Below are 81,314 nucleotides of genomic sequence, written 5' to 3'. Positions count from 1 at the left end.
CGCCGCCCTGGCCCCCGCGACCGCCGCCCTGGCCGCCGCGGCCACCGCCCTGACCGCCGCCGCCCTGCCGCTGCTGAGGCGGTCGCCCGCCCCGCCGGCCGCGCTCGCGCTCGCCGGAGCCGCCGCCCTGGCCGCCCTGCGGGGCCGCCTCGTCGTCCAGACGCAGCGTCAGCGAGATCCGCTTGCGCGGGATGTCGACGTCGAGGACCTTCACCTTGACGATGTCGCCGGGCTTGACGACGTCCCGCGGGTCCTTGACGAACGTCTTCGACATCGCGGACACGTGGACCAGGCCGTCCTGGTGGACACCGACGTCGACGAACGCCCCGAACGCGGCGACGTTGGTGACGACGCCCTCCAGGACCATCCCGGACGCCAGGTCGGAGATCTTCTCGACGCCCTCCTTGAACACGGCCGTCTTGAACGCCGGACGCGGGTCGCGGCCCGGCTTCTCCAGCTCCTTGAGGATGTCGGTCACCGTCGGCAGACCGAACGACTCGTCGACGAAGTCCTGCGGCCGGAGCGAGCGCAGCACCGCCGTGTTGCCGATGAGCCCGGCGACCTCCTGCCCGGCCGTCTTCACCATCCGCCGGACCACCGGATAGGCCTCCGGGTGCACGCTGGAGGCGTCCAGCGGGTCGGTGCCGCCGCGGATCCGAAGGAAGCCCGCGCACTGCTCGTAGGCCTTCGGGCCGAGCCGCGCCACCTTCTTCAGCTCACCGCGGGACGTGAACGGCCCGTTCTGGTCGCGGTGCGCCACGATGTTCTCGGCGAGCCCGGAGGTGATGCCGGAGACCCGGGCGAGCAGCGGCGCCGAGGCCGTGTTGACGTCCACGCCCACGCCGTTCACACAGTCCTCCACGACCGCGTCCAGGGAGCGCGACAGCTTCACCTCGGACAGGTCGTGCTGGTACTGGCCGACGCCGATCGACTTCGGGTCGATCTTCACCAGCTCGGCGAGCGGGTCCTGCAGCCGGCGGGCGATGGACACGGCGCCGCGCAGCGACACGTCCATGTCCGGGAGCTCCTGCGAGGCGAACGCCGACGCCGAGTACACCGAGGCGCCGGCCTCGGAGACCATCACCTTCGTGAGGTTCAGCTCCGGGTGCCTGGCGATCAGTTCACCGGCCAGCTTGTCGGTCTCGCGCGAGGCGGTGCCGTTGCCGATGGCGATCAGCTCGACCGCGTGCTCCTTCGCCAGCCGGGCCAGCCTGGCGATGGCCTCGTCCCACCGGTTGGCCGGGACGTGCGGGTGGATGACGTCCGTGGCGACGACCTTGCCGGTCGCGTCCACCACGGCGACCTTCACGCCCGTACGGAAACCGGGGTCCAGGCCGAGCGTCGCGCGCGTGCCCGCCGGTGCGGCGAGCAGCAGGTCGCGCAGGTTCGCCGCGAAGACCCGCACCGCCTCGTCCTCGGCGGCCGTGCGCAGCCGCAGCCGGAGGTCGATGCCCAGGTGGACGAGGATGCGGGTGCGCCACGCCCAGCGGACCGTGTCGGTCAGCCACTTGTCGGCGGGGCGGCCCCGGTCGGCGATCCCGAACCGGTGCGCGACGATGCCCTCGTACGACGAGGGGCCGTCGGCCGGCTCCTCGGGCTCCAGGACGAGGTCGAGGACCTCCTCCTTCTCGCCGCGGAGCATCGCCAGGATCCGGTGCGAGGGCAGCTCCGTGAACGGCTCGGCGAAGTCGAAGTAGTCGGCGAACTTCGCGCCCGCCTCCTCCTTGCCCTCCCGCACCTTGGCGGCGAGCCGGCCGCGCACCCACATGCGCTCGCGCAGCTCGCCGATGAGGTCGGCGTCCTCGGCGAAGCGCTCGGTGAGGATGGCCCGGGCGCCGTCGAGAGCGGCCTGCGGGTCGGCCACGCCCTTGTCCGCGTCGACGAACGCGGCGGCCGCGGCCAGGGGCTCGACGGTCGGGTCGCCGAGCAGCCCGTCCGCCAGCGGCTCCAGACCCGCCTCGCGCGCGATCTGCGCCTTGGTGCGCCGCTTGGGCTTGTACGGCAGGTAGATGTCCTCCAGGCGCGCCTTGGTCTCGGCGCCCAGGATCCGCGCCCGGAGTTCATCGGTGAGCTTGCCCTGCTCGCGCACCGAGTCGAGGATCGCGGCCCGCCGCTCCTCCAGCTCCCGCAGGTAGCGCAGCCGCTCCTCGATCGTGCGCAGCTGCGCGTCGTCGAGCATCTCGGTCGCTTCCTTGCGGTAGCGCGCGATGAAGGGCACCGTGGAACCGCCGTCGAGCAGTTCCACGGCGGCCCTGACCTGCCGCTCCCGTACGCCGAGCTCCTCGGCGATCCTGCCTTCGATGGACACTGCGCTGGTGGACCCGCTGGACCCGGGTGTCGTCACGATCCCGTACCGCCTTCTCCGCTGACGTTGCGCGGCAATTGTGGCAGGTGACACCGACACCCGGGGATCAGGGCGGCACGCGGCGGGCCGGAACCGGCGGTCAGGCCCTGCGGCTGCGGGTGGAGGACGAGGCCCCGCCGAAGAGCCGGGCCAGGGCCCGGAAGGGCAGCGTCACGACGGTGGCGATCGCCCCGCCGATCTGGCGCAGCACGTCTGCGATAGCACGGAACACGAAATTCCCCTTTCTCCGCTCACCGGCCGCGCCGGCCGGCAGGTATCGGGTACCGCGCAGACGCCTCACCATGCGTCACGACCGGACACGCGTGCCCGGCACGGTCCGGACACGCGTGCCCGGCACGGCCCGAACGCGCGTGCTCGCACCGTCCGGACGCGAGTGAAGCGGGCCTTTCGCCGACCCTCAGGCCTTGCCGATCAGGTCCGCCGGGAACGCCCCCGCCATGACCGCGGCCCGTGCGAACCCTCCGCCCAGCTCGGTCAGCCGGGCCACGCCCTCCGGGCCCAGGTGCTCGTAGGGGGCCCGGTCGAGGCGGTCCGTCTCCTGCTCGATCTCGGCGCGCAGGGCACTGCCCCGCTCGGTGAGCTCCCCGTCCCCGTCCAGCAGCCCCCGCTCGCGCAGCCGGTCCGACGCCGCGTCCCACTCCTGCCGGCTCCAGCCCCGGGTGCCGAACACCCACTTCGGCGTCATGCCCTTGCCCGTCGCCGTATGGGTCACCAGGGCCTCGAGTCCGTCCAGGCCCGCGGACATCAGAGCGGCCAGGTGCCCGTCGCCCCGGTGTTCGCGCAGCAGGGTCGCCGCGTGCCAGTACCGCAGATGCGGCTCCTCGGGGACGGGCAGGTCGGCGTGGGCGGCGTACAGCGGCCGCGCCTCGCGCGTACAGGCCTCGGCGGCCCGCAGGGCGAGCCGGGCGGCCTCCGCCATCTCCGCCGACGCCAGTGCCTCCTCGCCGAGCAGCCGGCGCAGGGTCGCGTCCACGGCACGCGCGCGTGCGGCCAGCACCTGCCCGGGCGTGACGGTCTCCCACACCGCGGGCACGTGCCGGGCGACGAGCTCGTACTTGTAGTTGTAGAAGGCCGCGGCCACCGGCCCGGCGCCGACCGGTCCGAAGGCGGCCGACCGCACGGCGAAGTTCACGGCCCGCCGGTCCGTGACCCCGACGGCGCCCAGCTCCCGGCCGAGGTCCGGCGAGAAGTAGTGCGTGGCGTGCAGGGAGTTGAGCACGGTGTGGCAGCGTCGGCCGGCGCGCGGCTCCAGGGCAGCAGTCGTCATGCCGCGCAGGTTACCAACCGCTTGGTATGACCTCCCTGGCCGTGCGCCGCATGGCAGGAAAGGTGGGGGACTCGTCATTGCGGCCACGCCCCGCGCCCGCGCACCATCGACGCCATGGCCCAGCGCACGGTTCTCGCCGTCCTCTTCGACGGCGTGCAGAGTCTCGACGTCACCGGACCGGTGGAGGTCTTCGCTGGCGCGGAACTGCTCGCCCCGGGCACGTACCGGATCCGCACGGCTTCCCTGGACGGCGCGCCCGTGCGCACCACCAGCGGCCTGACCCTCGTCCCGGACGCGCCCCTGGCCGCCGCGCCGGACCCGGACGTCCTGCTGGTCCCCGGCGGGGCGGGCGGCCTGCGGCCCGACCCGCGGCTGGTCGACTGGGTGCGCGAGCACGGGCCGCGCGCCGGGCGGCTGGTCTCCGTGTGCACCGGCGCGACCGTGCTCGCCGCGGCCGGGCTGCTGGACGGCCGGCGCGCCACGACCCACTGGGCGTACTGCGACCGGCTGGCCCGCGACCACCCGGCCGTGGAGGTCGACCCCGACCCGGTCTACGTCCGCGACGGGCACGTCGCCACGTCGGCCGGGGTCACCGCCGGCATCGACCTCGCGCTCGCCCTGGTCGAGGAGGACCTCGGCCGGGACGCGGCCCTCACCATCGCCCGGCACCTCGTGGTCTTCCTGCGCCGGCCGGGCAACCAGGCCCAGTTCAGCGCCCCGCTCGCGGCCCAGACCGCCCGGCGCGAGCCCCTGCGCGAGGTGCAGCGCCACATCGTCGAGCGCCCGGACGCCGACCTCTCCGTCGAGTCCCTCGCCGCCCGGGCCCGGCTCTCGCCCCGACACTTCGCCCGCGCCTTCCGCGCCGAGACCGGCATGACACCCGGCCGCTACGTGGACCGCGTCCGCCTCGAACACGCCCGCCGCCTCCTGGAGGACACCACGGACGGCATCGAGGAGATCTCCCGCACCAGCGGCTACGGCACGCCGGAGGCCATGCGCCGCGCCTTCCTCAAGGCCCTGGGCGCACCCCCGGCGGAGTACCGCCGCCGCTTCCGCCCGGCGCCCACGCCCTGAGCCCGCGGCGAGCCCGCACACCGACCCGAAGGGGCCCCATGCAGATCGCCATCGTCCTCTACGACCGCTTCACCGCCCTCGACGCCGTCGGCCCGTACGAGACCCTCGGACGGCTTCCGGGCGCGCGGACCGTCTTCGTCGCCGAGGAGGCCGGTCCCGTGCGCAGCGACACGGGCAGCCTCGCGCTCACCGCCGACCGGGCCCTGGCCGACGTGCCGAGCCCCGACATCGTCGTCGTGCCCGGCGGCCCCGGCCCGCTCCCGCTCGCGCCGGACGGCCCCCTTCTCTCCTGGCTGCGCACCGCCGACGCCACCAGCACCTGGACCACGTCCGTGTGCACCGGCTCCCTGCTGCTCGGCGCCGCCGGACTCCTGCGGGGCCGCCGCGCGACCTCCCACTGGCTGGCCCTGGAGGAGCTGGCCCGCCACGGTGCCGAGCCGACGGGGGAGCGGGTCGTCACCGACGGCAAGTACGTCACCGCCGCCGGAGTCTCCGCCGGCATCGACATGGGGCTGACCCTGCTCGGCCGGATCGCCGGCGACGACCATGCGCGGATCGTCCAGCTCGCCACCGAGTACGACCCGCAGCCGCCCTACGACGCCGGTTCCCCCGAGAAGGCCCCCGCGCACCTCGTCGACCTGCTGCGCACCCACGCCGGGCTCATCCTGACGTAGGCACGCTCCAGCCGAACCGCGGCTGCCTGCGCTCCAGGAACGCGGCGACCCCCTCCGCGGTGTCGCCGCTCGCGCGGGCCTGCGCGGCCCAGTGCGCGTCCCGGTCCGTGCGGCCGTCCGCGAACTCCTTGGCCGCCGCCTGCGTCAGCTGCGAACGGGACACCAGGACCCGGGCGAACTCCGCCACCCGCTTGCCGAGCCCGCCCGCGGGCAGCACCTCGTCCACGAGACCGGTGCGCAACGCCCGCTCGGCGTCGATCAGTTCCCCGGAGAACAACAGGTACTTGGCGGTGGCGGGCCCCACCAGGGACACCAGCCGCCGGGTCGAGGACGAGGGGTACACGATGCCGAGCTTCGCGGGCGTCACCCCGAAGAGCGCGCCCTCCTCGGCGAAGCGCAGATCACAGGCCGCCGCCAGTTGCGCGCCGCCGCCCACACAGTGGCCGCGGATCGCCGCGAGCGTCGGCTTGGGGAACGCCGCGAGCGCCTCCTCGGCGCGCACGGCCAGCCCCTGCGCCTCCTGAGGCGACCCGCGCAGCGTGGAGATGTCGGCCCCGGCGCAGAACGTCCCGCCCTCCCCGGTCAGCACCAGCACCCGCACCGCCGGGTCGTCCGCGAGCTCCCCGAGCAGCGGGGGCAGCGCGCGCCACATCGCGGCCGTCATGGCGTTGCGCTTCTCCGGGTGGCTGATGACGACGGTCGCGACCGACTCGGCCACGCTGTGCTGCAACTGCGGATCCATGCGCCGGATGCTATCCGGAGGCCAAACCCGTACAACCCGAATAGTTCGCCAAGACGGCACAAACAAGGACAGGACCAGTCCCACAACTGACCGTGTCATACGCCAACGGTCAGAAGTGCTCGATACGTGCTGACTTCTGGTCAGCCCCGCGGTGCGGAGCGCATCGTTACCAACACTCGGGGTGTGGCGACAATCGAGCGCGAGGGTGGCGACCGGACGATGGACGACGACGGGCGCGGGTCCGGCCCACGCCCACAGGGCGGCGCGGCGCCCCTCGGTCCCGGGCCGGTGGATCCGCTGCCGTACGAAGGAGTCTGGCGGTTCACCGCACCGGCCGTCGACGCCTCGGTCCCGCAGGCGCGGCACGCCGTACGGGACCTGCTGCGCCGTCAGGGGGTGCCCGTCCCGGACGACCTGGCCCAGGGGCTGCTGCTGATCGTCTCGGAACTGGTGACGAACGCCGTGAAGCACGCGGCCGTGCTGTCGCCGACGATCGCGGTCGAACTGGCCGTCGGCGCCGAGTGGCTGCGCGTGTCCGTGGAGGACAACCACCCCTACCGGCCGACGGCGCTGGAGACCGACCACGGCCGGACCGGGGGCCGTGGTCTGCTGCTCGTCCGCGAGATCACCCGCGAGGCGGGCGGTGTGTGCGAGGTCGAGTACACCGCGAGCGGCGGCAAGGTGATCTGGGCCGCCCTGCCGCTCCGGCCCGGCCCCTTCTCCTAGCCGGGGCCGGCGGGCCCTCGCCTCACCAGCCGGCCGAGGTGCCCGTCAGCTCCCTGATCGCCGGCCGGGCGGCGTCCAGGACGGTCATGAACCAGGCCGAGAACGTGTCCTTGGCGTGCCGCTCCGCCAGCTCCGGCGGCGTCACGAACGCCGTCGACGCCACCTCCTCCGGGTCCGGCCGCAGCACGGCCTGCACCATGCCGACGAAGAGGTGGTTGTACTCCTGCTCCACCAGCCCCGACTCCGGATCCGGGTGGTTGTAGCGCACGGTGCCCGCCTCGGCCAGCAGGGACGGGGAGGCGCCGAGCTCCTCGAACGTGCGCCGCGCCGCCGCGGCGAAGGGCGCCTCGCCCGGGTAGGGGTGGCCGCAGCAGGTGTTGGACCACACCCCGGGGGAGTGGTACTTGCCCAGCGCGCGCTGCTGGAGCAGCAGCCGGCCGTACTCGTCGAAGAGGAACACCGAGAACGCGCGGTGCAGTTGCCCGGGCGGCTGGTGGGCGGCGAGCTTCTCAGCGGTGCCGATCGTCACGCCGTCCTCGTCGACCAGTTCCAGCAAAATCGCGTCCGCGGTGCCGTTCGACGGGCTGTGCGTCGCGGTGGCAGGTGTGATCGGCATACCCATCCTTCACATCGGTCTTCGCGCCCCAAGTCTGCCGTACGAATCCGGCACTCCCGGCACTTCGCTGCGCCCGCATGTCCCGCGCGGCGGCGCGGGGACGCGGGTGGCGCCGCTGGGACGCCGGGACAGGGACCCAGGTAAGGGATCGTGCCCGGCCCGATGGGCCGAAAATCGTTCCCGCGGACGTGGTGAAAGCCTGGGCGCGGGCGCACGCCGTAGGGCTGCGTACCCCGGCGCACACCAGTCGGCACACGCCCCACCGGTCCCGTCAGTGGCAGAGGTGCGCCTCGTGCTGCGCGTGCCCGCCCGGCTCCAGCTGGAAGGTGCAGTGCTCCACGTCGAAGTGGTCGCCGAGGCAGTTCTGCAACTCGTGCAGCATCTTCTCGTGGCCTATGGCGCTCAGCGCCTCCGAGCTGACGACGACGTGGGCCGACAGCACCGGCATGCCCGAGGTGATCGTCCACGCGTGCAGGTCGTGGACGTCCTCCACCCCGTCCGTGGCGAGGATGTGCGCCCGCACCTCGGCCATGTCGACGCCCTTCGGGGCCGCCTCCAGCAGCACGTCGAGGGTCTCGCGCAGCAGCTTCAGGGTCCGCGGCACGATCATCAGCGCGATCACGAGCGAGGCGATCGGGTCGGCCGCCTGCCAGCCCGTGAGCATGATCACCACGGCGGAGACGATCACCGTCACCGACCCCAGGGCGTCCGCCGCCACCTCCAGGAACGCGCCGCGCACGTTCAGGCTCTCCTTCTGGCCCCGCATCAGCAGGGCCAGCGACACCAGGTTCGCGACCAGGCCGATCACACCGAACAGCAGCGCCAGCCGGCCCTCGGTCTGCGCGGGGGTGAGGAAACGCTGCACCGACTCGTACACCACGTATCCACCGGCCCCGAGCAGCAGCACACAGTTGGCCAGGGCGGCCAGGATCTCGGCGCGCGCGTAGCCGAAAGTGGCCCGTTCGCTCGGCGGGCGGTTCGCGAAGTGGATCGCGAGCAGCGCCATGGCCAGGCCCAGCGCGTCCGTCGCCATGTGTGCCGAGTCCGCGACGAGCGCCAGCGAGTCGGCGAGGACGCCCCCGACGATCTGGACCGCCACGATGCCGAGCGTGATCGCCAGCGCGACCCGCAGCCGGCCCCGGTACGCCGAGGTCGCCGTGGCGCCCGGCCCGCCGTGCGCGTGCCCGTGATCGTGCCCAGCCCCCATGAAAAGCCACCCTCCCGCGTCCGCCACATCCTGCCCGGGCACCCCAGTGAACTACGGGGAGGGGGTATGTGCAACGCGGCACTGAACACCGTTGTCATGTGATCTGACCTGCGCAAACGACACGCAGGTCAGGGCGGCGCCGATCGTCAGGAACCGTGGTGCAGCAGCCAGCCGCGCCAGGCCGACTCGGCCATCTCGCGCACCCCGCGCCGGGCGGTCCAGCCGAGCTCCGCGGCCGCCCGCGCGGCGGACGCGACCGCCCGCGGCGCGTCCCCGGGCCGCCGGGGCTCCACGACCGGGGACCGCCGGTCGCCGGTGACCTCGCCGATGACCGTGATCAGCTCCCGCACGGAGACGCCCTCGCCGCGGCCGATGTTGACCGTCAGATCGCCCGCGACCCCGTCCCCAGCGAGCCGCCGCGCCGCGGCGAGGTGCGCCTCGGCCAGGTCGGCGACATGGATGTAGTCACGGACACAGGTGCCGTCCGGGGTCGGGTAGTCGTCGCCGAAGATCCGCGGCGCCTCGTCGCGGGTCAGCCGGTCGAAGACCATCGGGACGATGTTGAACACCCCCGTGTCCGCCAGCTCGGGCGCGGCCGCCCCCGCCACGTTGAAATACCGCAGGCACACGGTGGAGATGCCGTGCGCGCGGCCCGCCGCCCGCACCAGCCACTCCCCGGCGAGCTTGGTCTCGCCGTACGGGTTCACCGGCGCGCAGGGCGTGTCCTCCGTGATGAGGTCCACACCCGGGTCGCCGTACACCGCCGCCGAGGACGAGAAGACGAACCGTCCGATCCCCGCCTCGGCCACCGCGTCCAGCAGCGTCGCCAGGCCGCCCACGTTCTCCCGGTAGTACCGCGTGGGCTGCGCGACGGACTCGGCGACCTGCTTGCGCGCCGCGAGATGCACCACACCCGTCACGCCGTGCTCCGCGCACACCCGCTTCAGCAGCTCCCCGTCCAGCGAGGAGCCCCGCACGAGCGGCACGCCGGACGGCAGTCGCGCGGGCACCCCGGCCGACAGGTCGTCCAGCGCCACCACGCGCTCCCCGGCCTCCGTCATGGCCCTGGCCACGTGGGCCCCGATGTAGCCGGCCCCGCCGGTGATCAGCCAAGTCATGGTCGCCCACCCTATGCCGCCCCCGGCGCGGGCTGCGCAATGTCCCCGATGTCCGGTACGGCAGGGCCGGTTTGTGGGGCGGCCCCCGGATCCACAATGATGATCGCGGCAAGGGCTGGGGCGAACTGCGTCGATCCATCCGCCGAACGGGTGGTGAACACGCCCTTCCCGGCATCCGATAGCCTCTGCCGACAGCCGCCCGGGAGCCACCGGCGCGGGCGCCCCCATCGTGCACATCACCGGCGCGGACGCGCCGGTACCAGGGAGTGAATTCGGTTGCCGACCGCCATCCTCACCGGTCAGCCGGTCCCCGGATCGTCGATCGAGACCGACCTGCGGTCCCTCGGGTTCGACGTCCGGGTCGCGGCCGACGCCGCCGAGGCCGAGACCGTCCTCGCCGAGGTGCCGGGCGACGAGCGCGTCGCCCTGGTCGACGCCCGGTTCGTCGGGCACGTGCACGCGCTGCGCCTCGGCCTCACCGACCCGCGCTTCCCGCTCGCCGCGATCCCCGGCGCGGTCACCGCCCGCCCGGCCGGCCGCCAGGCCCTCACCCGGGCCATGGCCCGCGAGAACTCCGCGGGTGGCGGCACCACCCTGGTCGACAGCCTCGCCGACCGCATCCTCACCGCCCTGGACGCCGACGGCACCGACGTGCACCGCCCCGAGCTGGGCACCCTGGTCGCCGCCGTCCCCACCGACCCGCAGGCCCGCAACGAGGCACGCCAGGCGGTCGCGGACGTCGACGACGAGGCCGTACGCCTGAAGTCGGCCGTGAAGGCCCGCGACGGCTTCTTCACCACCTACTGCATCAGCCCGTACTCCCGGTACATCGCCCGCTGGTGCGCCCGCCGGGGCCTCACCCCGAACCAGGTCACCACCGCCTCGCTGCTCACCGCCCTCATAGCGGCGGCCTGCGCGGCCACGGGCACCCGCGGCGGTTTCGTCGCGGCCGGTGTCCTGCTGATCGCGTCCTTCGTGCTGGACTGCACCGACGGTCAGCTCGCCCGCTACTCGCTGCAGTACTCCACGCTCGGCGCCTGGCTCGACGCCACCTTCGACCGGGCAAAGGAGTACGCCTACTACGCCGGGCTCGCCCTCGGCGCCGCCCGCGGCGGCGACGACGTCTGGGCGCTCGCCCTCGGGGCGATGGTCCTGCAGACCTGCCGGCACGTCGTGGACTTCTCCTTCAACGAGGCCAACCACGACGCCACCGCCAACACCAGCCCCACCGCGGCCCTGTCCGACAAGCTCGACAGCGTCGGCTGGACGGTGTGGGTGCGCCGCATGATCGTCCTGCCCATCGGCGAGCGCTGGGCGATGATCGCGGTCCTCACGGCCGTCACCACGCCCCGCATCACCTTCTACGCGCTGCTCGTCGGCTGCGCCTTCGCGGCGACGTACACCACGGCGGGCCGCGTGCTGCGCTCCCTGACCCGCAAGGCCCGCCGAACCGACCGCGCGGCCACCGCGCTGGCCGACCTGGCGGACAGCGGGCCGCTCGCCCAGGGCTGCGCCGAGGCGCTCAAGAAGCCCGCCCGCGGCCTGCCGGGCTTCACGGCGCCCGCCGTCGCCCTCCTCGGCGGTCTCGCCGTCGTCCTCACGTCCGCGCTGACCGGCTTCGGCGGCCCCTGGCCGGTCGTCGCCGCGCTCGCCTACGCCCTGACCTCGGGCCTCGCCGTCGCCCGCCCGCTCAAGGGCGCCCTCGACTGGCTCGTCCCGCCCTTCCTGCGCGCCGCCGAGTACGGCACCGTCCTCGTCCTGGCGGCGAAAGCGGACGTGAACGGAGCCCTTCCTGCGGCTTTCGGGCTGGTGGCCGCGGTCGCCTACCATCACTACGACACGGTGTACCGCATCCGCGGCAACGCCGGAGCGCCCCCCGCCTGGCTGGTGCGTTCCATCGGGGGGCACGAGGGACGGACGCTGCTCGTCACCGTCCTCGCCGCGCTGCTCACCGCCTCGCAGTTCACGGTCGCGCTCACGGTCCTCGCCGTGGCCGTGGCCCTGGTGGTGCTCGTCGAGAGCATCCGCTTCTGGGTCGCCGCCCACCAGGGTGGCGCACCCGCCGTACACGATGAAGGAGAACCCGCATGATCGGCCTCGTGCTGGCGGCCGGCGCCGGACGGCGTCTGCGCCCCTACACCGACAGCCTTCCCAAGGCGCTGGTGCCGGTGGGTCCTGCGGGCATAGAGGGCGAACCCACGGTTCTCGACCTGACTCTCGCCAACTTCGCCGAGGTCGGCCTCACCGAAGCCGCGGTCATCGTCGGCTACCGCAAGGAGGCCGTCTACGCGCGCAAGGAGGCGCTGGAGGCGAAGTACGGCCTCAAGCTCACCCTCATCGACAACGACAAGGCCGAGGAGTGGAACAACGCCTACTCCCTGTGGTGCGGGCGTGACGCCCTCAAGGACGGCGTGATCCTCGCCAACGGCGACACCGTCCACCCGGTCTCCGTCGAGAAGACGCTGCTCGCCGCCCGCGGCGACGGCAAGAAGATCATCCTGGCCCTCGACACGGTCAAGCAGCTCGCCGACGAGGAGATGAAGGTCGTCGTCGACCCCGCCCGGGGCATGACGAAGATCACCAAGCTGATGGACCCCGCCGAGGCCACCGGCGAGTACATCGGCGTCACCCTCATCGAGGGCGACGCGGCACCCGAGCTGGCCGACGCGCTCAAGGCCGTCTGGGAGACCGACCCGCAGCAGTTCTACGAGCACGGCTACCAGGAGCTGGTCAACCGCGGCTTCCGCATCGACGTGGCGCCCATCGGCGACGTCGACTGGGTGGAGATCGACAACCACGATGATCTCGCCCGGGGACGGGAGATCGCATGCCAGTACTGACCCGGCTGATCCCCTCGCCGCTCGTCGTGGACATCCGCCCGGGTGCCCTCGACGACCTGGCGTGCGTCCTCGCCGACGAACGCATCTCGCACTCCGGCCGCCTCGCCGTGGCCGTCAGCGGCGGCTCGGGCGCGAAGCTGCGCGAGCGCATCTCGCCGAGCATGCCCGGCGCCACCTGGTACGAGGTCGGCGGCGGCACCCTCGACGACGCGGTCCGGCTGGCGAGCGACATAAAGGCCGGCCACTACGACGCGGTCGTCGGCCTCGGCGGCGGCAAGATCATCGACTGCGCCAAGTTCGCCGCGGCACGCGTCGGCCTGCCCCTGGTCGCCGTGCCGACGAACCTCGCGCACGACGGCCTGTGCTCGCCGGTCGCCACCCTCGACAACGACGCGGGCCGCGGCTCCTACGGCGTGCCGAACCCGATCGCGGTCGTCATCGACCTGGACGTCATCCGTGAGGCCCCGGTCCGCTTCGTCCGCGCCGGCATCGGCGACGCCGTCTCCAACATCTCGGCGATCGCCGACTGGGAGCTGGCCAACCGGGTCAAGGGCGAGCGGATCGACGGCCTCGCCGCGGCCATGGCCCGCCAGGCCGGGGAAGCCGTGCTGCGGCACCCGGGCGGCATCGGGGACAACGACTTCCTCCAGGTGCTCGCCGAGGCGCTCGTCCTCAGCGGCATCGCCATGTCGGTCTCGGGCGACTCGCGGCCGTCCTCCGGGGCGTGCCACGAGATCAACCACGCCTTCGACCTGCTCTACCCGAAGCGGGCCGCCGCCCACGGCGAGCAGTGCGGTCTCGGCGCGGCCTTCGCGATGTGGCTGCGCGGGGCGCACGAGGAGTCGGCGTACATGGCGGAGGTACTGCGCCGCCACGGGCTGCCCGTGCTGCCGGACGAGATCGGCTTCACGACGGACGAGTTCGTCAAGGCCGTCGAGTTCGCCCCCGAGACCCGGCCCGGCCGCTACACCATCCTCGAACACCTCGACCTGAACCCCGAACAGATCAAGGACACCTACACCGACTATGTCAAGGCCATCGGTAGCTGAACTACGCCCCGTCGTTCACCCCGCCGGGGTGAAGGACCGGCGCAGCGGTGAGCACTGGATGGGACGCCTCTACATGCGTGAGGTGTCCCTGCGGGTCGACCGCTACCTGGTCAACACCAGGGTCACGCCCAACCAGCTCACGTACCTGATGACCGTCTTCGGTGTGCTCGCGGCCCCGGCACTGCTCGTGCCGGGGATCCCGGGCGCCGTCCTCGGTGTGGTGTGCGTCCAGATGTACCTGCTGCTGGACTGCGTCGACGGCGAGATCGCGCGCTGGAAGAAGCAGTACTCGCTGGGCGGCGTCTACCTTGACCGCGTCGGCGCCTACCTCACCGACGCCGCGGTGCTCACCGGCTTCGGCCTGCGCGCCGCCGACCTGTGGGGCAGCGGCCGCATCGACTGGCTGTGGGCCTTCCTCGGCACCCTGGCCGCCCTCGGCGCCATCCTCATCAAGGCCGAGACCGACCTCGTCGGCGTCGCCCGCCACCAGGCCGGCAAGCCGCCGGTGCAGGAGGCCGCCGCCGAGATGCGCTCCTCCGGCATGGCGCTGGCCCGCAAGGCCGCCGCCTTCCTCAAGTTCCACCGCCTCATCCTCGGCATCGAGGCCTCCCTGCTGATCCTGGTCCTGGCGATCGTCGACCAGGCCCGCGGCGACCTGTTCTTCTCCCGGCTCGGCGTGGCCGTGCTGGCCGGCATCGCCCTGGTGCAGACGCTGCTGCACCTCGTCTCCATCCTCGCTTCGAGCAGGCTGAAGTGAGCGGCATGAAGGTCGGCGCCGTCATCATCACCATGGGCAACCGCCCCGACGAGCTGCGCGCCCTCCTCGACTCGGTCGCCAAGCAGGACGGCGACCCGGTCGAGGTGGTCGTCGTCGGCAACGGCTCGCCCGTCCCGGACGTCCCCGAGGGCGTGCGCACCATCGAGCTGCCCGAGAACCTCGGCATCCCCGGCGGCCGCAACGTCGGCATCGAGGCCTTCGGCCCGTCCGGCCGGGACGTCGACGTCCTGCTCTTCCTCGACGACGACGGGCTCCTCGCGAGCCACGACACCGCCGAGCTGTGCCGCAAGGCGTTCGAGGCCGACCCCAGGCTCGGCATCATCAGCTTCCGCATAGCCGACCCGGACACCGGCGTCACCCAGCGCCGCCACGTCCCCCGGCTGCGCGCCGCCGACCCGATGCGCTCCTCCCGGGTCACCACGTTCCTGGGCGGCGCCAACGCCGTCCGCACCCGCGTCTTCGCCGACGTCGGCGCACTGCCCGACGCGTTCTTCTACGCCCACGAGGAGACCGACCTCGCCTGGCGCGCCCTGGACGCCGGCTGGATGATCGACTACCGGTCCGACATGGTGCTGTACCACCCGACGACCGCCCCCTCGCGGCACGCGGTCTACCACCGCATGGTCGCCCGCAACCGCGTCTGGCTGGCCCGCCGCAACCTCCCCGCGCCCCTCGTCCCCGTCTACCTCGGGGTGTGGCTGCTGCTCACTCTTCTGCGCCGCCCCTCCCGCCGCGCGCTGCGGGCCTGGTTCGGCGGATTCCGCGAGGGCTGGGCCACCCCCTGCGGCCCCCGCAGGCCCATGAAGTGGCGTACGGTGTGGCGGCTGACCCGACTGGGCCGGCCCCCCGTCATCTGACAAGCTCGTACCGCGAGAATCCGGGAGTACCGGAGGGGCCGTACCCTGGCCCCCGGCTCATGCCAGGCCCGCACAGGCCGCGCATCTCGAAGACGAAAGTTTCCACTAGTGAGTGAGACAACGCACGACGCCCCGGTCGCGGTGAGCGCGCCCGCGGCGCCCGACGAGGGCCTCACGGCGAGGGAGCTCGCCGAAAAGCACGGGCTGAGCGTGAGCGGCGCCCGGCCGTCACTCATCGAGTACGTCCGTCAGCTCTGGGGACGGCGGCACTTCATCCTCGCCTTCTCCCAGGCGAAGCTGACCGCGCAGTACAGCCAGGCCAAGCTCGGCCAGCTGTGGCAGGTGGCCACGCCGCTGCTCAACGCGGCGGTGTACTTCTTCATCTTCGGCCTGCTCCTGGAAGCCGACCGGGGCATGTCCCGTGACGTCTACATCCCGTTCCTGGTCACGGGCGTGTTCGTGTTCACCTTCACGCAGAGCTCGGTGATGGCGGGCGTGCGCGCGATCTCCGGCAACCTCGGCCTGGTCCGCGCCCTGCACTTCCCGCGCGCCGCGCTGCCCGTCTCCTTCGCGCTGCAGCAGCTCCAGCAGCTGCTGTTCTCGATGATCGTGCTGTTCGCCGTCGCGATCGGCTTCGGCCACTACCCGGACCTGTCCTGGGTGCTGATCGTGCCGGTGCTCGTCCTGCAGTTCTGCTTCAACACCGGCCTCGCGCTGATCATGGCCCGGGCGGGTGCCAAGACCCCCGACCTCGCGCAGCTGATGCCGTTCGTGATGCGGACGTGGATGTACGCGTCCGGCGTGATGTTCTCCATCCCGATCTTCCTGGCGGACAAGCCGGCCTGGATCGCCAACGTCCTGCAGTGGAACCCGGCCGCGATCTACATGGACCTGATGCGCTTCGCCCTCATCGACGACTACGGCTCGCAGTACCTGCCCGACCATGTCTGGGCGGTCGCGGGCGGCTGGGCCGTGCTGTTCGCGGTCGGCGGCTTCGTGTACTTCTGGAAGGCGGAGGAGAGGTACGGCCGTGGCTGAGCACCAGGACGCGCGGATCCCCACCGTCATCGCGGACGACCTGCACATCGTCTACCGCGTCAACGGCGCCAAGACCGGCAAGGGCAGCGCCACCGCCGCCCTCAGCCGCATCCTCAAGCGGGGCTCCGACGACGCGGCCCGCGGAGTGCGCAAGGTGCATGCCGTGCGCGGTGTCTCCTTCGTCGCCTACCGGGGCGAGGCCATCGGCCTGATCGGCTCCAACGGCTCCGGCAAGTCGACCCTGCTGCGTGCCATCGCGGGCCTGCTGCCCGCCGAGCAGGGCAAGGTCTACACCGACGGCCAGCCCTCGCTGCTCGGCGTCAACGCGGCCCTGATGAACGACCTCACCGGCGAGCGCAACGTCATATTGGGCGGCCTCGCCATGGGCATGTCCCGCGAGGAGATCAAGGAGCGCTACCAGGACATCGTCGACTTCTCCGGGATCAACGAGAAGGGCGACTTCATCACCCTGCCCATGCGCACCTACTCCTCCGGCATGGCGGCCCGGCTGCGGTTCTCCATCGCCGCGGCCAAGGACCACGACGTCCTGATGATCGACGAGGCGCTGGCCACCGGTGACCGCAAGTTCCAGAAGCGGTCCGAGGACCGCATCCGGGAGCTGCGCAAGGAGGCCGGCACGGTGTTCCTGGTCAGCCACAACAACAAGTCCATCCGCGACACCTGCAACCGCGTGCTGTGGCTGGAGCGCGGCGAACTGCGCATGGACGGCCCGACCGACGAGGTGCTCAAGGAGTACGAGAAGTTCACCGGCAAGTAGCCCGGCTCGGCCAGGGCCCCGGCGGAACTGTTCCGGCGGGGCCCCGCGTCTGCAAAGGAAACGTCAACTCCGGCCCTTTCCAGGAAGCTTGGGGCCAATCGGTGTGTTCTCGTGATGTGCAGGACACCCTGGCGAACCCCGATGCGTTGTACAACGTAAGCTGGACCGGTCCCGAAACACGGCAATCAGGGCGATAATGCGCGACACCGCTCGTCGGGCAGCCGTGCGAACGGCCGGGCGGCGTGTCCGAAATAGTGTGTATTGGGTCGGCAGTGTAGAACGGGAGATGTGACGGCGATGGCTACGGAAACTCCCCAGCTCCTCGCAGCACGTGCCGTCCCCGCACGGGGCAGCCGGCGGTGACGGGAACCGGCACGGCGCGCGCCCTCGACCCGGAGCGCGGCACCCTCGACAAGGCCGCGGGTGAGAACTTCCCCGTGGCCCCCTTCTTCCTGCCCCGGGCCTGGCGCACCGACCTCATGGCCGTCTACGGCTTCGCCCGCCTCGTCGACGACATCGGCGACGGCGACCTCGCCCCCGGCGGTGCCGACGCCCGCCTGCTCGGCGTCTCCCCGCGGGAGGCCGAGGACCGCCTGGTCCTGCTGGACGCCTTCGAGGCCGACCTGCGCAGGGTCTTCGACGCCACGCCCCGCCACCCGCTGCTGCGCCGCCTCCAGCCGGCCGTGCGCCGGTGCTCCCTGACCCCCGAGCCGTTCCTCGGGCTGATCGCCGCCAACCGCCAGGACCAGCTGGTCGGCCGCTACGAGACCTACGACGACCTGCTCGCCTACTGCGAGCTGTCCGCCAACCCGGTCGGCCGCCTCGTGCTCGCCGTCACCGGCACCTCGACACCCGAGCGGATCCGCCGCTCCGACCTGATCTGCACCGCCCTGCAGATCGTCGAGCACCTCCAGGACGTGGCCGAGGACCTCGGCCGTGACCGCGTGTACCTGCCCGCCGCCGACATGAAGCGCTTTCACGTCGAGGAGGCGGATCTCGCCGCGAAAACCGCCGGAGCGCCGGTCCGTGCGCTGATCGCCCACGAAGCGCAAAGAGCCCGGAATCTCCTGAATGAAGGCGCCCCCCTGGTGGGTAGCGTCCACGGCAGGCTGAGGCTGCTGCTCGCGGGGTTCGTGGCGGGAGGAAGGGCGGCTCTGCACGCGATCGCCGCCGCCGACTACGACGTACTTCCCGGCCCGCCCAAGCCCGGCAAGGTCCGGCTGCTGCGTGAGGTGGGCGTGACCCTGCGAGGAGAGGGGTGATCCGGACCGTGGAGACGGAACCACACGCATCCCCACCGGTACTCGCCGCCTACAGCTACTGCGAGGCCGTCACCGGGCGGCAGGCCCGCAACTTCGCCTACGGCATCCGGCTGCTGCCCACGGCCCAGCGCCGGGCGATGTCGGCGCTGTACGCGTTCTCCCGGCGGGTCGACGACATCGGTGACGGCGCGCTCGCCGACGACGTCAAGGTCGCCCGGCTGGAGGAGACCCGGGCGCTGCTCACCCGGATCCGCGAGGGCGGCGTCGACGAGGACGACACGGACCCGGTCGCGGTCGCCCTGACCCACGCGGCCGGGCAGTTCCCGATCCCGCTGGGCGGCCTGGACGAGCTCATCGACGGCGTGCTGATGGACGTCCGCGGCGAGACGTACGAGACCTGGGACGACCTGAAGGTCTACTGCCGCTGCGTGGCGGGCGCCATCGGGCGGCTCTCGCTCGGGGTCTTCGGCACCGAACCGGGGGCGCGCGGCGTGGACCGCGCGCCTGAGTATGCCGACACGCTCGGTCTCGCGCTCCAGCTCACCAACATCCTCCGGGACGTCCGCGAGGACGCCGTGGGCGGGCGCACCTACCTGCCCGCCGACGACCTCGCCAAATTCGGCTGCTCGGCCGGCTTCAGCGGGCCGAGGCCACCCGAGGGCTCCGACTTCGCGGGCCTCGTGCACTTCGAAGTGCGACGGGCCCGCGCTCTTTTCGCCGAGGGCTACCGGCTGCTGCCCATGCTCGACCGGCGCAGCGGCGCCTGCGTCGCCGCCATGGCCGGCATCTACCGCCGTCTCCTCGACCGCATCGAGCGCGACCCCGAGGCCGTGCTGCGCGGCCGGGTCTCGCTGCCCGGCCGGGAGAAGGCGTACGTCGCCGTGCGCGGGCTGTCCGGCCTGGACGCCCGGCACGTGACCCGACGGGCCGTCAGGAGGCGCGCGTGACGGACGAAGGAGCCGCCATCGGCGGAAAGCGGTGGGCAACCCTCCGGCCGGGGCCCGCGTCCCTGACGGAGACGGCCGTCCGAGCTCGTTCCGGGCAGCGCGGCCGCCGCGCAGGGGAGGGTGCGTGATGACCCACGGCACACGGTCCCACGGACCGGTCGCGGACGGGCGGCACACCGTCGTGGTGGGCGGCGGGCTCGCCGGCGTGACCACCGCGCTCGCGCTCGCCGACGCCGGCGTGCGCGTCACACTCCTGGAGGGGCGGCCCCGGCTCGGCGGCCTGGCCTTCTCCTTCCAGCGCGGCGACCTCACCGTCGACAACGGCCAGCATGTGTACCTGCGCTGCTGCACCGCCTACCGCTGGTTCCTCGACCGCATCGAGGGCGCGTCGCTGGCCCCGCTGCAGGACCGGCTCGACGTACCCGTCGTGGACCTCGCGCGGCCCGCGGGACGGCGGCTCGGCCGGCTGCGGCGCGACGCGCTGCCCGTGCCCCTGCACCTCGGCCGCAGCCTCGCCACCTATCCGCACCTCTCGCTCGCCGAACGGGCCCGCGTGGGCCGGGCCGCACTCGCGCTCCAGGGGCTCGACCTCGCCGACCCGGCGCTGGACACCCGGGACTTCGGCAGCTGGCTGGCCGCGCACGGGCAGTCCGCGCGCGCGGTCGAGGCCCTGTGGGACCTGGTCGGGGTCGCCACCCTCAACGCCGTCGCGTCCGAGGCCTCCCTGCAGCTCGCCGCGATGGTGTTCAAGACCGGGCTGCTGTCCGACCCGGGCGCGGCCGACATCGGCTGGGCGCGCGTCCCGCTGGGCGATCTGCACGACCGGCTGGCCCGCAAGGCGCTCGACTCCGCGGGCGTGCGCACCGAGGTCCGCACCCGCGTCGGCTCCGTCTCGCGCAACGAAAACGGCGGCTGGAGCGTCGAGGTTCCCGGCGAGAGGCTCGACGCCGACGCCGTCGTGCTCGCCGTACCGCAGCGCGAGGCCCACGACCTGCTGCCGCAGGGCGCCCTCGACGCGCCCGGGCGAATCCTGGAGATCGGCACCGCGCCGATCCTCAACGTCCACGTGGTGTACGACCGCCGGGTCCTCACCCATCCCTTCCTGACCGCCCTCGGCACCCCGGTCCAGTGGGTGTTCGACCGCACCGAGGCGTCCGGACTGCGCTCGGGGCAGTACCTGGCCCTGTCCCAGTCCGCGGCGCAGGACGAGATCGACGCGCCCGTCGCCGTCCTGCGCGAGCGCTACCTGCCCGAGCTGGAGCGGCTGCTGCCGCTGACCCGGGGCGCCGAGGTGAAGGACTTCTTCGTCACCCGGGAGCGCACCGCGACGTTCGCTCCCGCCCCCGGCGTCGGGCGCCTCAGGCCCGGCGCCCGCACCAAGGCAACCGGCCTCTACCTGGCCGGAGCGTGGACCGCCACCGGGTGGCCCGCGACCATGGAGAGTGCGGTCCGCAGTGGTGTGAGCGCGGCGGACGCCGTGCTGGGCGCCCTGGGCCGGCCCCGCCCCCGTCACCTCTTCGAGCTCGAGGAGGCGGCGTGATGCCGGCCCAGGCCGGCGCGGCGGGCGGCCCCCGCACCCCCGGTACCGCAACAAGAGGAGAGACTGTGCCCACTGTGCCCCCGGCCTCGAGGACTGCCGAGGCGGTGGACGTGACCGCGCTGCTGGAGCGCGGCCGGACCCTGGCCACTCCGGTACTGCGGGCGGCCGTCGACCGCCTGGCCCCTCCCATGGACACGGTTGCCGCCTACCACTTCGGCTGGATCGACGCCCAGGGCAGGCCCGCCGAGGGCGACGGCGGCAAGGCCGTGCGCCCCGCCCTCGCCGTCATGTCCGCCGAGGTGATGTCCGCCGCCCCCGAGACCGGCGTCCCCGGCGCCGTCGCCGTGGAGCTCGTCCACAACTTCTCCCTCCTCCACGACGACCTCATGGACGGCGACGAGCAGCGCCGCCACCGCGACACGGTCTGGAAGGTGCACGGCCCCGCCCAGGCCATCCTGGTCGGCGACGCCCTGTTCGCCCTCGCCAACGAGGTGCTCCTGGAACTCGGCACCGTCGAGGCCGGCCGCGCCACCCGCCGTCTGACCACCGCCACCCGCGCCCTGATCGACGGCCAGGCCCAGGACATCTCCTACGAGCACCGCGACCGCGTCAGTGTCGAGGAGTGCCTGGAGATGGAGGGCAACAAGACCGGCGCCCTGCTCGCCTGCGCCAGCTCCATCGGCGCCGTCCTCGGCGGCGCCGACGACCGCACCGCCGACACGCTGGAGAAGTACGGCTACCACCTGGGCCTCGCCTTCCAGGCCGTCGACGACCTGCTCGGCATCTGGGGCGACCCGGTCTCCACCGGCAAGCAGACCTGGAGCGACCTGCGCCAGCGCAAGAAGTCCCTGCCGGTCGTCGCCGCGCTCGCGGCCGGCGGCTCCGCCTCCGAGCGGCTCGGCGAGATCCTCGCCGCGGACGCCAAGGCCAGCGACTTCGAGAACTTCTCCGAGGAGGAGTTCGCCGCCCGCGCCGCGCTCATCGAGGAGGCCGGCGGCCGCGAGTGGACCGCCGACGAGGCACGCCGTCAGCACACCATCGCCATCGAGGCCCTCGACGCCGTGGACATGCCCGACCGGGTGCGGGAACAGTTCACGGCGCTCGCGGACTTCGTCGTCGTACGGAAGAGATGATCACTATCGGCCGAATAACCCTCGCGTAGTCGCCGGCCGGTGCCGCGAGCCAGCACGGAGCACCGGCCGACGGCGGACCCACAGCAGCTGCACACCTTGCACCACTGCACGAAGGGGAAGCCATGACAGCGACGACCGACGGAAGCACCGGGGCCCTGCCACCCCGCGCCGCCGCGGCCAGCGACACCCAGACCCCCGGGGCGGCCGGGGTATCCGAAACCGCCGCCCGCGCCGCCCGGCGCGCCACCGACTTCCTGCTCTCCCTCCAGGACACCCAGGGCTGGTGGAAGGGCGACCTCGAGACCAACGTCACGATGGACGCCGAGGACCTGCTGCTCCGCCAGTTCCTCGGCATCCGCGACGAGAAGACCACACAGGCCGCCGCGCTGTTCATCCGCGGCGAGCAGCGCGAGGACGGCACCTGGGCCACCTTCCACGGCGGCCCCGGCGAACTCTCCACCACCATCGAGGCCTACGTCGCCCTGCGCCTGGCCGGGGACGCGCCCGAAGCCGCGCACATGGCCAGGGCCTCGGCCTGGATCCGCGCGCAGGGCGGCATCGCCGCCGCCCGGGTCTTCACCCGCATCTGGCTGGCCCTGTTCGGCTGGTGGAAGTGGGAGGACCTGCCCGAACTCCCGCCGGAGCTCATCTTCTTCCCGAAGTGGGTGCCGCTCAACATCTACGACTTCGGCTGCTGGGCCCGGCAGACCATCGTCCCGCTGACGGTCGTCTCCGCGAAGCGCCCGGTCCGCCCCGCGCCCTTCCCGCTCGACGAGCTGCACACCGACCCGGCGCACCCGAACCCCGCCAAGCCCCTGGCCCCGCCGCTCAGTTGGGACGGCGCCTTCCAGCGCATGGACAAGGCCCTGCACGCCCTGCGGAAGGTCGCCCCGCGCGGACTGCGCAGGGCCGCCATGAACAGCGCCGCCCGCTGGATCGTCGAGCGGCAGGAGAACGACGGCTGCTGGGGCGGCATCCAGCCCCCGGCCGTGTACTCGATCATCGCCCTGCACCTGCTCGGCTACGACCTCCAGCACCCCGTGATGCGGGAAGGGCTGGCCTCCCTCGACCGGTTCGCCGTGTGGCGCGAGGACGGGGCCCGGATGATCGAGGCCTGCCAGTCGCCGGTGTGGGACACCTGCCTGGCCGCGATCGCGCTCGTCGACGCCGGACTGCCCGCCGACCACCCCCAGTTGGTGAAGGCGGCCGACTGGATGCTGGGCGAGGAGATCGTCCGGCCCGGCGACTGGTCGGTACGACGGCCCGGACTGCCGCCCGGCGGCTGGGCGTTCGAGTTCCACAACGACAACTACCCCGACATCGACGACACCGCCGAGGTGGTCCTCGCGCTGCGCCGCATCGCCCACCACGACCCGGAGCGGATCGACCGGGCCATCGGGCGCGGGGTGCGCTGGACCCTCGGGATGCAGTCGAGGAACGGCGCGTGGGCCGCCTTCGACGTCGACAACACCAGCCCCTTCCCCAACCGGCTGCCGTTCTGCGACTTCGGCGAGGTCATCGACCCGCCCTCCGCGGACGTCACCGCGCACGTCGTCGAGATGCTCGCCGTCGAGGGCCTCGCCCACGACCCGCGCACCCGCCGCGGCATCGAGTGGCTGCTGGCCGAACAGGAGCCGGACGGCTCGTGGTTCGGGCGCTGGGGCGTCAACTACGTCTACGGCACCGGGTCGGTCGTCCCCGCCCTGGTCGCCGCCGGCATCCCCGCCGCGCACCCGGCGATCCGGCGGGCGGTCACCTGGCTGGAGTCGGTCCAGAACGACGACGGCGGCTGGGGCGAGGACCTGCGCTCCTACCGTGACCCCGCACGGTGGAGCGGCAGGGGCGCCTCCACCGCCTCCCAGACCGCGTGGGCGCTGATGGCGCTGCTCGCGGCGGGCGAGCGGCAGTCCAGGACCGTCGAGCGCGGCGTCGAGTGGCTCGCCGCGACACAGCGGGCGGACGGCTCCTGGGACGAGCCCCACTTCACGGGCACCGGCTTCCCCTGGGACTTCTCGATCAACTACCACCTCTACCGGCAGGTGTTCCCGCTGACGGCGCTCGGCCGGTACGTCCACGGCGAGCCCTTCGCCGACCGGCTCAAGGGGACCTGATGAGCACGCAGCCCGCCCCGGCCCCGCTGCTGATCGCCTGCGCGCTCGGCATCGAGCAGTTCGCCCTGCGCGCCGGCGGGCGGGGCGGCGCCGGCGGTCCCGTCACCGTGCTGCGCACGGGCATGGGCCCGGCGGCGGCCGAGCGGGCCGTCACCCGGATGCTGGCCGACCCGGCCCTGCGGGACGCCGCCGTGCTGGCCACCGGCTTCTGCGCGGGCCTCGCCCCCGGTATGCACCCCGGGGACCTGGTCGTCGCCGAGGAGACCCGCGACCCGCGCTCCACGACCCCCTGCGCCGGGACCGAGCTGCTGGTCAAGGAGCTGGGGCGGGCGGTGCCCGGGCGGACCGTGCACACCGGGCCGCTGACCGGCTCCGACCACGTCGTGCGCGGGCCCGAGCGGGCCGATCTGCTCGCGACCGGCGCGATCGCCGTCGACATGGAGTCCGCGGCCACACTCCTGAGCGCCGTGCGCGCGGGCGAGCGCCCGGTTGCGGCCGTCCGGGTGGTCGTGGACGCTCCAGAACATGAACTCGTCCGGATCGGCACGGTGCGCGGTGGAATATCAGCTTTCCGTGTTCTTCGTTCGGTCCTTCCCGCTTTCTTCGAATGGCACCGTTCCTTGCTGCTCCCCAGGAGGTGAGCCAGATGGCCATGCCGCTCCGACAGTCCATCAAGGTCGCTACGTACTTGGCTGAACAGAAGCTTCGCCGGCGGGACAAGTTCCCCCTGATCGTCGAGCTGGAGCCGCTGTTCGCCTGCAACCTCAAGTGCGAGGGGTGCGGCAAGATCCAGCATCCGGCCGGGGTGCTCAAGCAGCGGATGCCGGTCGCCCAGGCCGTGGGGGCGGTCATGGAGTCCGGTGCCCCGATGGTGTCCATCGCCGGCGGCGAGCCGCTGATGCACCCGCAGATCGACGAGATCGTGCGCCAGCTCGTGGCCAAGCGGAAATACGTCTTCCTCTGCACCAACGCCATGCTGCTGCGCAATAAGATGGACAAGTTCACGCCGTCGCCCTACTTCGCGTTCGCGGTGCACATCGACGGGCTGCGCGAGCGGCACGACGAGTCCGTGGCCAAGGAGGGTGTGTTCGACGAGGCGGTGGAGGCGATCAAGGAGGCCAAGCGGCGCGGCTTCCGGGTGACCACCAACTCGACCTTCTTCAACACCGACACCCCGCAGACCATCATCGAGGTGCTGAACTTCCTCAACGACGACCTCCGGGTCGACGAGATGATGATCTCGCCCGCCTACGCCTACGAGAAGGCCCCGGACCAGGAGCACTTCCTCGGTGTGGAGCAGACCCGCGAGCTGTTCAAGAAGGCCTTCGCGGGCGGCAACCGGCGGCGCTGGCGGCTCAACCACTCCCCGCTCTTCCTGGACTTCCTGGAGGGCAAGGTCGACTTCCCGTGCACGGCGTGGGCGATCCCGAACTACTCGCTCTTCGGCTGGCAGCGCCCCTGCTACCTGATGAGCGACGGGTACGTGCCGACGTACCGGGAGCTCGTCGAGGAGACCGACTGGGACAAGTACGGCCGCGGCAAGGACCCGCGCTGCGCCAACTGCATGGCGCACTGCGGCTACGAGCCGACCGCCGTGCTGGCCACCATGGGATCGCTGAAGGAGTCCCTGCGCGCCATGCGCGAGACGGTCTCCGGGAACCGGGAGTGACGTCATGACCGCCATCGAGCTGGGCGTCCCCGAGGTGCCCGTCCGGCCGGTCGCCGAGCGGCGTGCCTCGCGCCGGATCCAGGTCGGTCCGGTGCCGGTCGGGGGCGGGGCCCCGGTGTCGGTGCAGTCCATGACGACGACCCGCACCTCGGACGTCGGGGCCACGCTGCAGCAGATCGCCGAGCTCACCGCGTCCGGCTGCCAGATCGTCCGGGTCGCCTGCCCCACGCAGGACGACGCGGACGCGCTGGCGACCATCGCCCGCAAGTCGCAGATCCCGGTGATCGCGGACATCCACTTCCAGCCCAAGTACGTGTTCGCGGCCATCGAGGCGGGCTGCGCGGCCGTCCGCGTCAACCCCGGCAACATCAAGCAGTTCGACGACCGGGTCAAGGAGATCGCCCGGGCAGCCAGGGACCACGGCACGCCGATCCGGATCGGTGTCAACGCCGGATCGCTGGACCGCAGGCTGCTGCAGAAGTACGGCAGGGCCACCCCGGAGGCGCTCGTGGAGAGCGCGCTGTGGGAGGCGTCCCTGTTCGAGGAGCACGACTTCCGGGACATCAAGATCTCCGTCAAGCACAACGACCCGGTCGTCATGATCGAGGCCTACCGGCAGCTCGCCGAGCAGTGCGACTACCCGCTGCACCTCGGCGTGACCGAGGCCGGCCCGGCGTTCCAGGGCACGATCAAGTCGGCGGTGGCGTTCGGGGCGCTGCTGTCGAGGGGCATCGGCGACACGATCCGGGTGTCGCTGTCGGCGCCGCCGGCCGAGGAGGTCAAGGTCGGCATCCAGATCCTGCAGTCGCTGGGACTGCGGGAGCGCCGGCTGGAGATCGTCTCCTGTCCCTCCTGCGGCCGTGCCCAGGTCGACGTGTACAAGCTGGCCGAGGAGGTCACGGCCGGTCTGGAGGGCATGGAGGTGCCGTTGCGCGTCGCCGTGATGGGGTGTGTGGTCAACGGCCCCGGCGAGGCGCGGGAGGCCGACCTCGGGGTGGCCTCCGGCAACGGCAAGGGGCAGATCTTCGTGAAGGGCGAGGTCGTCAAGACCGTCCCCGAGTCGAGGATCGTCGAGACGCTGATCGACGAGGCGATGAAACTCGCCGAGCGGATGGAGCAGGACGGCGTGGGGCCCGGGGAGCCGGCCGTCACCGTGAGCTGAACACCGCACGGAACCGAAGGGGGCCCGAGCGTGACGATTCTGGAGAGCATCCGGGGACCACGCGACCTGAAGGCGCTGTCCGAGGCCGAACTGGGGGAACTGTCCGAGGAGATCAGGGAGTTCCTCGTCCACGCGGTCGCCAGAACCGGCGGCCACCTGGGACCCAACCTGGGCGTGGTCGAACTGACCGTCGCCCTGCACCGGGTCTTCGAGTCGCCGGCCGACCGCATCCTGTGGGACACCGGCCACCAGTCCTACGTCCACAAGCTGCTCACCGGACGCCAGGACTTCTCCAAGCTGCGCGGCAAGGGCGGCCTGTCCGGCTACCCCTCACGCGAGGAGTCCGAGCACGACGTCATCGAGAACAGCCACGCCTCCACGGCGCTCGGCTGGGCGGACGGGCTCGCCAAGGCCCGCCAGGTCCAGGGGGAGAAGGGCCACGTCGTCGCCGTCATCGGGGACGGCGCCCTCACCGGCGGCATGGCCTGGGAGGCCCTGAACAACATCGCGGCCGCCAAGAACCGCCCGCTGATCATCGTCGTCAACGACAACGAACGCTCCTACGCCCCCACCATCGGCGGCCTCGCCAACCACCTCGCCACGCTGCGCACCACCGACGGCTACGAGCGGGTGCTGGCCTGGGGCAAGGACGTGCTCCAGGGCACGCCCCTGATCGGCGGCACCCTCTACGAGGCCCTGCACGGCGCCAAGAAGGGCTTCAAGGACGCGTTCGCCCCGCAGGGCCTCTTCGAGGACCTGGGCCTGAAGTACGTCGGCCCGATCGACGGGCACGACATCGGGGCCGTGGAGTCCGCGCTGCGGCGTGCCAAGCGCTTCCACGGGCCGGTCCTCGTGCACTGCCTCACGGAGAAGGGCCGCGGCTACGAACCCGCCCTCGCGCACGAGGAGGACCACTTCCACACCGTCGGCGTGATGGACCCGCTGACCTGCGCGCCCCTCTCGCCCGCGGGCGGCCCGTCCTGGACCTCCGTGTTCGGCGAGGAGATCGTCCGGATCGGCGAGGAGCGCGAGGACGTGGTGGCGATAACCGCCGCCATGCTGCACCCGGTGGGGCTCGGCGCCTTCGCCGCGCGGTTCCCGGACCGGGTGTGGGACGTCGGGATCGCCGAGCAGCACGCGGCCGTCTCCGCTGCGGGGCTGGCGACGGGCGGCCTGCACCCGGTCGTCGCCGTCTACGCCACCTTCCTCAACCGCGCCTTCGACCAGCTCCTGATGGACGTCGCCCTGCACCGCTGCGGGGTGACCTTCGTCCTGGACCGGGCGGGCGTCACGGGCGTGGACGGGGCCTCCCACAACGGCATGTGGGACCTGTCCGTGCTACAGGTCGTCCCGGGGCTGCGCATCGCCGCGCCACGTGACGCGGACCAGCTGCGCGCCCAGCTGCGCGAGGCGGTCGCCGTCGACGACGCGCCGACCCTGGTGCGTTTCCCGAAGGAGTCGGTGGGGCCACGGATCCCCGCCGTCGACCGCGTGGGCGGACTGGACGTGCTGCACCGCGGCCCCGAGCCGCGGGTGCTGCTGGTGGCCGTCGGCGTGATGGCGCCCGTCTGCCTCCAGGCCGCCGACCTGCTCGAAGCCCGGGGCATCGGCTGCACCGTCGTCGACCCGCGCTGGGTCAAGCCCGTCGACCCGGCCCTGCCGGGCCTCGCCGCCGCGCACCACATGGTCGCGGTCGTCGAGGACAACAGCCGCGCCGCCGGGGTCGGCTCGGCCGTGGCACTGGCCCTCGGCGACGCCGACGTCGACGTACCCGTACGGCGGTTCGGCATCCCGGAGCAGTTCCTCGCCCACGCCAAGCGCGGGGAGGTGCTCGCCGACATCGGCCTGACACCCGTCGAGATCGCCGGACGGATCAGCGCGAGCCTGACCGTCAAGGATGAGCTGTCCAAGGAGTCACAGGAATGACAACCGCCGAGTCCGCGTCGGAGTCGTCGCAGGCCGGGGAGTTCGACCTCGGCAGACTGCTGGCCGAACGCGGAGCCGAGCGCTACGAGCTGCACGCCCGGTACCTCAACCACCAGCTCCCGCGCATGCTGCACACCATCGGCTTCGACAAGGTCTACGAGCGCGCCGAGGGCGCCTACTTCTACGACGCGGACGGCAACGACCACCTGGACATGCTCGCCGGGTTCGGGGTGATGGGGCTCGGCCGCCACCACCCCGTGATCCGCAAGGCGCTGCACGACGTCCTGGACGCGCAGCTGGCCGACCTCACCCGGTTCGACTGCCAGCCGCTGCCCGGCCTGCTGGCCGAGAAGCTGCTGGCGCACAGCCCGCACCTGGACCGGGTGTTCTTCGGCAACAGCGGCACCGAGGCCGTCGAGGGCGCCCTGAAATTCGCCCGGTTCGTGACCGGGCGGCCCCGGGTGCTGTACTGCGCGCACGCCTTCCACGGCCTGACCACCGGCTCCCTGTCCGTCAACGGCGAGTCCGCCTTCCGTGACGGCTTCGCCCCGCTGCTGCCCGACACGGCCGTGCCGCTCGGCGACCTCGACGCGCTGGAGAGGGAGCTGCGCAAGGGCGACGTGGCCGCCCTGATCGTCGAGCCGATCCAGGGCAAGGGCGTGCTGGAGGCCCCGCCCGGCTACCTCCTCGCCGCCCAGGAGCTGCTGCACCGGCACAAGGCGCTGCTCATCGCCGACGAGGTGCAGACCGGCCTCGGCCGCACCGGGGACTTCTACGGCTACCAGTACGAGGACGGGGTGGAACCCGACCTGGTGTGCGTGGCCAAGGCGCTGTCCGGCGGCTACGTCCCGGTGGGCGCCACGCTCGGCAAGGACTGGATCTTCAAGAAGGTCTACTCGTCCATGGACCGGGTGCTGGTCCACTCCGCGAGCTTCGGGTCGAACGCGCAGGCGATGGCGGCGGGGCTCGCGGTGCTGTCGGTGATGGAGAACGAGCAGATCGTCGCCAACGTCCGGGCGACGGGGGAGATGCTGCGGTCCCGGCTCGCGGCGTTGACGGACCGGTACGAGATGCTCGCCGACGTCCGCGGGCGGGGCCTGATGATCGGCATCGAGTTCGGCCGGCCGAAGTCGCTGAAGCTGCGCAGCCGGTGGACGATGCTCCAGGCCGCGCGCAAGGGACTGTTCGCGCAGATGGTGGTGGTGCCGCTGCTGCAGCGGCACCGGATCCTCACCCAGGTCTCCGGCGACCACATGGAGGTGATCAAGCTGATCCCGCCGCTGATCATCGGGGAGCGGGAGGTGGACCGGTTCGTCGACGCGTTCACGGCCGTGATGGACGACGCGCACAACGGCGGACTGGTATGGGACTTCGGCAAGACGCTCGTCAAGCAGGCCGTCGCCAACCGGTGAGGCCGCGGTCCGCTCGCCTTTGCCTATGAGGCAAAAAATTTGCCGCTGAGGCAAGGCTCCGGCTGAATGGAGGCATGAGCTCCTCCGAGACCGAGCGGCCCGCCGGGGCCGGCTCGCCGGCCGACCCGGCCGGAGCGCTGCCCGCGGTCGCCCCGCAGCTGCGGGCCCTGCGGCGCCAGGCCTCCCTGACCCTGGAGGCCGCGGCCCGCGCCGCCGGACTGTCGCCCGCCCACCTCTCCCGGCTGGAGACCGGGCAGCGCCAGCCCTCGCTGCCGATGCTGCTCACCCTCGCCCGTGTCTACGGTACGACGGTCTCCGAGCTGCTCGGCGAGACGGTCGCCGGCCGGGACGCCGTGGTGCGCGCGGCCGACATGGAACCCACCGCGGCGGGCGGCTGGACCTACTGGCAGGCCGGCGCCTCCGGGCGCGGGATGCAGGCCCTGCGGGTCCACGTCCCGTACGGCTCCCAGGGCGACATCGTGCGCGTCCACCCCGGCGAGGAGTGGCTCCACGTGCTGCGCGGCCGGCTGCGGCTGCGCCTCGGGGACACCACCCACCGGCTGGCGGCCGGCGACAGCGCCCACTTCGACTCGCTCACCCCGCACCGCATCGCCGCCGACGACCACGACGGCGTCGACCTGCTGTTCGTCCACACCCTGCTGCAGAGCCCCACGGCCGCCCTGTGCCTGGGCCCGATCCCCGGAGACGCGTCATGACCGACATGGAGGAGAAGTTTCCCCGCGCCCTGTGGGTGCGGCTGTTCATCTACCTCGTCCTGGGGCACGTCTTCGCCGCGTTCGTCTACCTGCTGTTCGAGGTGGGCGCCAAGTAGCCGCCGGGCGGCGGCTCAGTCCAGGAGCCGCTCGCGCAGCCGCTCCCGCGTCTGCGGGCTGAGCTTCAGCCCCTGCTCCAGATAGGGGTCGACACCGCCCCAGGTCTCCTCGATGGTGTCGAAGGCGGCCGTCAGATACTCGGCGCGCGCGTCGAACAGCGGGCTGAGCAGCTCCATGACCTCGGGGGAGTAGGCCGAGGCGTGCGAGCTGCTGCGGTGCACCTTGTAGCGGCGGTGCTTGGCGTTCGACTTCAGGTAGTCCTCGACGATCGCGTCCCGCTCGACGCCCAGGGCGAGCAGCGTCACCGCGATGGACAGGCCCGCGCGGTCCTTGCCCGCCGCACAGTGCATCAGCGCGGGGACGCTGTCCTCGGCGAGCGCGTGCAGCACCCGGGAGTGCTCGGCCGTGCGGTCCTTGATGATCATGCGGTACGAGGCGATCATCCGCTCCGCGCCCTTGCCGTCCGCGAGGATCGCGCGCAGCTGGTCCAGGTCGCCGTCGCGGACCATCCTCCAGAACTCCGCGCCGTCGGCCGGGTCGCTCAGCGGCAGGTTCACATTGCGCACGCCCGGCAGCTCGACGTCCGGGCCCTCTAGCTTCTGGTCGGCGGCGTTGCGGAAGTCGAAGACCGTGTGCAGGCCCAGCGTGGCCAGGAAGGCGGCGTCCTCACCGGTCGCGTGCGCGAGGTGGCCGCTGCGGAACAGCACGCCCTGCCGCACCCGCCGCCCGTCCACGGTCGGCAGTCCGCCCACGTCACGGAAGTTGCGCACTCCGGCCAGCTCGGGCTCGGTCGACGGGACCTGCTGTGTCACGTGGGCTCCTCCCCATCGGCGCCGGCGACGCGGGCTCGCCGGCGGGCACGAGTCGACCATACGACATGGCTGCCAGGGGCAACGGTCCCCGTGCGACGGCCGTGAGGCGTCCGGTCGAGGCCGGCTCCCGGAACGGCGCGCAGATCACCGGTGGTGCCGGCCACGACGACCCGGGCCGGGGCAGCGACCTGTACCGCGCCCACCCTGAGGGGCGCTGTATCGAACCGGACGAAAGCGGATGGAGTTCCGCAATCGGCTCGGGCCGAGGCGAGGGGCACCGCAGTCCGGGTTAAGTGGAAGTAGTCATTCTTGTCCGAATGAGGCGCTTAAGGTGTTTCGCCATAACCTGCCCCGGTCGTTGGGGAGATGGGGTCGGAGTGCGTGACCATCGTCATATCCGTGACGATGCGTTGTTGCCATGTGCACGTAATTGCCGCGCCAATCAGGGAAATTACGGAAAGCGAGAGATCCGCAATCCACGCTCGGTGACCGCAAATCTGCCGACGCGTCAAGAAAAACGCCCCGGCGGGCAACCGCAAGCTTGTCCCGTTGCGTCTTGGTCGCTTACGTTCCACACCAATCCGGACGGACGCCTAATCCTGCCGCCGCCCGGAGCCCGCACACACACTGACCCGACGTACGGCAGGAGCGGGGGACCCACAGGTAAGACGCCTGTTCCGGTTCCCGGAACGGCTTGGGGTTAAGCCGCGCCCCGGCGCGGCCGGGCATCTCCAGCCCGCACCCGACAGCTCACCTCGCAGGCGACGGAGAGGAATTCGCCATGCCCGCGAAGGGTAAGCACCGCCGTCCCAAGACCCAGCGTTTCACCCGCTCCATCGCCGTCGCCGGAACCGGTGGAGCCGCTCTCGCCCTTCCCCTCATGGGAGCCGCCGGCGCCCACGCCGCCACTGCGCAGTCGGCTCCGGAAAAGGCCGTCCAGTCCGCCCCGGCCGCCGAGAAGAAGGCCGCGGAAAAGGCCACCGGCGCCCGCACCTACACCGTGCGGGCCGGCGACTATCTCGCGAAGATCGCCGACGACCAGAACGTCAGCGGCGGCTGGAAGAAGCTCTACTCCGACAACCGTGACGCCGTCGGTGACGACCCGTCGCTGATCCACCCGGGCCTGAAGCTCACCCTCGGCAAGAAGGCCGCGGCGAGCGCGTCCGAGGCGCCGTCCGCGCCGAAGGCCTCGGCCGAGAAGCCCGCGAAGAAGTCCTCCGGGTCCACGGACTCCGCCAAGTCCTCCTCCGGCTCGTCCGCGAAGGCGCAGGCCCCCGCGAAGCCGGCCGCCGCCGAGCCGGCCGCCCAGAGCAACGCCAGTGGCTACAGCTCCCCGGTGGACGGTGCCACCGTCGGCACCCCGTACCGCATGTCCGGCAGCATGTGGTCCAGCGGCTACCACACCGGCGTCGACTTCGTCGTCCCGACCGGCACCTCCCTCAAGGCCGTCGGCGCGGGCACGGTCGTCTCCGCCGGCTGGGGCGGCGCCTACGGCAACCAGGTCGTCGTCAAGCTGAACGACGGCCACTACGCCCAGTACGCCCACCTGTCCCAGCTGTCCGTCACGGCCGGCCAGACCGTGTCCGCCGGGCAGCAGGTCGGCCTGTCCGGCGCCACCGGCAACGTCACCGGACCGCACCTGCACTTCGAGATCCGCACCGCGCCGGGCTACGGCTCGGACGTGGACCCGGTCGCCTTCCTGCGCTCGCACGGCGTCTCCGTCGGCTGACCGACCGCACGACCACCTGCCTGACACGCGGCCGAAGGCCGGACCCCGATCCCCGGGTCCGGCCTTCGGTGGTTCCAAGTGCAGCGGCACGAGGCGCCGACGGTTCACCCCGGAACGCCCCTGACGGGTCGGCTATTCCGGAGTTGGCGAACACTTTAGGAGTGGCTTATCTCACCGCCCGTCAACCTTTTCCTACGGTCGCGTAGGTCACATTCGAGGGTGAATCATGAGCGGCTGTGGCAGACGATTCGAAGAGTGACAGCAGAGCAGTGATCGGGTCGTACGTGGCGGTGGGGGACAGCTTCACCGAGGGCGTCGGTGATCCCGGCCCCGACGGGGCGTTCGTCGGCTGGGCCGACCGGTTCGCCGTGCTGCTCGCCGACCTGCGGCCCGAAGGCGACTTCCAGTACACGAACCTCGCCGTGCGCGGGAAACTCCTCGACCAGATCGTGGCGGACCAGGTTCCGCGGGCCGTCGAGATGGCCCCGGACCTCGTCTCGTTCTGCGCCGGGGGCAACGACATCATCCGGCCCGGCACCGACCCGGACGAGGTGGCCGAGCGCTTCGAGCGGGCGCTCGCGCGGCTCACCGCGGTGGCCGGCACGGTGATGGTGACCACCGGGTTCGACACGCGGGGCGTGCCCGTGCTCAAGCATCTGCGCGGCAAGATCGCCACCTACAACGGGCATGTCCGGGCCATCGCCGACCGGTACGGCTGCCCGGTGCTCGACCTGTGGTCGCTGCGCAGTGTGCAGGACCGCAGGGCGTGGGACGCCGACCGGCTGCACCTGTCGCCCGAGGGGCACACGCGCGTGGCGCTGCGCGCGGGGCAGGTGCTCGGTCTCGACGTGCCGGCCGACCCGGAGCAGCCGTGGCCGCCGCTGCCGCCGCGCGGGACGCTGGAGGTGCGGCGGGACGACGTGCACTGGGCGCGGGAGTTCCTGGTGCCGTGGATCGGGCGGCGGCTGCGCGGGGAGTCCTCCGGGGACCATGTGACGGCCAAGGGAGCGCTGTCACCGGACGACATCCGGATGCGGATCGCGGCCGTGGCGTGAGGCTGCGCCGGGCGCGCGGCCCGGGCGGCTACGCCGGGTTGCCCAGCGGTGGGGTCAAGGAGGGGGAATCCAGGCCCAGTTCGCGAGCCAGGGCCTCCTCCGCCCACTGCTGCGCCCACGCCCTCGGCATCGCGCCGGGGTAGGACGTCAGCTGGACGGCCAGACCGTCGAGGAACGCGGTGAGGCGCAGGGCCGTGGCCCGGGGGTCCGGGCAGGGGAACTCGCCCGCCGCCACACCCTGCGCGATGACCTCCGCCAGCGCCGCCTTCCACTGGCGGTCGAGGTCCTGCGTGACCTCCCGCAGCGCCGGCTCGCGCAGGGCCGCGGCCCAGCCCTCGATCCACAGCCGCCAGCCCTTGGCCTGCCCGGTCGGGGCGTACCAGCGCACGGCCGACCGCAGCCGCCGCAGCGCCGACGTGCGGCGGCCCAGCAGCTTGCGCAGGTGCGCCAGATCCGCCTCGGCCGCATGCCGGAACGCCGCCGCCACCAACTGCTCCTTCGACGCGAAGTGGTAGAGCACCAGCGCGTTGCTCACCCCGAGCGCCGAGGCCACGTCGGCGATCCTGACCGCGGCCACGCCCCGGGCCTCGATCTGCTCCACGGCGGCGCGCAGCAGCTCCTCACGCCGTTCCGCCACGCTCAACCGGACTCTCGTCACGCCGTCACCCTACCCAGGCGTTCGGTCCCCCCGACGTGCGGATCCGGCCTGCCTCAGCGGTAGCAGCCGTACCGCTCGGCGATCACCGGCAGCCGGTCGGCGGCGATCGCGTGAGCCGCGGCGCGCGGTGTCGTCCCGTCGGCCTGCGCACGGGTGAGCATCCGCTCGACCAGGGCCCGCATCGAGCGCCGCGTGTGGGCGAACGCCTCCTCGGCGTCGGCCCCGATGTCGCCGAACAGCGTCCACCACCACCAGGCGTTCGTCCCGGAGTTGACCACCACGTCCGGCAGTACGGTCACCCCGCGGTCGGCCAGCAGCAGCTCCGCCTCCGGCCGGACGGGCATGTTGGCCGCCTCGACGATCCAGCGGGCCGTGACCTGCTGCTGGTTTCCGGCGTCGACGGCGTACGACACGGCCGCCGGCACCAGCACCTCCGCGTCGGCCGACAGCCAGGCGTCGCCCGGCAGTTCCAGGTCGCCGGGCCGCAGCGCGGAGCGGTCCACCGTGCCGTGGGCGTCCCGCGCCGCCAGCAGCGCCTCGACGTCGAGTCCGCCCGGGTGGGCCATCGTGCCCTTGAGGTCGGCGACCGCCACGATCCTCAGTCCCGCGCGCGCGAGGAAGCGCGCCGTGGCACCGCCCATGGTGCCCAGCCCCTGAAGGGATACGCGGGTGCCCGCGCGCGGTACCCCGGCCCGGTCCAGCGCCGTGAGGGTCGCCTCGGCGACACCGCAGCCGCCGGCCAGTTCGTCCAGCCCGATGCCGTCCACCTCGACCGCGAACGCCCGCGCCAGCCGGCGGCGGGCCTCCGCCTCGTCGTCCAGCAGCGGGTACACGGCCTGGATCGAGGAGACCAGCCCCGCCTCGGCCGCGGCCCGGTCCACCAGGTCCTGGGAAAGCCCGAGGTCCTCACCCGTCGTCCAGACGCTCTCGACGTACGGCCGCATCGCGCGCAGATAGCGCACCAGCAGCGGGTACGCCTGAGGGTCCCGCGGGTCGCAGTCGATACCGCCCTTGGCGCCGCCGAGGGGGACGTAGCGGCTCGCCGGGTCGTAGTGCAGGGCCTCCTTCAGGGTCATGCCGCGCGCCAGGCCCGTGACCTCCTCCAGGGTGCAGCCGGGGCGCATCCGCAGTCCGCCGCTGGCGACACCGCGCACCAGCCGGTCGACGACCAGGAAGCCCTGCCGGCCGGTGACGTGGTCGGTCCAGGTGAGGGACAGCAGGGGGCCGGCCATGGGGGGTTCTCCTTCGCAGGGCTACTGAATCAGCGGTCAGTATGACGTGCGGACCGGCGTCCGGAGAGGCCCCTGTGCCCCGGTGATGCCGGAGGGGCCGACCATAATGGAAAGCCTGACCGACTCCACCTGGAGGTACCGTGGCCGGTTTCCGTTCCCTCAGCTCCGGGCTCCGCGCACTGCGGCCCGAGGCGTTCGGCGCGGATCCGCGCGGTGAGCGCATGGCGCGCATCCGCAGATCGCCCCACTTCAAGGACGGGGTCTTCCAGAACCCCGGCGGTCCCGCGCGGACCCGGCCCTCGGGCTCGACCCTGGACTTCGCGAAGGTCTTCTTCGACAAGGACACACGGCCCCGCCGCGCCCCGAAGGGCCCGGTGCCGCTGCACACCACCACCCTCGCCGACATCTCCCGGCCCCCGGCCACCGGCCTGCGGCTGACGTGGATGGGCCATTCCAGCGTGCTCGCGGAGATCGACGGCCGGCGCGTGCTGTTCGACCCGGTGTGGGGCGAGCGCTGCTCCCCGTTCCCCTTCGCCGGCCCCAAGCGGCTGCACCCGGTGCCCGTGCCGCTGGCCGCGCTCGGCCCGGTGGACGTCGTCGTCATCTCCCACGACCACTACGACCACCTCGACCTGCCCAGCATCAAGACCCTGGCCGGCACGGACACGCTGTTCGCCGTGCCGCTGGGCGTCGGGGCGCACCTGGAGCGCTGGGGCGTCTCCGCCGACCGCCTGCGCGAGCTGGACTGGCACGAGTCGACGAAGGTCGCCGGCCTCACCCTCACCGCGACCCCGGCCCGGCACTTCTGCGGGCGGGGCCTGCGCAACACCCAGCACACCCTGTGGGCCTCCTGGGTCGTCGCCGGCGACGAGCACCGGATCTACCACAGCGGGGACACCGGCTACTTCGAGGGCTTCAAGGAGATCGGCGCCGAGCACGGGCCGTTCGACGCCACGATGATCCAGATCGGCGCGTACTCCGACTTCTGGCCCGACATCCACATGACCCCCGAGGAGGGCATGCGCGCCCACCTCGACCTCCAGGGCGGCCCGGAGCACGGGCCGATGCTGCCGATCCACTGGGCCACCTTCAACCTGGCGACGCACCCCTGGGCCGAGCCGGGTGAGGGGACGCGGGCGGCCGCCGGGGCGGTGGGCGCGCGGATCGCCCTGCCGCGTCCGGGCGAGCCCTTCGAGCCGACGGCCGGAACCATCCCCTCCGAGCCGTGGTGGCGCGGGGTGGCGCTCGCACCGGCGGGCGGTTCTGCGGCGGGTGGTGCTGTGGCAGGTGGTTCTGCGGCGGGTGGTGCTGTGGCGGGTGGTTCCGCGGAGGGAGGTTCCGCGGAGGGAGGTTCCCCGGAGGGTGGTTCCGTGAAGGGTGGTTCCGTGAAGGGTGGTTCCCCCGCCGGCGGTGCCGCGGTCGCGTCCGCCGGCGACGCGGCAGCCATGGCCCAGGCCGATACGGTGAGTGACGGCCGGGGGAGTGGGGGCAAGGGCACCGAGGACCCCGAGACGCTCCCCGCGGGCTGACCCGGGGGCGCGGGCGAAGCGACGGCGAGGGCCGGGGAGCGACAGGCTCCCCGGCCCTCGCCGTCTGTGCATGACCGATCCTGACCAGGCCCGATCGGTCCTCCTCTGTTCTCGTTCGGTTCGCTGGCGGTGTTATCGGTCTGTCGTACGAGGCCTCATACCAGAGCGGGACGCTCACCGTATGAGTTTGTCAACTGCCCACCGCACATGATGCGCTGACGACTACTGTCAGTCGCCGTCGGACAGCAGGACGGATCAGGGAACGGATCAGGGAGCGGGGGCCGGAAGGTGCAGGCGCAAGGCGGACGAGGGAGTCGACGCGAGGGCGATCCCCGCTGCCCACGCACCACCCAGGCCGGCCCGGGCGCCACCCCGGCCCCCGGCCCCGAGCGGCCCGCCGACCCGGGCCGCGCAGGTGTCGGACGGCCCACCGACCAGGGGCGTGCCGGTACCGGGCGCTCCGCCGACCAGGGGCGCGCAGGTGTCGGACGGCCCGCCGACCAGGGGCGTGCGGGTACCGGGCGCTCCGCCGACCAGGGCCGTGCAGGTACCGGGCGCCCGGTCGATCCGGGTCGTCTTGGCGGCGGGCGATCCTCCGCTCCCGGCCGTTCTGGTGCCGGGCGATCCTCCGCTCCCGGGCGGTCCGCCGCTCCGGGCCGGGCGGGTGCCGGGCGGCAGGGCGGGGAGTCCGGACGGACGGCCCCGGGCGCGCGGAAGCGGCCGCGCGAGCCCGGCCGCACCCCCGCAAGCCCCCCTGGCACCCAGGCCCGACGCACCCGTACGAGGACACCGATGTCTCACCTCCGCGCCCCGGCCGCCCGAGCGGACCGCCGCGAGGGCGCGCGGCACGGGCGGCCCCCCGCCCGCACCGCCCCCGCGCTGCCCGAGACCCACATACGGCCCCAGCTGCTGCGACTCGCCGTCCTGCCGCCCGTCGCCGTCGCCCTCAGCGGCTGCGCCGCCGTCCTCTTCACGGTCCGCTCCACCGGAGCCCGGCCTGGACCGACCCTGTGGGCCGTGCTCGGTGGAGCCGTCTTCGTGACCCTCGTGGGCATCACCGTCGCCGCCGTGGCCGCGGGCCGCGCCGCCCGCTCCGTGCACGACCGCATCGGCGTACTGCGCCGCGCCACCGCACGCCGTGAGGCCGACCTGCGCGCCCTCGTCGAGACGCTGCGCCGGGGCGAGGGCCCCCCGCAGCACAGCCCGCACAGCCGCCGCGGCGGCACCGACGACGACGCCGACGACTTCGACCTCCTCGCGGGCGACCTGGCCCGGGCCCACGACGGTGCCGTCACCGCCGTCGTCCAGGCCTCGCAGCTCTCCAGCCAGGCGGGCAGCGAACAGAAGCTCGAAGTGTTCGTCAACCTCGCCCGGCGCCTGCAGTCACTGGTGCACCGCGAGATCTCCATCATCGACGAGCTGGAGAACGAGATGGAGGACCCCGATCTGCTCAAGGGGCTCTTCCACGTCGACCACCTCGCCACGCGCATCCGCCGCCACGCCGAGAACCTCGCCGTGCTCGGCGGAGCCGTCTCCCGCCGCCAGTGGAGCAACCCGGTCTCCATGACCGAGGTGCTGCGCTCGGCCATCGCCGAGGTCGAGCAGTACTCCCGGGTCAAACTCGTCCCGCCGATCGACGGAACCCTGCGCGGTCACGCCGTCGCCGACGTCATCCATCTGCTGGCCGAACTCGTCGAGAACGCCACGGTGTTCTCCGCCCCGCACACCCAGGTGCTCCTCCGCGCCAACCTCGTCACCTCCGGGCTCGCCGTCGAGGTCGAGGACCGCGGCCTCGGCATGCCGCTGGAGGAGCAGACGCGGATGAACGCGCTGCTCGCCGACCCGGACCAGGTGAACGTCGCGCGGCTCCTCGCGGACGGCCGCATCGGCCTCTTCGTGGTCTCGCAGCTGGCCCGGCGGCACGGCATCACGGTCCGTCTGCAGAGCAACATCTACGGCGGAGTGCAGGCGGTGCTCGTCGTACCGCAGGCGCTGCTGGGGGCGGAGGCCGGGGCGGCACCGGCCGGGGGCACGGGCGCGTTCGCGGGGCAGGCTCCGGCCGAGGGCACGGTGCCCGGGTTCCCGTCCGCTCCCTCGCAGGCCCCCGGGTTCGCTCCGGAGCCCGGCTCCGAGTCCGGGTCCCGGTCCGGCCCACAGTCCGGCTCCGGCGGTACGGCCGGCGCGCTGTCGCCCGGTCGCCCCGGTGCCGACGTGCCGCCCCCGGCCCCGAGCAGGGCCCACGCGGCCCCCCGCGGCAGGCATCACGCGCCCGGAACGGCCCCGGACACAGGCCGGGACACAGGCCGGGACACCGGCCGGCCCGCGCCGCTGCCCGTGCGCGGCGCCCACCGGGAACGGCCCACCCCGGCCGAGGCCCGGCCCGGCATCAGCGACGACGACCGGCGCGTCCTCGCGGAGAACGTCACCGCGGTGCCCACCCCTCGCAACGGCGCCGTGCGCGGCACCATGGGCAAGCCCCAACTGCCCCGCCGCCGCGCCCAGGAGCACATCGTGCCTCAGCTGCGCGACGGCCCGCTGCCGCGCCAGGACTCCGAGGTGCTCGTCGGTCACGACCCCGGTCTGATGGCGGCCTTCCAGCGCGGCATCAGCCTCGCGGAGGCCCAACAGCACCTGGAGGCCGCGACCACGGAGTGGGCGGACACGGAGCCCCCGGCGCCCATGGAGGCCCCATCCATGGAGGCCGCAGCCAGGGAGGCCCCATCCATGGAGGTCCCTGCCATGGAGGCGGGACACATGGAGGCGGCGCCCATGGATTCCGCGCGCACGGCATCGTCCGCGCCCATGGATGCCACCGCCCCCATGGATTCCGCCCGCATGGACTCCGCGCACATGGCGTCCCCGCACACCGTGTCTCCGCACACGGCGTCCACCCACACCCCCTCGACCACCCCGGCCCACCGGGACATGTCCCGTCCCGACCGCACCACCACCCGGCACGACGGGAGCGCACCCGCCGGATGACCACCCCCGTCCCCACCCCCACCCCCAGCGCTCCCGCAGACCTTCGTACCCCAAGGAGTCGATCCACCATGGCGAGCGACGCGCCGACCGCCCACGTATCCGATCTCGACTGGCTGATGAGCGGCCTCGTGCAGCGCGTACCGCACACGAGTGCCGCCGTGCTGCTGTCCTGCGACGGGCTCGTGAAGTCCGTGCACGGCCTCGACCCGGACAGCGCCGACCACATGGCCGCCCTGGCCTCCGGCCTGTACTCCCTCGGCCGCAGCGCCGGGGTCCGCTTCGGCGACGGCGGGGACGTACGGCAGGTGGTCGTCGAGCTCGACTCGACCCTGCTGTTCGTCACCACCGCCGGCTCCGGCACCTGCCTGGCCGTGCTCGCCGGCCGCGAGGCCGACGCGGCCGTGCTCGGCTACGAGATGGCCATGCTGGTCAAGAGCGTCCGGCCCTACCTGGTGACCGCTCCCCGCCAGCAGTCCGTCGAATCCCCGGCGATGAGGGCTTGAGCGTGACGGCGGCCGGCGACGGGCCCTGGCTCGACGACGCGGCCGGGCGGCTGGTGCGGCCGTTCACCGTCAGCAACGGCCGCACCCGTCCCACCGTCGCGCTCGACCTCATGTCGCAGGTGATGGCCACCGGGGCGACCCCCCTCGGCTATCTCGGCCCCGAACACGCGCAGGCGCTCGAACGGTGCCGCGTGCCCGTCGCGGTCGCCGAGGTCGCCGCCCATCTCACACTGCCGGTGGCCGTCACCAAGGTGCTGCTGGCGGACCTCGTCGACTGCGGGGCGTTGACGACCAAGCCCCCCGCGTTCCACCACAACCCGACGGACCGGGCTCTTCTGGAGGCAGTGCTCGATGGACTACGACGACAGCTCTGACTACGCCCAAGGCGGCGCCGACCCGTTCCCGACCGCGCTGAAAATCCTGGTGGCGGGCGGATTCGGGGTGGGCAAGACGACCTTCGTGGGCGCGGTCAGCGAGATCGCGCCGCTCAGCACGGAGGAGTTGCTCACCACGGTCAGCGCCGCGACCGACAACCTCGACGGCATCGAGAACAAGGTCGAGACGACCGTGGCCATGGACTTCGGCCGCATCACGCTCGACGCGCAACACGTGCTGTACCTGTTCGGCACCCCCGGCCAGGAGCGGTTCTGGTTCATGTGGGACGAGCTGTGCGAGGGCGCGCTCGGGGCGGTCATCCTGGCCGACACACGCCGTCTGCAGGAGTGTTTCGCGGCCGTGGACTTCTTCGAACAGCGCGGCCTCGACTTCGTCGTCGCCGTCAACGAGTTCGACGGCGCCTACCGCTACGACCCCGAGGAGGTGCGCGGTGCCCTCGACCTGTCCGACGACGTCCCCGTGGTGTGCTGCGACGCCCGGATCTCCAGCTCCGGGGTCCAGACCCTGCTGACCCTGGTGCGCCACCTGATCGCCCATACGCCGGCCACCCCGACGGGGTACGGCGCCCACATGTGACACCCCAACACCCGCCAGGGAGACCCTGTATGACACCAGCCCACACACCGGGAGCACGCCCATGAGCTACGACCCGCCGCGCCCGGCCGGTCGTCTACTGCTCACACCCGAGGACAAGGAGGCCCCCGCCCGCGCTCGCCGACTGCGCGGGATGGGCCTGGGAGAGCGCCCCGAACCCGCCCTCGACGCCTTCGCCCAGCGCCTCGCCCAGCTCACCGGGGCGCCGTACGCCATGGTCAACTTCCCAGGCGAACAGGGGCAGTTCTACGCGGGGCTGTGCGTGCCGGCCGTGTCGCCGGTCGTGCGCAGCGACGGCACCAGCCCGCGCCTGGGCCGCGCCCTGCCCCGGGACCACGGCTTCTGCCCCCATGTGGTGGCGCGCCGCAAGGCCCTGGTCCTGGAGGACGTGGGCGACTATCCCCGGTTCGCGGGCAACCCGGTGGTCGACGAGTTCGGCATCCGCTCCTACCTCGGGGCACCGCTCATCGACGGCACGGGCCTGGTCCTCGGCACGGTGAGCGTCGCCGACGTCGGGCCGCGGCCGTGGGGGAGGACGGGCCTGACGGCCATCAAGGAGCACGCCGCCGAGCTCGTCGCGGAGCTGGAGGGCTCGGGCGGACTGCTGCCCTGGTAGCGGGCCGGGGACCAGGCGGAACCCGGGACACCACGGGTGCCGCCGTGCCCGCCGGGGCGTGAAGGAAAGCTGAGGCGGCGCTTAAGAAATCCTCGATGGACCGGTGCGCCGCCGTACGGCAGATTGCTGTGCGATCCCACTCCTCTCCCGGCCCAGGGGCTCCTTCGGCGTGCCCGGAGCCGGGACTCACCCCCAGGAGCCGTAGCGGTGAAGGCGCTGGTCAAGCAGAAGGCGGAGCCCGGCCTGTGGCTCGCGGACGTCCCGGAGCCCGCCATCGGCCCCGGGGACGTCCTGATCAAGGTGCTGCGCACCGGCATCTGCGGCACGGACCTGCACATCAGGGCCTGGGACGGCTGGGCGCAGCAGGCGATCAGCACCCCGCTCGTGGTGGGGCACGAGTTCGTCGGCGAGGTCGTCGAGACCGGCCGCGACGTCACCGACGTCTCCGTCGGCGACCGCGTCAGCGGCGAGGGCCATCTGGTGTGCGGCAAGTGCCGCAACTGCCAGGCGGGCCGCCGGCATCTGTGCCGGGCCACCGTGGGGCTGGGCGTGGGCCGCGACGGCGCGTTCGCGGAGTACGTGGCGCTGCCCGCCGGCAACGTCTGGGTGCACCGGGTGCCCGTCGACCTCGACGTCGCCGCGATCTTCGACCCGTTCGGCAACGCCGTGCACACCGCGCTGTCCTTCCCGCTCGTCGGCGAGGACGTCCTGATCACCGGCGCCGGCCCCATCGGCCTGATGGCCGCCGCGGTGGCCCGGCACGCGGGCGCCCGCAACGTGGTGATCACCGACGTCAGCGAGGAGCGGCTGGAACTGGCCCGCAAGATCGGCGTGAGCCTCGCGCTCGACGTCTCGGGGGCCTCCATCGCCGACGGACAGCGCACGCTCGGCCTGCGCGAGGGCTTCGACATCGGCCTGGAGATGTCCGGCCGCCCCGAGGCGATGCGGGACATGATCGCCAACATGACGCACGGCGGCCGCATCGCCATGCTCGGCCTGCCCGCACAGGAGTTCCCGGTCGACTGGGCGCGGATCGTCACCTCGATGATCACCATCAAGGGCATCTACGGCCGCGAGATGTTCGAGACCTGGTACGCCATGTCGGTCCTGCTGGAAGGCGGCCTGGACCTCGCCCCGGTGATCACCGGCCGGTACGGCCACCGCGACTTCGAGGCGGCGTTCGAGGACGCGGCGAGCGGCCGCGGCGGCAAGGTCATCCTCGACTGGACCGCGTGACCCGCCCCGCCGAGCGCACACCCCTCTTCCCGCGAGCACCTCTAGGAGAGCTTCCCCATGTTCGACTCCGTGCGTGACGACCTGCGCGCCACCCTCGACGAGATCCGCGCCGCCGGGCTGCACAAGCCCGAGCGCGTCATCGGCACCCCGCAGTCCGCCACCGTGAACGTCACCGCGGGCGGCCGCCCCGGCGAGGTCCTGAACTTCTGCGCCAACAACTACCTCGGCCTCGCCGACCACCCCGAGGTGATCGCCGCCGCCCACGAGGCCCTGGACCGCTGGGGCTACGGCATGGCCTCGGTGCGCTTCATCTGCGGCACCCAGGAGGTGCACAAGGAACTGGAGGCGCGGCTGTCGGCGTTCCTCGGCCAGGAGGACACGATCCTGTACTCCTCCTGCTTCGACGCCAACGGCGGCGTCTTCGAGACGCTGCTCGGCCCGGAGGACGCCGTGATCTCCGACGCGCTCAACCACGCGTCGATCATCGACGGCATCCGCCTGAGCAAGGCCCGGCGCCTCCGCTACGCCAACCGCGACATGGCCGACCTTGAGGCGCAGCTCAAGGCCGCCGGCGACGCCCGGCGCAGGCTGATCGTCACCGACGGCGTCTTCTCCATGGACGGCTACGTCGCCCCGCTGCGCGAGATCTGCGACCTGGCCGACCGCTACGACGCGATGGTCATGGTCGACGACTCGCACGCCGTCGGCTTCGTCGGCCCCGGCGGCCGGGGCACCCCCGAGCTGCACGGCGTCATGGACCGCGTCGACATCATCACCGGCACCCTCGGCAAGGCCCTCGGCGGCGCCTCCGGCGGCTACGTCGCCGCGCGCGCCGAGATCGTCGCCCTGCTGCGCCAGCGCTCCCGCCCGTACCTGTTCTCGAACACGCTGGCCCCGGTGATCGCGGCCGCCTCCCTCAAGGTCCTCGACCTGCTGGAGTCGGCGGACGACCTGCGCGTCCGGCTCGCCGAGAACACGGCCCTGTTCCGCGGCCGCATGACCGAGGAGGGCTTCGACGTCCTGCCCGGCGACCACGCCATCGCGCCGGTGATGATCGGCGACGCGGCGCAGGCCGGCCGCATGGCCGAACTCCTGCTGGAGCGCGGCGTGTACGTGATCGGCTTCTCCTACCCGGTCGTGCCCCAGGGGCAGGCCCGCATCCGGGTCCAGCTGTCGGCCGCGCACTCCACGGACGACGTGCACCGCGCCGTGGACGCCTTCGTCGCCGCCCGTGCGGAGCTGGAGGGCTGAGAACCGCCGGTGACCTGAGAGAATCGGTCACATGATCGAGGCGCGGCGGCTCCACATCCTCCGTGCGGTGGCCGACCACCGTACGGTGACGGCGGCTGCCGCCGCGCTGTACCTCACCCCGTCGGCCGTCTCCCAGCAGCTCGCCGCGCTGGAGCAGGAGACCGGCCACCGGCTCGTCGACCGCGGCGCCAAGGGCGTGCGCCTGACCCCGGCGGGCGAGATCCTGCTGAACCACACCAACGCGGTCCTCGCCCAGCTGGAGCGGGCCGAGGCGGAGCTCGCCGCGTACAGCTCGGGCGCGGCCGGCACGGTGACGGTGGCCTCCTTCGCCACCGGGATCGCCCTGGTCGTGGCGCCCGCGGTGGCCCGCCTCGCCGAGTCGGCGCCCGGCATCCGCATCCGCGTCCAGGACGCCGAGGGCGACGCCAGCCTGCCGATGGTCCTGGACCGTCAGGTCGACGTGGCCGTCGCCGTCGAGTACCGGGGCGCCCCGCCCGCCGACGACCCGCGGCTGACCCACGTACCGCTGTACGCCGAGCCGTTCGACGCGGTCGTGCCCGTCCGTCACCGCCTGGCGGACACGGCCGAGGTGCCCCTCGCCGAACTGGCCAAGGACCCCTGGATCGGGCCGTACCCGGGCAACCCCTGCCATGACGTGGTGGTCCTGGCCTGCGAGAACGCCGGTTTCCAGCCGCGTATGGAGCACTCCTCGGACGACTTCCGCGCGGTCGTGGCGCTCGCCTCGGCCGACGCGGGGGTGGCGCTGGTGCCGCGCTCGGCGCTGCGCGGCATGGACCTGGCCGGCGTGGTCGTCCGCCCGGTCGACGGCACGGCCCCCACCCGCCGGGTCTTCGCCGCCGTGCGCCGGGGAGCCGAGGAACACCCGCTGATCCGCCCGGTGCTGGACGCGCTCGGCACCGCCGCCCGGGTGTGAGGACTCCGTAACCCCGCTGTCTCACATCAGGGATACCGTCCCGGATATGAGACGTGAGGACGACACGGACCCCGTCGACACCCGGCTGGGCCTCCGCCTGGCCGAGCTGCGGGCCGAACACGGCTGGTCCCTGGGCGAGTTGGCCGAGCGCAGCGGGGTGAGCAGGTCCACCCTGTCCCGCGCCGAGCGGGCGGAGACCAGCCCCACGGCCGCCCTGCTGAACCGCCTGTGCGCCGTCTACGGCCGCACCATGTCCCAGCTGCTCAGCGAGGTCGAGGCCGCCCCGGCCGCTGTCGTGCGCGCCGCGGACCAGCCCGTGTGGCAGGACCGGGCCTCCGGCTTCGACCGCCGGTCGGTCTCCCCGCCGCACCCCGCCCTGCGCGGCGAACTCGTCGAGGGATGCCTGACCGCAGGCGCCGACCTCGCCTACGACCGTCCGCCCGTGCCCGGCCTGGAACAGCACATCTGGGTGCTGGAGGGCTCCCTGGAGGTGACCGCGCAGGACACCGCGCACCGCCTCGGCGCCGGCGACTGCCTGCGCATGCGGGTGTGGGGGCCGACCCGGTTCCGGTGTGCCGCCCCCGAGGGCGTCCGGTACCTGCTGGCGGTGGTGCGGCCGTGATCCGCCTGGACGCGCATCAACTGCTCGGCCGCGCCGGGGCGTTGGCCGACCTGCTGACCCGCACCGTGCACGGGGGCGCCTCGGTCGGCTTCCTCGCCCCGCTCGACCGCGCCGAGGCGCTGGCCTGGTGGCGGGAGCGGGCCCCCGAGGTGGCCGCGGGCCGGCTCGCCGTGTGGGCCGCGCCCGACGGCGACCGTGTGCTGGGCACCGTGGGCCTCGCCTTCCCCGGCAAGGCCAACAGCCGCCACCGCGCCGAACTCGTCAAGCTCATGGTGCATCCCGAGGCCCGCGGGCGCGGTCTCGGCCGCCGGCTGCTGGCCACCGCGGAGGACGCCGCCGCGGCGGCCGGCCTCACCCTGCTGCACCTGGACACCGAGACGGGCAGCCCCGCCGAGCGGTTGTACCGGTCCGCCGGCTGGACGCCCGTCGGCGCCATCCCCGACTACGCGGCCCGCCCCGACGGGGCGCTGCGTCCGACGACCCTCTACTACAAGCGCCTGCCGGAGACCGCTCCCACCAGGTGAATGTCAGTGCCTGCCGCTACGGTTCCTGCCATGCCGGACGCCGAAGACGTACGCCGTATCGCCCTGTCCCTGCCGGACACGACGGAGAAGATCGCCTGGAGCATGCCCACGTTCCGGGTGGCGGGGAAGATGTTCGCCACGCTGCCCGAGGACGAGACGTCCCTCGCCGTGCGCTGCCCCAAGGAGGAGCGCGACGAACTGGTGCTCGCCGAGCCGGGCAAGTTCTGGATCGCCGACCACGAGGCGCAGTTCGCCTGGGTCCGCGCCCGGCTCGACGCGCTGGAGGACGAGGCCGAGCTGCGGGACATCCTGGCCGACTCGTGGCGCCAGGCGGCCCCCTCCCGGCTGCTGGAGGCCCACCCCCGGCTCGGGCTCCCGGCGGACTGACACCCCCGGCTCGGGCTCCCGGCGGACTCCCCCCGGGGGGCTTCACGCGGCTGTCGCCGCCCCGAGGAAGCTGCCGATCCGCTCCCGCAGCGACCGGGCGTCGAGGCCGTGGGCGGCGGCATGCTCCTCGATCTGCCCGTAGCGGCGCAGTTCCCGGCGCCCCACGCCCAGCCCCAGGACCCGGTGCGGCACATCGGCCAGGGCGTCGTTCGCCGCGGCCGTCGACGTGCCCGCGAGATAGGGCTCGACCAGGACGACGTCCGTCCCGGCCGTCTCGGTGGCCCGGCGCAGGGCGGCCCCGTCGAAGGGGCGGACGGTGGTCGCGTAGAGGACGGTGACGTCCAGGCCCTCGGTGGCGGCGAGCACGGCGTCGAGCAGCGGCCCGACGGCGACCACGACGCCCGAGCGTCCCTCGCGGACGGTGCGGAACCGCTCCCCGTCCACGGGCAGTCCCTGCTGGTTGGACTGCACGGAGAGCCGGACGTACACCTTGTCGTCGCCCGCCGCGATCGCGTGCCGCAGCAGCGTCTCGGCCTCGTCCGGGTGCCCCGGGACGTGCACGGTCCAGCCGTCCAGGGTGTCCAGCAGCGCCACGTCGCCGGGCGCCATGTGGGTGTAGCCGCCCGCCGGCCAGTCGAAGGAGGCGGCCGCGCTCACCAGCACCGCGCCCGCGTCCTGGTGCCCGAGGTCCAGCTTGACCTGCTCGAAGGGCCGCTCGACGAGGAAGCTGGCGAAGGTGTGCACGACGGGCCGCAGCCCGGTCAGCGCCAGTCCCGCCGCCGCTCCGACCATGAGCTGCTCGCGGATGCCGACGTTGACGACCCGGTCCGGGTGCCGGCGCGCTGCCTCGGCGAAGCCGTCCGCGCCGATCTCGGCGAGGACCACCGCCACTCGGGGATCCTCGTCCAGCAGCCGGGTCACGACAGGGGCGAAGCGGTCACGCATGGTGTCCATGGGGTACGGATTCCTTTCCGGTGGTACGGAGTTCAGGCGGACTTGGGCTCGACCCGGGCCACCACCACGTGCGGGCGGCCCGGATGCGGTGCCGTGAAGGCGGCGTGCAGCGCCTCGTGGTCACGGCCGTCGACGGTCAGCGCGGACCAGCCGGCCGCCTCGAAGCGGGCGGCGATCCCGCCCGGCCGCGCGTAGCTGGCGGAGGAGTTGTCGACGACGACGGTGTGCAGCCGCTCCAGGCCGGCGGGCCCGGCGAAGGCGATCGCCTCGTGGTTGCTGCCCTCGTCCAGCTCGGCGTCCCCGATCAGCGTCCACACCCGTGGCTCGTGGAGCCCCTGGGCGCGCAGCCCGAGCGCCGTGCCGACGGCGATCGGCAGCCCGTGCCCCAGGGAGCCGCTGCCGATCTCCGCCCCCGGGACGAGGGTGCGGTCGGGGTGGTGGCCGAGCGGGGAGTCGTAGGAGCCGAAGCCGGGCAGCCACTCCACCGGCAGGAAGCCCTTGGCGGCCAGGACGGCGTAGTACGCCATCGGCCCGTGCCCCTTCGACAGCAGGAACCGGTCCCGCTCCGGGTCGGTCAGCCGCTCCGGGCCCACCCGGAGCACCCGGTCGTAGAGCACCCAGAGCACGTCCAGCGTGGACGTGGCGGCCGGTCCGTGCTTCTCGTCGCCGGTCATGAGGCCCATGAGTTCCGGCAGGTCGGCGTAGGTGTACGTGCGTGTCGTGGTGGTCATGGACACGAGCGTGCAACCTCAACCAATCTTGAGGTCAAGTCGTGGGCCCGGGAAACGGATGCGCGATCACCGGCGCGAGTGCGGTATTGTTTCCCTGCGCGTTCGGCCGGGGGAAACCCCCAGGTCAGACGGGCAACGGGACGTGGCGCAGCTTGGTAGCGCACTTGACTGGGGGTCAAGGGGTCGCAGGTTCAAATCCTGTCGTCCCGACGGTCGAAAGCAGTCCGTCAGAGGCCGTATCGGAGATCACCGATACGGCCTTTCTGTCATTCCGGCTCGCTCCGCCCGGCCGGGAGCACCGGCCGGCGTTCGCTGCCGGCGATCCTGGTGGCCATCCCGGCCAGCGTGCGGCATCCCGGTGAAGGTGCCGAGGAAGGTCAGGGCGAGGGCGTCCTGCAGCCGGCTCAGCGTGGTATGGAACCCCGCACGGCGCAGCAGGGCGTACGAGCAGACCGGTGCGAGCGTGTTGCCCGCCGTGATCGTGAGCACGGCCAGGAAGGACGGCCCGAGCGTCACATTGGTCAGGAACGCGCCGCCGGGCGATCCCCGGCCAGACCCGCAGCCCGCGCAGCAGGAGACTGGCCAGCATGATGCCGCTCGGCGGCCACAGCGGCTGACCTGGCCCGCGCACCAGCTGCTGCAGAAGGCCGAGGCGTAGTACAGCGCGGCGACCACGCAGATCTCCACGACGGCCACGCCGCCGCGCCGGTACCTGACCTGCCCCGCGACTGCCGTCGGGGACCTCCGGATCGGCATGTCCCCGACCATCATCCGACGGCAGAGCCGGTTCCTCCACGGCACCGGGAGCGGACCGCGCGGCCTCCGCCGAGCGGTCAGGCGGTCGGGGTGCGCAGCGCGAGGAGGGCCATGTCGTCGTGACCGTCGCTCGGATGGTGCTCGGCCAGGGCGTGCACGAAGTCCTCCAGCGGCAGGTGCGCATGCTCCGAGGCGAGTTCCGCGAGCTCCGACAGGCTCGTGTCGATGTCGTGGGCGGGGTGCTCGATCAGCCCGTCCGTGAAGAAGAGCAGGGTGGCCTCCGGGGGAAGGAGGCGCGCGTGGTCGGGGCGGGGCTCCTCGGGGGCCACCCCCAGCGGCAGCCCGGGCTCGGCGGTCAGGATCTCGACCCGGTGGTCCGGTGTGACGAGCAGGGGCGGGACGTGCCCCGCGGTGCTCCAGCGCAGGCGCCACCCGGCACCCTCCGGTTCGATCCGGGCCAGCGCGGTGGTGGTGACGGGGTTCGGGGTGACCGCCTGGAGCGTGCGGTCGAGCCGGGTCAGGACCGCGCCGGGCGGACTGCCCCGGTCGAACAGCAGCGCCCGCAGCATGTTGCGGGTGGAGGCCATGGCCGCCGCGGCGTGCAGGTCGTGGCCGACCACGTCACCGATCACCACCGCCACGACGCCGCCGGGGAGCGGGATCGCGTCGTACCAGTCCCCGCCGAGCCCGCTGGGTTCGGCGGCCGGCCGGTAGACGGCCGCCGCCGAGAACGGGGCCAGGTCGGGCAGCGTGGGCAGCAGCAGCCGCTGGAACTGCTCGGCTCCGACCCGCACCCGCTCGAACAGCCGGACGTTCTCGATCGCGATGCCCGCGGCGCTGGCCAGGGCCATCACGACGTTCTCGTCATGGACGTCGAAGGGCTGCCCGTCGCGCCGCTCGGAGAGGTACAGGTCGCCGTAGATCTCGCCGCGGACGCTGATGGCGACGCCGAGCAGGGTCCGCATGCACGGATGGCCGGGCGGGAATCCGGCCGAGGACGGATGGGCCCGGATGTCGCCGATCCGCAACGGCTCGGGGTGGGTGATGAGATGACCGAGGACGCCCTTGCCGCTGGGCAGGTCGGTTCCGGCCAGGTCCTCGCGCTCCTGCGGGTCCAGGCCGGCGGTGATGAACTCCTCCAGGCGCTCGCCGGACTCGTTGAGCACGCCCAGGGCGCCGTAGCGCGCCCCGACCAGATCCATGGCGGTGGTCACGATGCGCTGCAGCACCGCGGGCAGCTCCACCTCGCGGCTGATCGCCACCACCGCGTCCAGCAGGCCCTGCATGCGGTCCATGGCGTCCAGCAGGGCGCGCAGCTGCTCGTCGATGTGGTTCAGCTCCGTACGCAGACGCACGCGCAGATCGGGCAGCTGCGCCTGCTCCGGATACTCGTGCTCTTCCGCTGCCATCACGCCGCCCCGTGGCCGGAGGTCGGTCCCGTGATAGAGCTTAGGCCTCAGCTCACACAGCCCGCATGCGCCAGCGCCTGCTTCAGCAGCACTCCGTGCCCGCCCGGCATCTCGCTCTGCACCGCCGGAGACAGGGCCTCCTGCGGGCTGAACCACACCAGGTCGAGTGCGTCCTGCCGGGGCCGGCAGTCGCCCGTGACCGGCACGATGTAGGCGAGGGACACCGCGTGCTGGCGCGGGTCGTGGTACGGGGTGATGCCCTGCGTCGGGAAGTACTCCGCGACCGTGAACGGCTGCAGCGACGCCGGGACCCGGGGCAGTGCGACCGGGCCGAGGTCCTTCTCCAGATGGCGCAGCAGGGCGTCCCGGACGCGTTCGTGGTGCAGCACGCGGCCGGAGACCAGCGTCCGGCTGACCGTACCGTCGGGCCCGATGCGCAGCAGCAGGCCGACACTGGTGACTTCGCCGCTGTCGTCGACGCGGACCGGGACGGCCTCGACGTACAGGATCGGCATGCGGGCGCGTGTCATCTCCAGTTCGTCGGAGGACAGCCAGCCGGGCGTGGTTTCGGTCATGTCAGACATCGCTTGATCATACTTTCAGCCGTACGGACTTCCTGGGTAGCCGCTCCAGAGGAACTGTGACCGGCCACACGCCTGTTCAACCGTCCTCCGCCAGCCCATAGACCCGCAGCGCGTTCTCCCGCCCGGTCCACCGCGCGATGCGCAGCGCGTCCGGCAGGGACAGCTCGTCGGCGTCCACCCGCCGCTGGAGCAGATCGGCCAGGCCCCGGCGGAAGGCGAGCGCCCCGAGGTGGTAGAACTCCGGCACACCGTACGCGTCGGAGCTGTACAGGAGCTTGCGGAACGGTGTGATCTCCAGCGCCTCCGCCAGGATCGCGCCGGACCGGGCCGGGCCCACATGGTGCAGGGTGAGCCCGACGTCGAGGTACACCCGCTCGAAGACCGCCGCGAGGAAGGCGGCCTGCCGCTGGTGGGGCCAGCAGTGCAGCAGCAGGACGGGGATCGTCCCGGCCGTCAGGTGCAGCCAGTCCGTGAGCAGCGCGGGGTCCACCCGGTGCAGCCGGATCGCGGCGTCACCGAAACCGGTGTGCAGCTGCAGCGGCAGCCCGAGGTCGACCGCGGTCCACAGCAGATGGCGCACCAGAACCGGGTCGTCCAGGTGGCCGCCGCGCGCGAGCATGCCCCGGGCCGCCTCGGTCACCTCCGCCTCCGAGGGGCGGGCCGGGTCCAGGCCGAAACCGGTGCGGTAGGCCGCCACCGACTTCACGGCCACCACGCCCGGCCGGCGCACGGCGTCCAGCGCGGCCGTACGGAAGGCGTCCGCGTAGGCGTCCGGCTCGGTCCCCGCCGCGAGCACCGCCTCGGCGACGCCCTCCAGGCGGACCACCTCGTACGAGGTGCCGCCCGCGGCCTCGGCGATCTCGCCGGGGGTGGTGAGCGGGACCGGGGTGTATCCCGTGTCCACGCAGAAGACGTCCGTGCCCGACGCGCGCAGGAAGCGCTGCCGCACCTCGGGCTCGCCCAGCGCGGAGCGCCGGGCCAGGTACTCCTCCGCGGGGGCGTGCCGGGGCAGGTCCAGCAGGGGCGCGCAGTGCCGGCGGACCGCGACGCCGGCGGGGCTGTCGAAGGACGAGATCCCCGGCCACGCCTCGCCCTCGGTGAGCAGCGACTCGAAGGCGGCCCGGTCGCAGGGACCGGTCACGGTGCCGTGGCAGTGATGGTCGACGAGCCGCAGGGCGTCGAGTGCCTCGTGGACCGTGCCCACGTCAGTACCGCCACCGGTAGGCCGCCGCCACCTGCTCGTCGTCCAGCCCGGCGACGCGGGCGAGTTCGCCGAGCCGTACGGCGATCACCGCGTCGGCGAGGACCGGGCCGAGGGCCGCCCGCAGCGTCTCGTCCGCGCGGAACTCCGCCACGGCCTGCTCCAGCGACACCGGCAGCCGCCGCACACCCCGGGCGGCGCGCTCCGCCTCGGACAGGCGGGCCGGGTCGCCGGTGGTCTCCTCGGGCAGGACGGCGGACGACCGCAGACCGTCCAGCCCGGCCGCGATCAGGGCGGCGATCGCCAGATACGGGTTGGCGGCCAGGTCGACGGGCTTGACCTCCAGGTTGGCCGCCCGGTCGCGCACCCCGGCGGTGCCCGTGACCACGCGCAGCGCGGTCTCGCGGGTCTCATGGCCCCAGGCGGCGAAGACCCCGGCCCACTGGGAGGGCCTGAGCCGCAGCGCGCTGGCCGGGCTCGGCGCGGTCACGGCCGTGAGAGCGGGCAGATGGGCGAGGATCCCGGCCGTGAACGACTCCGCCGCGGCCGTCATGCCGTAGCGGCCCTCGCCCCCGGCGTGCAGGTTGACCCCGTCGCGCCACGCGGAGAGATGGACGTGCCCGCCGTTGCCGACGCCCTGCCCGACGACGGCCGGGGCGAAGGAGACCCGCAAGCCGTGCCGCCGCGCGACCGCCCGGATCGTCTGCCGGACGAGGACGCTGCGGTCGGCCGCCGCCACCGGATCGACCGCACCCACCGAGATCTCGAACTGCCCGGCCGCGTACTCGGGATGGACCTGCTCCACGTCGAGGCCCTGTGCGGCGCACGCGGCCAGCAGATCGGCCGTGCAGTCCCCGAGTTCCACCTGCCGGGTCGCCCCGTAGGCGGGGCCGGTGGTCGCCGGCACGAACGCGTCCCCCGGCGCGTCGCGGGCCGTCGTCCACTCGACTTCGATCGCCGCCCTGAAGGTCAGGCCCTGCTCCGCCGCGTCGGCGACGATCCGGCGCAGCAGCGTGCGGGTGCAGCCCGGATGCCGCTCGCCGTCCTGGGTGACCCGGTCGACGGGCGCCCACGCCCAGCCGGGCTGCCCGGCCAGCACCACGAGCCGGTCGAGGTCCGGGTAGAGCCGCAGGTCGCCGTCGGGGGAGCCGAGGACGCCGGTGGTGACGGCGGAGTCGTCGGCGAGGAAGGTGTCGAACACCGGTGACATGCCCACACCCCAGGCGGCGGCGGAGGCGAGCCGGGCCGTCGGGACGGTCTTGACCCGGCCGATGCCGGCGGTGTCGACATAGGCCAGCACCACGCCGTGCACGCCCCGCCCGGCGAGTTCCCCCTGCAGCGCCGTGGCGCGTTCGACGTCGCCGGGGCGGCCCCCGGGCACCGGGTCGGCGAGCGTGGTCATGCGTCCTCCTCGGTCCTTGTGCCCCCGGGGGCGACGCGCGTCAGGGCTTCACGGCCACCGCGCCGTACTGGGGCACCAGGACCGACGCGCCGGGCTCGGCGCGCCACAGGCCGCACGAGACCATGCCCGGTTCGAGCAGTTCGAGGCCCTCGAAGAACGTCGCGATGTCCGCGCCGCTGCGGGCGGTGATCGGGGGAGTGGCGTTCTCGTTCCAGAACTTCATCGCGGGGATCTGGCCCGCGCCGCCCAGCTCCTCGTCGAAGGTCGGGTGGGTGAGGACCAGGAAGCTGCCGGAGGGGACCGCGGCCATCACGCGGTGCGCGATGTGCCGGGCCTTGTCGGTGTCCAGCACGAAGTTGAGGATGCCCAGCATCATCACGGCGACGGGCTCGGTGAAGTCCAGGGTGCCCGCGGCCCGCTCCAGGATGGCGTCCGGGTCGTGCACGTCGGCGTCGATGTAGGCGGTGACGCCGTCCTGGGTGCCGGTCAGCAGGGTGCGGGCGTGCACCAGGACGATCGGGTCGTTGTCGACGTAGACGATGCGGGAGTCGGGCGCGATCCGCTGGGCGATCTCGTGGGTGTTGTCCGCCGTCGGCAGGCCCGTGCCGATGTCGAGGAACTGCCGCACTCCGCGCTCGCCGGCCAGGAACGACACGGCACGGCCCAGGAAGTCCCGGTCCGCCCGGGCGATGTCCCGGATGATCGGGAACATGCCGGCGACGTGCTCGCCGACCTGCTGGTCGACCTCGTAGTTGTCCTTGCCGCCGATCCAGTAGTTCCACACGCGCGCGTTGTGCGCCACACCGGTGTTCAGCCTCGCCGAGCCGCTCGGCGGGGTGTGGCTCTCACTCACGTCTCTTCCTCTCCTAGCCCGGACGGCCGCGACCGGCCGCCGCCGCCATTGTGCCGCTGCCTTGATCACGCTGTCCCGGGAATCGGCAGCAAGGGCGGGGCCGTTGGCGCGGCACGCCCCGCCGGACGAGGCCGGCCGGCGAGTCCCGCGTGCGGCGGCGGGGGAGAGGCGCGGGCCGCGCTACTCGACCTCGCTCGGGGCCGGCGCGGGCGTCTTGCCGGCCAGCACGTCCTTCAGGCGCTGCGTGCCGAGCTTCGCCGCCTGCTCGACGGAGTCGTGCTCGCCGCCGTCGAGCCCGCCCCCGGTGACGGTGATCGCGTCGTCGCCGACGCGTACCGCGGCGACGTCCAGGGTCAGCGTGACGTCCGTGCCACCGGTCTCGCCCTTGACGGTCACGCGCAGGCCCTCGCGCGCGTCGCCCACGGCGGGCAGCGAGTCGTCGACGACCTGGACCGTGCGCTGCTCGCCCTTGTCGGTCACGGTGAACTGGTCGCACTTCTCCGGCAGGGTCGCCATCCAGTTCAGGGAGTCCTGCGGGTCGGTCCGGTCGTAGGAGGCCACCTGGTACAGCAGCCGCGAGTCGCCCTGCTCGAAGCCGCGCAGCGCGGACGAGCCCGACGGCCTGCCCAGCAGGTCGTCGTCGTAGAGGGAGTCGAGGAGCCGCTGGCAGTCGGCGGCGTCGGCCTTGGCGGTGAGGAAGTCGGAGACGTCGACCGTGCCGATGAGCAGGCTGTCGTGCCAGTTCTCCGCCTCGGTGTCCTTGACCTGGTTCCAGTCGTCCTCGATGTCCGCCTCCGTGATCAGCGCGGTTCGCGCGCCGTCGGTGGAGAGGGTGGCGGTGGGCGAGGGAGCCTGCTTCTTTCCGGCGACCTGGGAGGCGGCGACGCCCGAGACGCGCGGACCGTCCGACCCGCCGTCGTCCGAGCAGGCGGCGGTGGCCAGCAGGGTGCCCGCCGCGAGGGCACAGGTCAGGACGCGGGCGGGGCGGGACGGGCGACGGGTCATCGGGAGTGCCTCCTGAGAGCGTGGCGCGTGGCCCCAGCGCACCACCGGCGCCCCTGGCCCACCACCGGCACCGGACCGTTCGGGTGAGCCGCGGACGGTCCCGGACGGCACCGGACCGTTCGGGTGAGCCGCGGACGGTCCCGGACCGGTCTGGCGTCGCGCGGCGCGCCGGCTGTTCAATGAAGCTGAACGCCACCGGAGCCGACCGGAGCGACCCGCCCGTGCCGGTGCCCGGGATGTCCGGAGAGGAGCCGCCCGTGTCCCCCGCCGTCGTGCCGCCCGTCGGCGAGCGCATCCGGCAGGCACGCCTGGAGCACGGCACGAGCCTGCGCGCCCTCGCCCGGCGGATCGGCGTCTCGGCGAGCCTCGTCTCGCAGATCGAGACCGGCAAGAGCCAGCCGTCCGTCAGCACCCTCTACGCGATCACCACGGCCCTCGGCATCTCCGTCGAGTCCCTCTTCGACGCCCGTCAGACCGGCACGGCGGCCCCCGTGGCCCCGGTCGCCCCGCCTGGCCCGGTAGCCCCGGCGGCCCCGGTCGCCCCGGCGGCCCCGCAAACCGTGCCGCGCGCCCTCACCGCCCTCACCGCGTCCGCGGCCGACCCCGGCCGGCGGATCGGCCCCCTGGTCGGCGCGGGCGGGCGCGAGAGGCTGGAACTGGACTCGGGCGTCGTGTGGGAGCGGCTCGGCCGGGTGCCGGGCGCGGACGCCGACTTCCTGCTGGTGACCTACCGGCCGGGCGGCGCCTCCTCCGGCTCGGGCGCCCTGATGCGGCACCCGGGCACCGAGTACGGCTATCTCACCTCCGGCGAACTGATCCTCACCCTCGGCTTCGACGAGTACACCGTGCGCCCGGGCGACGCCGTCTGTTTTGAGTCGACGACCCCCCACCGTTACCGCAACGATGGAGGGGTACCGGCCGTGGGCGTCTGGTTCGTGTCCGGCGATGTTCAGTGACACTTGACACCCATGGCACCCGGGCGTTCACTCCGAAGTGGGGGTGGTCGCCATGGCGATCCGCACATACGGCCCCAACGCCGTCGACTGGGAAGAGCGCATCGACCTGGACCGGCTGCGAGGGCAGCGGCTGGCCCGGCTGCACGAGTCGCTGAACCGCTCCTCCCTCGGCGCGGTGCTCAGTTTCGACTTCGCCAACATCCGCTACATGACGGCGACCCACATCGGCACCTGGGCGATGGACAAGCTGATCCGCTTCGCCCTGCTGGTGCGCGACGGCGAACCGGTCGTGTGGGACTTCGGCTCCGCGGCCCGCCACCACCAGCTGTACAACCCCTGGCTGGACTACGGCGACGGCGAGGGCGGCCCGCCCACCGGCGCCCGGGCCGGCATCTCCACGCTGCGGGGCGCCTTCCACCCTGAGGCGGGCATCGCCGAGGACGTGGCCGCCAAGATCGCCGCCGAGCTGCGCGACCACGGGCTGGCCGGCGAACCGCTCGGCGTCGACGTGGCCGAGATGCCGGTGCTCGCCGCGCTGCAAGCCGAGGGCATCGACGTCGTCGACGGGCAGCAGGTGTTCCTGGAGGCCCGCCGGATCAAGACCGGCGACGAGATCGCCCTGCTCACCCAGGCCTGCGCCATGGTCGACGCGGCGTACGAGGAGCTGTACGGGCAGCTGCGGCCGGGGCTGCGCGAGAACGAGTGCGTCGGCGTCGTCAGTAAGGTCCTGTACGACCTCGGCAGCGAGTACGTCGAAGGCGTCAACGCCATCTCCGGTGAACGCTGTTCACCCCACCCGCACGTCTACAGCGACCGGCTGATCCGCCCCGGGGACCCCGCGTTCTTCGACATCCTGCACAGCCATCTGGGCTACCGCACCTGCTACTACCGCACGTTCGCCGTGGGCAGTGCCTCACCGGCGCAGCGGGACGCGTACGTGCGCTGCCGGGAGTACATGGACGCGGCCATCGCGCTGGTCCGGCCGGGCGCCACCACCGCCGACATCGTGCGGGTCTGGCCGCGCGCCGAGGAGTTCGGCTTCGCCGACGAGACCGCCGCGTTCGCCCTGCAGTACGGACACGGCGTCGGGCTGTCGATCTGGGAGAAGCCGATCTTCAGCCGCCTGGTCTCCCTCGACCGTCCCGAAGTCCTCGAAGAGGGCATGGTGTTCGCCCTGGAGACCTACTGGCCGGCCGCCGACGGCTGGTCCGCCGCCCGCATCGAGGAGGAACTGGTCGTCACCGCCGACGGGTGCGAGGTCATCACCAAGTTCCCGGCGGAGGAACTGCTGGTGGCGGGCCGCAAGTACTGGACGGTGGGCGGCGAGCTGAACACGCGGCGTGAGGCGCAGTCCCACCTCAACACGCGGCGTGAGGCGCAGTCGCTCCTCGACGGCCCGCGTGAGGCGCAATTGCTCGGCACACCGCGTGAGGCGCCGCCCCGCCTCGACAGGCCGCGCGGCGACGGGACGCCGTGATGGACGCGGCCGGGCTTCTCGACGCCTACGAGCGGATGGCCGTCGTCCGCCGGACCGAGAAGGCGGCCCACGACCTGTTCCTGCGGGGCCTGGTGAAGGGCACCACCCATCTCGCCGCCGGGCAGGAGGCCGTCGCCGTGGGCGCGAGCGCCGCCCTGCGCCCGGACGACTATGTGTTCGCCACCTATAGGGGCCACCACCATGCCCTCGCCCGGGGCGCCACCCCCGAGGAGTGCCTCGCCGAGCTGATGAGCCGCGCCACGGGCCTGTGCCGCGCCAAGGGCGGCTCCATGCACCTGACCAAGGCGGCGGCCGGCATGCTCGGCTCGTACGCCATCGTCGGCGCCCATCTGCCCATGGCGGTCGGCGCCGCCTGGTCGGCCCGGCTGCGCGGCACACAGCAGCTGGCGGTGGCGTTCTTCGGGGACGGGGCCACCAACATCGGCGCCTTCCACGAGGCGCTGAACCTGGCCGCCGTATGGCGGCTTCCGGTGCTGTTCGTGTGCGAGAACAACCTGTACATGGAGTACACCCCGATCGCCGAGGTCACCGCCGTGCCCCGGCCCGCCGCCGACCGGGCGCCCGCCCACGGCATCCCGGGCGAGGTCGTCGACGGCAACGACGTCGAGGCCGTCGCGGAGGCGGTGGAGCGGCTGGCGCGCCGGGCCCGGGCCGGAGACGGGCCCGCCGTGCTGGAGGCCGAGACCTACCGGCACTACGGGCACAGCCGCGCCGACCCGGCCGCCTACCGCCCGGCCGAGGAGGTCGAACGGTGGCTGAAGCACGACCCGCTGGACCTCGCCCGCGGGCGCCTGGCCGAACGGGGCGTCGGCGCGGACGAGATCGCCCGCGCCGACGAGCGCGCCCGGGCGGTCGTGGAGCGGGCCGTCGAGGCGGCCGGGGCCGCTCCGGCTCCCGACCCGCGTGAGGCGCTGACCGACGTGTGGGCGGACGGAGGTGCCGCATGGCGGACGTGATCACCTACCGGGACGCCGTCGCCGAGGGCCTCGCACGGGAGATGCGCCGGGACGCGTCGGTGGTGTGCCTCGGGGAGGACATCGGCGCGGCCGGCGGGGTGTTCAAGACGACCGTGGGGCTGCTGACGGAGTTCGGGCCCGAGCGGGTGTGGGACACCCCCATATCCGAGCAGGCCATCGTGGGCGCGGCGATGGGCGCCGCCCTCACGGGCATGCGGCCCGTCGCGGAGATCATGTTCTCCGACTTCCTCGCCTGCTGCTGGGACTGCCTCGCCAACGAGATCCCCAAGGTGCGCTACATGACCGGCGGCCAGGTGACCGTCCCGCTCGTGGTGCGCACCGCCAACGGCGGCGGACTCGGCTTCGGCGCCCAGCACTCCCAGGCCACCGAGAACTGGGCGCTGACCGTGCCCGGCCTGAAGATCGCCGCACCGGCCACCCCCGCCGACGTCGTCGGCATGATGGCGGCGGCGATCCGCAGCGACGACCCCGTGGTCTTCTTCGAGCACAAGGCGCTGTTCGCCACCAAGGGCGCCCCGCCCCCGCCCGGTCACGTCGTCGGGCTGGGCCGGGCCGCCGTCGTCCGCGAGGGCGCCGACGTCACGCTCGTCGCCCTCGCCTCGACCGTGCCGCTGGCGCTGCGGGCCGCCGACGCGCTGTCGGGCGAGGGCATCGAGGCGGAGGTGGTCGACCTGCGCTGCCTGGTCCCGCTCGACATGGCGACCGTCCTCGCCTCGCTGGCCAGGACCTCCCGGCTCGTCACCGTCGAGGAGAACCCCTACCAGGGCGGCTGGGGCGGCACCGTCGTCTCCGTCGTGGCCGACGAGGGCTTCGACCTGCTGGACGCGCCCGTGCGGCGGGTGGCGGGGGAGTGCGTCCCGCTGCCGTTCGCCGACGCGCTGGAGGAACAGGTCGTGCCCACCGTCGGCAAGGTCGTCGCCGAGGTCCGCCGACTCGCCGCCTACTGAGCCGCACACGTTCCCCGACCCCATGGGAGGAAGCGCGATGACCACCAGGACACTGCTGCGCTCCGGCCACGTGATCTCGATGGACCCCGACATCGGTGACCTGCCCCAGGGGGACGTCCTCGTCGAGGACGGCAGGATCGCGGCCGTGCAGCCCGAGATCAGCGCCGACGCCGAGATCCTCGACATGACCGGCCGCATCGTGATCCCCGGCTTCGTCGACACCCACCGCCACACCTGGGAGGCCCCGATCCGGGGTGTCGCCCCGGACGCGACCCTCGACGACTACTTCGTCGACATCCTCGACACCTTCGCCCCGCTGTACACCCCGCAGGACGTCTACGCGGGCAATCTCGCGGGCGCGCTGGAGTGTCTCGACGCCGGCATCACCACGCTCGTCGACTGGTCGCACATCAACAACACCCCCGAACACCCGGACGCGGCGATCCAGGGGCTGAGCGAATCCGGCATCCGGGCCTGTTACGCGTACGGCAGCGCCAACACCTCCCTCGCCGACTACTGGTTCGAGAGCAAGCTCGTCATCCCCGCGGACGACGTGCGGCGGATCAGGTCGACGTACTTCGCGTCCGACGACGGCCTGCTGACCATGGCCCTCGCCACCCGCGGCCCCGGCTTCTGCGTCGACCAGGTCGTCGCCGCCGAGTGGGCCGTGGCCCGCGAGCTGGGCCTCCCGATCACCGTGCACGTCGCGATGGGGCGGCTCGCCGGCCGCTTCGGCATGGTCAGGCAACTGCACGGCCTGGGGCTCCTGGGCCCCGACACCACCTACGTCCACTGCTGCCATCTGAGCGAGGAGGAGTGGCGGATGGTCGCCGACAGCGGCGGCACGGTGTCGGTCGCGCCGCAGGTGGAGCTCCAGATGGGGCACGGCTGGCCACCGGTGATGCAGGCGATCGAGCACGGCCTGCGGCCCTCGCTCAGCGTCGACGTCGTCACGACCGTGCCCGGCGACATGTTCACCCAGATCCGCGCGGCCTTCGCCGCCGACCGCGCCCGCGTCAACGCCGACTGCTGGCAGGCCAACCTGCCGGTCCCCGCGACCATGCTGACGGCACGTCAGATGCTGGAGACCGCCACGGTCAACGGCGCCCACGTGGCGGGCCTGGAGGACCGTACCGGCTCCCTGACCCCCGGCAAGCGCGCCGACATCGTCGCCCTCGACGCCACGGCGCCCAACATGGCGCCCGTGCACGACGCGGTGGCCGCGGTCACGCTGTGCGCGGACGTCTCCAACGTGGACACCGTCCTCGTCGACGGCGTGCTCCGCAAACGCGACGGCAGGCTGCTCGCCGACACCGCACGCGCCCTGCGGCTGGTCACGGAGTCCCGCGACCGGCTCCTGGCGGCGAAGGAGGCCGCGGCGGCGAAGGCCACGGCATGACCCGGCACCTGGTGCGCCGCGCCGCCGGACTTCCCGCGCCGCCGTTCGACCGGCACGGTCACCGGCGGTGGACGCTGGTCGGCGAGGACGACGGCAGCGTCCACACCGGCTTCGGCGTGTGCGAACTGCGCCCCGACGGCCGCGTGCCCGCCCACGTCCACTCGTACGAGGAGACGTTCCTCGTCCTCGACGGGGCCGTGATCCTCGACGTGCCGGAGGGCGCGTACCGGCTGGCGGAGGGCGACTACGGCCTGCTGCCGACCGGGGTGCCCCACTCCTGGCGCGGGGCCGGGGACACCGGCGGCCGCTGGGCGGACATGCTGGCCCCGGTGCCGCGCGCCCGCTACGGCCACGACACCCAGACGGTGCCCGCACTGCCCGCGCGCGAGCCGGTCCGGGTCGACGTCCGCGATCCGCGCACCCGCTCCTTCGGCCACTTCGAGCCGGACCAGATGGACCCCGGCAAGCAGTCCCAGGACCTGCTGGCCGTGACCGCGAGCATGCGGACCGCGCTGCTGGTCTACAGCGGCATCACGGTGAAGATGATGATCGACGGCGACCTGGGCGCGGTCGCCTCGACGATGTTCATGGTGCAGTACGCCTCCGACGGGGTCATCGGCACCCACGACCACCCCTTCGAGGAGACCTACCTGATCCTCGAAGGCGTGGCGGAGGCCCTGCTCGACGGGGAGCGGTACCGGCTGGAACCGGGCGACCTGGCCTGGGCGGGCGCCGGGTGCGTCCACGGGTTCGTCAACGCCGGGCAGGGGCCGCTGCGGTGGCTGGAGACACAGGCGCCGCAGCCGCCCGTACGGCACGCGTACCGGTTCACGCGGGACTGGGACTACCTGCGCGCGGCACTGGAGGAGAGATCATGAACAGTGTGCTCGTCGTCGGAGGCACGTCCGGGATCGGCCACGCCTTCGCCCGGGAACGGGCCGGGCGCGGGGACGACGTGGTGCTCACCGGCCGGGACGCCCAGCGGGCCGGGGCGGTCGCCGAGCAGGCCGGGGCCCGCGGGATCGCCCTGGACCTGGCACGGCCGCTGGAGATCGCGGCGGCCCTGGCCGACGTGGGCCGCGTCGACCACCTGGTGATCGCGGGCGTCTCCCGGGACGACAACAAGGTCACCGAGTACGACATCGACGCCGCGCTGCGCCTGGTCACGCTCAAGCTCGTCGGCTACACGGAGGTCGTGCACGCGCTGCGCGGCCGGCTGCACGACGGCAGCGCGATCGTGCTGTTCGGAGGGCAGGCGAAGGAACGCCCCTATCCGGGGGCGACGACCGTGGCGACGGTCAACGCGGGAGTGCGGGGCATGATGCACACCCTCGCCGTCGAACTCGCCCCGGTCCGCGTCAACGCCGTGCACCCCGGGGTCGTCGGTGACAGCCCGTACTGGCAGGCCAAACCGGAGAAGGTGCTGGCCGCGCTGCGCACCGAGACTCCCACCGGGCGGCTGGCCACCATGGCGGACGTGGTGGACGCGGTCGACTTCCTGCTGCGCAACGACTCCGTCAACGCGGTCGAACTGAACGTGGACGGCGGGTGGTTGCTGGGCTGAATGGTTGCTGGGCTCAGCCGGGGGGGCACCTCGCCGGCCGCCGCCCGGCGCGGCCGCCGCGGATCGCCGCCCCGGTCCTGCGAGGCGGTCCCGGCCACGCGGCGCGGACGGGAGCGCGTGCGCGACGCGCTCCCGTCCGTCCCCGGTCAGCCTGCGGCTAGCCCTTCAGCGGGTCGTGGCCGAGTGTCATCAGCCGGTGCCGGCGGCGGGTGTCCTCGGCCGTCGTCTCCGGCTCGGGCTCGTTCTCCAGGTCGGCCTCGTCGGTGACCGTGTCGACGACCTTGCGCATCACGCGCAGGTCGTCCTCGGTCAGGTCCGTGCGCCGCTTCTGGAGGATCGCCAGGACGTGCTGCCCGGTGGGCGTGCCCGCCTGCTCCGGAAGCGGTTCGGTCGCCTCGTCGGCGTCCCGCACCCGCAGCCAGGCCGCGAGTTCCTGCGAGGTCATGTTCACCACGCGGTGGAAGTCCTCCCACAGCGCGTCGAGTTCGAGGGCGTCGGTCATCGCCTGCCCCTTCCGTGCGTACGTCGGATGCTGTGCGCCGGATCCGCCGGGGTCAGCTCTCGCGGGGGAAGTTCTCGGCGTCGAACATCCAGCGCTGCTTCTCCAGGTCCGCCGTGATGGCGATCAGCAGGTCCTGGGTGACCGGGTCGGCCGTCTCCGTCGCCTCGATGCGCTCGCGCAGCCGGCCGATGGCCTCGCGCAGCGACTCCACCATCACCCGCACGGCGTCCTCGTCACGGACCCAGCCGTCCTTCGGGGCGGGCAGCGTGAAGTCCCTGGCGACGGTCTCGGGGCGGCCGTCCGGCGGCACGCCGAGCGCCGCGGACCGCTCCGCGACCGTGTCGGCGAAGGTCCGCGCGGCCGTCACCACCTCGTCCAGCTGCAGGTGGATGGACCGGAACCGCGGTCCGACGATGTTCCAGTGGGCCTGCTTCCCGATCAGCGAGAGTCCGAGCAGATCGACCAGCGTGTCCTGGAGTGCCTCGCACGCGACCTTGCGGGCGTCGTCGGGCAGGGTGCTCCTCACAGCCGTCATAGGGCGCTTCTCCTTCTCGCGTCGTTCCTCGTGGTCCTCAGCAGTGCGTCGCGCTCCTCCTCGCAGGTGCCGCCCCACACGCCCGAGGCCTGACCACTGCCGAGCGCGAAGCTCAGGCAGTCGTCGCTCACCGGGCAGCGCGCGCAGATGCGTTTGGCGGCCGTGATGTCCCGCAGGGCGGGGCCCGCGGTGCCCACGGGGAAGAACAACTCGGGGTCCTCGTCCACGCAGGCGGCGCTCCGCAACCACTCCATGACCGCGCGGGTGCCCACGGCTCACGGGTGCAAACGCGCTGCGGGCCCAGGGCAGGCGCCGCCCCCGGCCTGCGAGAACACCGTTCGGGAGCCTGATCGGCCACCGAAATCTTCCCAGGAGCGGGAGGAGGGACTATTATCCGAAACTAGCAGTGCTAATTAACTGGCGGTGTGAGGAGCCCTCTCGTGCGTCCCGTCCACTTCGCGGCCGCCCGCCGCACCCCCATCGGCAAACTGCGGGGATCCCTCTCCACGGTCCGGCCCGACGACCTCGCCGCGACCGTCGTCCGCACCCTGATCGCCGACGTGCCCGCGCTGGACCCGGCCCGGGTCGACGACGTGTACTGGGGCGCCGCCAACCAGGCCGGCGAGGACAACCGCAACGTCGCCCGCATGGCCGCCCTGCTCGCCGGCCTGCCCGAGTCCGTCCCCGGCGCCACGGTCAACCGCCTGTGCGCCTCCGGCCTGGAGGCCGTCACCACGGCCGCCCGCACCATCGCCGCCGGCGAGGCGGACGTCGTCGTCGCGGGCGGCTCCGAGTCGATGAGCCGCGCCCCCTTCGTGCTGCCCCGCCCCGACGAGGCCCTGCCGCACCGCATCGAGACCGTCGACACCCGTCTGGGCTGGCGTCTGGTCAACCCGGTGATGAAGGACCTGCACGGCCTGCTGTCCATGGGCGAGACGGCCGAGGAGGTCGCCGCCCGGTACGGCATCCCGCGCGAGCGCCAGGACGAGTTCGCCCTGCGCAGCCACCAACGCGCCGCCGACGCCCGCAAGAACGGCCACTTCGACGACGAACTGCTGCCCGTCGAGCGCCCCGACGGCGTGGTCGTCGACACCGACGAGTGCGTCCGCGAGGACACCTCGTACGAGAAGCTCGCCCGGCTCAAGCCGGTCTTCCGCCAGGGCGGCACGGTCACCGCGGGCAACGCCTCCCCGATGAACGACGGTGCCGCGGGACTCCTCCTGGTCAGCGAGGAGGCCCTGAACGACCTGGGCCTGGAGTCCCTCGGCCGCTATGTCGCCGGTGCCTCCGCCGGCGTCCACCCCGACGTCATGGGCATCGGGCCGGTCCCCGCCACGCGCAAGGTCCTGGCCCGGACCGGCTGGGACATCGGCGACCTGGAGGAGGCCGAGTTCAACGAGGCGTTCGCGGCCCAGGCGCTGGCCTGCGTCGACCAGCTCGGCATCGACCCCGGCCTGGTCAACCCCAGCGGCGGCGCCATCGCCCTCGGCCATCCCCTGGGCTGCTCGGGCGCCCGCATCCTCACCACGCTGCTGCACCGCATGCGGCGCACGGGAGCCGGCAAGGGACTGGCCACGATGTGCGTCGGTGTCGGCCAGGGCAGCGCGGTGCTGGTCGAACGGCCCTGAGCGGACCGGACCAGGAGGCTCAGCAGGCGAGACGGCGCTGACCGCACCGGTTCGTTGCACATAGCATCAGTGTTCGCATGAACACCATGACGCTCTGGCACATCACCGGCTGGGAATTCGCCGCCCTGGCCTTCGCGGCCCTGCTCGTCGGCTTCTCCAAGACCGCCGTGAGCGGGGCCAACACGGTCAGCCTCGCCATCTTCGCCGCGGTGCTGCCCGCCCGCGCCTCCACCGGTGTGCTGCTGCCGGTCCTCATCGCCGGGGACCTGCTGGCCGTGGCCACCTACCGGCGGCACGCGCACTGGCCCACGCTGTGGCGGCTGTTCCCGGCGGTCGCCGCGGGCGTCGTCGTCGGCACGGTGTTCCTGGTGTGGGCGGACGACGCGATCGTACGGACCTCCATCGGCGCGATCCTGCTGCTCATGGCGGCCGTGACGGTGTGGCGCCGGCGTGCCGCGGACACGGAGGAGGAGCCGGAGTCCGTCACCACCCGGCCGGGCCGGCTCAAGGCCCGCTCGTACGGTGTGCTGGGCGGCTTCACCACCATGGTCGCCAACGCGGGCGGCCCCGTGATGTCGATGTACCTGCTGTCGGCCGGCTTCCGCAAACTCGGCTTCCTCGGCACCTCGGCGTTCTTCTTCCTGATCGTGAACGTCTCCAAGCTGCCCTTCAGCGCCGGCCTCGGCCTGATCGACGGCCGTTCCCTCATGCTCGACCTGGCGCTCGTGGTGTTCGTCGTGCCCGGCGCGCTGATCGGCAAGTGGGCCGTCGACAGGATCAACCAGCGGCTGTTCGAGCGACTGGTCATCGCCGCGACCGTCGTGGGCGGGCTCCAGCTACTGCTGCGCTGAACCCCGCAGCAGGGCGGGCAGGTCCGCGAACGCGTCGATCACATGGTCGGGCGTGCCGTCGGCGGCGTCCAGCGTCTCCTGCCGGAACTTCCCGGTCCGCACGAGCACCCCGGTGATCCCGGCCCGCTGCGCCCCCAGGACGTCGGACTCGACGTCGTCCCCGACCATCACGGCCTCGCCCGCGCCGGCGCCGAGCCGGGCCAGGGCCGCCTCGAAGAACGCCCGGGCCGGTTTGCCCGTGATCTCGGCCTCCACGCGCGCCGCCCGCTCCAGACCGGCCAGGAACGCGCCCGCGTCCAGCCGCAGCCCCTCGGCCGTACGCCAGTACAGGTTGCGGTGCATCGCCACCAGCCGCGCCCCGCGCTGCAGGTGACCGAAGGCCCGGTCGAGTGCCTCGTAACCGAACTCGGGGCCGGCCCCGCCGACCAGGACCACCTCCGGCTCGGTGCCGCCGTCCGCCGGGTCGACCACCGTCACGCCCTCCAGGTCCGCCGCGATGTCGCCGCTGTTCAGCAGGGCGCAGCGGGCACCGGGAGAGTGCTCGGCGAGATGGGCGGCGGTGGCCGCTGGGGCGGTCAGGATGTCCTCGGCGCTCACCGGGAACCCCGCGTCCGCCAGCGTCCCGGCGATCGACGCCCGGGTCCGCGAGGTCGTGTTCGTCACCAGCAGGACCGCGTAGCCGGCCTCCCGGATCTCCCGCAACGCCTCCACGGCACCGGGCAGCGGCCGCCACGAGACGGTCAGTACCCCGTCGATGTCCACGAGCACGGCACGCACGGACTCCATGCCAGGACGATAGCCACCGACGCCGGGCGGCGCCCGCCGGTACAGCCGCTTCGGGCCGTGACCGGCGGTACTGGTGCCCGGGCCGTGTCGGCCGGTACAGCCACCCCGGGCCGTGCCCGCCCGTACCGCCACCCGGGCCGCCCCTGCCTCTGCAGCCCCGGGCCGTGCCCGTCGGGCCGTACCCGCGTGGCCGTTCGTCGTGTGGGACCTCGTACGCTCGACGCCGTGTCCCCTCACGTCCTGATCCTCGGTGGTACGGCCGAGGCCCGTGCCCTGGCCGGCGCGCTGTCCGCACGCCCCGGTGTCCGAGTCACCACGTCCCTCGCGGGGCGGGTGGCACGGCCGGGGGCGCTCGACGGGGACGTGCGCGTCGGGGGCTTCGGCGGTGCCGAGGGGCTGGCCGGGTGGCTGCTGCGGGAAAAGGTGACCGCGCTCGTCGACGCCACCCACCCCTTCGCCGAGTCGATCACGGCCAACGCCGCCCGGGCCGCCGCCCTGACCGGGGTGCCGGCGGTGGTGCTGCGCCGCCCGGGGTGGCGGCCCGGCCCCGGGGACCGCTGGCACCCGGTGCCCTCGCTGGACGCGGCGGCCGACCTGCTGCCCCGAGTCGGCCGCCGGGTCTTCCTCACCACCGGGCGCCTGGGACTCGCCGCGTTCGCGCACCTGGCCGCACTCCACTTCGTGGTGCGCTCGGTGGATCCCCCCGAACCGCCGCTGCCGCCCGACACCCATGTGCTGCTGGCCCGCGGCCCGTTCACCGTGCCCGGCGAGACGGCCCTGCTGCGGGAGCACCGCGTCGACGTCCTGGTGACCAAGGACAGCGGGGGAGCGGCCACCGCGGCCAAGCTGACCGCGGCCCGGAACCTCGGGCTGCCGGTCGTGGTGGTCGGGCGGCCGCCGCTGCCGGAGGGCGTGACGGCGGTGCCCGATGTGGAGGGGGTGCTGGAGCGACTGGGGCTCGGCGGTTCCTGAGGCCGCCTACGTCCGGCGAGGGGCCGGAGCGCTCACGCCCCGGTCAAGCCCCGCTGGTCGCCAGGGACTTCGCCGGTCCGGCCGGCAGACCGTGGCTCAGGTCCTCCACCAGCAGCCGTTTCGCGATCGCGTCGACCGCGATGCGCAGATCGGCGTCCGAGGGGCGCCCGATGTCGCGCCCCAGCCGGTCCTCCAGCCACGCCGCCCAGGCCCGGCTGATGACTGCGGCCTCCCGGGCACCGGCCTCCGTGTGGGCCAGCAGGGACCCGTGGCGGGTCAGGAACCCCTCCTCGACCATCCGCTCGAAGACCGGCAGCAGCACCTCCGGCGGCATCCGGCGGCGCGCCGCGATCAGCCCCAGGCTGGCGTGCCCGACCATCCGCGTGAACAGCTCGACCTGCATCACGGCCCATGCCCCGGCCACGTCCAGCCGGGTGTCGGACTCCAGGACGATCCGGCGCGTGGTGTCCAGGTCCGCACTGCCGATGATCTTCCCGACGGCGGCCTCCAGCACCCGCCGGGAGTCCGCGCCGTGCGGCGAGGCGAACCCCTCGCCCAGGTCGGTCGACCCGGTCCGCGCGGTGTCGCGCAGCGGGACCTGCTTGAGGAACAGGGCCACGAGGAAGCCCAGGACGGCGACCGGCACGGTCCACAGGAACACCGTCTGCAGCGTGTCCGCGTAGGCGTCGACGATCGGCGCGGCCGTGGCCGACGGCAGCTCGTGCACGCCCTCGGGGCTGGTCGCCGCCCGGCCGACGAGGGCCGGGTCCACCTCACCGGCCCGCGCGGCGTCCGCGACGCCCTCGCGCAGGTTGGGCGCCAGCGCGTTGGTGTAGATGGTGCCGAACACGGCCGTGCCGAACGAACTGCCCAGCGTACGGAAGAAGGTGACGCCGGAGGTCGCGGTGCCGAGGTCGGCGTAGTCGACGGTGTTCTGCACCGCGATCGTCAGCACCTGCATGCTCAGCCCGATGCCGGTGCCCAGCACGAACATGTACAAGGACTCCAGCCCCGCGCCCGTGCCCGGCCCCATCAGGGACATCAGGTACAGGCCCACGCCCATCACCAGCGAACCGGCGATCGGGAAGAGCCGGTAGCGGCCGGTCCTGCTGACCACGGTGCCGCTGAACACCGACGCGATGAGCAGCCCCGCCACCATCGGCAGCGTCCGCACGCCGGACACCGTGGCCGAGTCGCCGTCGACGTACTGCAGATACGTCGGCAGATACGTCAGCGCGCCGAGCATCGCGAAGCCGACGATGAAGCTCAGCACCGAGCAGACCGAGAACACCGGGTTGGCGAACAGCCGCATGGGCAGCATCGGTTCGCGCGCCCGCGTCTCCACCCGGCAGAACAGCGCCAGCGCGACCACACCGCCCACGAACAGCCCGATGATCACGCCCGAGCCCCAGGCGTACTCGTTCCCGCCCCAACTCGTCGCCAGGATCAGCGCGCTGGCGCCGACCGCGACCAGCGCGATGCCCAGATAATCGATGACGGGCCGGACCGCCGACTTCACCACCGGAATGGTCCGGGCCGCCGCCACCACGACCACGATCGCGATGGGCACGTTGACGTAGAACGCCCAGCGCCAGGTCAGATGGTCGGTGAACAGCCCGCCCAGCAGCGGCCCGACAACCGTGGCCACACCGAACACCGCGCCGATCGCGCCCTGGTACTTGCCGCGCTCCCGCAGCGGGATCACGTCCGCGATCAACGCCATGGACGTGACCATCAGCCCACCCGCGCCGATGCCCTGCATCGCCCGCCAGGCGATCAGCAACGACATGTTCGTGGCCAGACCGCACAGGAACGACCCCGTGATGAACACGATCGCCGAGACCTGGAAGACGAGCTTGCGTCCGAACAGATCGCCGAACTTGCCGACCAGCACGGTCGCGACCGTCTCGGCGAGGAGGTACGAGGTGACCACCCACGACATGTGCTCGGCCCCGCCCAGGTCCGACACGATGGTGGGCAGGGCGGTACCGACGATGGTCTGGTCGAGCGCCGCGAGCAGCATCCCCAGCATGATCGTCACGAAGACGACGTTGCGGCGGCGGGTGTCCAGCACCGGCGGCTGGGAGGCGGGCGGGGCGGTTTCCTCCACGACGGTCACGTCGTCACCTTCACACCTGTGGGCTACGTGCGCATGCCAGAACGTCCGCACGGGTGCCCGGTGTCGCGGCCCCCAGTCACGTCAGTCGCGGGGGCGCCGGCGCAGCAGATACGTGTCCATGATCCAGCCCTTGCGCTCACGGGCCTCGGCGCGCAGCCGCTCGATGCGGGGAGCGGCCTCGGCGATCGGTCCGGAGACCAGGATCTCGTCCGGAGTGCCGATGTAGGCGCCCCAGTAGATGTCGACGTCCTCGTCCGCGTACTTCCGGAAGGTCTGGTGGGCGTCGAGCATCACCACCACGTCGTCCACGCCCTCCGGGAAGCCCTCGGCGAGCCGCCGGCCCGTGGTGATCTGCACCGGCCTGCCGACGCGGTTGAGGCCCGTGCGGTGCCGGGCGACCAGCGCCGAGACGCTGCTGATGCCGGGCACCACGTCGTACTCGAACGCGACGGCCCCGCGCTCCAGTACCTCCTCCAGGATCGCCAGGGTGCTGTCGTACAGCGAGGGGTCGCCCCACACCAGGAACGCGCCGGTCTGCTCCGCGCCGAGCTCCTCGGTGATCAGCCGCTCGTAGATGTCGGCCCGGGCGCTGCGCCAGTCCCCGACGGCGGGGGAGTAGGCGTCGCCGCCGGCCCGCCGGTCCCGCTCCGGGTCGCGCGCCTCGACGACCCGGTACGTGCCCGCCTCGACGTGCGCGTCGAGCATGTCCCGCCGCAGCCCCGTGAGATCCGCCTTCACCTCGCCCTTGTCCAGGATGAAGAACACGTCCGTGCTCCGCAGCGCCCTGACGGCCTGGAGGGTGAGCTGGTCGGGGTCGCCCGCGCCGATACCGATGACATGAATCTTTCGCACGCCCCGAGTGTGCCGCACGCGCGGGGACGGCCCTCCACCGAGTCCCGCTCGGCTCGCCGGCAGGCCGCCAGGTCGCCAGGTCGCCAGGTCGCCGGGTCGCCAGGTCGCCGGGTCGCCAGGTCGCCGGGTCGCCAGGTCGGCGGGTCGGCCGGTCGGAGGGGGCGGCTGGTCGGAGGGGGCGGCTGGTCGGCGGGTGCCGGTCCGCTTCGGTCAGTCGGAGGCTCCCCGCAACCGTGGGGCCCGTTGCCGGGCGTCCACGGACCGGCCCTCCTGCTCGACCTCCGTGGCCAGGGCCCGTGCCCAGGCGGCCGTCGCCGCGATGTCGATGCCGTGCGGCCGGTCCCGGCCCGAGCCGGACACCCACGCCTCCGTCGCCCCCGCACCACGCCGCAGCAGCCGGGCGCCGCCGGTGAGATTGCCCCGGGCGGCGTGCGTGAGGCCCACGGCGAGCTGGGCCAGACCGCGCCACAGCTCCCGTTCCTCCTCCGGGCCCGACTTCCACGCGTCCTCGAAGACCTCGTGCGCGTGGAACGGTTTCCCCTCGTCCAGCAGCCGCTGCGCCTCGGCGACGGTCTCCTCGGGCGTACGGACCACGCCCTCCGGCTGCCGCGGCACGCCGTCCGCCCCGTACGGCAGGGGCCGGCCGAGACCGTCCCGCGGCCGGGCGTTGCGGGCCCGGCCCTCCGCGTCGCGGTCCCGCGCGCCGCCCGGCCGGTCCGAGTAGGTCTCTCCAGTGCTGCCCATACGCCGATTGTCCCGCCCGGCCCGCTTTCGGCGCGGCCAGGGGTGTGGGGTAAAGTGCTGTTCGCGCGATCACGCGGCTCACCGCGGGTGGCGCGCACCGGGACGTGGCGCAGCTTGGTAGCGCACTTGACTGGGGGTCAAGGGGTCGCAGGTTCAAATCCTGTCGTCCCGACGGTGCGGAAGGTCCCCGCAGGCGGATGCCTGCGGGGACCTTTCCTGTCGGGGCCGGTCACGGCATCCGGTGCCCGTAGAGCCAGTCCAGCCGGCGGTGGTACACACGCGGCGCCAGCTTCCCGAGGAACCACAGGGGCACGTGGGCGAAGCGGCCCTCCCGGTGGAAGCGCTGCCCGTTCTCCCGGGAACCGGCCTGGACCCGTGCGGTGCGCGGGAGCCTGGCGGCGGCGTACGACCGCAGCGCCCGCGGCACGTCGTCGGTGTGTGCGAGCCGGTCGGCGAGGACCCACGCGTCCTCCAGGGCCATGGTGGCGCCCTGCGCCAGGTAGGGCAGCATCGGGTGGCACGCGTCACCGAGGAGCGCGACCCGCCCGTCCACCCAGGTCTCCAGGGGCTCGCGGTCGAACAGCGCCCAGCGGAAGTGCGTCTCCGCCTCCCGCAGCGCGGTGGTGACCGTCGGGTGCCAGCCCGCGAAGTCGGCCAGCGCGTCCCGCCGGGTGCCGCGCTCGGTCCAGGACTCGCCCCGCCACGCGTCCCGCTCCACGACCGCCACCAGATTGGCCAGGGTCCCGCCGCGCAGCCGGTAGGTGACGGCATGCCGCCGCTCGCCCACCCAGAGGCACGCGGTGGGCGGGGGCGCGTCACCTCCCAGGCGTTCGACCGGGACGGTGACCCGCCAGGCGACATGACCGGTGAACCGCGGCTCGCCGGCCCCCAGCATCCGCTCGCGGATCGCCGAGTGGATCCCGTCGGCCCCGATGAGCAGGTTCCCGGCGATCCGCCGGCCCGAGTCGAGCACCGCCGTCACACCCCGCGCGTCCTGTGCGTAGCCGCGCACGGCCGACCCCGTGAGCAGCGTGATGTCCAGGCCGCCGCCGGCCGTCCCGGCGCGCAGGGACTCCAGCAGGTCGGAGCGGTGGACGTGCAGGTAGGGGGCTCCCCAGCGGCGTACCGCGGTCTCGGCGAGTTCGACGCGGAAGACGCGCCGGCCGGAGCGGCCGAGCCGCATCTCGACGGCCTCGGGGCGGAACGTCGTGGGCAGCAGTCGGTCCAGCACGCCGAGGGCGCTCAGCACGCGCACCCCGTTCGGACTGAGCTGGATGCCCGCGCCGATCTCCCCGATGGCCGCCGCCCGCTCCAGCACCGTCACCCGCCACCCGGTACGGCCGAGGGCGAGCGCGGCGGCCAGGCCGCCGATCCCGGCCCCCACCACGAGCGCGTGCCGTACGTCCCGGTCCGCTTCCATGTGCCCACCCCCGTGAAGTGCGTCGGACATCGCCGTCCGCCGTCTGCCGCTCACCCCCGCGGCCCGTCGTCCCCCAGGGCCGCGGCGGGCTCCCACTGTCTCCCGCCGCACGGGGCGAGAGGGAGCCTCGGACGCGTCATGCTCGGGTACTCCGCACACCGGGCGGCCCCGGGATGGTAGAAGCGGGCATGACCTTCTCGATCTTTCCGCCTCGCCGCCCGGCCGGTGCCCGATGACCGCCGGCATCGACACGCCCGACCGCAGGGGCCGCACCGGACTCGACCGAGCCGGCCGGGACCTCACCGGAAACCCCCGCGTCAAGGTCCGCGACGTGAAGCTCCTGTCCAGCCACTGGTACGTCGAGCGGACCACCACCTTCGACTTCCGGCACGCCGACGGCACCTGGAGCACCCAGGAACGCGAGACGCACGACCGCGGCAACGGCGCCACCATGCTGCTCTACGACACCGAGCGCGAAACCGTCCTGCTCACCCGCCAGTTCCGCTTCCCGGTGTACGTCAACGGGCACCCGGACGGCATGCTCGTGGAGACCCCGGGCGGCCTGCTCGACGACGAGGACGAGCACCCCGAGGTCGCGGTACGGCGCGAGGTCGTGGAGGAGACCGGCCACACCATCGGCGAGGTCCGGCACGTCTTCGACGTCTACATGAGCCCCGGCTCGGTCACCGAACGCGTCAGCTGCTACGCCGCCGCCTACGGCCCGTCGACCCGCACCCACGAGGGCGGCGGGCTCGACGAGGAGGGCGAGGACATCGAGATCCTCGAACTGCCCTTCCGCCGGGCCCTGGAGATGATCCGCACCGGGGAGATCACCGACGCCAAGACCATCATGCTGCTGCAGTGGGCGGCACTGGAGGGACCCTTCTCGGGCTGACCCCTCGGCCTCGACCGCGCCACCCGGCAGGCCGAGCCGGGCCGGGCCCTCGCCGCCGCGGCCGGCGCGGGGCACGGGGAGCCGTGGGACCGTGGAGGGGAACGGACCTCCGGAACCACCGGACCTCCTGCGCGAAGGAGACACCGGCCATGAGCACCCACCCGGCCCATCCCGCCGCCCGGTCCCTCACCACCACCCCCGAAGGCCTCGTGTGGGAGCCCAGCGAGCGCTGGGTGCGCGGCCGCACGGGCGACATCACCGTCGTCGACAGCCGCCACCCGGTGCTCGTCTGGGAGCCCGGCCTGCCCGTGCCCCAGTACGCCTTCCCGCGCACCGACGTCCGCACCGACCTCCTGCGCCCGGCGGCCGACCCGCCCACGGGCACCCACACCGGCTCCCAGGTCTTCTACGACCTGGTCGCCGGTGGCGACGTGCGCGCCAACGCGGCCTGGTCCTTCCCCGCCGACGACCTGGCCGGCCACATCGCCTTCGAGTGGTTCCGGCGCACCGACACCGGCCTCGACCACTGGTACGAGGAGGAGGAAGAGATCTTCATCCACCCCCGTGACCCGCACAAGCGCGTGGACGCGCTGCCCAGCAGCCGCCATGTCCGGGTCGAGGTCGAGGGCCGGGTCGTCGCGGACACCCGCGCCCCCGTCCTGCTCTTCGAGACGTCCCTGCCGACCCGCTACTACCTCCCGCGCGAGGACGTCCGCCTGGACCTCTTCGAGTCCACCGACCACCACACCGGGTGCCCCTACAAGGGCACCGCCTCCTACTGGTCCTGGCGCGGCGAGGGCGGAGTGCCGCCCAATGTCGTCTGGAGCTATGCCGACCCGCTGCCCGCCGTGGCGGCGATCCGGGGACGCCTGGCCTTCTTCAACGAGGTCGTGGACATCACGCTGGACGGCGAGCGCCTGGAGCGTCCGGTGACGCCGTTCAGCGGGATGCTGCGGAAGTCGAGCCGCCGGTGAGGCCGTCGAGCAGTGCGTCGAGGCCTGCCGCGAGGCCCTCGGGGCCGCCCCGCTCGGCGAGCGCGGCCGCCGTCTCCCGCAGGGTCGGCAGTTCCCTCGGGGACAGCCGGTGCAGCCCGAGCCGGAAGGCAGGGTCGGTCTCGTCCGGGTTGTCGACCATGGGGCGCAGTTCCACGGTCACGTAGCCGAGCAGCCAGGCGGTGAAGGCGCGGAAGACGGCGGAGGCGGCGGTCTCGTCGAACCCGGCTCCCCGCAGCAACGCGAGCACCCGCTCGTGATCCCGCAGCACGGCTGTGGGCCGCCGGGCCAGCGGCACCGCGAGCAGCCGGGTGGCGAGCAGCGGCACCGCCTGAGGGTGTGCGAGACACACGTCGTAGGTGGCACGGGCGATGCGATGCAGCCCGGCCCGCCAGTCCGCGTCCTCGTCCGGCCCGGCGGACAACCGCTCCTCCAGGCTCAGGTACAGCGCCTCGACCAGCCCGTCGAGCAGGGCGTCCTTGCTGGACGCGTAGCGGTACAGCGCCATGGCCTCGACGCCGAGTTCGGTGCCGAGGCGGCGCATGCTGAGCGCCGACAGCCCTTCGCGGTCCACCAGTTCCAGGGCGCTGGCCAGGACGCGCTCCCGGCTGAGCCGGCCGTAGCGGCCGCGGTCGCTGGCGCGGCGGGACTCACTGGGCCCACGGCCGTTGGCCATGCTGACTCCTCGGTGTGGAGAAGGACGAAGCCGTCCTCGACGTCGTACACATACATGATCCGGAGTCGAGTCGCACCTCATGCAAGCTGCATCGATGATGAAAAGAGGTGAATTGCGTCATTTGCCGGACGGTGTGCGAAGGAGGGCCGGATGTCGCTCACCGGGGAACTGCGGGGATTCCTGCCGCTGCGTCCCGCCGGCCTCCTGACGCGCCCGGCCGACGCCCTGACGGCACGCAGACTCGCGGACTCGCTCCAGGCCGGGGGCGCGCCACGCAGCCCGCGGCGCACCTTCTCCGACCTCCTGGTCTTCCGGCTCGACGGCGGCGGCACGGAACCCGCCGTGGTGAAGCACCCCCGGAGCCCACGCGCGGCCGCCTCGCTGGAGCACGAGTGCGAGGCCGTGCGCCGGCTGGCCCGGGACGAGCGGCTCGGCTCGTGGCGGCGGCTGTTGCCCGTCGTGAAGGAGCGCCGGCTGGAGGGGCCGCTGCCGGCGGTGGTGGAGTCCTGCCTGCCGGGCGTCGAGGCCGACGCGCTGCTGCGGCGCTCCCCGGCGCTGGCCCGCCCGGTGGCCGAGTCCGCCCTCATGGCGATCCGCGAACTGCACCGCGCCACCGGCCGGACGCAGGAGGTGACGCCCCTGCTGGCCGACTGGGTCGAACCCCGGCTGGCCGTGCTCGCCGAGCAGGTCCGGTGGTGCCGCCGGGGTGAGGGCGCGAAGGCCCTGGCCGTCCTGCGCGAACGGATCGAGAGCGCATTGGCCGGTCACCGGCTGCTGGTGGCCTGGACGCACGCCGACTTCCACCCCGGCAACGTGCTGCTGTCGGAGGGCCGCGAGACGCTGTCCGGAGTGATCGACTGGGCGGGTGCCGTGCCGGACGGCCCCTCCCTGCTGGACTGCCACACCTTCGTGCTGACCATGCGCCACCAGCTCGCCGGACGGGAGTTCGGGGCGGTCGTCGCCGATGTCGTGCGGCGCGACTCCCTCAGCGCGCAGGACCGGCGGCTGCTCGACGGGGTGCGGGCGGTGGAGGCCGGACCCCGGACGGACACGGCGGTCACGCTGCTGACCTGGCTGTGGCACGTGGCGGGGAACCTGGAGAAATCGAGCCGGTACGCGCGCAGCCACCGCTGGGTCGCGGACAACGTGGTGTCCGTCCTGGGCGAGCTGCTGGCGCACGAGAGCGCGGCGCCGGTACACGGCTCACGTTCCCGCGGGAGGACAGCGTGAACCCGCGCGCCGAACTGCTGATCGACACCGCGGCCGGTCCCGCACAGGTCACGGCCCCCGCTCCCCGGGACGTCTGGTGGGACCTGGCCGGCCGGGACGCGCACCTCGGCGTCACCCAGACACCGACCTGGCTCGACTGCCTGTGCGAGACCGGGCCGTACCGGGACGCCAGCAGGCTCTACGCGTTCGCCGACGGCACCCGGATCGTGCTGCCGCTCGTCGGCAGGGAGCGGCGCCCCGGGCGGCTGGACGCCGAGGAGTCCTGGCCGGCCGGATGGGGGATCGGCGGGCCGGTGGCCTCCGGTGCCGTGAGCCCCGGGCAGGCGCGGGCGCTCTTGGCCGACCTGGCGCACCGGCCCGCCCTGCGCGTCGCCGTCCGCTTCCGGCCCCAGGACGCCGCACTGTGGCAGCGGGCCGTACCGGGCGGTTTCCGCCTGGAGCCCCACATGAACCAGGCGGTGGATCTCGACGGCGGCTTCGGCGCCGTCTGGCAGCACCGCTTCCACACCCGGGCCCGCCGCGACGTCAAGCGCGCCGAGAAGGCGCACCTCGACGTGGAGGCGGACCGCGCCGGTCTGCTCGCGCCCGTCTTCGAGGAGCTGTACGACCGGTCCATCGAGCGCTGGGCGGCACAGCAGCACGAGCCGCGCGCACTGGCCCGGTGGCGCAGGAGGCGCGAGTTCCCCAGGGAGCGGCTGGCGGCGGTCGCCGCCCGGTTCGGTGAGTCCTGCACGATCTGGGTGGCTCGGAACGCCGGGGAGCCCGCGGCGGCCATCGTCGTCCTGCGGCACGGCCCGCACGCCAAGTTCTGGCGGGCGGCCATGGACCGGGATCTGGCCCACCCCGTCCGGGCCGTCCCGCTGCTCTACCGGCTGGCCGTGGAGGAGGCGTGCGCGCAGGGCTGCCGGGTCTTCGACCTGGGCGAGTCCGCGCCGGGCTCGTCGCTGGAGCACTTCAAGGCGGGCTTCGGGGGTGTGGGCCGTCCGTCTCCGCGCTACTGGCGGGAGAGGCTGCCCGTCTCCGCGGCCGAGCGCGGGCTGCGGACGGCGGTCAAGCGCGTGATCCGGTTCCAGGACGCGTGACGGACGCCTGGTCAGTCGCCGTCCTTCCAGATGTCCAGGGGCTCGGCCTCGGCGCTGTGTCCGATCGGGTCGAGGTCGAACGCGTCCAGGATCGTGCGCAACAGGCCGTACAGGTTGTTCGGCTGGTCGTGCTCACCGGGCCTCACCTGCTCACCGACGACGACGGTCGGGATGTGGTTGTCCTCCTCCTCGCCGCCCTCGTCCTCGTCCCAGGTGACCACGAGGAGGCTGTTGTTGGTCATGGCCCACCGGGCGTAGTCGCCGAGGTTGTCCCGCAGCCAGGCGTCGGCGCGTGCGACGCCGCCGTCGTGCATGTCGTTGTCGAGGTTCGGCACCACGAAGGAGACGTCCGGCAGCTCCGAGAAGTCCTCGGGGAAGTCCGTCCACGGGCGGTTGACGGAATCGGGCAGGTTGGTGAAGTTGACCCACGGAGCGTGCCGGCGGACGTACGGGCCGCTGGCGCAGTCCTTGAAGCCGACCCTCGGCAGGCTCTCCGCGTAACCGGTGAACGTCAGGTCGGCCTGGATCAGCTGGGAGGCCAGGTTGCGGGACGAGAAGTCGTTCGGGCAGTCGTTGTCGACGCCCTGGGTGGATCCGGAGAACAGGGCCAGATAGTTCGGCTGGCTCGGATACGTGATGGCGAAGAACTGGGTGAGGTTGGCGCCCTTGCGGGCCAGTTCGTTGATGAACGGGGCCTCGGGCGAGCCGATGATGTCCTCGTAGCCGCGGTTCTCCTCGATCACCACCACGATGTGGTCCGGCCGGGGGATGCCGTCGCCCGAGGAGCCGCAGGCCGCGACGGGCAGGAGCATCGCCAGGGCGGCGAACGCGGCGAGGAGCGGCTTGCGCAGGCGGTGCCGCGGCCGGAACGGCGTCATCACTCGTGGTGTCACTGCTCTCCTCCGGCGGTCGGTCCATCTGCTGCCGGGCACAGAAAACGGCAGTAACGTAATTTTTAGCACTTATGCCGCAGGTCGGTCGGTTTGGATCACTGGTGTGCCGATGCCGGCAAGCGGCGCGATCGGCGCTCCCGGGCCTGGTCGTCGCACCCGCTGTGCGGAGGGCATCTCCATGGGCAAGCGTTCGCCGCTGACGACGAGTCAGTGGGCGCCGCGTGTCACCGGCGAGACGCGGCGCTCCGGTGATACGCAGCCGGCGGCACCGTCCGGCGGGCGCACCACCGCAACCCAATGGGTGGCGCGGGCCGCCCTGCCCGTCGCGCTCGCCCTGTGGCTGCTGTCCCTGCGCCACGTGAACCTGAACGCCATGACCGACCTGGGCCTGCTCCAGGTCCTGCCGGTGCTCTTCTGGGTCGCGCTCGGCCTGCTCGCCGCCGGTTTCTGTGTGGCCCTGTCCGACCGGCGGACCCGGGGCGGCTGGTTCGCCGCCTACGTCATCGGTCTCATCGCGATCCTGCACGCCACACCGGCCCTGCTGTACCCGACGCTCCGCTACGGCTGGGCGTGGAAGCACGTCGCGGTCGTCGACGCCATGATCCGCAACGGCGGCAGCGTGCCCGGTGCGCCGCAACTCGACGTCTACGACCAGTGGCCGGGCTTCTTCCACCTCAACGCGCTGGTGGTGCAGGCCACCGGCCTGGAGTCGTCCCT

At 73.1% G+C, this 81,314-nt stretch carries 81 protein-coding genes, 2 tRNA genes and 1 riboswitch (1 of these 84 only partly in view); of the genes, 54 read left to right on the top strand and 29 right to left on the bottom strand.

Features of this window, described 5'->3' with window-relative positions:
* The 3 genes from CHR28_RS21320 to CHR28_RS21310 all read right to left on the bottom strand — a co-directional run.
* Nucleotides 1-2,344: Tex family protein (locus tag CHR28_RS21320; protein WP_094055280.1), on the bottom strand; the 2,344-nt coding region annotated here is incomplete at its 3' end.
* Between the two features lie 100 nt (nucleotides 2,345-2,444).
* The gene (locus CHR28_RS38425; protein ID WP_252100478.1) at nucleotides 2,445-2,576 is read right to left on the bottom strand and encodes an LPFR motif small protein; all 132 of its coding nucleotides are present in this window, start codon (nucleotides 2,574-2,576) and stop codon (nucleotides 2,445-2,447) included.
* A 186-nt stretch (nucleotides 2,577-2,762) separates the two neighbouring features.
* Nucleotides 2,763-3,632: an SCO6745 family protein gene (locus CHR28_RS21310; protein ID WP_179272511.1), complete on the bottom strand. Its 870-nt coding sequence runs from the start codon at nucleotides 3,630-3,632 to the stop codon at nucleotides 2,763-2,765.
* A gap of 114 nt (nucleotides 3,633-3,746) precedes the next feature.
* Between CHR28_RS21310 and CHR28_RS21305 the strand changes: the two genes are divergently transcribed.
* Complete coding sequence (locus CHR28_RS21305) at nucleotides 3,747-4,706, top strand: GlxA family transcriptional regulator (protein ID WP_094055264.1); 960 nt, start codon at nucleotides 3,747-3,749, stop codon at nucleotides 4,704-4,706.
* A gap of 38 nt (nucleotides 4,707-4,744) precedes the next feature.
* Nucleotides 4,745-5,380 carry a DJ-1/PfpI family protein gene (locus CHR28_RS21300; RefSeq protein ID WP_094055263.1) on the top strand — a complete coding sequence of 212 codons (636 nt, stop codon included), beginning with the start codon at nucleotides 4,745-4,747 and terminating at the stop codon, nucleotides 5,378-5,380.
* Here the strand turns inward: CHR28_RS21300 and CHR28_RS21295 are convergent.
* Complete coding sequence (locus CHR28_RS21295) at nucleotides 5,367-6,122, bottom strand: enoyl-CoA hydratase/isomerase family protein (protein ID WP_094055262.1); 756 nt, start codon at nucleotides 6,120-6,122, stop codon at nucleotides 5,367-5,369. The genes CHR28_RS21300 and CHR28_RS21295 overlap by 14 nt on opposite strands.
* 219 nt (nucleotides 6,123-6,341) lie before the next feature.
* Here CHR28_RS21295 and CHR28_RS21290 point away from each other — a divergent pair, with 219 nt between their 5' ends.
* Nucleotides 6,342-6,848 (top strand): ATP-binding protein, encoded by a 507-nt coding sequence (locus tag CHR28_RS21290; RefSeq protein WP_094055261.1) that lies wholly within the window; start codon nucleotides 6,342-6,344, stop codon nucleotides 6,846-6,848.
* Between the two features lie 22 nt (nucleotides 6,849-6,870).
* Here CHR28_RS21290 and idi read toward each other — a convergent pair whose 3' ends face one another.
* From idi to galE, 3 genes are all read right to left on the bottom strand, one after another.
* The gene (idi, locus tag CHR28_RS21285) at nucleotides 6,871-7,464 is read right to left on the bottom strand and encodes an isopentenyl-diphosphate Delta-isomerase (RefSeq protein ID WP_094055260.1); all 594 of its coding nucleotides are present in this window, start codon (nucleotides 7,462-7,464) and stop codon (nucleotides 6,871-6,873) included.
* A 271-nt stretch (nucleotides 7,465-7,735) separates the two neighbouring features.
* Nucleotides 7,736-8,671 (bottom strand): cation diffusion facilitator family transporter, encoded by a 936-nt coding sequence (locus CHR28_RS21280; protein WP_094055259.1) that lies wholly within the window; start codon nucleotides 8,669-8,671, stop codon nucleotides 7,736-7,738.
* 146 nt (nucleotides 8,672-8,817) lie between these two features.
* Nucleotides 8,818-9,789, bottom strand: a complete 972-nt coding sequence (gene galE, locus CHR28_RS21275) for a UDP-glucose 4-epimerase GalE (protein ID WP_094055258.1) — start codon at nucleotides 9,787-9,789, stop codon at nucleotides 8,818-8,820.
* A 276-nt stretch (nucleotides 9,790-10,065) separates the two neighbouring features.
* Between galE and CHR28_RS21270 the strand changes: the two genes are divergently transcribed.
* The 20 genes from CHR28_RS21270 (at nucleotide 10,066) to CHR28_RS21180 (ending at nucleotide 31,123) form a co-directional block, all read left to right on the top strand.
* Nucleotides 10,066-11,880: a DUF5941 domain-containing protein gene (locus tag CHR28_RS21270; RefSeq protein ID WP_094055257.1), complete on the top strand. Its 1,815-nt coding sequence runs from the start codon at nucleotides 10,066-10,068 to the stop codon at nucleotides 11,878-11,880.
* The gene (locus tag CHR28_RS21265) at nucleotides 11,877-12,629 is read left to right on the top strand and encodes a phosphocholine cytidylyltransferase family protein (protein WP_094055256.1); all 753 of its coding nucleotides are present in this window, start codon (nucleotides 11,877-11,879) and stop codon (nucleotides 12,627-12,629) included. Before CHR28_RS21270 ends, CHR28_RS21265 begins: the two co-directional genes overlap by 4 nt.
* The gene (locus CHR28_RS21260) at nucleotides 12,617-13,678 is read left to right on the top strand and encodes an iron-containing alcohol dehydrogenase family protein (RefSeq protein WP_094055255.1); all 1,062 of its coding nucleotides are present in this window, start codon (nucleotides 12,617-12,619) and stop codon (nucleotides 13,676-13,678) included. The genes CHR28_RS21265 and CHR28_RS21260 overlap by 13 nt, the downstream gene beginning before the upstream one ends.
* Nucleotides 13,656-14,435, top strand: coding sequence for a CDP-alcohol phosphatidyltransferase family protein (locus tag CHR28_RS21255; RefSeq protein ID WP_094055254.1), 780 nt, complete (start codon nucleotides 13,656-13,658; stop codon nucleotides 14,433-14,435). Before CHR28_RS21260 ends, CHR28_RS21255 begins: the two co-directional genes overlap by 23 nt.
* Before the next feature lie 5 nt (nucleotides 14,436-14,440).
* The gene (locus tag CHR28_RS21250; protein ID WP_094055253.1) at nucleotides 14,441-15,313 is read left to right on the top strand and encodes a glycosyltransferase family 2 protein; all 873 of its coding nucleotides are present in this window, start codon (nucleotides 14,441-14,443) and stop codon (nucleotides 15,311-15,313) included.
* 108 nt (nucleotides 15,314-15,421) lie between these two features.
* Nucleotides 15,422-16,351 (top strand): ABC transporter permease, encoded by a 930-nt coding sequence (locus CHR28_RS21245; RefSeq protein WP_094055252.1) that lies wholly within the window; start codon nucleotides 15,422-15,424, stop codon nucleotides 16,349-16,351.
* Entirely contained in the window at nucleotides 16,344-17,129 is a 786-nt protein-coding gene (locus CHR28_RS21240) for an ABC transporter ATP-binding protein (RefSeq protein ID WP_179272510.1), read from the top strand. Before CHR28_RS21245 ends, CHR28_RS21240 begins: the two co-directional genes overlap by 8 nt.
* Nucleotides 17,130-17,488: 359 nt before the next feature.
* Nucleotides 17,489-18,391 (top strand): squalene synthase HpnC, encoded by a 903-nt coding sequence (gene hpnC / locus CHR28_RS21235; RefSeq protein WP_094055251.1) that lies wholly within the window; start codon nucleotides 17,489-17,491, stop codon nucleotides 18,389-18,391.
* The gene (gene hpnD, locus CHR28_RS21230) at nucleotides 18,388-19,338 is read left to right on the top strand and encodes a presqualene diphosphate synthase HpnD (RefSeq protein WP_094055250.1); all 951 of its coding nucleotides are present in this window, start codon (nucleotides 18,388-18,390) and stop codon (nucleotides 19,336-19,338) included. The genes hpnC and hpnD overlap by 4 nt, the downstream gene beginning before the upstream one ends.
* Nucleotides 19,335-19,466 carry a DUF6380 family protein gene (locus CHR28_RS39000; protein ID WP_373453373.1) on the top strand — a complete coding sequence of 44 codons (132 nt, stop codon included), beginning with the start codon at nucleotides 19,335-19,337 and terminating at the stop codon, nucleotides 19,464-19,466. Before hpnD ends, CHR28_RS39000 begins: the two co-directional genes overlap by 4 nt.
* Nucleotides 19,466-20,878 (top strand): hydroxysqualene dehydroxylase HpnE, encoded by a 1,413-nt coding sequence (hpnE, locus tag CHR28_RS21225; protein ID WP_094055249.1) that lies wholly within the window; start codon nucleotides 19,466-19,468, stop codon nucleotides 20,876-20,878. Before CHR28_RS39000 ends, hpnE begins: the two co-directional genes overlap by 1 nt.
* A gap of 65 nt (nucleotides 20,879-20,943) precedes the next feature.
* Nucleotides 20,944-22,011: a polyprenyl synthetase family protein gene (locus tag CHR28_RS21220; RefSeq protein ID WP_373453372.1), complete on the top strand. Its 1,068-nt coding sequence runs from the start codon at nucleotides 20,944-20,946 to the stop codon at nucleotides 22,009-22,011.
* 122 nt (nucleotides 22,012-22,133) lie between these two features.
* On the top strand, nucleotides 22,134-24,122 hold the full coding sequence (gene shc / locus CHR28_RS21215) for a squalene--hopene cyclase (RefSeq protein WP_094055247.1): 1,989 nt from the start codon (nucleotides 22,134-22,136) through the stop codon (nucleotides 24,120-24,122).
* A complete protein-coding gene (locus CHR28_RS21210; RefSeq protein WP_094055246.1) occupies nucleotides 24,122-24,763 on the top strand; it encodes a phosphorylase family protein in 642 nt (213 codons plus the stop codon). Before shc ends, CHR28_RS21210 begins: the two co-directional genes overlap by 1 nt.
* A gap of 5 nt (nucleotides 24,764-24,768) precedes the next feature.
* Nucleotides 24,769-25,791: an adenosyl-hopene transferase HpnH gene (gene hpnH, locus CHR28_RS21205; RefSeq protein ID WP_094055245.1), complete on the top strand. Its 1,023-nt coding sequence runs from the start codon at nucleotides 24,769-24,771 to the stop codon at nucleotides 25,789-25,791.
* A gap of 4 nt (nucleotides 25,792-25,795) precedes the next feature.
* Entirely contained in the window at nucleotides 25,796-26,953 is a 1,158-nt protein-coding gene (gene ispG, locus CHR28_RS21200; protein WP_094055244.1) for a flavodoxin-dependent (E)-4-hydroxy-3-methylbut-2-enyl-diphosphate synthase, read from the top strand.
* 30 nt (nucleotides 26,954-26,983) lie between these two features.
* Entirely contained in the window at nucleotides 26,984-28,879 is a 1,896-nt protein-coding gene (dxs, locus tag CHR28_RS21195; protein WP_094055243.1) for a 1-deoxy-D-xylulose-5-phosphate synthase, read from the top strand.
* A complete protein-coding gene (locus tag CHR28_RS21190) occupies nucleotides 28,876-30,291 on the top strand; it encodes an aspartate aminotransferase family protein (RefSeq protein WP_094055242.1) in 1,416 nt (471 codons plus the stop codon). The genes dxs and CHR28_RS21190 overlap by 4 nt, the downstream gene beginning before the upstream one ends.
* A gap of 74 nt (nucleotides 30,292-30,365) precedes the next feature.
* On the top strand, nucleotides 30,366-31,007 hold the full coding sequence (locus CHR28_RS21185) for a helix-turn-helix domain-containing protein (RefSeq protein WP_094055241.1): 642 nt from the start codon (nucleotides 30,366-30,368) through the stop codon (nucleotides 31,005-31,007).
* Entirely contained in the window at nucleotides 31,004-31,123 is a 120-nt protein-coding gene (locus CHR28_RS21180) for a DUF6126 family protein (protein WP_094055240.1), read from the top strand. The genes CHR28_RS21185 and CHR28_RS21180 overlap by 4 nt, the downstream gene beginning before the upstream one ends.
* A 15-nt stretch (nucleotides 31,124-31,138) precedes the next feature.
* Here the strand turns inward: CHR28_RS21180 and CHR28_RS21175 are convergent, their stop codons facing one another.
* Nucleotides 31,139-31,936, bottom strand: a complete 798-nt coding sequence (locus CHR28_RS21175; RefSeq protein ID WP_094055239.1) for a tyrosine-protein phosphatase — start codon at nucleotides 31,934-31,936, stop codon at nucleotides 31,139-31,141.
* A gap of 620 nt (nucleotides 31,937-32,556) precedes the next feature.
* Nucleotides 32,557-32,713, top strand: a riboswitch (cyclic di-AMP (ydaO/yuaA leader).
* A 4-nt stretch (nucleotides 32,714-32,717) separates the two neighbouring features.
* Here CHR28_RS21175 and CHR28_RS21170 point away from each other — a divergent pair.
* The gene (locus CHR28_RS21170; protein WP_094055238.1) at nucleotides 32,718-33,665 is read left to right on the top strand and encodes a M23 family metallopeptidase; all 948 of its coding nucleotides are present in this window, start codon (nucleotides 32,718-32,720) and stop codon (nucleotides 33,663-33,665) included.
* Nucleotides 33,666-33,934: 269 nt separating this feature from the next.
* Nucleotides 33,935-34,720 (top strand): SGNH/GDSL hydrolase family protein, encoded by a 786-nt coding sequence (locus tag CHR28_RS21165; protein ID WP_094055237.1) that lies wholly within the window; start codon nucleotides 33,935-33,937, stop codon nucleotides 34,718-34,720.
* 28 nt (nucleotides 34,721-34,748) lie between these two features.
* Here the strand turns inward: CHR28_RS21165 and CHR28_RS21160 are convergent, their stop codons facing one another.
* Nucleotides 34,749-35,378 carry a TetR/AcrR family transcriptional regulator gene (locus CHR28_RS21160; protein WP_094055236.1) on the bottom strand — a complete coding sequence of 210 codons (630 nt, stop codon included), beginning with the start codon at nucleotides 35,376-35,378 and terminating at the stop codon, nucleotides 34,749-34,751.
* A 53-nt stretch (nucleotides 35,379-35,431) separates the two neighbouring features.
* On the bottom strand, nucleotides 35,432-36,610 hold the full coding sequence (locus tag CHR28_RS21155; protein WP_094055235.1) for a Glu/Leu/Phe/Val dehydrogenase dimerization domain-containing protein: 1,179 nt from the start codon (nucleotides 36,608-36,610) through the stop codon (nucleotides 35,432-35,434).
* Nucleotides 36,611-36,750: 140 nt separating this feature from the next.
* Here CHR28_RS21155 and CHR28_RS21150 point away from each other — a divergent pair, with 140 nt between their 5' ends.
* The 12 genes from CHR28_RS21150 to CHR28_RS21095 all read left to right on the top strand — a co-directional run bounded on the left by CHR28_RS21150 (nucleotide 36,751) and on the right by CHR28_RS21095 (nucleotide 48,184).
* The gene (locus CHR28_RS21150; protein ID WP_094055234.1) at nucleotides 36,751-38,139 is read left to right on the top strand and encodes an MBL fold metallo-hydrolase; all 1,389 of its coding nucleotides are present in this window, start codon (nucleotides 36,751-36,753) and stop codon (nucleotides 38,137-38,139) included.
* Between the two features lie 792 nt (nucleotides 38,140-38,931).
* On the top strand, nucleotides 38,932-41,121 hold the full coding sequence (locus CHR28_RS21145) for an ATP-binding protein (protein ID WP_179272509.1): 2,190 nt from the start codon (nucleotides 38,932-38,934) through the stop codon (nucleotides 41,119-41,121).
* A 68-nt stretch (nucleotides 41,122-41,189) separates the two neighbouring features.
* Nucleotides 41,190-41,624, top strand: a complete 435-nt coding sequence (locus CHR28_RS21140; RefSeq protein ID WP_094055233.1) for a roadblock/LC7 domain-containing protein — start codon at nucleotides 41,190-41,192, stop codon at nucleotides 41,622-41,624.
* 2 nt (nucleotides 41,625-41,626) lie between these two features.
* Nucleotides 41,627-41,998 (top strand): DUF742 domain-containing protein, encoded by a 372-nt coding sequence (locus CHR28_RS21135; RefSeq protein WP_094055232.1) that lies wholly within the window; start codon nucleotides 41,627-41,629, stop codon nucleotides 41,996-41,998.
* A complete protein-coding gene (locus tag CHR28_RS21130; RefSeq protein ID WP_094055231.1) occupies nucleotides 41,976-42,596 on the top strand; it encodes a GTP-binding protein in 621 nt (206 codons plus the stop codon). Before CHR28_RS21135 ends, CHR28_RS21130 begins: the two co-directional genes overlap by 23 nt.
* A gap of 61 nt (nucleotides 42,597-42,657) precedes the next feature.
* Nucleotides 42,658-43,230, top strand: coding sequence for a GAF domain-containing protein (locus CHR28_RS21125; RefSeq protein ID WP_094055230.1), 573 nt, complete (start codon nucleotides 42,658-42,660; stop codon nucleotides 43,228-43,230).
* A 207-nt stretch (nucleotides 43,231-43,437) separates the two neighbouring features.
* Nucleotides 43,438-44,466, top strand: a complete 1,029-nt coding sequence (gene tdh, locus CHR28_RS21120; RefSeq protein WP_094055229.1) for an L-threonine 3-dehydrogenase — start codon at nucleotides 43,438-43,440, stop codon at nucleotides 44,464-44,466.
* A gap of 57 nt (nucleotides 44,467-44,523) precedes the next feature.
* Nucleotides 44,524-45,717, top strand: coding sequence for a glycine C-acetyltransferase (locus CHR28_RS21115; RefSeq protein WP_094055228.1), 1,194 nt, complete (start codon nucleotides 44,524-44,526; stop codon nucleotides 45,715-45,717).
* A 31-nt stretch (nucleotides 45,718-45,748) separates the two neighbouring features.
* The gene (locus tag CHR28_RS21110; RefSeq protein WP_094055227.1) at nucleotides 45,749-46,651 is read left to right on the top strand and encodes a LysR family transcriptional regulator; all 903 of its coding nucleotides are present in this window, start codon (nucleotides 45,749-45,751) and stop codon (nucleotides 46,649-46,651) included.
* Between the two features lie 46 nt (nucleotides 46,652-46,697).
* Nucleotides 46,698-47,273: a helix-turn-helix domain-containing protein gene (locus tag CHR28_RS21105; protein WP_094055226.1), complete on the top strand. Its 576-nt coding sequence runs from the start codon at nucleotides 46,698-46,700 to the stop codon at nucleotides 47,271-47,273.
* On the top strand, nucleotides 47,270-47,797 hold the full coding sequence (locus tag CHR28_RS21100; protein ID WP_094055225.1) for a GNAT family N-acetyltransferase: 528 nt from the start codon (nucleotides 47,270-47,272) through the stop codon (nucleotides 47,795-47,797). Before CHR28_RS21105 ends, CHR28_RS21100 begins: the two co-directional genes overlap by 4 nt.
* 30 nt (nucleotides 47,798-47,827) lie before the next feature.
* Entirely contained in the window at nucleotides 47,828-48,184 is a 357-nt protein-coding gene (locus tag CHR28_RS21095; protein ID WP_179272508.1) for an MmcQ/YjbR family DNA-binding protein, read from the top strand.
* Nucleotides 48,185-48,226: 42 nt separating this feature from the next.
* Here CHR28_RS21095 and CHR28_RS21090 read toward each other — a convergent pair whose 3' ends face one another.
* The gene (locus CHR28_RS21090; protein WP_094055223.1) at nucleotides 48,227-49,138 is read right to left on the bottom strand and encodes a transketolase family protein; all 912 of its coding nucleotides are present in this window, start codon (nucleotides 49,136-49,138) and stop codon (nucleotides 48,227-48,229) included.
* A 32-nt stretch (nucleotides 49,139-49,170) separates the two neighbouring features.
* The gene (locus tag CHR28_RS21085; protein WP_094055277.1) at nucleotides 49,171-49,869 is read right to left on the bottom strand and encodes a transketolase; all 699 of its coding nucleotides are present in this window, start codon (nucleotides 49,867-49,869) and stop codon (nucleotides 49,171-49,173) included.
* Between the two features lie 136 nt (nucleotides 49,870-50,005).
* On the opposite strand from CHR28_RS21085, the gene CHR28_RS21080 reads away from it, so the two are divergent.
* A tRNA-Pro gene (locus tag CHR28_RS21080) sits at nucleotides 50,006-50,079 on the top strand.
* 36 nt (nucleotides 50,080-50,115) lie between these two features.
* Here the strand turns inward: CHR28_RS21080 and CHR28_RS21075 are convergent.
* The 7 genes from CHR28_RS21075 to CHR28_RS21045 form a co-directional block, all read right to left on the bottom strand.
* Nucleotides 50,116-50,565, bottom strand: a complete 450-nt coding sequence (locus tag CHR28_RS21075) for a hypothetical protein (RefSeq protein ID WP_179272507.1) — start codon at nucleotides 50,563-50,565, stop codon at nucleotides 50,116-50,118.
* Between the two features lie 137 nt (nucleotides 50,566-50,702).
* On the bottom strand, nucleotides 50,703-52,034 hold the full coding sequence (locus tag CHR28_RS21070; protein WP_094055222.1) for a PP2C family protein-serine/threonine phosphatase: 1,332 nt from the start codon (nucleotides 52,032-52,034) through the stop codon (nucleotides 50,703-50,705).
* Nucleotides 52,035-52,081: 47 nt separating this feature from the next.
* Nucleotides 52,082-52,609, bottom strand: coding sequence for an NUDIX hydrolase family protein (locus tag CHR28_RS21065; protein WP_179272515.1), 528 nt, complete (start codon nucleotides 52,607-52,609; stop codon nucleotides 52,082-52,084).
* Nucleotides 52,610-52,694: 85 nt separating this feature from the next.
* Nucleotides 52,695-53,822: an amidohydrolase family protein gene (locus CHR28_RS21060; RefSeq protein ID WP_094055220.1), complete on the bottom strand. Its 1,128-nt coding sequence runs from the start codon at nucleotides 53,820-53,822 to the stop codon at nucleotides 52,695-52,697.
* Between the two features lies 1 nt (nucleotide 53,823).
* Nucleotides 53,824-55,221, bottom strand: a complete 1,398-nt coding sequence (locus CHR28_RS21055) for a glutamine synthetase family protein (RefSeq protein ID WP_094055219.1) — start codon at nucleotides 55,219-55,221, stop codon at nucleotides 53,824-53,826.
* Between the two features lie 40 nt (nucleotides 55,222-55,261).
* Entirely contained in the window at nucleotides 55,262-56,074 is an 813-nt protein-coding gene (locus CHR28_RS21050; RefSeq protein ID WP_094055218.1) for an SAM-dependent methyltransferase, read from the bottom strand.
* A 180-nt stretch (nucleotides 56,075-56,254) separates the two neighbouring features.
* Nucleotides 56,255-57,079 (bottom strand): hypothetical protein, encoded by an 825-nt coding sequence (locus CHR28_RS21045; protein ID WP_094055217.1) that lies wholly within the window; start codon nucleotides 57,077-57,079, stop codon nucleotides 56,255-56,257.
* Nucleotides 57,080-57,336: 257 nt separating this feature from the next.
* Between CHR28_RS21045 and CHR28_RS21040 the strand changes: the two genes are divergently transcribed.
* Genes CHR28_RS21040 through CHR28_RS21010 form a run of 7 tightly spaced genes read left to right on the top strand, consistent with a single transcriptional unit; the run spans nucleotide 57,337 to nucleotide 64,420 of the window.
* Nucleotides 57,337-58,035 carry a helix-turn-helix domain-containing protein gene (locus tag CHR28_RS21040; RefSeq protein WP_094055276.1) on the top strand — a complete coding sequence of 233 codons (699 nt, stop codon included), beginning with the start codon at nucleotides 57,337-57,339 and terminating at the stop codon, nucleotides 58,033-58,035.
* Between the two features lie 52 nt (nucleotides 58,036-58,087).
* Complete coding sequence (locus CHR28_RS21035) at nucleotides 58,088-59,512, top strand: M24 family metallopeptidase (RefSeq protein ID WP_256984322.1); 1,425 nt, start codon at nucleotides 58,088-58,090, stop codon at nucleotides 59,510-59,512.
* A complete protein-coding gene (locus tag CHR28_RS21030) occupies nucleotides 59,512-60,489 on the top strand; it encodes a thiamine pyrophosphate-dependent dehydrogenase E1 component subunit alpha (RefSeq protein ID WP_094055216.1) in 978 nt (325 codons plus the stop codon). Before CHR28_RS21035 ends, CHR28_RS21030 begins: the two co-directional genes overlap by 1 nt.
* On the top strand, nucleotides 60,477-61,457 hold the full coding sequence (locus tag CHR28_RS21025; RefSeq protein ID WP_094055215.1) for an alpha-ketoacid dehydrogenase subunit beta: 981 nt from the start codon (nucleotides 60,477-60,479) through the stop codon (nucleotides 61,455-61,457). The genes CHR28_RS21030 and CHR28_RS21025 overlap by 13 nt, the downstream gene beginning before the upstream one ends.
* 37 nt (nucleotides 61,458-61,494) lie before the next feature.
* Nucleotides 61,495-62,856, top strand: a complete 1,362-nt coding sequence (locus CHR28_RS21020) for an amidohydrolase family protein (RefSeq protein ID WP_094055214.1) — start codon at nucleotides 61,495-61,497, stop codon at nucleotides 62,854-62,856.
* On the top strand, nucleotides 62,853-63,734 hold the full coding sequence (locus CHR28_RS21015; RefSeq protein ID WP_094055213.1) for a cupin domain-containing protein: 882 nt from the start codon (nucleotides 62,853-62,855) through the stop codon (nucleotides 63,732-63,734). Before CHR28_RS21020 ends, CHR28_RS21015 begins: the two co-directional genes overlap by 4 nt.
* Nucleotides 63,731-64,420, top strand: coding sequence for an SDR family oxidoreductase (locus CHR28_RS21010; RefSeq protein ID WP_094055212.1), 690 nt, complete (start codon nucleotides 63,731-63,733; stop codon nucleotides 64,418-64,420). Before CHR28_RS21015 ends, CHR28_RS21010 begins: the two co-directional genes overlap by 4 nt.
* Before the next feature lie 157 nt (nucleotides 64,421-64,577).
* Here CHR28_RS21010 and CHR28_RS21005 read toward each other — a convergent pair whose 3' ends face one another.
* From CHR28_RS21005 to CHR28_RS20995, 3 genes are read right to left on the bottom strand one after another with little or no spacing between them, the layout of a single operon-like run.
* Nucleotides 64,578-64,922 (bottom strand): DUF3140 domain-containing protein, encoded by a 345-nt coding sequence (locus tag CHR28_RS21005; protein WP_094055211.1) that lies wholly within the window; start codon nucleotides 64,920-64,922, stop codon nucleotides 64,578-64,580.
* A 52-nt stretch (nucleotides 64,923-64,974) separates the two neighbouring features.
* Nucleotides 64,975-65,457, bottom strand: a complete 483-nt coding sequence (locus CHR28_RS21000) for a Dps family protein (RefSeq protein WP_094055210.1) — start codon at nucleotides 65,455-65,457, stop codon at nucleotides 64,975-64,977.
* Nucleotides 65,454-65,711 (bottom strand): WhiB family transcriptional regulator, encoded by a 258-nt coding sequence (locus tag CHR28_RS20995; protein WP_094055275.1) that lies wholly within the window; start codon nucleotides 65,709-65,711, stop codon nucleotides 65,454-65,456. The genes CHR28_RS21000 and CHR28_RS20995 overlap by 4 nt, the downstream gene beginning before the upstream one ends.
* Nucleotides 65,712-65,897: 186 nt before the next feature.
* Here CHR28_RS20995 and CHR28_RS20990 point away from each other — a divergent pair, with 186 nt between their 5' ends.
* On the top strand, nucleotides 65,898-67,085 hold the full coding sequence (locus CHR28_RS20990; RefSeq protein WP_094055209.1) for a thiolase family protein: 1,188 nt from the start codon (nucleotides 65,898-65,900) through the stop codon (nucleotides 67,083-67,085).
* 77 nt (nucleotides 67,086-67,162) lie between these two features.
* A complete protein-coding gene (locus CHR28_RS20985; protein ID WP_094055208.1) occupies nucleotides 67,163-67,936 on the top strand; it encodes a sulfite exporter TauE/SafE family protein in 774 nt (257 codons plus the stop codon).
* Here CHR28_RS20985 and CHR28_RS20980 read toward each other — a convergent pair.
* Complete coding sequence (locus CHR28_RS20980) at nucleotides 67,922-68,722, bottom strand: HAD-IIA family hydrolase (RefSeq protein ID WP_094055207.1); 801 nt, start codon at nucleotides 68,720-68,722, stop codon at nucleotides 67,922-67,924. The genes CHR28_RS20985 and CHR28_RS20980 overlap by 15 nt on opposite strands.
* A gap of 225 nt (nucleotides 68,723-68,947) precedes the next feature.
* Here CHR28_RS20980 and CHR28_RS20975 point away from each other — a divergent pair, with 225 nt between their 5' ends.
* Nucleotides 68,948-69,694: a cobalt-precorrin-6A reductase gene (locus CHR28_RS20975; RefSeq protein WP_094055206.1), complete on the top strand. Its 747-nt coding sequence runs from the start codon at nucleotides 68,948-68,950 to the stop codon at nucleotides 69,692-69,694.
* Between the two features lie 43 nt (nucleotides 69,695-69,737).
* On the opposite strand, the gene CHR28_RS20970 is transcribed toward CHR28_RS20975, so the two are convergent.
* The 3 genes from CHR28_RS20970 to CHR28_RS20960 form a co-directional block, all read right to left on the bottom strand.
* A complete protein-coding gene (locus tag CHR28_RS20970) occupies nucleotides 69,738-71,813 on the bottom strand; it encodes an MDR family MFS transporter (RefSeq protein WP_094055205.1) in 2,076 nt (691 codons plus the stop codon).
* Between the two features lie 81 nt (nucleotides 71,814-71,894).
* On the bottom strand, nucleotides 71,895-72,665 hold the full coding sequence (gene cobF / locus CHR28_RS20965; RefSeq protein WP_179272506.1) for a precorrin-6A synthase (deacetylating): 771 nt from the start codon (nucleotides 72,663-72,665) through the stop codon (nucleotides 71,895-71,897).
* A 210-nt stretch (nucleotides 72,666-72,875) separates the two neighbouring features.
* Nucleotides 72,876-73,409 carry a DUF309 domain-containing protein gene (locus tag CHR28_RS20960; protein WP_094055203.1) on the bottom strand — a complete coding sequence of 178 codons (534 nt, stop codon included), beginning with the start codon at nucleotides 73,407-73,409 and terminating at the stop codon, nucleotides 72,876-72,878.
* A 98-nt stretch (nucleotides 73,410-73,507) separates the two neighbouring features.
* Here CHR28_RS20960 and CHR28_RS20955 point away from each other — a divergent pair.
* Nucleotides 73,508-73,581 (top strand) — tRNA-Pro (locus tag CHR28_RS20955).
* A 57-nt stretch (nucleotides 73,582-73,638) separates the two neighbouring features.
* Here the strand turns inward: CHR28_RS20955 and CHR28_RS20950 are convergent.
* A complete protein-coding gene (locus CHR28_RS20950) occupies nucleotides 73,639-74,829 on the bottom strand; it encodes an FAD-dependent monooxygenase (protein WP_094055202.1) in 1,191 nt (396 codons plus the stop codon).
* Between the two features lie 232 nt (nucleotides 74,830-75,061).
* Here CHR28_RS20950 and CHR28_RS20945 point away from each other — a divergent pair, with 232 nt between their 5' ends.
* Both CHR28_RS20945 and CHR28_RS20940 read left to right on the top strand, forming a co-directional pair.
* Entirely contained in the window at nucleotides 75,062-75,724 is a 663-nt protein-coding gene (locus tag CHR28_RS20945; RefSeq protein WP_094055201.1) for an NUDIX domain-containing protein, read from the top strand.
* 149 nt (nucleotides 75,725-75,873) lie between these two features.
* A complete protein-coding gene (locus CHR28_RS20940; RefSeq protein WP_094055200.1) occupies nucleotides 75,874-76,698 on the top strand; it encodes a DUF427 domain-containing protein in 825 nt (274 codons plus the stop codon).
* Here the strand turns inward: CHR28_RS20940 and CHR28_RS20935 are convergent.
* Nucleotides 76,664-77,392, bottom strand: a complete 729-nt coding sequence (locus CHR28_RS20935) for a TetR/AcrR family transcriptional regulator (RefSeq protein WP_094055199.1) — start codon at nucleotides 77,390-77,392, stop codon at nucleotides 76,664-76,666. The two genes, CHR28_RS20940 and CHR28_RS20935, sit on opposite strands and share 35 nt — an antisense overlap.
* Nucleotides 77,393-77,542: 150 nt before the next feature.
* On the opposite strand from CHR28_RS20935, the gene CHR28_RS20930 reads away from it, so the two are divergent.
* Together CHR28_RS20930 and CHR28_RS20925 are read left to right on the top strand one after the other, a co-directional pair.
* On the top strand, nucleotides 77,543-78,622 hold the full coding sequence (locus CHR28_RS20930; RefSeq protein WP_094055198.1) for a phosphotransferase family protein: 1,080 nt from the start codon (nucleotides 77,543-77,545) through the stop codon (nucleotides 78,620-78,622).
* Nucleotides 78,619-79,704 carry a GNAT family N-acetyltransferase gene (locus tag CHR28_RS20925; RefSeq protein ID WP_094055197.1) on the top strand — a complete coding sequence of 362 codons (1,086 nt, stop codon included), beginning with the start codon at nucleotides 78,619-78,621 and terminating at the stop codon, nucleotides 79,702-79,704. Before CHR28_RS20930 ends, CHR28_RS20925 begins: the two co-directional genes overlap by 4 nt.
* Nucleotides 79,705-79,715: 11 nt before the next feature.
* On the opposite strand, the gene CHR28_RS20920 is transcribed toward CHR28_RS20925, so the two are convergent.
* Nucleotides 79,716-80,597, bottom strand: coding sequence for an alkaline phosphatase family protein (locus CHR28_RS20920; protein WP_218829471.1), 882 nt, complete (start codon nucleotides 80,595-80,597; stop codon nucleotides 79,716-79,718).
* Between the two features lie 178 nt (nucleotides 80,598-80,775).
* Here CHR28_RS20920 and CHR28_RS20915 point away from each other — a divergent pair, with 178 nt between their 5' ends.
* Nucleotides 80,776-81,314, top strand: partial view of a glycosyltransferase gene (locus CHR28_RS20915; protein ID WP_094055195.1) — the 5' portion only. It continues 1,291 nt past the right edge of the window; the window shows 539 of its 1,830 coding nt (coding positions 1-539); the start codon lies at nucleotides 80,776-80,778; its stop codon lies off the right edge, out of view.

Origin of the sequence: Streptomyces sp. XY006, assembly GCF_002237655.1 — a bacterium.
Classification (GTDB): Bacteria; Actinomycetota; Actinomycetes; order Streptomycetales; family Streptomycetaceae; genus Streptomyces; species Streptomyces levis.
Note: the sequence above shows the minus strand (reverse complement) of the source record. Positions and strands in the feature narration are given on the sequence as shown.

Coding starts and splice junctions, on each gene's coding strand:
- CHR28_RS21310 (WP_179272511.1), bottom strand. CDS start 3,632: ATGACGACTGCTGCCCTGGAGCCGCGCGCCGGCCGACGCTGCCACACC.
- CHR28_RS21305 (WP_094055264.1), top strand. CDS start 3,747: ATGGCCCAGCGCACGGTTCTCGCCGTCCTCTTCGACGGCGTGCAGAGT.
- CHR28_RS21300 (WP_094055263.1), top strand. CDS start 4,745: ATGCAGATCGCCATCGTCCTCTACGACCGCTTCACCGCCCTCGACGCC.
- CHR28_RS21295 (WP_094055262.1), bottom strand. CDS start 6,122: ATGGATCCGCAGTTGCAGCACAGCGTGGCCGAGTCGGTCGCGACCGTC.
- CHR28_RS21290 (WP_094055261.1), top strand. CDS start 6,342: ATGGACGACGACGGGCGCGGGTCCGGCCCACGCCCACAGGGCGGCGCG.
- idi (WP_094055260.1), bottom strand. CDS start 7,464: ATGCCGATCACACCTGCCACCGCGACGCACAGCCCGTCGAACGGCACC.
- CHR28_RS21280 (WP_094055259.1), bottom strand. CDS start 8,671: ATGGGGGCTGGGCACGATCACGGGCACGCGCACGGCGGGCCGGGCGCC.
- galE (WP_094055258.1), bottom strand. CDS start 9,789: ATGACTTGGCTGATCACCGGCGGGGCCGGCTACATCGGGGCCCACGTG.
- CHR28_RS21265 (WP_094055256.1), top strand. CDS start 11,877: ATGATCGGCCTCGTGCTGGCGGCCGGCGCCGGACGGCGTCTGCGCCCC.
- CHR28_RS21260 (WP_094055255.1), top strand. CDS start 12,617: ATGCCAGTACTGACCCGGCTGATCCCCTCGCCGCTCGTCGTGGACATC.
- CHR28_RS21255 (WP_094055254.1), top strand. CDS start 13,656: ATGTCAAGGCCATCGGTAGCTGAACTACGCCCCGTCGTTCACCCCGCC.
- CHR28_RS21250 (WP_094055253.1), top strand. CDS start 14,441: ATGAAGGTCGGCGCCGTCATCATCACCATGGGCAACCGCCCCGACGAG.
- hpnE (WP_094055249.1), top strand. CDS start 19,466: ATGACCCACGGCACACGGTCCCACGGACCGGTCGCGGACGGGCGGCAC.
- shc (WP_094055247.1), top strand. CDS start 22,134: ATGACAGCGACGACCGACGGAAGCACCGGGGCCCTGCCACCCCGCGCC.
- CHR28_RS21210 (WP_094055246.1), top strand. CDS start 24,122: ATGAGCACGCAGCCCGCCCCGGCCCCGCTGCTGATCGCCTGCGCGCTC.
- hpnH (WP_094055245.1), top strand. CDS start 24,769: ATGGCCATGCCGCTCCGACAGTCCATCAAGGTCGCTACGTACTTGGCT.
- ispG (WP_094055244.1), top strand. CDS start 25,796: ATGACCGCCATCGAGCTGGGCGTCCCCGAGGTGCCCGTCCGGCCGGTC.
- CHR28_RS21190 (WP_094055242.1), top strand. CDS start 28,876: ATGACAACCGCCGAGTCCGCGTCGGAGTCGTCGCAGGCCGGGGAGTTC.
- CHR28_RS21185 (WP_094055241.1), top strand. CDS start 30,366: ATGAGCTCCTCCGAGACCGAGCGGCCCGCCGGGGCCGGCTCGCCGGCC.
- CHR28_RS21180 (WP_094055240.1), top strand. CDS start 31,004: ATGACCGACATGGAGGAGAAGTTTCCCCGCGCCCTGTGGGTGCGGCTG.
- CHR28_RS21170 (WP_094055238.1), top strand. CDS start 32,718: ATGCCCGCGAAGGGTAAGCACCGCCGTCCCAAGACCCAGCGTTTCACC.
- CHR28_RS21155 (WP_094055235.1), bottom strand. CDS start 36,610: ATGGCCGGCCCCCTGCTGTCCCTCACCTGGACCGACCACGTCACCGGC.
- CHR28_RS21145 (WP_179272509.1), top strand. CDS start 38,932: ATGTCTCACCTCCGCGCCCCGGCCGCCCGAGCGGACCGCCGCGAGGGC.
- CHR28_RS21140 (WP_094055233.1), top strand. CDS start 41,190: ATGGCGAGCGACGCGCCGACCGCCCACGTATCCGATCTCGACTGGCTG.
- CHR28_RS21130 (WP_094055231.1), top strand. CDS start 41,976: ATGGACTACGACGACAGCTCTGACTACGCCCAAGGCGGCGCCGACCCG.
- CHR28_RS21125 (WP_094055230.1), top strand. CDS start 42,658: ATGAGCTACGACCCGCCGCGCCCGGCCGGTCGTCTACTGCTCACACCC.
- CHR28_RS21115 (WP_094055228.1), top strand. CDS start 44,524: ATGTTCGACTCCGTGCGTGACGACCTGCGCGCCACCCTCGACGAGATC.
- CHR28_RS21110 (WP_094055227.1), top strand. CDS start 45,749: ATGATCGAGGCGCGGCGGCTCCACATCCTCCGTGCGGTGGCCGACCAC.
- CHR28_RS21105 (WP_094055226.1), top strand. CDS start 46,698: ATGAGACGTGAGGACGACACGGACCCCGTCGACACCCGGCTGGGCCTC.
- CHR28_RS21095 (WP_179272508.1), top strand. CDS start 47,828: ATGCCGGACGCCGAAGACGTACGCCGTATCGCCCTGTCCCTGCCGGAC.
- CHR28_RS21090 (WP_094055223.1), bottom strand. CDS start 49,138: ATGGACACCATGCGTGACCGCTTCGCCCCTGTCGTGACCCGGCTGCTG.
- CHR28_RS21085 (WP_094055277.1), bottom strand. CDS start 49,869: ATGACCACCACGACACGCACGTACACCTACGCCGACCTGCCGGAACTC.
- CHR28_RS21070 (WP_094055222.1), bottom strand. CDS start 52,034: ATGGCAGCGGAAGAGCACGAGTATCCGGAGCAGGCGCAGCTGCCCGAT.
- CHR28_RS21065 (WP_179272515.1), bottom strand. CDS start 52,609: ATGACCGAAACCACGCCCGGCTGGCTGTCCTCCGACGAACTGGAGATG.
- CHR28_RS21055 (WP_094055219.1), bottom strand. CDS start 55,221: ATGACCACGCTCGCCGACCCGGTGCCCGGGGGCCGCCCCGGCGACGTC.
- CHR28_RS21045 (WP_094055217.1), bottom strand. CDS start 57,079: ATGACCCGTCGCCCGTCCCGCCCCGCCCGCGTCCTGACCTGTGCCCTC.
- CHR28_RS21035 (WP_256984322.1), top strand. CDS start 58,088: ATGGCGATCCGCACATACGGCCCCAACGCCGTCGACTGGGAAGAGCGC.
- CHR28_RS21030 (WP_094055216.1), top strand. CDS start 59,512: ATGGACGCGGCCGGGCTTCTCGACGCCTACGAGCGGATGGCCGTCGTC.
- CHR28_RS21025 (WP_094055215.1), top strand. CDS start 60,477: ATGGCGGACGTGATCACCTACCGGGACGCCGTCGCCGAGGGCCTCGCA.
- CHR28_RS21020 (WP_094055214.1), top strand. CDS start 61,495: ATGACCACCAGGACACTGCTGCGCTCCGGCCACGTGATCTCGATGGAC.
- CHR28_RS21015 (WP_094055213.1), top strand. CDS start 62,853: ATGACCCGGCACCTGGTGCGCCGCGCCGCCGGACTTCCCGCGCCGCCG.
- CHR28_RS21010 (WP_094055212.1), top strand. CDS start 63,731: ATGAACAGTGTGCTCGTCGTCGGAGGCACGTCCGGGATCGGCCACGCC.
- CHR28_RS21005 (WP_094055211.1), bottom strand. CDS start 64,922: ATGACCGACGCCCTCGAACTCGACGCGCTGTGGGAGGACTTCCACCGC.
- CHR28_RS21000 (WP_094055210.1), bottom strand. CDS start 65,457: ATGACGGCTGTGAGGAGCACCCTGCCCGACGACGCCCGCAAGGTCGCG.
- CHR28_RS20995 (WP_094055275.1), bottom strand. CDS start 65,711: ATGGAGTGGTTGCGGAGCGCCGCCTGCGTGGACGAGGACCCCGAGTTG.
- CHR28_RS20985 (WP_094055208.1), top strand. CDS start 67,163: ATGAACACCATGACGCTCTGGCACATCACCGGCTGGGAATTCGCCGCC.
- CHR28_RS20980 (WP_094055207.1), bottom strand. CDS start 68,722: ATGGAGTCCGTGCGTGCCGTGCTCGTGGACATCGACGGGGTACTGACC.
- CHR28_RS20960 (WP_094055203.1), bottom strand. CDS start 73,409: ATGGGCAGCACTGGAGAGACCTACTCGGACCGGCCGGGCGGCGCGCGG.
- CHR28_RS20950 (WP_094055202.1), bottom strand. CDS start 74,829: ATGGAAGCGGACCGGGACGTACGGCACGCGCTCGTGGTGGGGGCCGGG.
- CHR28_RS20945 (WP_094055201.1), top strand. CDS start 75,062: ATGACCGCCGGCATCGACACGCCCGACCGCAGGGGCCGCACCGGACTC.
- CHR28_RS20940 (WP_094055200.1), top strand. CDS start 75,874: ATGAGCACCCACCCGGCCCATCCCGCCGCCCGGTCCCTCACCACCACC.
- CHR28_RS20935 (WP_094055199.1), bottom strand. CDS start 77,392: ATGGCCAACGGCCGTGGGCCCAGTGAGTCCCGCCGCGCCAGCGACCGC.
- CHR28_RS20930 (WP_094055198.1), top strand. CDS start 77,543: ATGTCGCTCACCGGGGAACTGCGGGGATTCCTGCCGCTGCGTCCCGCC.